The sequence below is a fragment of the Rhodoferax sp. GT1R46 genome, from assembly GCF_056521285.1.
The window spans coordinates 1-113552 of the sequence record NZ_JBWMBC010000009.1 but is presented as its reverse complement, the minus strand read 5'-3'; the positions used below and the strand labels follow the sequence as shown (position 1 = coordinate 113552).

The following is a 113552-nucleotide window of genomic DNA, read 5'->3' as shown; positions in this document are numbered from 1 at the left end:
GTGGCGCTTTTCGTCTTCTGGAACGCTATAGAAATGTTGCTCTACCGTAGAGGCCGTCGCGTTGGAACGCGCCACTTCAATGGTGACCGGATTTTGCAGATAGCTGCTCGCCAGACGCTTGATTTCAGAAGAGAAAGTAGCCGAAAACAGCAGGGTCGTGCGCTGCTTGGGCAGGTAGGAGAGGATGCGTTGCAGGTCGGGCAAGAACCCGATGTCCAGCATGCGGTCGGCCTCGTCCAGCACCACGTACTCGACCTGGTTGAGCACGGCGTTCTTGGCTTCAATGTGGTCCAGCAGGCGCCCTGGTGTAGCCACCAGCACTTCAACGCCTTTTTTCAGCTCGATCGTCTGGGGCTTCATGTCCATGCCGCCAAACACCACGGCGCTGCGCAGGTTGGTGTACTTGGCATAGAGCTTGATCTGCTGGGCCACCTGATCGGCCAGTTCACGCGTAGGCAACAACACCAGCGCACGCACCGGGTGGCGGGCTGGCGAGGTGGACGCGTTTTCGTGTTGCATCATGCGCTGCAAGAGGGGCAGTGCAAAAGCAGCAGTCTTGCCGGTACCGGTCTGGGCGGCACCCATCACGTCCTTGCCCTGCAAAACGACTGGAATCGCCTGGGCCTGGATAGGGGTCATGGTCTCGTAGCCCATCTCCGCAACGGCGCGGGCCAGAGGGTCTGCAAGCTGCAACTGGGCAAAGGCCATAGGAGGCGTTTGCGCGTTCAACTCATTGGAGTCTTGCGGAGAAACAGAGGGAGTAAGTTCAGTATTCAAGTCGGTCATGCATAGCGAAAAATGGTGCTATCCATCCGATAGCTGATTGCCGCCCAACGCTGGGGGGCAGCCCCGTATTATCCCCTAGTCTCACAATTGACGGGCAGAGAACGTGTCGCAGGCCTTTACGCTGCCATTTTTGATGCCATTGGCGAACCAGCGCTGGCGTTGCGCACTGGTGCCGTGGGTGAAGCTCTCAGGTACCACGGCGCGGCCACTTCCGCGCTGTAAAGCATCATCCCCAATCCTGGCAGCCGCGTTGATGGCTTCCTCCAGATCGCCCTGCTCCAGCAACTGCCGGGCACTTTGGGCGTGATTCGCCCACACCCCGGCAAAACAGTCCGCCTGCAGCTCCAGGCGCACGCTCAGGGCGTTGTATTCAGTGTCGCTCACTCGGCTGCGCATCTGGTCCATCTTGGCGCTGATACCCAGCAGGTTTTGCACGTGGTGCCCCACTTCATGGGCAATCACATACGCCTGGGCAAAATCACCCGGCGCACCGAGTTGGGTCTTGAGGGTTTCGTAAAAGCCCAGGTCGATGTAAACCTTCTGGTCACCCGGGCAATAAAACGGGCCCATGGCCGCCTGGCCTTGGCCGCATGCGGTCGGCGTGGTGCCACGAAACAGCACCAGCTTGGGTTCCTGGTAAGTGGCTCCGCCTTTGGCAAATACGTCTTTCCAGACGTCTTCGGTGTCTGCCAGCACGGTGGAAACAAATTTGGCCATGTGGTCGTCGGCAGGAGGCCGATGCGCGGGCGCTTGCTGCACCTGTGCGGTGGGTGCACCATTTCCGCTGAGCAAACCCAGAATTGTCAAAGGATTTACGCCCAGTACCCATCCACCCAGCAGGGCAATCACGATGGTGCCAATACCAATGCCTCGGCCACCCAGCAAGCCGCCAAGGAGCCCGCCGCCACTGCCACCGCCATCGCGGCGGTCTTCGACGTTGTCAGATTCCCGGTTGCCTTCCCATTTCATGCGATCTCTCCTGGTTTAGCGTTCAGCAGGCGTTACGCCCTGGGCAGCGTGACGCCGACTTGGCCCTGGTACTTGCCGCCACGGTCCTTGTAGCTGACTTCGCAGACGTCGTCCTTGTCGCTTTCAAAGAACAGCACCTGGGCGCAGCCCTCCCCCGCGTAAATCTTGGCGGGTAGCGGCGTGGTGTTGCTGAACTCGAGGGTCACATAGCCCTCCCACTCGGGCTCAAACGGTGTCACATTGACGATGATGCCGCAGCGCGCATAGGTACTCTTACCCAGGCAGATGGTCAGCACATTGCGTGGAATGCGGAAGTATTCCAGTGTGCGCGCCAGAGCAAAGCTGTTGGGCGGGATGATGCAGACGTCGTCATGGAAATCGACAAAGCTTTTTTCGTCGAAGTTCTTGGGGTCCACCACCGTGCTGTGGATGTTGGTGAACACCTTGAACTCGGGGGCGCAGCGGATGTCGTAGCCGTAGCTGCTGGTGCCGTAGCTGATGATTTTTTTGCCTTCGCTCTGGCGAATCTGGCCCGGCTCAAAGGGTTCGATCATGCCGGTCGTTTCGGCCATGTGGCGAATCCACTTGTCGCTTTTGATGCTCATGGGGATACAACTCCTAATTTGGGGGTGATTGTAAGCAGGCGTCATAAGAGAGCCATTTCACATTTGACATCGTTGGTGGGCAGCGGGGCGGGTATGGGGTCCGGCCTCATACTGTCAAAGGCCCAGAAATCGGCCGAACCCCACACCCACTTCGCTGCCGAAAAGAGTGTTGATTCGCCAGGAATTTTGCTACAAAATTAGTAGCTTCCTGCGCAATGAATACGGGGGCTAAGGCCCTAAATGGCTTGGGAAATAACGGTTCGCTCAATCAAGCGGTCATCGCCAATAACAATCAGGGCAAACAGGAGCTCATCGAGACTATTCGCCAATGTGGTCTTGCGTGCCAGCAATGGCGTTGCGTTCGGGTTGAGCACCACAAAGTCGGCCTCGCAGCCCGGCAGCAGGTTGCCCACCACGCCCTCCAGCCCCAAGGCGCGGGCCGCTCCGGCGGTGTGTTGCCACCACAGTTGCTGCGGATTCAAGGACAAACCCTGCTTGGTTTGCCCCTCCCGGCCCACGTAGTAAGCCGCCAGCATGGTCTGAAACGGGCTGAACGAGGTGCCTCCGCCTACGTCGCTGGCCAGACCGTACTGAAAACCCACCCGGTCGGCGCCCGCGTAGTCAAAAAACCCGCTGCCCAGAAACAGGTTGCTGGTCGGGCTGATGGCCGCCGCTGCGCCTGTGTCGCGCATCAGGGCGCGGTCATCGTCGTCAAAGTGGATGCAGTGGGCGTAAATGGCGCGCTCGCGCATCAGCCCAAAGTCATCATAGGTGGCGAGGTAGCTGCGCGACTGGGGAAACAACGCGCGCGCCCAGGCAATTTCGTCCTTGTTCTCGGCCACATGCGATTGAATCCACACCTCCGGATAGCGGGCTGCCAGAAGGCCCGCGCCGCGCAACTGGGCGTCGGTGCTAGTGGGCGCAAAACGCGGGGTGATGGCATAGCCCAGCCGGTCTTTGCCATGCCAGCGCTGGATAAGCGCCTCCGATTCCACCAGGCTGTGTTCGGTCGCATCGGCCCCGCCACCGGGTGCAGCACGGTTCAGCAGGTCCGGTGGCGCGTGGCGGTCCATCAGGACCAGGCCCGTGATCAGCCGCATGTGCTGAGCCTGTGCCTCGGTGAAAAGGGCGTTGACGGATTCGGGATGCGAGGTCGCAAAAGTCAACGCCGTGGTGACGCCATTGCGCAGCAACTCCGCTACAAAAAACGTAGCTGCCTGCGCACTGTATTCGGGGGCTTCAAAGCGTTTTTCCTCTGGAAAGGTGTAATTCTCCAGCCATGGCAGCAGCCCGTCGGCAGGCGACCCGATCACATTGGTTTGGGGGTAGTGAATATGCATATCCACAAAACCGGGCGCGATGATGCGCCCTGGAAAATGCTCCACGGGCACATAGGGGTAGTCAACAATGACCTGGCGATAGGGACCCACGGCTTGCACCACCTGAGTGCCACACTCATCGGCGCCGACCACCAGCAGGCCATCCTCTTCAAACATGGCACGGGCAGGCCCTTCGCTGTGCGGGGCAAACCAGAGAACGGACGCGCGGTAGGCTTTCATCGGCTTATTTTGCCCTGCACGCCTTCTACCAGCCAGTTCATCTCCAGAATCTGCGTATCGCTGAGCGTCTGGCCCTTCTCTATGACCCGATGGCCTTCGTTGTCCCGAATCGGCTGCGATGCGTGAAAGGGATGCAACTTGCCACTGGCAATGTCTTTTTGACGCGCCAGCACTTCGGCTTGCACCACCGTGGGTACCTTGCTGCCAAAGTCACCGACGCGGATCATTCCCTCCTTGACTCCGCCCCAGACCGAACCGCTTTTCCAGGTACCGTTCAGCACGGCTTTCGCACGGCCCGTGTAGTACGCACCCCACTGGTGGGTGACCGCCACGATTTGCGCGTCTGGCGCAATTCTGCGCATGTCGGAGTGGTACGCCACGGCCATCTTGCCGCGCTCTTGGGCAGCCGCCATCACCGCAGTGGAACCGGTGTGAAATGCGATGACGTCCACATCCTGGTTGAACAGGGTCATGGCGGCATCCCGCTCGCGGGCGGGGTCGAACCAGGCGTTGAGCCAGACGACTTTGACTTCGGCTTTCGGGTTAACCGAGCGCATGCCCAGCATGAAGGCGTTGATGCCTTGCAGTACTTCCGGTATTGGGAAACCCGCGACGTATCCCGCCACATTGGTTTGTGTCATGCGCCCCGCAGCAATCCCGGCCAGATAGCGGCCCTCGTAATAGCGCGCATTGGCGACCGCGACGTTGGGAGCCGTCTTGTAACCGGTGATGGACTCGAACTTGACGTCCGGAAACTCCCGCGCCACCTTGAGCGTGGGTTCCATGTAGCCAAAGCTGGGCGTGAAGATGAGCTTGTTGCCCTGGCGAACCAGATCGCGAATCACACGCTCGGCATCCGGCCCCTCCGCCACGTTTTCCACATAGGTGGTCTGCACGGCCTTGCCTAAGGCAGCTTCTACGGCCAGGCGACCCTGCTCATGCTGGCGCACCCAGCCGGCGTCCGTCAGGGGCGCAACATACAGAAACCCCACCTTGAGGGGTTCTGTTCTGGAAGCGTCTATGGATTGGGAAAACGCCGCTGTGGGCGCAAGCGAGAAAGCACAAGCCGCCACTAACGTGGCTGCGAGGTTTTTGTACATGGTAGTCCTCTACATGGCTCCGAAACACAAAAGGCAAGGCCCGCCGGAGCAGCGGGCCTTGGTCCAATTTTAGCGGATATGCCTGGGACGCTTCAGCGCGGTGACTTCGGCATCATCCTGGCTGGGGGCTGCACTTACCCCAAGAGCAGCAGTGGCTCAAGCAAAGGTTTCAAACACCTCATCCAGCCGCTGCAGGTATCGGCTGCGCAAAGTCGCCTCAATAAAGCTGGCATCAAAGCTGTTGCGGGCCAGCTGGTAGGCATGCTGCGACGTCATGCCCAAAGCTGCAAAGGTCTGGGTGAAGTTCTCGTTGATGTAGCCACCGAAGTAGGCGGGGTCATCGGAATTGACCGTAGCCACAATGCCCGCCTCCAGCATGCGCTTGAGGGTGTGCTGGGCCAGCGAAGGAAACACGCGCAGCTTGAGATTGGACAGCGGACACACGGTGAGGGGTATGCGGTCATGGGCCAGGCGCTGCATCAGCGCAGCGTCATGGATGGCCTGCACGCCGTGGTCAATGCGCTCTACTTTCAGCTCGTCCAGTGCACTCCAGATGTAGGCAGGAGGAGCTTCTTCACCGGCATGCGCCACCAATCGGAAGCCCAACTCGCGTGCACGCGAAAATACGCGCGCAAACTTCTCCGGCGGGTGCCCGACTTCGCTGGATGCCAGACCAATCCCCAGAATTTTGTCTCGCAATGGCATGACCTGTTCCAGGCATTCAAACGCCTGTGCTTCACTCAAATGCCGCAGAAAGCACAAGATGAGCGAGGCCGTCATGCCATAGCGCACGGGCGCCTCTTCGCAGGCACGGTACAGACCATTGACCACAGCCTCGGCACTCAACCCATGGCCGGTGTGGGTCTGGGTGTCGAAGAAGATTTCAGTGTGCAGCACGTTGTCCGCCTGCGCACGCCCCATATAGGCGCAGGCCATATCGAAAAAATCCTGCTCGCTCTTGAGCACGGTGGTGCCCGCGTGATAAATATCCAGGAAGCCCTGCAGGTTGTCAAAAACATAGGCCTCGCGCAGGGCATCCACGCTGGGGTAGGCCAGCGGCACCCTGTTGCGCTGGCCCATCGCAAAAATGAGTTCAGGCTCCAGCGAGCCTTCTATGTGCATGTGCAGCTCGGCCTTGGGCATGCGGCGCAATAGCTGGGGCAGACGGTCCGGGGATACAGTCCTTTGGAGTTTTTGCGTTGTTTGGGGGGGGTGATTCACAGGTAGCTCCAGCTAGAAGGTTTTGGCGCCAACCTTACCAGACCCCAACTGCACGCGAGGTCAGTCTTTTTGACGCCGTTGTTGCCAAGCCAGCAGTTCGCCCACAAAGCCCCGTCGAAACGCCACGACGCAGACTACAAAAATCACGCCAATGATCACAGTTACCCAGGAGCCAACCCGGTCGGCCAGATAGTCCTGTAAACCAATGATGGTGAAGGCCCCCAGCACCGGACCGGCAAATGTACCCATGCCGCCCAATAGGGTCATCAACACCACTTCACCCGACAGAGACCAGTGCGCATCGGACAGCGTCGCGAAGCCCAACACCAGCGTTTTGAGCGATCCGGCTAAACCGGCAAGCGCGGTGGACAAAACAAACGCGAGCAACTTGTAACGATCCACGTCGTAACCCAATGAAACCGCGCGGGGCTCGTTTTCACGAATGGCTTTGAGAACTTGCCCGTATGGCGAGTGCACGACCCGGATCACGAAGAGGAATACGGCTACGAACACGGCCAGGACCACAAAGTACATAGCGAGATCGTCGGCCAGGTTGATAACGCCAAACAGCTTGCCGCGCGGGACCCCCTGCAAGCCATCTTCGCCACCAGTAAACGGCACCTGCAGACAAACGAAATAGATCATTTGGGCCATTGCCAGCGTGATCATCGCAAAGTAGATGCCCTGTCGGCGAATGGCGATGAGACCTACTATGAGCCCAAGAAGCCCGGCCACCACCATGCCCGCCAGCACACCCAGCTCGGGTGACAGGCCTGCCGAGCGCACCAGCCAGCCGGTGACATACGCCGCACTGCCAAGGTAGGCTGCATGACCGAACGACAGGAGCCCGGTATACCCCAACAACAAATTGAAGGCACAGGCAAAGATTGCGTAGCACAGCGCCTTCATTAAAAAGACGGGGTAGAGCCCGATAAAAGGCGCAGCCACAAGTACTGCCAGCATCACGCCCCACGTGATCCGTGCCAGCCGCGCTGTTTGGTCGGCTTTGAGCGTCGTACTCATGGAATCATTTCTCCTTGCCGAAAAGTCCGGCGGGCCGAATCATGAGCACGATGGCCATGATCACGAACACAACGATGCTCGACGCCTCCGGGTAGAACACCTTGGTCAGACCTTCAATCACGCCCAAAGACAAGCCGGTGATGATGGAGCCCAGAATGGAACCCATGCCCCCAATCACCACCACCGCAAACACCACAATGATCAGGTTGCTGCCCATCAACGGAGTGATCTGGATAATAGGCGCCGCCAGCACACCCGCCAAAGCTGCAAGTCCTGCCCCCGCCGCGTAAGTCAGCATGACCATCAGCGGAACGTTGATGCCGAAGGCTTGCACCAACGCCGGATTTTCCGTACCCGCCCGCAAGTAAGAACCCAGCCGTGTGCGTTCAATCAGGAACCAGGTCGACAGGCAAATCGCCAGCGACGCCACAACAACCCATGCCCGGTAATTGGGCAACACCATGAAGCCGAGATCCGTCGCACCCTGCAGCAACTCAGGCACCGGATATTGCTGACCAGACACACCGAACTGGTCCCGAAAAATACCCTCTGCAATGAGCGCAAGCCCGAAAGTCAATAGCAGGCCATACAGGGGGTCGAGCGCATACAGCCGTTTGAGCAGCAAGCGCTCCACCACAACACCCAGAGCACCCACCGTCACAGGCGCAATCACCAGCGCAAACCAGTAATTGAGCCCAAACTTCTCCAACAACAACCACGCGACATAGGAGCCCATCATGTAGAGCGCCCCGTGTGCAAAGTTGACGATTCCCAGCAGACCAAAAATGACAGCCAGCCCCAGGCTCAGCATGGCATAGAAGGAACCGTTAACCAGCCCTAACAACAGTTGCCCCAGAAAGGCCTGAATGGGTATGCCGAAAATTTCCATGGAAAGCGGTCAGAGCGAGTGAAGGTGGGTCAGTGGCGCAGCGGATTAGGTTGGCGCTTTATTTCCAAAGCGCGCACTTGGACTCGGCCTTGGTGGTCCAGGCTGCTTCACCTTTAAAGGTTTCAACCACGTTGTAGTAGTCCCATGGCTCGGTCGATTTGTCTGGAGATTTCACCTGCATCAGATACATGTCATGAACCATGCGGCCGTCACCACGAATAAATCCATCTTTGGCAAAGACGTCATTGATTTTGGTTTTCTTCATTTGCACCAAAATCTTGTCTGCATCATCCGAACCCGTTGCCTTCACAGCGTTCAGGTATTGCAGTGTGGCGGAGTAATCACCCGCCTGAATACTCGAAGGCATGCGCTTCATCTTGTCAAAAAACTTGCGGCTCCAGGCGCGCGTCTCGGCATCACGGTTCCAGTACCAGCTATCGGTCAGATACATGCCCTGTGTCGCCTTGAGACCCAGTGAGTGCACATCGTTGATGAACATCAGCAAACCGGCGAGCTTCATGGTCTTGGTGATGCCAAATTCATTGGCCGCCTTGATCGCATTGATGGTATCCCCCCCTGCGTTGGCCAGGCCCAGAATTTGTGCCTTGCTGCTTTGTGCCTGCAGCATGAAGGAAGAGAAATCACTGGCTGACAAGGGGTGCTTCACAGAGCCCACCACGGTTCCGCCGGCCGCCTTGACGACCGTCGAGGCGTCATTCTGGAGCTGCGCTCCAAAGGCGTAATCAGCAGTCAGGAAATACCAGCTCTTGCCACCCGCTTTCACCACGGCATTGCCGGTTCCCTTGGCCAGCGCAACCGTGTCATAGGCCCAGTGCACCGTGTAGGGATTGCACTGCTCGTTGGTCAAGGCAGACGACGCCGCACCGACCGCAATAAACAGCTTCTTCTTTTCAGCTGCAACCTTGGCCATAGCCAGGTTGGTGCCCGAATTGGTACCCCCGATCAGCATGTCTACACCCTGGGTATCGAACCACTCGCGGGCCTTGCCAGCAGCCACATCCGCCTTGTTTTGGTGGTCGGCAAACACCACTTCAATTTTTTTGCCATTGATGGCGCCGCCCATGTCCGCAACGGCCATCTTGATCGCTTCTACGCCGGCCTGTCCATCGATATCGGAATACAGACCGGACATGTCGGTAATGATGCCGATGCGAATCACGTCACCGGAAATTTGGGCGTGGGCGCTTGTGCCCAAAGCCATTGCGCAAGTAAGGCCGCAGGCGGCGGCAATGTTCTTCAATTTCATGCTTTGTCCTTTGAGGTTATAGCTGACGGAAAAAAAGTAAATAAATTCAAACGCCCAGATATTCGCGTAGTCTGTCGAGCTGCCCAGGAAGCTGCGCCTGCGTAAATTCCTGCAGGATCTGGCCATGCTCCATGACGAGAAAGCGATCGGCCAAGGGCGCTGCAAAGCGAAAGTTTTGCTCCACCATCACAATGGTGTAGCCCTGTTTTCGCAGCTGCAAAACCGTTTCGGCCAGCTTTTGCACGATGACCGGTGCCAGCCCTTCCGATATTTCGTCCAGTAGCAGCAACTTGGCGCCGGTGCGAAGAATACGTGCCACCGCGAGCATCTGTTGCTCGCCGCCCGACAAGCGGGTGCCTTGGCTATTGGCTCGCTCCCGCAGGTTCGGAAACATGCCATAAATCTGTTCCACACTCATGCCGCCGGGCGCCAATGTGGGCGGCAACAACAAGTTTTCTTCTGTCGACAGACTGGAGAAAATTCCGCGCTCCTCCGGACAATAGCCAATACCCAGACGCGCTATGCGGTGTTGCGCCATGGTGATGGTCTCGATGCCATGCACCTTGATGGAGCCCTTGCGGCTACCCGTCATACCCATCACTGCGCGCATCGTACTGGTGCGGCCAGCGCCATTGCGCCCCAGCAAGGTCACCACTTCGCCTTCGTTTACATGGAAATTGACACCATGCAGAACATGCGATTCGCCATACCAGGCGTGCAAATCCCGCACTTCCAGAAAAGGAGTAGCCATAGTCAGTGCGCGCCCTTCAATTCGTTCGTCGCGCTGCCCATGTACGCCTCCACTACAGCTGGGTTTTTCGATACCTCGGCATACGTGCCTTCAGCCAAAGTGGCTCCGCGCTGAAGAACCGTGATGGTGTCGGCAATGCTCGACACCACACTCATGTTGTGTTCGACCATCAGCACGGTGCGGTTGGCTGCAACGCGCTTGATCAACTGGCGAATCCGGTCCACATCTTCCAGACCCATCCCTTGCGTGGGCTCGTCGAGCAGCATCAGCTTGGGATCCATCGCCAAGGTGGTGGCAATCTCCAGTGCGCGCTTGCGGCCGTAGCTCAGCTCGACCGCGGTCAGCGCAGCGAACTGTTCCAAATCAACAGCCCGCAATAACTCGCGGGCCTGGTCGTCCAGATGGTGCAATGAACGCTCCGTTTTCCAGAAATGAAACGAAGTACCCAGATTCCGTTGTAAAGCCACCCGAACGTTTTCAAGCACGCTCAAATGGGGGAAAACCGCAGAAATCTGGAATGATCGCACTACGCCGCGTCGCGCGATGTGCGCGGAGGAGTCACCAGTGATATCCGCACCATCGAACAGAATTTGTCCGGACGTTGGCTTCAGGAATTTGGTAAGCAGATTGAAGCAGGTTGTTTTGCCAGCGCCGTTGGGGCCGATCAATGCATGAATGCTTCCACGCTCAACCCGTAAATCGACTTTGTCGACGGCCACGAAGCCCTTGAATTCTTTGGTCAGCTGTCTGGTTTCCAGAATGCAATCCACTGCGTTGTAACTCCTGAATGTGTTAACTGATTAGACAACGGAACTGCCGCTGCATCTGAATTACTACGTTGGGGTTTACCCCAAATCACCGATTTGGCATCAGGGACCACGACGCTATGTACCTCAGCGCACAGACATCCATCAACCGCTCAGCCACATTCACCTGCAAGGCACGTAAAGCATCGTGCTGCTGTTTAAAAACCAAGGAGATACGAATGAAGATAAAAACCGCGATATCCATCGTCGCTGCCATGTGCCTGTTGGCAGGCGCCTCCGCGTTTGCGAAGGACAATGGGAATGAAAAGCATTGGAAGGAAGACAAACACAACCAGCATGACCGGGGACATGGACGAGACAAACACCAGGATCGCGCGGATGACCGCCGGGGATATGAAGCGCGTGGCGCGGGACCGGAGCACGATCTGCGCCGGGGCAATCGACTGCCCTACGCTTACCGCAGCTACCAATATGTAGTGGAAGACTGGCGTGGCCACCGACTGAGCGCACCTCCGCGTGGCTATCACTGGGTTCAAACCGGTGGCGACTATGTCCTGGTCGCCATTGGTACCGGCATCATCTTTCAGATTTTTCTGAACTAGGCGCCTGCCCGCACCTGCAAAAAAGATCGGGCAAACTAGTGGCACCATGAACCCACTGGAACCCAGCCTGCAGCGTTTCACCAATCCATTGGCGACCTACTTCGCCGCGACACGGCCGGCCTTTCTCAGCGTCACGTTTGCTGGCGCCGTGATTGGCTTGGGCACTGCGCGCGCTGACGGACTGACGATCGACGTGGCAAAGGCGGTCTTGACGGTCTTTTTTGCATTGATAGCCCATGCCGGCGCCAACGTGGTCAACGACTACTACGATGCACTGAGCGGTACCGATGCCAACAATCAAACTCGGCTATTTCCCTTCACTGGCGGCAGCCGATTCATCCAGAATGGGGTTCTAAGCCTGCGCGAAACACGGCGTTTCGGCTACGCCCTGCTGGCAGCGGTCATTCCAGCCGGACTGTGGTTGACGGCACAGTCCGCCCCTGGACTGATCCTGATAGGACTGGCAGGGTTACTGGTTGCATGGGCGTATTCCGCGCCGCCACTGCAACTGATGGCGCGCGGCGTGGGTGAACTGGCTATTGTGTGCGGCTGGATGCTGGTGGTGCTGGGCACTGATTTCGTCCAGCGTGGAGCGTTTGCTGCACTTCCACTGGTAGCAAGCCTACCCTTTGCGCTTCTCGTGGCCGCCATTCTTTTCCTCAACCAGTTTCCCGACATCCAGGCTGATGCAGCGGCTGGAAAACGCACCCTGGTCGTTCGCCTGGGTGCGCAGAAGGCTCGCTGGGGCTATTTGGGGATGACCGCTACCGCCTATCTCTGGCTGGCATTGGCCGTTACAACGGGCGCACTGCCGTCGCTGTGCGCCTTGGGCTTGCTACCTGCTGCTCTGTCATTCATGGCGAGCCGAACTTTGCTGCAACAGGCTGCCTCGCCGGCGCAACTGGCTCCCGCCATCAAAGCCACCATAGCGGCGGCCAATATCAATGGTCTGTTGATTGCCATCGCACTGGCACTGAGCCGGCATTGAGTCATTGAAATCACCTTGAAGAATTGATCCTGATTGATTGCAAGATTGGATAACGAGTGTTATCCTATTGACGAGCCCTCTTGCCATCAAGTCAATTTTTCGAGTTCAGTGATGCGTTACTCCCAGGAATACAAAGATTCAGCCAGACTACGCCTCGTTGCCGCAGGCGGTAGCCATGCCAAGCAATATGGTTTTGGTGATAGTGGAATGTCGGAGTTGGCTGCTGCAGCCGGCGTCACGACCGGCTCGCTTTACAAGCACTTCGGCGGCAAGGCTGATCTGTTTGCTTCGCTGATTTCAGCCGAGCTCAAACGCACAGCGCAGATGTACGACGCTATCGAGCCCACGGACCGCGCCGGTGCCGTCAAGTCGATGAACGCTTACCTGAGTCTCCGGCACGTCAAACATCCAGAACAGGGTTGCCTGCTGCCGTCTTTGACGCCGGAGGTTGCTAGGGCCGACCCGTCCGTGCGCGACGTGTTTCAACAAGGCATGCAGGAAGTTCACGCGAGCCTCGAAAGACTGACAGGATCGTCAGATGGTGCCTGGACCCTGATCGCCCAAAACGTAGGCGCGGTCATGATCGCGCGTGCGCTGTCCGATGAAAAGTTGCAGCGCGAACTGCTGACTGCACTGCGCCGTTCCGCGGAGCGGCTGCTGAACGATCCATCGGGTGTCCACCCTGGACACCACGCTTAGAAAACCCACTTCAATCAAGGAGTCAATTTCATGGAACCCAAAAAGGCCATCCTGGTCATCGGTGCCGGGGACGCTACCGGCGGTGCCATTGCCCGACGCTTTGCCCGCGAGGGCTACATCGCCTGCGTGACGCGGCGCAACGCCGACAAGCTGGAGCCCCTGGTGGCGCAAATCCGCGGCGAGGGCGGCGTGGCGGTTGCCTTTGGGAGTGATGCCCGCAAGGAAGACGACATGGTGTCGCTGATCGAACAAATTGAACGCGACATCGCTCCCATCGAAGTGGCCGTCTTCAACATCGGCGCCAACGTCCGCTTTGGCATTACGGAGACCACCGCGCGCGTGTACCAAAAAGTGTGGGAGATGGCGTGCTTCGGGGGATTCCTCATGGGGCGTGAAGCCACCAAGGTGATGTTGCCCCGTGGTCGGGGCACCATCATCTTTACCGGCGCAACCGCGAGCTTGCGCGGCCGCGAGGGCTTTGCGGCCTTTGCCGGAGCCAAGCACGCTTTGCGCGCATTGGCACAGAGCATGGCGCGGGAGTTGTGGCCCAAGGGTATTCATGTGGCGCACCCAGTCATAGACGGCTCCATTGACACGGAGTTCATCCGCAGCAATTTCCCGGAGAAATACGCGCAAAAAGAAAATGAAGGCATCCTGAATCCAGACCACATTGCCGAGGCCTATTGGCAGATTCACCAGCAACCGCGTGACGCCTGGACGCATGAAACGGAATTGCGCCCCTGGAATGAGCCTTGGTAAGCAACTCAAGCGCCCAACGACCTTGTTTCAACCACTCCCATGGAGACACCCATGAATGCATCGGTTCAATTTCTATTCGACTTCGGCAGTCCCAATGCCTACCTGTGCCACAAAGTGCTGCCCGCCTTGGAGCAGCGCACGGGCGTGGCGGTTCAATACGTTCCGGTCCTCCTGGGTGGTTTGTTCAAGCTAAGCAACAACCGGTCTCCTGCGGAGACGACCGCGGACATTCCCAACAAGCGCGCCTACGACATGCTGGAGATGAAGCGATTCATGAACAAACATGGAATCACCGCATTCAAGTTCAACCCCTTCTTTCCCGTCAACACACTGTCCATCATGCGTGGCGCGGTAGCAGCGGAATCGCTGGGTTGCTTCGCACCCTATGTGAATGCCATGTATGCGGCGATGTGGGAGCAGGGGCGCAACCTCAATGAAGCAGGCGAGATACAGGCCGTTCTACAGAACGCGGGACTGGACGCAAAGACGCTGCTGGAACGGTCCCAAGACCCTGGAATCAAGGCGAAACTGATGGCCAACACGCAGAATGCTTTCGAGCGCGGTGCATTTGGATCGCCGACGTTCTTTGTGGGTGACGAGATGTACTTCGGCAAGGATCGCCTTCTGGACCTTGAATTGCAAATCGCCGAACAACGGGCTCAAAAATAAATAAAAAAAGGCCGCTCAAGAGCGGCCTTTTTTTATTAAGGAAAAAATTCCCTGCGAATTACTTGCCGCCAGGAATCTTGCCTTCCACGCCTTTGACGTAGAAATTCAGACCACCCAGAAACTTGTCGTCAGCCACGGCATCCTTGGCAATTTGCACCTTGCCGGTGTTGTCCACGATCGGGCCTTTCCAGATGACGAAGCTGCCATCTTTCAGACCAGCCTTGACCTCGTCCACTTTAGCCTTGGTCTCCGCGGGCACGTCTTCGGCGATGGACACGATGTCAATCGCGCCCTCCTTCACACCCCACCAGCTTTGACCAGCCGTCCACTTGCCATCCAGTGCATCTTTGGTGGCCTTGATGTAGTACGGACCCCAGTTAATAACCGCCGATGCCAGGTGGGCTTTGGGGCCATAGGCAGTCATGTCAGAGTCCCAGCCGAAGGCACGCTTGCCTTTATCCTGTGCGGTCTTGAGTACGGCAGGCGAGTCGGTGTTCTGGAACAGCACGTCGGCACCGCCGTTGATCAGGCTGGTAGCCGCTTCGGTTTCTTTCGGTGGGTTGAACCACTCATTCACCCACACCACTTTGGTCTTGACCTTGGGGTTGCTGCTTTGGGCGCCCAGGGTAAAGCTGTTGATGTTGCGAATCACTTCAGGAATTGGCACCGAAGCCACCACACCCAGCGTGCCGGTCTTGGTCATCTTGCCGGCAATTACGCCCGCCATGTAGGCGCCTTCGTAGGTGCGGCTGTCGTACGTCGCCATGTTTTCCGCCGTTTTGTAGCCGGTAGCGTGTTCGAACTTCACGTCTTTCACATCGGCGGCAACTTTGAGCATGGGCTCCATGTAGCCAAAGGTGGTGCCGAAAATCAGCTTGTTGCCCTGACTAGCCATGTCGCGGAGCACGCGCTCGGCATCCGCCGACTCGGGCACGTTTTCCACGAACGAGGTGACAATCTTGTCGCCGAATTCTTTTTCCAGCGCTTTGCGACCGTTGTCGTGTGCAAAGGTCCAGCCGCCATCGCCCACAGGGCCGATGTAGGCAAATGCCACTTTCAGAGGTTCGGGCTTGGGTGCCGGCGCAGGCGCGGAGGCGACTGGGGCGGGAGCCGGCGCAGGTGCCGGCTCTTCCTTCTTGCCGCAGCCCACCAGCGCGGCGCTTGCCACCGCTGTGAGTGCTGCCATTTTCAGCAATGAGCGCTTTTGCAAATCTGTCATTTCATTTCCTTCTTGTTAAGTTTGGGTTGCAGTAAATAAAACAGGGATCAAAAATCTAGGAGCCGGGGTAGAACGGCTTGCCAATGGCAGCGGGCATATTAATACGAATCCAGCGGGGGTTGCGCGAGATCAGCGCCAGCACCACGATGGTGGCCACGTAAGGCAGCATGCTCAAAAACTGGCTGGGCACTTCAACGCCTACCCCCTGCAAATGGAACTGCAGCATGGTGACGCCGCCAAACAGATAGGCGCCCAGCAAAACACGTGCGGGCCGCCAGGTGGCGAAGGTGGTGAGTGCCAGCGCGATCCAGCCCTTGCCCGACACCATGCCTTCCACCCAAAGCGGGGTGTAAATGATGGAGATGTAGGCACCGGCCAGGCCGCACAGCGCACCACCCACCACCACAGCGCCCAGGCGAATCCAGCGCACCGGGTAACCCAGGGCGTGGGCGGACTCAGGACTCTCGCCCACGCTGCGCAAAATCAGCCCGGCACGGGTGCGGTACAAAAACCAGATCAATGCAAACACAAACGCCACGGTCAAATACACCAGTGGGTGCTGGCGAAACAGGGCCGGCCCCACCAGCGGAATATCCGACAAATAGGGCACTGCAAAACTGGGTCGCTCGGGGATTTTTTCCTGCACGTAGCCAATACCGGCAAAGGCCGAAAAGCCTGCGCCAAACAGACTGAGCGCCAAGCCTGTGGCGTACTGATTGGTGTTGAGCCAGATCACCAGACCACCAAATATGGCCGCCATCAGCGCACCTGCCGCCAAACCGGCGGCGAAACCCAGGGTGTCGCTGCCGGTATGCACCACGGTGGCAAAACCGGCAATGGCGGCGCACAGCATCATGCCCTCGGCACCGAGGTTGACGATACCGGCTTTTTCGTTGATCAGCAGCCCCAGTGAGGCGATGGCCAGCACGGTGCCCGCGTTCAGCGTGGCGGCTATCAGCAGTGCGTAGGAGTCCATTATTTAATTCCTCCTTGGGTCGCCATCCAGCGCAGCCGGTAATTCACCAGTGTGTCGCAGGCCAGCAGCGTAAACAGCAGCAAGCCCTGAAAAACCCCGGTCAGCGATTTCGGCAGGCCCATGCGCGACTGCGCCAGTTCCCCACCAATGTAAAACATGCTCATCAGAATGGCAGAAAACACCATGCCCACCGGGTGCAGCCGCCCGACATAGGCCACGATGATGGCCGCAAAGCCATAACCTGCTGGCACATAGGGTGTGAGCTGGCCGATAGGCCCAGCTACTTCCAGTGCGCCCGCCAGGCCCGCCATGCCACCCGATATCAACAAGGCCGTCCACAACGCACGACGGGATGAAAACCCGGCGTAGCGGGCTGCTGCGGGTGCCAGGCCGCCCACCTGCTGGGCAAAGCCTGCGCGGGTGCGAAACAAGAATATCCAGGTTCCGGCTACTCCCACCAGCGCAAAGATCAGCCCGATGCTCACGCGTGAGCCGGTGAACAGGCGGGGGATGCGGGTCGCCGCTTCAAAACTCTGGGTTTGCGGGAAGTTGTAGCCATGGGGGTCTTTCCACGGACCAAACACCAGATAACCCAGCACCTGCACAGCCACGTACACCAGCATCAGGCTCACCAGAATTTCGTTGGCATTGAAGCGGTCACGCAAGAGCGCCGTGATACCGGCCCAGGCCACGCCGCCCAGCACCCCGGCCAGCAGCACGGGCACCACAATCCAGCCGCCGGTAGTTTTGTCGGCCAATAGCGCAATGCCGCTGGCGGCAATGGCCCCCAGAATGTATTGCCCCTCAGCACCAATGTTCCAGACGTTGGAGCGAAAGCACACAGCCAGCCCCAGCGCAATCAGCAGCAGCGGCGTGGCTTTGACCACCAGTTCGCCCAGCGCATAGCCGCTCTTGATAGGCTCCCAAAAGAAGACCTGCAAGCCGCGCAACGGGTCTTTGCCCAGCAGCGCAAACAAAATCACACCAATGATGACGGTGCACACCAGCGCCAGCAGGGGCGAGGCATAGCTCCAGAGCTGCGAGGGCTGGGGGCGGGCTTCGAGCTTGAGTCTAGACATGCTGCACCTCGCCCTTCTGCTCCCACAAGCCACTCATCCATTCACCAATCTTTTCCACCGTGGCCTCCGCTATGGGTACCGAAGGCGACAGCTTGCCACGCGCAATCACATGCAGACGGTCGCACACTTCAAACAGTTCATCGAGCTCTTCACTCACCACCAGCACAGCACAACCCGCGTCGCGCAGCGCCAGAAGTTCACCCCGAATTTGCGCCGCTGCACCGACATCCACGCCCCAGGTGGGCTGCGACACGATCAGCAGTTTGGGCTTGGCATCAATCTCGCGGCCCACGATGAACTTTTGCAGATTGCCACCCGACAACGAGCGCGCCACCGCCTGCGGCCCACCGGCCTTGACCTTGAACTGCTTGATCAGCCGCGCGGCATGCGCCTCCAGCTGGCGCACCCGAATCCAGCCGCCCGCAAAGCGCGGCATGGAAATGGATTCGGTGCGCGTGAGCAGCAGGTTGTGCGCCAGACTCAGCGTGGGTACGGCACCCCGGCCCAGGCGCTCTTCGGGCACAAAATGCAGGCCGAGCTTGCGGCGCGCACCGGGGTGCAAGCCGCCTACATCGCGTTCACCCATGTGAACGCTGCCTTGGGGCGAACGCGTGTCCTCCCCCGACAGCGCATACAACAGCTCTTTCTGGCCATTGCCAGAAACTCCGGCAATTCCCACCACCTCACCTGCGCGCACATGCAGGTGAATACCATCGAGATCCACACCAAACTGGTCTTCGCGCGGCAGGCTTAAGCCCTTGACGGTCATCAGCGCAGCCCCCGCATGCTTGGGGCGCCGCTCCAGCAGGGGCGGCTCGGCACCAATCATCATGCGCGACAGCGAAGCATTGGATTCTTCTTTGGGATTGCACACCCCAGTCACCTTGCCACCGCGCAGCACGGTGCAGGCGTTGCACAGCTCACGAATCTCGTGGAGCTTGTGCGAGATATACAAAATGCTGCAGCCCTCAGAGGCCAGCTTCTTGAGCACCACAAACAGTTTTTCGACCGCCTGCGGGGTCAATACCGAAGTCGGCTCGTCAAGAATCAGCAACTCCGGGCGGGTGAGCAAAGCGCGAATAATTTCCACACGCTGCATCTCACCCACACTCAAGGTGTGCACCGGGCGCGCCGGGTCAATGTCCAACCCATATTCGGTGGCCTTGGCCACAATGCTGGCCGTTACCTGCTCCAGCGACTCGCGCGCCAGGCCCAGCCATACGTTTTCAGCCACCGTCATGGTGTCGAACAGGTTGAAGTGCTGAAACACCATGCTGATGCCGTTGGCCCGCGCCTCTTTGGGATTGCGGATGTGCATGACCTGCCCGTTGAGCATCATCTGCCCCGCATCGGGCTTGATGGAGCCGTAGATGATTTTCATCAGGGTGGACTTGCCGGCACCGTTTTCACCCAGAACCGCATGGGTTTCGCCGGGCATGACGGTGAGCGACACATCGCTATTGGCCACCACGCCGGGGTAGGCCTTGGTGATACCGGTCAATTGGAGTCTGGGGGTTGCCATTCGCTTGTGTGCCTCGGTCTTTTCAATCTCTTTTTAACGCTGCTGCGACTGACTTTACACGCTCACGCAACCAGCGACCGTGCGCCGACGTGTGGGTGCGTTCATGCCAAAGCTGGTAGTACATCATTCTGGGAAACACAACGGGACAGGGAAGAATCACCACCGGCAGTGCGTCCACAAACCGCGCGCAATACTGCCGTCCGGTGGTCAATACGAGCAAGGTTGATGCCACCATGGCGGGTATCTGCCCAAAATAGGGGCAGCGTGCGGCAATGTGCCGTTGCAGGCCCAATGCGGCCAGATAGCCATCAATCACACCTTTGGCCCCGGGGTGGGTGGCGCCGGGTGCAATGTGTTCGGCCTCCAGCCACGACGACTGGTCCCAGCCGCGCCGCACCGCCGGATGTTTTTTGGACACCAGGCACACCACTTCGTCGCCAAACAAGCGGCCCAGGTGCAGCTCTTGCGGCGGCTCAGGCCAGTTGCCGATGACCACATCCACATCACCCTGCGCCAGCTGCGTGCGGTAGTCCGAGGCACTGGACAGTGAATGGATTTCAATCTGGCTCAAGGGTGCCTGCGACTTGATCTGCGCCACCAGCTGCGGCAAAAACAGGGGGTCCAGGTAATCGCTGGCGGCAATGCGAAAGGTGTTGCGTGCCGTAGCCGGCTCAAACCCCCGGGCATCGGAGAACAGCATCTCGGCGGCACGCAAAATACTGGCACTGGGCTCCAGCATGCGCAGGGCTGCGTCGGTAGGCACCATGCCGGAGCCTGAGCGCACCAAAAGCGGGTCTCCCGCAAACTCGCGCAGGCGTTTGAGCGAAGCACTCACCGCCGGTTGGTGCATGCCCAGGCGGATGGCGGCTTTGGAGACGCTGCGTTCGGTTAGCACGGTATGAAGGACCCTGATCAAGTGAAGGTCTATCTTGTCGAAAAGGGCGTGGTCTCTCATACGGGTGCGTTGATTTGTGTCATATCCTAATGCGTATGCACACGGGGGGCCTCCCGATTTACCCTCCCGCACAAGGAACTGCCCATGAACACCCAACCCCTGCGATTTTTCCGGCGCGGCGAAGTCGTCACCCTGCCCGCCATTGCCACCAACCGCACGCTGCTCGAAGTGCTGCGCGAAGACCTGCACTGCACGGGCACCAAAGAAGGCTGTGGCGAGGGCGACTGCGGGGCCTGCACTGTGGTCATTGGTGAGGCTGACGGCGATAGCGTGAAATACAGCGCCGTCAACAGCTGCATCCGCATGGCGCACTCCATCGACGGCATGGCGCTATGGACCGTAGAAGACCTGAGCACCGCCAACGGCGACCTGCATCCGGCCCAGCAAGCCATGGTGGACTGCCACGGCTCGCAATGCGGTTTTTGCACCCCCGGCTTTGTGATGAGCCTGTTTGGCCTGTACCAGAAGCACCAAAACCAGATCACCAAGGGCGAAGCCATTTCCCGCGCGCAGGCGCAAACCGCGCTCTCGGGCAACCTGTGCCGCTGCACCGGCTACCGCCCCATTCTGGACGCTGCGCAAGCCATGCAAACGCTGCCCGCGGTGCGCGTGAACGAGGCCGAAGTGCTATCAAATTTGCAGCTACTTGCGCATATTCCACGGGGGCTAGAAGCCGATTTTGCATATATTTCTCCGCGGTCACTGCCCGATCTGCTGAAGGCGCGCGCGCGCCACCCCGACGCCCAACTGGTGGCCGGTTGCACCGATGTCGGCCTGTGGGTCACCAAGCAGCACCAGCAGTTTGACCGCGTGATCGACCTCACGCAGGTGGCCGAGTTGCGCCGCATCGAGCAGTACCCGCAGCACCTCGCCATTGGCGCGGCTGTCACGCTGACCGACGCGTTTGCCGCACTGGTGGCCGACCGCCCCCAGCTCGCCGAATTTGCCCACCGCTTTGCCGGCCTGCCCGTGCGCAACAGCGGCACACTGGGCGGCAACGTGGCCAACGGCTCGCCGATTGGCGACTCCATGCCCTTGCTGATTGCGCTGGGGGCCAGCGTGGTGCTGATGCGCCACAGCGGCAAGAAGATGGCGCACCGCGAGTTGCCGCTCGAAGACATCTACACCGGCTACCGCAAGAATGTGCTCAAGCCCGACGAAGTGCTGGCCTGGATCAAGGTGCCCAAGGCCACCGCATCCGAGCGATCACGGGTCTACAAAGTCTCCAAGCGCTTTGAGGACGATATTTCTGCCGTGTGCCTGGGCCTGAATTTGCATGTCGAACAGGGGGTGGTGATGCGCGCATCCATAGGCGCCGGGGGTGTCGCCGCCACGCCAATGCGCGCGCGCCAAACCGAAGCCGCCCTCATAGGGCAGCCCTGGACCCAGGCCACCGTGCACCACGCCACACAGGTGCTGCGCGGCGAGTTCACGCCGCTGTCCGACATGCGCGCCACCGCCGCCTACCGCAGCACCGTGCTGGGCAACCTGCTGCAACGCTTCTGGCTGGAGAGCCAGGGCACGGTGCAGACGGACCTGCACACTCTGGACCTGGACACCACGGCGCAAGAGGTAGCAGCATGAGCAAGCATCCAGCCGCCGCGGGCGTCTCGCGCCCCCACGAGAGCGCGCGTGCGCAGGTCGCTGGCGCCGCCACCTATGTCGACGACATGCCCGAAGTGCGGGGCACGCTGCACGCAGCGCCCATCCTCTCCACCGTGGCGCATGGGCGCCTGTTGGGGGTGGACTGCACTGCCGCGCTGGCCATGCCCGGCGTGGTGGACGTGGTGCTGTCCCAGGATATTCCCGGCGACCCGATGCTGGCCGCCTTTGCGGGCGACGAGCCGGTGTTTGCCACGGACACGGTGCAGCACATCGGTCAGGTCATCGGGCTGGTTCTCGCCACCTCGGTGATGCAGGCACGCCGCGCCGCCCGCAAAGTGCAACTCACCATCGAAGCCCTGCCCGCCATCCTGAACGTGCAAAAAGCGCTGGAAGAAAAGAGCTACGTGCTGCCCCCCGTGTTTGTGCGTCGGGGCGATGCCGACGCAGCACTGGCTACCTCCACCCACACCCTGAGCGGCACGCTGGAAGTGGGCGGGCAAGAGCATTTCTATCTTGAAGGCCAGGTGGCCTATGTGCTGCAGCAGGAACAAAACCAGTGGGTGGTCCACAGCAGCACCCAGCACCCCGGCGAGGTGCAGCACTGGGTCGCCCACGCGCTGGGGTTGGACAACCATGCCGTGCGCGTGGAGTGCCGACGCATGGGCGGTGGTTTTGGCGGTAAAGAAACGCAGGCCGGGCACCTGGCCGTGTGGGCCGCCGTGGCCGCCCTCAAGCTGAAATGCCCCATCAAGCTGCGCCTGGACCGCGACGACGATTTTCTGATCACCGGCAAGCGCCACCCTTTTGCCTACACCTACACCGCTGGCTTTGACGCCACCGGCCGCCTTACCGCCTTGAAGCTGATGATGGCCGCCAACTGCGGCTTCAGCGCCGACCTGTCGGGCCCGGTTGCCGACCGCGCCATCTTCCACAGCGACAACGCCTATTACCTGCAGGATGTAGAGATTGCCTCCTACCGCTGCAAACTGAACACCCAAAGCCACACTGCCTTTCGCGGCTTTGGCGGGCCGCAGGGCGTGATCCTGATCGAAACCATCATGGGCGACATCGCCCGCCGTTTGAAGATGGACCCGCTGGACGTGCGCGTGCGCAATCTGTACAGCGACGAAGCCATTCCCGGCAGCCAAAACAAGCGCGACACCACCCACTACCAGATGAAGGTGGAGGACAACATTCTCCTGCCACTGCTATCAAAACTAGAGCTATCTGCGCAATATCGACGACGGGTACAGGCCATTTCGACCTGGAACGCCAGCAGTCCGGTGCTTAAGCGCGGCATGGCCATCACCCCGGTGAAATTTGGCATTTCGTTTACCGCCACCCTGTTCAACCAGGCCGGTGCGCTGGTGCATGTGTACACCGACGGCAGCGTGCAGGTGAACCACGGCGGCACCGAGATGGGCCAGGGTTTGAACACCAAGGTCGCGCAAATCGTGGCCGACGAATTGGGCATTGCGTATGACCGCGTGCTCTGCACCGCCAGCGACACCAGCAAGATCCCCAACGCCTCTGCCACGGCCGCTTCAGCTGGCACCGATCTGAATGGCCGCGCCGCCCAGTTTGCCGCCCGCCATGTGCGCGACAACCTGGCGGCTTTTGTGTGCGGGCTGGACGGTGTGGGCGCGGGGGCCATCCGCTTTGAAGGCGGGCAGGTGCTCTCACCCAAAAACACGCGCAGCTTTGACGAGGTGGTGAAACTGGCCTACGCCAACCGCATCCAGCTGTGGAGCGACGGCTTTTACCGCACCCCCAAAATCCACTACGACAAAGCCACGTTGAGCGGGCGCCCGTTCTACTACTTTGCCTACGGCGCTGCGTGCACCGAAGTAGCCATTGACACCCTGACCGGCGAGAGTCGGGTGCTCAAAGTGGACATCCTGCACGACGTGGGCCGATCCATCAACCCGGCCATCGACATCGGGCAGATCGAAGGCGGCTTTGTGCAGGGCATGGGCTGGCTCACCACCGAGCAGCTGGTGTGGAACGACACGGGCGCGCTCACCACCCACGCCCCCAGCACCTACAAAATTCCCACGGCGGGTGATGTGCCCGAACACTTCAAGGTTGATTTGTGGCACGAGCCCAACCCCGAGGACAACGTGTTTGGCAGCAAAGCCGTGGGTGAGCCGCCCTTCATGCTGGCCATCAGCGTCTATGAGGCGCTGCGCGACGCCATTGCGCAGGCCCGGGATGATGGGGAAATAGTCCAGTTAACTGCACCCGCAACCGCTGAAAACGTGTTGCGCAGCCTGGGGTTCCATCAAACCCCATCCGTTTAGTAAACGGTGATTGCTTGACGGGCGAATTTGAGAAACAAACGACCGGTGGTTGAACGGCTTGGCGGTCAACTCCTGGCCTGATGCAGGTGCCCAGTAAAAAAGACCCCTTACTCAAGTCCTCCGGCTCCAGCAGGCCAAGAAGCGACATTCAATTCACTGATCTGCCTTCCAGAAAGCCGACATTAGAAGGCATGAATCGGGCTGGTATCTGTCGAGTGGCAACGCAGGCAGTTGTTGGTTCCTCAAATAAGGAAGATAGGCGCCCACCGATAAGAGCCGTGCGTGCTTTGATGAAGTCAAGAAAGCATCGTTCATGGTAGAGCGCAAAATTGCTTGGAAGCAAGTGCTCTTTGAGCCATGCATCAGTTCGACTGGTGACCCAATCTTCAAAGTCAAGTTGGTGATACTCGCGCAATTCGGCTTGCGTCAATAAAACACAATTCGCCAACAAGCCACCCCAACTTTTGAACTGTGACACCTCACCTATGGGCACACCCACCGACAGAAGCCGATCGTCGTCCAAACGGTGTGACGGAATGACCTGAACCACCATCCATTGCTCGGTTGACCAATCGGTTCGGTTGTACAACAGGCTGAGTGCCGGTTGGCCGAGGCGCCCCTTGGATTGGGTAGCTGCGAATCGTTCGACCGCATTTGCATCGAAATCCATCACCCGCCCTCTGCGCGTCAGATTGGTGACAAGCGATTGCGCTGGGAACTCTGTTTTTGACAAAAAACTCTCATTGAGAACCCGACGGTACAACTCCATTGTGATGTTGGCGGCCCCGCCCAACACACCATGGAAAAGCACACCGACGATCCATTTGCGAATGCGCTCCTCATCTTCCGGTGGGCATGCCCATTGTTCCAGCGGAACACCTTTGTTGAGCTTGTACAGGTAACAAGCCGCCAGCATGACGGCATTGCTTGCAGTCAGATGGCCGCCAGTGATCAGCGCCTTTCTGAAGATGTCAGCACTCATTCGCAAGGCTTTTTCTACTGCCAGCCAGGTGCTTTCAATAATGGCAATGTTGCGCGGTGTGAAATTGCTGATCTTGAACGCAAAATCAAGATCATTAAAAAACAAACCCGAACGCAGCAGGTAATCTCGGTCAAAACTTTTCTCCTGATCCAGGACATCGCGAAGGTGGTAGACAAGCTCTTCCGTCACGTTGCGAGCATGCAGGCTCTCCCAACGCAAGGTGATCATGGACATCAGCAGATCGCTTTTGCTGAGTTTGGTACCGCCGTCATTGGCACGAATGAAGATGTCGAGAACTTTTTCATATTGCTGGTCGCGCTCCATGTAGTAACAAATGCTGTCTTCTTTCCATATCACGTCGAACAGGCGCATGAGGTTGGTGCGAACAACCTCTTGCACATCGCTCTCAAGGTGGGGGTGCATCATCAATAGTTGTTCGGTGGCGGCGGCCAGTTGACCACTGCTGGTTATTCCCATGATGTCCGCAACACGAAACCACAAGTGTTTCTTGCTGTTGCCTGGTGGCTTTTCGTTAGCCAAGAATTTGAACCCGTAGTAGTTCTCACGAACGGCCGCTTCATCAGGATCCGCATCTTCACCCAGATCCGCTTGTTGCAGCAGGTCAAGGTAAAGTGCATCCTCAAACCAAGATGATTCCGTCGCCTTACGGGCTTTTTTAAGGCGCATGGTGTAGCTGCCCATAAGGCCGATTAAAAGGGAAGTCAGACGTTGCTGACCGTCGAGTACCAGCACGACCGGTTGGTTGATATCGGGAGTCGCAGTTTCATTGTGGATATTGCCTTGCCGAAAGCGGCGCACAAATTGGTAAATATCCCAATCGCCGAAATTACCTGGTTGCAATTCCCAAAAGAGGAACGAGTTGATGGGATACCCTCGCATTAATGAGTCAAACAGCTTGACGATTTGTTCTGGTTCCCATACGTAGGGACGTTGAATTCCGGGAATATAAATGTCCCGATTCATGCGGGAAAGAATCGTACCGATAGTGTTTGACTGATATTTCATAAATTTGAACCAAGTAATTTTTGACAGCGGTTCTGTATTTCCGTCATGATTGAGCGGAATACGGAATACGGAATTTGTTTTCTCGAAAAATCGTTCACATACTGTCGTACCAATGAGCAAAACGCTCCAAGGCACCCAACGTGTCGCACTTCAGGTAATAAGCTTGATTACCAATGCCAAGCTGACTCGATGCTGTGCTTAGATTTGAGCTTCGTGGTTGATTTTCTGAATAGGGGAGTCCAGGAAACCTGGTGTTTTTTACTGTGATGCCATCCATCGTTTTTGGCCAACATGATGCCCAGATGTAAATGTCATTTTTGGTCTGTCGCGTCAGTGCGATATGTTTGCCTGTTTTGGTTCTAAAACTGGCGATGTATTTTGTCGGTTCACGCAACTGGGCAAACTGTTGACACAGAATGGCTTCGGCTTGTGCGGCGAGAATTGAGGCAGTGGCAGTCATATTTTCTTTCTTTAAGCGAGTTCAGCCACTCGGGCCATCAGCCCAGCACGCGCTTGATCAAGCTTGTCTGGAGACGTCTTACGAGAGAGCGCGGTGCGCTCCTTATTACCCAGAAAATAGGCTATTCGCTCGGCATTAGCTCCAGAGGGATGCGGCAGCCCATCCAGGATTCTTTTCTGGGCAATCAAACCACGATCCGCCAAAAAATGGAGTGCCAGTGCCACTTTGTCACCCAAGGGGATAAACACCGCGTCGGGCAGCGCTTTGGCGTCCTGCCCGAGGCCATCAATCAGTTGCTTTTGCAACAAAGGATGTGTGATCATGTTGGGCGTGCCGTTGTAGTTGTCGCCATTGACAAAAACCGGGTTGCGCAGCACCGATGCCGTTTGAACCATCGAAGACGCTTCACCGAAGAGTGCATCGCAACTGGAAATTCCAAGCCAATTTTGCAAGCCGACATGATTCAACAAGGCCACCAAATTGGGCCGCATGGCCCCACTGAATGCGCCGATTTGTTTCGCGGCCTTTAAAGCTTGCTGATCGTCAGCACCTGCATCCAACTGGCGGCGGCACTCACGCAATGCGTTGAGCATCTGCGTACGCCCTGGGGTAATACCAACAATTACGATGCGCGCCTTCGGGTTGATGTATTCGAATGGCGCGTAGCAAACCTCCACAAGACCATCTTGGGCGATGCGAAGCTTTTTATTCAGTGATGGATCGCCAGCAAGATCGTCGGGAGAGAGGGAGCGAATAACGATGGAAAATTGTTTGAATTGAGTGGTGTCCATAGGGTTCTTTAATATTTCGTTGCAGTGATATTCAGTTTGATTCTTGGGGATGAAAGGAAAATTCAATGGCGGCGGATTCGTTCAAGCTGATGCCCTACGGTGATGACCTGATCATCCGCACCCACGATTGCGTATAAATCGAGATGTTGGTTTATGAGGGAGGCGAGTTGTCCAAAATAGCATTCGACTTTGCGACGTGCCGATTTGTCAAAAAACATCTTGTTGGCACCATCGCCAGCAGATTCGGTGGCACCGAACTGAAGCAACAAATCAACCATCACGGGTGGAATGCCACGTTGCTGACTGCAAATTTGGGCATGTTTTGTCATCATGTTGTTTGCCTCCTGGTGTTATTTGGGCTGTTGGACTTGTTTGAGCTGTTTTTCGATTTCACGAAGCTTGTCTTGCATGACGGCCTCTGCCACCCGTAGAACAAACAGATTGGCAGGCATTTCCAATGCCTCGGCCAAACGATGCATTAGATCGGTGTTCAGCAATTGATCTTCACCAAGAGAGAACCGTACGATGCCAGTACCTGGCAACACTTCTTGAAGAACGCGCACGATACCGGCGCTCTCAATTAGCGCATTTACCGATTCCTCACCGCGCAGTTTCGTTAGATATTCAATGCGATCAAAAATAGCGTCTTCAATATCTCGCGTTGATGCATGTCTATGGGTCGTGAAGTCAACCACTCCCCGATTTCGCTTGTTTACGATGGGAACGTAGCGACCCTTTGCCTTCAGCCACTCCTTGGCGTCATTGATATCAATGGATGTGTTTTTTCCATCGTTCGTCGTTATCAATTGACTATTGCCTCCGCCAGTTGTTGACACTTGCCCTTTTTTTCTGCGAGATGCCATGGTACGAATGCTCGCCTCCGTCATGCCGGAAAGTAGAGCAAGTTGACGGACTGAGAGAAAGCCGGCTTCACGGTCATCCAGGAAAAATCCCTCTGTTGACCCCTCTAGCATTAGCCTAGCGTTTGCCAATTCGTAAACATAAGCGCACTTTTTGACTGAAATTGCATTGCTAGAAACGCCGTAATTTCCCCATTCATCAAGAAATGTCGAGTGGTCCAGGTCGTAAAGAATGCGTGCTACCTGGTTCTCGTATCCGTCGAACCTGTCGAAATCACCTCTAATGGACGTATCAAGGATTCCATGAACACCGTAGTCATAAAGTTGCATCAACGATGCAACCATGGCCAAATGCTCAACATCTGCAAACTCAAGGGCGATGTCGTCTGGAACTACGTCTGGGTCGTACAAAATCCGAGAATGACAAGGCTTTGAAGTCAGCAGCGACCACACACGCCCTTCGCTGATCAGACATTCATCTGCAGAAGATCCTGCAAATGCGAGATTTGTTTTCTGGATCAGCACCAACATGGTTTCTAGAATGGCCTTTTTGAATTCCTCTTTGCCAAACAGCACTGGAAAATCAGAAAAGGATTCATTGGACACAGTCACTTTTTGCATGTCACTCCTTAGTTGAAATGTCGTCAATATCAACGATTTAACGTATCATAAGTCGAAATATTGTTGATATCAACAAATTTCTAAAATTTATTTTTGGATACGGATTTTGCCTAAGGACGTGAAAAGCCTTTGACCCTGGCATTGAGTGCCATCAGTGACCGATCGAGGACAAATTTCACTGTGAAATATCCGTCAATCAATCGGTCGTTTTATTGACACGCCCAGAACCGTGCTCAGACCCCACTCTTTCGGTGTGATCCCTATTCATCAACTCATTCGCAAATCAAAGTGAAGTGAGCGTATAAGTTTGCGGCATCTTGCTGAACTGGACTTCCCGTAATCTGCCTGTCGTGGTGGTCGGTTTACGCTGCAAAACAGACAGCAACATGACAGCAAATTGCTCGCCTTCAAAGTGCAGCGATTGATCGATACGACAGCGCCTCATGTAAAAACCAGCCACACGCATGAAGGCGTCTGAAATTCCTGCCGGAGCGCGAACAGCGCCGGGGTTCACCAGATTCACCATCCAGCCAGCGACAGCCGAGCATCTGCTCGATGCCTGAGACTTGCCCGCGCGAGCTAGCCCCTGTTGTGCTATTGATTTTATAGCTTTATACGCATACTACACGAGGGGTAGAGACCGATTTACCTTAAAACAACCTACACCCACCTCCTGGAACGATATCAAGTCTCGCGCCAGTATCACGTACCCACGGATGTGGTGCGCCGGCGCTTCTCACGCAGCATGATCAACTTTTTCACGCTCTATGCGCCATTGGCCGATGAATGGACAATGTTTGATAATTCGGCACCGCCGCAAGCGCAAATAATGGCAGCCGCATTTGGTGTAACTGCTCCCCTTATCAAGCCCGAGACAAAACCATGATTTCATCTTCATCCCTGAGCCGCCGTACCCTGCTGGGCGCTGCTGCCGCGCTGGGCGCCATCGCCCTGCCCGGCCTGGCCCAGACCAAAACCGTGCTGCGCATCTCCACCCCCGCGGTGCCGGATGCCTGGCACGCCAAGATGTGGACCGTGTTCAAAGACACGCTGGAGAAAAGCGCCCCCGGCGAGTTTGATGTGCAGATCAACCTCAACGCGTCGCTCTTCAAGCAGGGCGCAGAACCCGCCGCCATGGCGCGGGGCAACTTGGAGCTGACGTCGATCTCGCCTGCCGACATTGCCAAGATCGTGCCCGCGTTCTCGGTGTTCACGGCGGGCTACATGCTGCGCGACCCGGCGCACCAGCAAAAGGTGTTCAACGGCCCGATTGGTGCCGAGATGTTCAAAACCGTGGCCGAAAAAATGGACATCACCGTGCTGTCCACTTGCTATCTGGGCACGCGCCAGGTCAATCTGCGCGAAGTCCGCAACGTCAAAACCCCGGCCGACCTCAAAGGCATCAAGCTGCGCATGCCAGGCTCCAAAGACTGGCTTTTTTTGGGCAACGCGCTGGGCGCTACCGCCACGCCGCTGGCGTTTGGCGAGGTGTACCTGGGCCTCAAGACCGGCACCATCGATGGCCAGGACAACCCGCTGCCCAGCGTGCGCGCCGCCAAGTTTTATGAAGTAACCAAGCAGATCGTGATGACCAGCCACTTGGTGGACAGCCTGTTTATTGCCATCGCCAGCAAGGCCTTCAATGCTCTGACGCCCGCGCAAAAGCAAAAGGTCAGCGCGGCCGCACAAGCCGCTGCGCTCTACAACAACGACAACAACATCAAGGAAGAATCGCAGCTGGTGGAGTTCTTCAAGAAGGAAGGGCTGCAAGTCACCGTGCCCGATGTGGATGCATTCCATAAATCAGTACAAGCCACGTACCAGGCCTCGGACTACGCCCAGGTCTGGCCTAAGGGCCTGGTTGAACGCATCAACGCGACCAAATAGACATGCTCCGCTGGCTTAGAGGCGGCGCCAATGCCATTGGCGGCAGCCTGTTCCTGACGTTGTTCGTGGTTTTCATCATTCAGATCGCAGCGCGTTTTGGCTTCAACAAGCCCCTACCCTGGACCGATGAGGCCGCGGTGATTCTGTACGTCTGGGTCATCCTGTGGGCTGCAGCCGTGGTCGTGCCCGAGCGTGAACATGTCGTCTTCGATCTGGTGTGGAACAGCGTAGGCCGACGCGGCCGCCAGATCATGCAGATTGTGGGCAACCTGCTGATCGGCGGGCTCGCGTTGGCAGGCCTGCCCGCCAGTTGGGATTACGTGCATTTCATGCAACGCGAAGGCACGCCCGTGCTGGGTATTCCCTTTATGTGGGTGTACCTGCCGTTTGTGCTGCTGATGGTGGCCCTGGTCGTGCGTAGCGCCTGGGCCATCTGGCAGGCGGCCCGGGGAGTCGGGCTGGACGCAGAGCTGCGTCTTTGAGGCTATTGCGAGACTATTGATTTCTCTTGGCGATTTCGTTACCCACATATCCGCCACCCACAGCACCTGCGATGGTTGCCAGGGTCTTGCCTTCTCCGCCACCGATCTGGTTGCCCAGCAATCCGCCGACGACCGCACCGATTCCGATGCCAATGGGGCTGTTGTGCGCAACCGGTGCCGGTTGCTGGTACACGGGTGCCGGTGCAGGCTGCTGGCGGGTCTGCGCTTGATTCTGATCCTGCACCTGCACGGCGGCGTGTTGATGCGCGGCAGTTCTGCGGACGGCTACCTGTTGCACAGATGTGGATTGAGGTGCGGACAGCGGCTTGGGTAGAGCTTCTACGGGGGCAGCCTGGGCTGCAATACGAGGTGTTTCATTCGCTGTGGCATGGGAATTAGGTAGAACCCCGGTCAGCGCCGCGACGCCCAAGAGACTGACCAGCATGACCGATACAGCGGCACCTGCCATCAGGGGGTGGATGCGGTTCGACGTTTGATTCATTTCCATTTGGTTCTCCGTTAAAAGCCGTGGTGACGGCCGATAGATCTACAACGCGCGGCACGGCCGGGAAAGTGACGAAGAAAGTGTTTCGGATGTAACGGCACGTAACCAGGAACAGGCAAAAAGAACCGGCAAAAGATGTTGCGTATGTCTGCACAAAGCGCAAGAATGCCAACACCGCTCCCGATAGGCGGTTGATGTCGGCGGCTTTGTTGCCGACCCGCCAGAAAAATGGATAGGGGAGAAGTTATGAACAAGCCTTGGCTGGACCAATACCCGCCCGGCGTACCGGCAGAGATCGATATCAATCGATTCGCCTCGCTCAAGGACGTCCTGGTTGCCACCTGTGAGCGCTTTGGCGACTTGCCGGCCTATCGTTCCATGGGCACGACGATGTCTTTTCGTCAGCTCGACGAAGCAAGCCGGGCTTTTGCAGTCTGGCTCCAGACGGTGGCGAAAATGCAGCGTGGTGAACGTGTCGCCCTGATGATGCCGAACCTGCTGCAATACCCGGTTGCGTTGTTTGGGGCTTTGCGCGCCGGCATGGTGGTCGTCAATGTCAACCCGCTTTACACCCCGCGCGAGCTTGCGCACCAACTTAAAGACTCGGGCGCAACCGCCATCGTGGTGCTGGAGAACTTCGCGCACACGCTGTCACAGGTCATTGAGTCCACACCGATTCGCACCATCATCACGACGCAGGTGGGTGATCTTCTGTCGCCGCTCAAGCGGCTGCTGACCAACGCCGTCGTCAAGCACGTAAAGAAGCTGGTGCCGCCATGGCGGCTGGCCGGTGCCGTGTCGTTCAACCAGGTGCTTGCTGCTGGCCGCACCCGCTCGCTCGACGAGGTAGCGCTCACCCATGACGACCTGGCTTTCCTGCAGTACACCGGCGGCACCACCGGGGTGGCCAAGGGCGCGATGCTCAGCCACGGCAACATGGTGGCCAATGTGCTCCAGGTCGCGGCCTGGATGTCCCCCAAGCTCAATGATGGCGAAGAGACGCTGGTCATTCCGCTGCCGCTGTACCACGTGTTCGCACTCACGGGCGCCCTGTCCTTCTTCAGCAAAGGTGCGCTGGCGGTATTGATTGCCAACCCACGGGATATGCCAGCCTTCCTGAAGGTTCTCAGGCAAACCCCCTTCACAGCGATCATTGGCGTGAATACGCTGTTCCGCGCGCTGCTTGACGCACCGGGCTTCACGGATGTCGAACTGCGTCAACTGAAGCTGACGGTGGCCGGTGGCATGGCAGTGCAGAACGTGGTGGCCCATCGCTGGAGGCAAAGAGCCGGCACTGCGCTGGTGGAGGGCTATGGCCTCACCGAGACCGCTCCAGTGGCCATCGCCAACCCGGTCACCATTCAGGAGTGGAGTGGCCAGATCGGCGTGCCGCTCCCGAGTACCGAGGCGGCCATCCTCGACGACGACGGCGGACTGGTCACGCTGGGCCAAGTGGGCGAAATCTGCCTGCGTGGCCCGCAGGTCATGCAGGGCTACTGGGACCGCCCTGAAGAGACGGCAAAGATGTTCACCGCTGACGGCTGGATGCGCACGGGCGACATGGGGGTGATGGACGAGAGTGGAAGCGTTCGTATCACCGACCGCAAGAAAGACATGATCGTGGTCTCCGGCTTCAAGGTGTTTCCCAACGAGATTGAGGATGTGCTGACGATGCACCCCGGCGTGCTGGAGGCCGGCGCAATCGGCGTGCCCGACGAGCGCTCCGGCGAGGCGGTCAAAGTGGTGGTGGTACGCAAGGATCCGACGTTGACGGAAGCCGCTCTGCTCGCACACTGCAAGGCACATCTCACAGGCTACAAGATGCCGCGCATTGTCGAGTTCCGCGTTGAGCCCTTACCGAAGACCAACATCGGCAAGATTCTGCGTCGAGAGCTGCGCGCGCCCTCAGGTCCCAGTCGCTGATATCAATACCGTTGCGCGACACCGTTATCAATCCTGACACGGTCGCCGACCCGAATATCAGGGTTCGTGGATTGGGTCACCGTTTGGGTGCTGCCATCGCCCATTCGCACCGTGATTCGGTACGCTGGCGATTGTTGCTGGCTCCTTTTTTCCAGCTCGTGGCCAGCGTAGGCGCCAGCTGCAGCACCCAACACGGTTGCCGCGGTCTTGCCTGAACCCTGGCCCACCTGGCTGCCGACAACGCCACCGACCACTCCACCCACAACGGTGCCAGCCCCCACGCCGGTACCGCCGATGCCCGCGACCTCCTGCTGTACCGCTTCAATAGACCGCACCACGCCTACCCCCGGGCGAGCGCTTATGGCGCCAACTGCCTGCGGGGCTGCAGCTGCGGAGCCCGATGTGGTGGTTGGTGTTGTCAACTCGGCGCAGCCGGCCAGTGCCAGCGCAGCGACCAATCCCGAAATAGATCCAAAGTGGTTCACGATTTTCATGAAATTTCTCCTCACGGCTGGGTTGAGATTTGCTTTGGCTGGTAACGGAGCACCCACCGCCATCGCACCACTATGAAAATGCCATAAAACGCCCAGCAGACTCTTGCGATTCATCAAGCGAAAGAGACTCGCTCCATCGGCTCAGTGCAAAATCGGCGTCACTTTGTTCCGCGTGGCTGCGGAACTCCTGTTGACGAATTGAATGGCACTACTCCCCTGATATGACCTCTGGAATCACCGTTCTCGTATGCGTGCTGGTAGCGGGTATGCTGCTGCGCATGCCCATTGGCTTTTCGATGCTGGCGTCGGGCTTTGCCTATTTGCTGGTCAAGCACCAGGACCTGGGCCTGGTGGCCGAGCAGGTCGGCAACGGCCTGTACAACAGCTATGTACTGCTGGCGGTGCCGCTGTTTGTGTTCGCCGCCAACATCATGAACGCCGGTACGGTGAGCGAGCGCATTTTTGACTTTTGCCGCATTCTGGTGGGGCGCATGCGCGGTGGCCTGGCGCAGGTGGACATTCTGGTCAGCGTGATCTTCTCGGGCATGAGCGGCAGCGCCATTGCCGATGCAGCGGGCCCGGGTTTGGTCACCATCCGCCAGATGCTCAAGAAGCCCGAATACTCCCGCGGCTTTGCCGGGGCTGTAGTGGTAGCCAGTGCCACGCTGGGGCCCATCATTCCCCCCTCCATTCCCATGGTGATTTACGCGCTGGTGTCGGGCGCATCGGTGGGCGCGCTGTTTCTAGGGGGCGTGGTGCCCGGCTTTTTGATGGCTATTTTGATGATGGTGGTGGTGCATTTCATTGCGGTCAAGCGCAACATGCCGCGTGAAGCGCCGGTGCCCCTGCGCGAATGGCCCTCCATTCTGTTCCGTGGCGCCCTGCCCCTGTCCATGCCCATCGTGCTGCTGGGGGGCATCTATTCGGGTGCATTTACCCCCACCGAGGCCGCAGCGGTCGCGGCCCTGCATGCATTGATTCTGGCAGGCGTGGTGTACCGGGCGCTGACCTGGCGCGCTTTCTGGGGCGTGGTCATGGAGTCCACTCGCGGCAGCGCGGTAATCACGCTGATTCTGGCGGGCTCCTTCATGCTGAATTACGCGTTTACCGCCGAAGGGGTGCCGCAGGCCATGGCGCAGTGGGTGGACAGCATGCACCTGTCGCAACTCAAGTTTCTGTTGCTGGTCAACGTGATGTTTCTGGTGCTGGGCTGCTTTCTGGATGTGTCCGTGCTGCTGCTGGTCTTTGTGCCCATGCTGCTACCAGCCGCCAAGCTGCTGGGTGTGGACCTGGTGCACTTTGGCGTGCTGGTCGTGCTCAACATGATGATCGGGCTGATTCACCCGCCGTTTGGCATGCTGCTGTTTGTGACCAAGGCGCTCACCGGCATCCCGATTGGCGAGATGATGAAGGAGGGCTGGCCTTTTCTGGTGATGCTGCTGCTGCTGCTGATCGCCATGACGGTGTTCCCACAAATCGTGTTGTGGTTGCCGCAGACGATGGGTTACAAAACCCTCTAAATTCCTGCCAGTGTGCGCAGACCGCTGGGATCCACCAGATTCACCACACGTCCCGAACCGCTGATGAGGCTGCGTTCCCGTAGATGGCGAAGCACACGGGAGAGTGTTTCAGGCGCAATGCCCAGTTGGGCGGCAATCAAGCGCTTGCGCTGCTGCAAACGCACGGAGCAGACGCCCTTGTCTGTGGATTCAGCGTGGCGCAACAGCCATTCAGCGCAACGTGCCTCTGCGTCTTTGGCCAGCCGGCTGACAGCCAATTCGGTTTGCTGGCGATGCCCTCGCGCCACGTCCACCAGCACAGAGTGCTCGGACGCAGAGCATGTTCCCAAAGCAGTGCGAAATTCAGACAATGGCAAACGCCGCACAATGACATCCGTCTCGGCCACTGCGTCCACAGCGCTGGGCAGATCCAGCACCGCAGCCGTTGCCTCCAGCCATCCGGGCCCTTCGACCACACCCAACTGGTGCTCCAGCGTGCCGTCGGCACCTGCTATGCCCAGCGCGACGCGGCCCGACTCAACAAATATGACCGTCCCGAGCGCAGCCGCACGATGCAGCAGCGCCGTACCGGCCACGACCGTGTGGATGGGGCAGTCTAAAAGCATGGATTCGTTGGCTAGCATGGGGGCCACTGTGCCCCGCCTGAGCCGAATGCACATTGAGCAAGATCAAACTTCGATGCTGCGAAACGACAAGTTTAGCCAATTAAGGGCTTCGCTGAAGAAGTGCCCTAAGCCGTAGCCGGATGTTTCGTTGTTGACCACAAGAGTCTTTGATTCGATGAGTTTTACAAGATCGGCATTCGGTTCCGACCTTTCCTCTGATGCGGACGAGATACATCGCAGGCATACCGGAAAAAACGAATGGCACCGACGTGGTGCCATTGATTCGAGTGAGCGGGCCAGAGACTTCACTCAACCCAGAGAACTTACTTTGCTGATGCGACTGGCGTTACTTCGCTGGTCATGCCTGGGACTTGGCACTTTTTCTGATTCATGATGTTTGCAAGGTTGACCTTGCGCGAGTCAGCAGCTGCAATAGCTTCATTGGCGTTTGAATATGAGCCAAGGATCGCCGGCCAGAAGAACAACGCCCGGACGACGTTGCCGCCTGTGAATCCCTTTGCTTTTCCCGCTTCAACCTTGAGCGCTTCGGCATCCTGGTAGTCGTTTTGAAGTTGAGCGCAGCTCAGGCCTGTATCTCCAGCTTTCACGGACTGGGTAACAGTAGGTGATGCGCAGCCAACCAGCGATGCAACAGCGATAGCAGAAAACAGAAATTTAAAATTCATAAAGCTCCAAGTTAAGTGGACTTCAAATGTAGTTTGACTCACGCTTGCGGCACATCCCCCATTCGGGTGAATCCCTGGCTTTGTTGGCATTTACACAACGTTTCATTCAAAAAAGAAAGCTGCCAACCCATTGCGTTGGTAACCCCTGCGTGATCACTTTCTACAGCCCATGCTACACACAGCGTCGGCTTGTTCTGGGTAAGGCGATCGCCAGTCGAAAGTCATGAAGCTACTGACCAGCTCAGGGTCTGTTGGTGGTTTGTGTGCCACCCTGATGACATCTTCCTGTAGGTCAGAATGCCCCTGTGACAACAGGCTCACTTTGTTTCTAAATCACCAGAATCGCCCGAAAATCATTGACATTGGTATAGGTGGGCCCAGTTGTGAACAGATCGCCCAAGGCGTGGAAATAGCCATAGGCGTCGTTGCAATCCAGAAAAGTGTCCACTTTCAGGCCCAGTGCCTGGGCCCGTGGCAGCGTATCGGGCGCCACGCGTGCGCCGGCATTGTCTTCGACCCCGTCGATGCCGTCGGTATCGGCGGCCAGGGCGTAGACCCCGGACTGACCCTGCAAAGCCTGGGCCAGACCCATGCAGAACTCACCCGCCCGGCCACCGCGTCCCCGCGCCACGCCTGCCGCTTGCGGGCGAATCGTGACCGTGGTTTCACCTCCGCTCAGAATCACGCAGGGTTTGGTAAAAGGCTGCCCTCGCTGCACCACGGCACGGGCCATTGCCGCATGCACCCGGCCCACTTCACGCGACTCGCCTTCTATTTCGTCGCTCAGAATGTATGCCGCCAACCCGGCAGCCCGCGCGGCATCCGCAGCGGCTTCCAGCGACTGCTGCGGGGCGGCAATCATGTGCACCGTGTTGCCGGCAAACAGGGGGTCACCCGGTTTGGGGGTTTCCAGCGCACCGCTCTGCAGCCTTTGCCTGATGTCAGCCGAGACATCGATGCCGTAGCGCTGCAATATCTGAAACGCCTGCGCGCACGTCGTGGGGTCGGGCACAGTGGGGCCACTGGCTATGACCGATGGGTCGTCACCCGGTACATCGCTGATCAGCAGGGTTACCACCCGCGCAGGCGCACAGGCCTGGGCCAGGCGCCCCCCCTTGATGGCAGACAGGTGTTTGCGAACGCAATTCATTTCTGCAATGTTGGCGCCACTGTTGAGCAAGGCCTTGTTGATACGCTGTTTTTCTTCCAATGACACCCCACCACCATCCCACAGCGCTGGCAAAGTCAACAGGGAGGAACCGCCACCCGAAATCAGGCAAATGACCAGATCCTTAGAGGTCAGCCCCTGCGCAAGGGCGGCAATGCGCTGGGCAGCAGCCAGCCCCGCGGCGTCAGGTACCGGGTGGGCAGCCTCCACGACCTCAATGCGCGATGCGGGTGCACCTGCGGCGCGCGGTGGCGTGTGGCCATAGCGCGTCACCACCAGCCCCTGCAACGGCGCATCCGTTGGCCACGCAGCCTCCAGCGCCTGCGCCATGGCGCCGCCTGCCTTGCCCGCGCCCAGCACCACGGTGCGCGCGCCCGGCTCAGCAGGCGGCTGCGGAAGATAGCCCGCCAGCGTGTGCGCGGGCAACGCCCGCTGCACGGCCGTCCAGTAGAGATGTTCCAGAAACTGGTGGGGGTTGGTATGGGGGTTGGGTGCAGTCATGGTGAAATGGCGTTTCTGTGTGCAGCCCCCTATTCTGACGAAACCTGCGATGCCCAACCTGCTGATAAAAAATGCCCGCTGTGTCGCCACGTTTGACCACGCCGACCCGGCCCTTGGGCGCGAGTTGCGGGACGCGTCCCTCTTCATCGTCGACGGGCGCATCGCATTCGTGGGACCCACTGCCGACTTACCCCCAGAGGCACACATGGCCAATGAGGTCATTGACGCGCGCCGCCACTTGGTGACGCCAGGCCTGATCAACACCCACCACCACATGTTCCAGGCGCTCACCCGGGCGATTCCTGCCGTGCAAAACGCCGAATTGTTTGGCTGGCTGGGCGGCCTGTACCCCCTGTGGGCCGGGCTGACACCGGAAATGGTGCGGGTGAGCACCCAGGTGGCCATGGCCGAACTGCTGATGAGCGGCTGTACCACCAGCAGCGACCACCTCTACATTTACCCCAACGGTGTGCGACTGGACGACAGCATTGAGGCGGCACAAGCCATTGGCATGCGCTTCACCGCCAGTCGGGGCAGCATGAGCGTGGGCCAGAGCCAAGGGGGCCTGCCGCCCGACCGCGTGGTGGAGCGTGAAGACTTCATCCTCAAGGACACGCAACGCCTGATCGAGCAGCACCACGACGCATCACATGGCTCCATGGTGAACGTGGCCGTAGCGCCCTGCTCGCCGTTCAGCGTGAGCCGGGATCTGATGCGCGAATCTGCACTGCTGGCGCGTGCCCATGGCGTGCGCCTGCACACCCACCTGGCCGAAAATGACCACGATCTGGCTTACACCCAAGAAAAGTTCAACTGCACTCCCACGCAATACGCGCAGGACCTGGGCTGGCTGGGCGCCGATGTGTGGCACGCCCACTGCGTGAAGCTGGACGACGCGGGCATCAGCCTGTTTGCCGCCACGCGCACCGGTGTGGCCCATTGCCCCTGCAGCAACATGCGCCTGGCCAGCGGGATTGCCCCCATTCGCCGCATGCTCGATGCCGGTGTGCCCGTGGGCTTGGGCGTAGACGGCAGCGCCAGCAACGACGCCGCCCACATGGTGAACGAGGCGCGCCAGGCACTGCTACTGGCGCGCGTGGGCCGTGCCATGCAGCCGCCCGAACAACGCGATGAAAGAACTTTTTTTGGCTGCGACCTGGGACCCGCCGAGATGACAGCGCGCGACGCCCTGGGCATCGCCACCCGCGGCGGGGCCCAAGTGCTGGGACGCAGCGACATTGGTCACCTGGCCGTGGGCATGTGCGCCGACCTGGCCTTGTTTGATCTGGACACGCTGGGCTTTGCTGGCGGCGCGGTACACGACCCCGTGGGCAGCCTGTTGCTGTGCGCCAGCCCCCAGGCCGACTACACCGTCGTCAACGGCCGTGTCGTCGTGCACAACGGACAACTTGCCACGCTGGAGCTGGGCCCCCTGGTGGAACGGCACAATGCACTGGCAATGCAGCTCACCAACCAGACGCTCTAATAGGGCACGCAACGATGGCCCATTCCGATCCTGCATCAGCGCCATTGGAGCAGGGGCGCATTGCACACCCGAGAGGCATGGCACAACAAACGGGGCTGAGGCGCTGGCTGCCCGGACTGGACACCCTGCGCAACTATGAACCCGCCTGGCTGGGCCACGATGTGGTGGCCGGTCTGGCGCTGACTGCCGTGCTCATCCCGGTGGGTATCGCATACGCGGTCGCGTCCGGCGTGCCGGCCATTTGCGGTCTCTACGCCACCATATTCGGCTTGCTGACCTATGCGCTGTTGGGTCCGAGCCGGGTACTCGTGCTGGGGCCAGATTCTTCGCTGGTCGCGCTGATACTCGCAGTCGTGCTGCCTTTGTCCGCGGGGGATCCCCAGCGTGCCATGGCCCTTGCGGGAATGATGGCAGTGGTCTCGGGACTCTTGTGTATCGTGGCAGGAGTCGCCCGGCTGGGTTTTGTCACCGAGTTGCTCTCCAAGCCCATACGCTACGGATACATGAACGGCATCGCGCTGACGGTGCTGTTCAGTCAATTGCCCGCCCTTTTTGGCTTTGCCGTGGAAAAGGACGGCTACTTTGGCGGATTGCGCGGCTTTGGCGAAGCCATCCTGAGCGGCAAGACCCATTTGCCCACGCTCGCACTCGGTGCAGGGACACTGGCGGTCATCTGGATGCTCAGGCGCAGCCGGCGCCTGCCCGGCGTGCTGATTGCCGTGGTGGGCGCCACGGTTGCGGTCTCCGTTCTGGATCTGTCAGCGCGCACCGGTGTGGCGGTGCTGGGCACTCTTCCGCAGGGCTTGCCGGGCTTTGCATTGCCCTTGATCACGTCGGGTGACATGGTCCCTGTACTACTGGGTGGCCTCGCGGTTGCGCTGGTCTCGTTTGCCGACACCAGCGTTCTGTCGCGCACCTACGCCGCGCGCTCCGGTAGCTACGTCAACGCTAACCAGGAGATGGTGGGGCTTGGCGCTGCCAATCTGGTGGCCGGCCTGTTTCAGGGCTTTCCGATCAGCGCCAGCGCATCGCGCACACCCGTGGCACTGGCTGCCGGTTCCAAAACGCAGTTGACGGGCGTGGTGGGGGCCGTCGCAGTGGCCGTGCTGCTGATCGCCGCTCCGGGTTTGCTGCGGAATCTGCCGACCGCCACGCTGGCCGCCGTCGTCATCGCGTCGGCCATTGCGCTGATCGAAATCACCGACCTGCGCAGGATTTACCGGATCCAGCGCTGGGAATTCTGGTTGTCCATCGGCTGCATGCTGGGCGTCGCGCTACTCGGCGCCATTCCGGGTATCGGGCTGGCCATCGCGGCCGCTGTGATCGAGTTTTTATGGGACGGGTGGCGTCCCCACTCGGCCGTCCTGGGGCGGGTTGACGGCATCAAGGGCTACCATGACATCCGACGCTACCCGGACGCCCGCATCGTGTCAGGGCTGGTGTTGTTCCGCTGGGACGCACCGCTGTTCTTCGCCAATGCCGAACTGTTTCGGGACCGCGTGCTGGACGCGGTGGCGGAATCACCCGACCCAGTGCGCCGGCTCGTCGTCGGTGCCGAACCGATCACCAGCGTCGACATTACCGCCGCCGATATGCTCGACGAGCTGGACGCCGCCCTGCGCGCTGCGGGCATTAAATTGTGTTTTGCCGAGTTGAAGGACCCGGTGAAAGACAAGCTCAAGCGCTTCGGTCTTTTTTCCCGGCTGGGGGAGGAGCGGTTTTTCGCAACCATCGGCCAGGCCGTAAGTGCCTACCTCAAAACCCACCCCGTCGAATGGGTGGACTGGGACGACCGGCCTGAATTCAACCATCTTGGTTCTAGTTAACCCGGGCGCCGCCCTCAAACCAATGCTTGATCAAACCCCGCTCGGCGTCCGTGATGCCGGTGGCGTTGTTCATGGGCATGATTTTGGTCACCACCACCTGCTGGTACATCGCCTGCGCATGCAGCTTTACGCCCTCGGGCGAATCCAGCCGCACGTTTTTCATCTGTACCTCGGCGCCGTGACACAGGTAACAGCGCTGCGCCAGCACTGGCTGCAGCGATTGATAGCCAATTGGGTCGCTAGCCCCCGCAGAACCTGCGCCCGTAGCTCCTGAATTCATAGCAGTTTGCCCTGCGACGGGCGCGGGCTTGAGCCAGACGATCGTGCCCAGAATGACCACCACACCGGCCAGCGCGTAAGGCCAGGGGTGCGCATTGCGCCCCAGCTTGAAGCCATGGCGCAGCACAAAGAACTGGCGAATGGCCGCACCGGCAAACATCATCAGCACCAGCACCAGCCAGTTTTGCGGGTGGGTGTAGGTAAAGCTGTAGTGCCCGCTGAGCATGGCAAACAGCACTGGCAGCGTGAAGTAGGTGTTGTGCACGCTGCGCTGCTTGCCGCGCTTCCCATAAATCGGATCCACCGGCAGACCCGCCTTGATGGCAGCCACCATCTTGCGCTGGCCGGGAATGATCCAGTGGGCCACGTTGGCGCTCATGCTGGTGGCCATCATGGCGCCGACCAGCAAGAACGCTGCCCGGCCCGCAAACCAGTGGCAGGCCAGCCAGGCTGCAATACACACCAGCACGGCCACCAGCGCACCCACGATGGCCTCACCATTTTTGCGCTGCCCAAAGATGCGGCAAATAAGGTCATAGGCCACCCAGAACACCACCAGAAACCCCAGCGCCACCGAAATGGCGGCCCAGGGCGCCCAGTCCATCACCGACTTGTCAATCAAGTAGGTGCCCGCGCTCCAGAGGTAGGACACGGTGAACAGCGAAAACCCGGTCAGCCAGGTGCTGTAGCTCTCCCAGTAGAACCAGTGCAGATGCGACGGAAGTTGCGGCGGCGCCCCGGCAAACTTCACCGGGTGGTAGAAACCGCCCCCGTGCACGGCCCACAGTTCGCCACTCACGCCCTGGCGCTTGAGGTCTTCGTCAACCGGCGGCGTAAGGCTGCTGTCCAGAAAAACAAAATAGAACGACGAGCCAATCCAGGCAATGGCGGTAATGACGTGGACCCAGCGCAACAGCAGGTTGGCCCAGTCGAGAAGGTAGCTTTCCATTTGGGGTGTTTTCCTTGGCTTGAACCCAAAGTGTATACACTTTGCTTAATCTTGGGGTACTTGCAAGAGCTGGGCCGCAACGCCCACCGCGATCACCTCGGGGCGCTTGTCCGCAATTCCGGGCACCCCAATGGGACAGGTTATGTGGGTCATCTCCGCCGCGTCAAAGCCCCGGGCCTGCAGCCGTTGGCGAAAGGACGCCCACTTGGTCTTGCTGCCAATCAGGCCCACATAAGGCAAATCACCCCGCTTGCGCTGCCGCGCCAGACAGGCAGCGACTACATCCAGGTCCTCGGCATGGCTGAAGCTCATGATGAGTACACGCGCGCCGGCTGGCAAATCGGCCACTGCGGCCTGCACCGGGTCAGAATGTTCGCAGTGCACGTTGGCAGGCAACTCCCATCCATCGAAACCAGGGCCGAACACCTCGTCCCGACTATCAATCCACACCACGTCCATGGGCAGATTACCCAGTACCTGCACCAGCGCGTGCCCCACGTGGCCGCCACCGAACAAGGCCACGGGAACATGTTGGCTGGCAAGACGAACCTGCAGGGAGGCCACGTCCCGCGCGGCAACCTGCTCGAACTGCAAAAACACTTCCCCACCGCAGCACTGCCCAAGGCTGGGACCCAGCGCATAGCGAACGACTGCATCCGCTGCGCCCTGCGTCAGGCAAAGTCGTGCGTGGGCGATGGCGTCCAGCTCCAGACGCCCGCCCCCGACGGTGCCGGCGGTGGTATTGGCGAAGACCGCCATCCAGGCACCCACCTCGCGCGGCACGGAGCCCCGGGTGGATTGCACCTTTACCAGCACCGCAGGCTCGCGTGCGAGCCGCTGCAGGAATCGCGATGTCAAAGTCACAATCAGATACCTTTAAAACGCAAAAGCACGCACAATCAGTGCCAACTTCAGGCACAGTATGCCTTCGCTCAACTGCGGGGATATCCACCATGACACTCCAAACATCACGCACAACACTGCAGCTCGCTGGCCTTTGGGCCAGTATCGCCACCATCGTTGCGGGCTGCGCCACCAAACCAGTGGATACACCGCCGCCGGTAGCAAAGGCCATGCCCGTGGTGCCCCAGCAGCCCCAAGTGGTGGTGGCACCTCCTGCGGCCTTTACCGGGAAGGTCTCTGACGCCCGCACGCCGCGCGACTACCGCCGTGATGCAGCCGCGCACTTGTATGCGCGCAATGGTTCACGCATCTACACCGGCAAAATGCCCCCGCTGCTCTACGCGGTGGGTGTACTGCAGGTGGAAATCGACGGTCGTGGCAATGTCACAGGCATCAGCTGGATGCGCGCTCCAAGCCAGGCACCCGAAGTCATGGCGGAGATTGAACGCTCGGTTCGTCTGGCGGCCCCCTACCCGGCTCCTGTTCTTCTGGGCCGTGTCACCTACACCGACACATGGCTGTGGCACAAAAGCGGCCGCTTCCAGCTCGACACGCTGACCGAAGGCCAGTTGTAGGCCTTGCGCTACAACACCCGACAATCGCTCAGGACCCCCGGTACGTGGAATAGCTCCAGGGGCTCACCAAGAGCGGCACGTGGTAGTGCTGGTCCGCATGGGCTACGCCAAAATCCAGGCTGACCCGGTTCAAAAAATTGGGTTCCGGTAACGCCACCCCGCGATCCTTGAAATACCCAGCCACATCAAACACCAGCCGGTAGGTACCCGGTTTCAGGCTGGCGTGGTCATACAGCATGCCATCCGGGTTACGGCCGTCCTGATTCAGCACAAAGCGCTTGACCAGTGCGGCCTGCTCATCCTGTGTGGTGTACAGCGCCACTTGCATTCCCGCTGCCGGAGTGCCGTGCATGGTGTCCAGTACGTGTGTGCTCAAGCCCATGGCCATTTCCTTCCGTTGATGCATTCAAAGTGTATACACTTTTTTGCTTTGCAGCTATCATGCCTGCATGGACTCCACCACCACTGGCTTCATCGTCGAAACGCTCACCCGCTCTATCGTAGAGCACCGGCTGCAGCCCGGCGCCAAGCTGGTGGAGCAGACGCTGGCCGATCAGTTCGGCGTTTCGCGCACCCTCATTCGCCAGGCCCTTTTCAAGCTGTCGCAAAACCGGCTGATCCGGATGGAACCTGCACGCGGCGCCTTTGTGGCAGCCCCTTCAGTGGTCGAGGCCCAGCAGGTATTTGCCGTGCGCCGCATGCTGGAAGCCGGCATGACACGCGAGTTCATCCAGAGCGCCACACAAGCCCACATTGATGCGCTGAAAGAGCACATTGCCCATGAGAACGCAGCCGTGGAACGCGGCGATGTGCCCGGGCGCACCTTGCTGCTGGGTGACTTTCACGTTCGCATGGCGCAGCTCATGGGTAACGACGTGCTGGCCCACTTGCTGATGGACCTGCTCTCGCGCTGCGCGCTCATCACGCTGATGTACCAATCTTCCAGTTCTGCCGAGCACTCCCATGAGGAGCATGGCGCCATCGTCAAGGCGCTGGAGGCACGTGACGAAGCGCTGGCACTGCAACTGATGGACACGCATTTGTGCAACGTCGAAGAGGCCTTGACGCTCAATCCGAACACCCACGCCACACCTTCACCATGAAGCACTACGACTCCACCCAGCCCTATCCACGCGACCTCATTGGCTACGGCAAAAACCCGCCGCATGCGCAATGGCCCAACGGCGCACGCGTGGCCGTGCAGTTTGTCTTGAACTACGAAGAAGGCGGCGAAAACAGCGTGTTGCATGGCGACGCCGGCTCGGAGCAATTTTTGTCCGAAATGGCCAACCCGGCCAGCTACCCGGACCGCCACATCAGCATGGAAGGCATTTACGAATATGGCTCGCGCGCGGGGGTGTGGCGCATCCTGCGCGAGTTCGAAAAGCGGGGACTGCCACTGACCGTATTTGGCGTGGGCATGGCGCTGGAGCGCCAACCCGAATTGACCGCCGCGTTGGTCGAGCTGGGCCACGAGATTGCCTGCCACGGCTGGCGCTGGATTCACTACCAGAACGTCGACGAAGCCACCGAGCGCGAACACATGCAGCGGGGCATGGACGCCATACAGAAGCTCACCGGCCAAAGAGCCCTGGGCTGGTACACCGGCCGCGACAGCCCGCGCACCCGCCGTCTGGTCGCCGACTACGGTGGCTTTGAATACGACAGCGACTACTACGGCGACGACCTGCCGTTCTGGATGCAGGTGCAGAAAACCGACGGCACGAAAGTGCCCCAGCTCATCGTGCCCTACACGCTGGATTGCAACGACATGCGCTTCGCCCTGCCCCAGGGTTATTCATACGCCGATCCGTTCTTCCAGTACCTCAAAGACACGTTTGATGTGCTCTACGCCGAAGGCGACCCCGACACCCGCAATGGGGGCCTCAACCAGCCTGCCATGATGAGCATCGGCATGCACTGCCGCCTGTTGGGTCGCCCAGGACGCATCACCGCACTGCAGCGTTTTCTGGATTACGTAACCAGCCATGAGCAGGTGTGGGTGTGCCGCCGTCTGGACATCGCACGGCACTGGAAAACCACACACCCTTATCAGGAGTAAGGCGCCATGCCCATCACGCTGACTCAACTCAACCAGGCGCCACTGGATGAGGCTGCCACCTTGCTGAGCGGACTGTACGAGCACTCCCCCTGGATACCGCGAACCGCGCTGGCCCAGCGACCCTTTCATTCACTGGCACAACTCAAATACGCGATGGTGCAGGCCCTCAACGCGGCTGGCATCGATGCGCAATTGGCGCTGATTCGCGCCCACCCCGAGCTGGCCGGCAAAGCCATGGTGGACAAGAGCCTCACCGCCGAATCCACCAACGAGCAAAGCAAGGCCGGCCTGACCCACTGCACGCCCCACGAGTTCGAGAAAATCCAGCAACTCAACCGTGACTACAACGCCCGCTTTGGGTTTCCGTTCATCCTGGCCGTGCGCGGCCCGCGCGGCACGGGTTTGACCAAGGCCGAGATCATTGCGGCGTTTGAGCGCCGTGTGCTCGGCCACCCGGAATTCGAGCGGCAGGAGTGCCTGCGCAACATCCACCGCATTGTGGAAATTCGCCTGAACGACCTGTTCGGCGTGACCCCCGATCGCGGCAATGACGTATGGGACTGGCATGAGGCATTGGCGCAGCACTCCGAGCCCGAATATGCCGCGCAGGGTCAGCTCACCGTCACCTATCTCACCGACGCCCACCGGGCGTGCGCCGCGCAGATTGCACAGCACATGCGCGACTGCGGCTTTGACAGCGTGGCCATCGACGCGGTTGGCAACGTGGTTGGGCGCTATGAAAATAGTAGCTACTTGCGCAGTTCTGACGGGGGCTACAGCCTTAAAACGTCCCCAACTCTTCTTACCGGGAGCCACTTTGATACTGTTCGCAACGGAGGCAAGTACGATGGCCGTCTGGGTATTTTTGTGCCCATGGCCGTGGTGCGCGAGCTGCACCACCAGCAGCGTCGCTTGCCGTTCGCGCTGGAAGTAGTGGCCTTTGCCGAGGAAGAAGGCCAGCGTTACAAGGCGACATTTTTGGGCTCCAGCGCATTGACGGGTGACTTTGATCCCGCGTGGCTGGAGCAGCTGGATGGCGACGGCATCCCCATGCACCAGGCCATGGTTCACGCGGGGCTCAACCCGGCAGATATTGCCGTGCTGAAGCGCAACCCGGCCGACTACCTGGGCTTTGTGGAAGTGCACATCGAGCAGGGCCCCGTGCTCAACGCACTGGATATACCACTGGGCATCGTCACCTCCATCAACGCCAGCGTGCGCTACCAGGGCGCGGTGATTGGCATGGCCAGCCATGCCGGCACCACACCGATGAACAGCCGCCGCGACGCCGCCGCCGCAGTGGCGGAGCTGATGCTGTTTGTCGAGCAGCGTGCTGCATCCGATGGCGACTCGGTGGGGACGGTGGGCATTCTGCAAGTACCCGGTGGGTCCATCAACGTGGTGCCAGGCCGCTGCCAGTTTTCACTGGACCTGCGTGCGCCCAACAACGCGCAGCGCGACCGCATGGCTGCGGACGTGCTGACCGAACTCGACGCTATCTGCACACGCCGTGGCGTGCACCACACCCTGACCGAGACCATGCGTGCCAGCGCCGCGCCCAGCGCGTCCGCCTGGCAAGCGCGCTGGGAACGGGCGGTAGCTGCATTGGGCGTGCCCCTGCACCGTATGCCCAGCGGCGCGGGCCATGACGCCATGAAGCTGCACGAAGTCATGCCCCAGGCCATGCTGTTTGTACGGGGACAAAACGCCGGCATCAGCCACAACCCGCTGGAGTCCACCACCAGCGATGACATGCAACTCGCGATCGAAACCTTTTCTTTGCTTTTACAAGAAATAACCCCATGAACGCCTACGAACAACTGGACACCTGGATCGACGCGCACTTTGACGAACAAGTGAAGTTTTTGCAGGAACTCATCCGTGTTCCTACCGACACGCCACCCGGCAACAACGCGCCCCACGCCGAGCGCGCGGCCGAATTGCTGCAGGGCTTTGGGTTCGAGGTAGAAAAATATGCGGTACCCGAGGCGGAAGTGCACGCCGCCGGGTTGGAGACCATCACCAATCTGGTGGTGCGTCGCAAATACGGTGCGGGCACCACCGTGCTGCTCAATGCCCATGGTGACGTGGTGCCGCCCGGCGAAGGCTGGACGCACGACCCCTATGGCGGGGAGATCGAAGACGGCAAGATCTATGGCCGCGCAGCGGCGGTCAGCAAGTGCGATTTTTCCACCTATGCCTTTGCCGTGCGTGCGCTGGAAGCTGTTTCCAAACCGGTCCACGGCAGCGTGGAATTGCTGTTCACCTACGATGAAGAATTTGGTGGCGAAGTGGGTCCGGCCTGGCTGCTGGCGCACAAGATCATTCACCCCGATCTGATGGTGGCAGCGGGCTTTAGCTACCAGGTCATCATCGCCCACAACGGGTGCCTGCAAATGGAGGTCACGGTGCACGGGAAGATGGCCCACGCCGCCATTCCGGCTTCGGGCGTCGATGCCTTGCAGGCAGCTACCACCATCCTCACGGCCCTGTACGCACAAAACACGCTGTACCAGCAAATCACGTCCCGGGTGGAGGGCATCACACACCCCTACCTGAACATCGGCACCATTGAGGGCGGCACCAACACCAACGTGGTTCCCGGACGCGTCACCTTCAAACTCGACCGCCGCATGATCCCCGAAGAAAACCCGACTGAAGTGGAAGCAGGCCTGCGCGCGCTGATTACAGAAACAGCCGCACGCACGCCCGGCGTCTCCGTTGATATCAAGCGCATTCTGCTGGCCCGTGCCCTGCAGCCACTGCCTGGCAACAAGCCGCTAGTGGATGCCATTCAAAGGCACGGTGCGCAAGTGTTTGGGGAACCGATACCGGCGCTGGGAACCCCGCTGTATACCGACGTGCGCCTGTTCTGCGAAGCCGGTATCCCGGGCGTGATTTACGGCGCGGGGCCGCGCACGGTGCTGGAGTCCAACGCCAAACGCTCCGACGAACACCTTGACCTGGAAGACCTGCGGCGTGCCACCAAGGTCATCGCCCGCACCTTGAGCGACCTGCTGACTTAGTCGTTACTGATATTTAACAGGAGACGGAAATGACAAGCCTCGTGAACCCGGTCGACGAACGACTGCCCAATGGCAAGCTGGCGGCCCTGGGTCTCCAGCATGTGCTGGTGATGTATGCCGGAGCAGTAGCCGTGCCGCTCATCGTCGGCCGTGCACTCAAACTCAGCCCCGAGCAAGTGGCGATGCTGATTTCGGCCGATCTGTTTTGCTGCGGTCTGGTCACGCTGATCCAGTCCCTGGGCGCCACCCAGTGGTTTGGCATCAGGCTGCCCGTCATGATGGGGGTAACGTTTGCCTCCGTCGCGCCCATGGTTGCCATGGCCAATGCCGCACCGGGGGTGGCCGGCGCCCAGCTTATTTTCGGATCCATTATTGGCGCCGGTGTCGTATCCATCGTGATTGCGCCGCTGGTGAGCCGCATGTTGCGTTTCTTCCCCCCCGTGGTCACTGGCACCATCATTGCGGTCATTGGCATCAGCCTGATGCGCATCGGCATCAACTGGATCTTTGGCAACCCCTTCGGCCCTACGGCCCCTAACATCGTCAACCCCGAGCACACCCAATGGCTGGCAGAGGCTGCCGCCGCCGCAGGTGCGGCAGTGCCGGGCCTGCCAACCATGCCCAAAGGGCTGGCGCTTGTGGCCACCGTTCCCAACCCCAAATATGCCGATCTGGGCGGCGTGGGCATCGCCGCATTGGTGCTGACATCAATCCTGCTCATTTCCCGGTTCGCCAAAGGATTCCTGGCCAATATCTCGGTGCTGCTGGGCATCGTCATCGGCGGTATCGCCGCGACATCCATCGGCCTCATGGGGTTCGAAAAAGTTGCCAAGGCGGCCTGGTTTGACGTCGTGCTGCCGCTGCAGTTCGGCATGCCGGTGTTTGACCCGGTGCTGATCCTGACCATGTCGCTGGTCATGGTCGTGGTGATGATTGAGTCGACGGGCATGTTTCTGGCTCTGGGTGAAATGACCGGCAAGACGATCTCGCAGCAAGACCTGGCGCGCGGGCTGCGCACCGATGGTCTGGGCACCCTGATTGGCGGTCTTTTCAACACTTTCCCCTACACCAGCTTCTCGCAAAACGTGGGCCTGGTGGCACTCACCGGCGTGCGCAGCCGCTTTGTCTGTGTGGCGGGTGGAATCATTTTGATTGTGTTGGGACTGCTGCCCAAGATGGCCGCACTCGCCGAATCACTGCCTACCGTGGTGCTGGGCGGCGCAGGCCTGGTGATGTTTGGTATGGTGGCCGCCACCGGCATTCGTATTTTGGGCACCGTGGATTTCAAAACCCAGCGGTTCAATTCGCTCATCGTCGCCATCTCCTTAGGGATCGGCATGATTCCGCTGATCGCGCCCAACTTCAAACAATGGATGCCCCATGGCATTCACCCGCTCATCGAATCCGGCATTCTTTTGTCCTCCCTCAGCGCGGTGCTGTTGAACCTGTTTTTCAATGGCGGCCAGTTGGATACCGTTGCCGCTGTCGCTGCCGCGCGGCAAGCAGATGCCCATTGAGGCCTGCCCCCCCTTTTTTGATCGCCACTGGCTGGGCCCTCAGCGGTTCGCCGGGCGAGTGAGCGAATAGCTTCCATGTCGTGGCACGCCCAACTGCAGCTGGATTACCGCGTGGAGTCCGCCCGCACTGTGGCACGCCACACGCACGGCGGGCCTCTGCGGATTCTGCAAAGCCTCTATCCTGAGGGCGACGCCATTTGCCACAACGTGCTGGTGCACCCGCCCGGCGGCTTGGTGGGTGGCGACACGCTGGACATTGCAGTGCAAGTCCAAGCCGGAGCCCATGGTCTGATCACGACCCCCGGTGCCACCCGCTTCTACCGTTCCGAGGGTCTCACGGCATTGCAAAACACCCATCTGAAACTGGAGTCCGGGGCGCGGCTGGAGTGGCTGCCGCTGGAAGCCATTTGCTACAGCGCCTGCCTGGCCGAAAACCGCCTCACCATGGACCTGGCGGCTGGCGCCGAGATGATCGGGTGGGACGTCACTGCGCTGGGCCTGCCCCTTGCCAACCAGCCCTTTGTCCAAGGGCATTTTCGGCAGCACATCGCCGTACCCGGCGTCTGGCTGGAGCGCGGCACGGTTGACGCCCGTGATGCCCGTCTGCTGGATGGCCCCACCGGCCTGGCAGGGAATCGCTGCATGGCGTCCCTGTTTTTTGTTACCGGAACTCCGCTCACCCGCGAACGACGCCAACAGGCACTGGACAGTGTGCGGGAGGTTATGGCGCAGCATCCGCTGGCGCAGTCAGCCGGTGCCACAAGCCCCAACCTGAACGTCGTAGTGGTGCGGATTGTTGCACCCGTCGTAGAACCGGCCATGGACTTGCTGCGTGCGCTGCGTGCCACCTGGCGCGAGCAGATGTGGAACACGGCCCCGTCAAATCCCCGCATCTGGTCCATGTAGTGCTATTCTCGCCACCCTGATGGCAACGTTTGAAGATGACCTTTCGGCCTGTTCCGCCCTGGTGGTAGATGGCAACCCAACCTCCCGGTCCATTCTGGTTTCGCAACTGCGTGACTTCGGCGTGGGGACGGTGGTGCAGGCTGCGCGTGCGGCGGATGCACGCAGGCAACTGGAATTCCGGTCGTTTGACTTTGTTTTGTGCGAGCGGCATTTTGCCAACGAGGCCAGCTCCGGGCAAGACCTGCTGGATGACCTGCGCCGAAGCCAGCTTATGCCGTTCTCCACCGTTTTCATCATGATCACGGGCGAGGCTACCTATGCCAAGGTGGCCGAAGCAGCGGAGTCGGCACTGGACGGCTACTTGCTCAAGCCCCACAAGGCAACCCACCTTGCCGAACGGCTGCACCAGGCACGTATCCGCAAGGTGTCATTGCAGGAAATCTTTACTGCCATTGAAGCCGAAGACTTCGAGACGGCCGCCAAACTGTGCCTGGACCGCTTCGAATCCAGAGGCATGTTCTGGCTGTATGCCGCGCGGGTGGGTGCCGAGTTGCTATTGCGCACCGGCCGCTGTGCAGAGGCCCAAACGCTCTACCAGGCGGTAGTGGCTGCCAAGACTCTGCCGTGGGCCAAACTGGGTGTCGCACGCTCCCAGATTGGTGCAGGCCAGCTCAGCCAGGCCACCAGCATGCTGGAAAACCTCATCAGCGCCGACCCCACGTATGCAGACGCTTACGACGTGATGGGCCGGGCGCAGTTTGAGTTGGGCAAGTTTGACAAGGCACTGGAAACCTACAAAATGGCCGCCACGCTCACCCCTGCGTCCATTAGCCGCCTGCAAAACCTGGCGATGATGACCTACTACGCTGGCGACCACGTGGAAGCTGAAAAGCTGCTGGACCGCACCGCCCGCATGGGGCTGGAATCCAAAATGTTTGACTGCCAAAGCCTGGTGCTACTGGCGTTTACCCGCCTTGAAACCGGTGACCGCAAGGGTTTGCAGCGCTGCCATGATGACTTCAACCGCCTGATCGAGCGCCATCCGGACAATGCCCGCCAGAGGCGTCTGGCAGACATCGTCATTGCGTTGAACCTGATCCAGCAACACCAGTTCGCCCAGTCGGTTGATGCCGTGCGCGCCCTGGCCAAAACCGTCACCCAGGCCGAATTTGACTTTGAGTCCGCCAGCAACCTGCTGGCACTCATGGCGCAACTGGCCCACAAGGCCATACGACTGGATGACGCAGAGTCTGCAGTGGAAACCATTGGCCTGCGTTTTTGCAGTAACCGGTCACTCACCGAACTGCTGGCAGCCAGCGCCCTGATCCACCCGCCGTATGCCGATCGCATCCGCGCGTGCCAGGCAAAAGTACTGGAATACGCTGAAGTCGCCATGGCCTTGAGCATGTCGGGCGACCCGACGTCTGCCGTCAAAAACCTGGTACTTCACGGCAAGAGCACGTTTAACGCCCGGCTGATTGACAACGCGTACCAGGTTCTGCAAAAACATGCTGCCAAAATCAAGGACGCCAAGGCCCTTGGCGAAGCGGTTCAGGAGTTGCGCGCGCGCTACGGCGTGAACAATGCCAAGGCTTCTCTGGGCGAGCAAAAACGCCAGGCTGGAGGCCTTGTTTTGCGAACAGGTGCTGGCCCGGGTGCGGCAAACAGCACGGCAAACCGATCGGTGGCTCCGCCAAACCAAGTGGGCTAAATCGCCACCAGACTGCGGACCTGATTGGCTTCCATGTCCTTGCCATCGCCACGGGCCACTACCGCGCCACGCTCCATCACCACATACTGGTCTGCCAGCTCCTGGGCAAAGTCGTAGTACTGCTCGACCAGCACAATCGCCATGTCACCCCGGTCCGCCAGCATGCGGATTACGCGGCCAATATCCTTGATGATGCTGGGCTGAATGCCCTCTGTAGGTTCGTCCAGAATCAGCACGCGGGGCTTGGCGGCCAGCGCGCGGGCAATGGCCAACTGCTGCTGCTGCCCGCCTGACAGATCACCCCCGCGGCGACCCAGCATCTGCTTGAGCACGGGAAACAGCTCGTACAACTCGGGCGGAATGGGTGTGCTTGCGGGCTTGTATGCCAGTCCCATGCGCAGGTTTTCTTCCACCGTCAGGCGTCCAAAAATCTCACGACCCTGGGGTACAAAACCCATGCCGGCACGGGCACGCTGGTAGGGTGTGTCCCGCTGAATGGGTTTGCCGTCCAGCTCAATGGAGCCGGTCTTGATGGGAACCAGTCCCATGAGCGATTTCAGCAACGTGGTTTTACCCACACCGTTGCGACCCAGAACGACCGTGACCTTGCCCAATTGCGCCTCAATACTCACGTCGCGCAAGATGTGCGAGCCACCGTAGTACTGGTTGATGTTTTTGACGTTCAGCATGTTCATGTGGCTTTAGCGGCCCAAATAGACTTCAATGACGCGCTCATCGTTTTGCACCTGGTCCAGCGTGCCCTGCGCCAGCACCGAGCCATCGCACAGCACGGTGACGATGTCGCTGATGGCCCGAATGAAACCCATGTCGTGCTCCACCACCATGAGCGAGTGTTTCCCCTTCAGCGTCAAAAACAGCTCGGCCGTGCGCTCGGTTTCTTCATCGGTCATACCGGCCACGGGCTCGTCGAGCAGCAGCAGCTTGGGCTCCTGCATCAAGAGCATGCCAATCTCCAGCCACTGTTTCTGTCCATGGCTCAGGTTTCCCGCCAGCCGCCCCACACTGTCCGCCAGATGAATGGTGTGCAGCACGTCTGCAAGCCGGTCCCCCTGTGCAGAGTCCAGGCGGAAGAATAGGGAGGATTTCACGCCCTTGTTGGTGTGCAAAGCCAGCTCCAGATTTTCAAACACCGTCAGTTGCTCAAAGACCGTCGGTTTCTGGAATTTGCGGCCAATGCCCAGCTGCGCAATTTCGGGCTCGGTATAGCGCAGCAGGTCCATGGTGCTGCCAAAAAATACCGTGCCGGAGTTGGGCCGTGTCTTGCCGGTGATGATGTCCATCATCGTGGTCTTGCCTGCACCATTGGGGCCAATGATGCAGCGCAGTTCACCCGGTGCAATGTCCAGCGACAAACCGTTGATGGCCTTGAAGCCATCAAAGCTGACGTGCACGTCTTCCAGGTACAGAATGCGGCCATGGGTGACATCCACCTCGCCCTGCGCCATCACCCGTGAAAAACCGGCGCTGCGTCCACCCGACTCGGTTTGTCCGTCCCGCGCAGCCAGGGCTGCCATGCGGGCCTCGACGCGTCGGGCACCTTGCTCCAACAAATCCGGTGTCATTGTTTCGCCCCCTTGAGCTTCTTGACCAGGCCCACCACCCCATCGGGCAAATACAGCGTGATGCCAATGAACAACGCCCCCAGAAAGTACAACCAGAATTCCGGGTAGGTCACGGTCAACCAGCTCTTGGCGCCGTTGACGATGAAGGCGCCCACGATAGGACCGATGAGCGTGGCGCGGCCTCCCACGGCGGCCCAGATGGCAATCTCGATGGAGTTGGCAGGGCTCATTTCACTGGGGTTGATGATGCCCACCTGCGGTACATAGAGTGCACCCGCCACTCCGCACATCATGGCCGAGATGGTCCAGATGGTGAGCTTGAAACCAATGGGGTTGTAGCCCGAGAACATGACCCGTGTTTCGGCATCCCGCACGGCCTGGAGCACACGACCAAACTTACTGTTCACCAGCCAGCGCCCCAGCAAAAAGAAGCCCAGCAATGTGACTGATGTCAGCACAAACAGCGTCATCCGCATCTCTTGCGTGGCAATCGGAATATTGAGAAGCCGCTTGAAATCGGTAAAACCGTTGTTGCCGCCAAAACCGGTTTCATTGCGGAAGAACAGTAGCATCGCCGCAAACGTCATGGCCTGGGTGATGATGGAAAAATACACGCCTTTGATGCGCGAGCGAAAGGCAAAGTAGCCAAACACAAAGGCCACCAGTCCCGGTACCGCCACCACCAGAAACAGCGTGGCGATGAAGCTGTCGCTGAAGGTCCAGTGCCAGGGCAAAGTCTTCCAGTCCAGAAACACCATGAAGTCCGGCAGGTTGCTTTTGTAATTGCCGTCGGTGCCAATCTGGCGCATCAGGTACATACCCATGGCATAGCCACCCAACGCAAAGAATAGCCCGTGGCCCAGCGACAGAATGCCGGTGTAGCCCCAGATCAAATCCATCGCCAAAGCGCAGATGGCATAGCACATGATCTTGGCGATCAGGCCCACCGCAAAATCGCTCAGATGGAAAATACTGCTGGCAGGCACCCACAGGTTGAGCATGGGCACGCAGGCACACAGCAGAACCAGCGCGACCAGCCAGGCGCTCCAGCCGGTGCGGGTGAGCAGGGGCGCGGGTTGGGGTAAGTTGAGGGTGCTCATGCTTCTGCGCTCCGGCCCTTCATGGCGAATATGCCTTGCGGACGCTTCTGAATAAAGATGATGATGAAAACCAGCACGGCAATCTTGGCCAGCACGGCACCGGTCCAGCCCTCCAGAAACTTGTTCAACACGCCCAGGCCCAGCGCCGCATACACGGTGCCCGCCAACTGGCCGACACCGCCCAGCACCACCACCATGAACGAATCCACGATGTAGCCCTGTCCCAGGTCAGGCCCTACGTTACCGACCTGGCTGAGAGCACAGCCGGCCAGTCCGGCAATGCCGGACCCCAATGCAAAGGCGTAGGTATCAATGCGGGCGGTATTCACGCCCATGCACGCCGCAATGGGGCGGTTTTGTGTGACGCCGCGCACAAACAAACCCAGCCGGGTTTTCTCAATCAAGAACCAGACACCAAACAACACTGCAAACGCAAAGCCCACAATGACCAGCCGGTTGTAGGGCAGAGACAGATTGCCCATAACCTGCACCCCGCCGCTCATCCAGCTGGGGTTTTCTACCCCCACGTTTTGCGCGCCAAACAAGGTGCGCACGAACTGCATCAACACCAGGCTGATGCCCCAGGTCGCCAATAGCGTTTCCAGCGGACGACCGTACAGAAAGCGGATCACGCTGCGCTCCAGCGCGGCACCCACCAGTGCAGACGCCGCGAAGGCTACCGGCACGGACGCCAGCAGGTACCAATCAAACGCGCCTGGAAGATATTTCTGAAACACGCCCTGCACCACATAGGTGGCGTAGGCACCAATCATCATCAGTTCGCCATGGGCCATATTGATCACGCCCATCAGCCCGTAGGTAATGGCCAGTCCCAGCGCCACTAATAGCAATATGCTTCCCAGACTGATGCCACTGAAAATGGCGCCCAGACGGTCGCCCCAGGCCAGACGTGACTCCACCTGACTCAGGCTGAGTTGCAGGGCACTCTTCACGCCTGGGTCGGCCTCGATCTTCAATCGCTCGATCAGGAGAGTTTTGGTTGCGGCCTGCGTGCTTTGGGCCAACAGGGTGGCGGCATCCAGCCGTTTGGCTTTGTCCGCACTGCTGAGCATGGCGGCAGCGCGCAACAGTCCCAGCTGGTCCTTGATATCGGGAACGCTCTCCATTGCAAAGGCTTTGTCGAGCAAGGGCAGCTTGCTCTCATCGACCTCACCCTGCAGGGTTTTGACGGCGTCGCGTCTCACCATCGCGTCAGCGGACAGCAACTTGAGTGACGCCAGCGCGGTATCAATCTCACCGCGCATGCGGTTGTTGTTCATCACGTCCTCAGCGGTTTCGGGCAAGGTGGCCTCGGTGCCGGTGACCGGATCGATGGCCTTGTCTTCTTTCACAATCACAGGCTTGCCTGCCACCACTTTCACCGCTTCATCAGACAGTGCCTGGATGAATTGGGCCGTCTTGTCGTCGGCACCGGCTATGGATGCACGCAGTGCTTCAATGCGGGCATCGCCATCGCCAATTGCAATGGCTTTTGCCTCGTCAGCCGTCAATGCGTAAGCGTGGGTAGCTATCAATAAAATAGCAAGCAACAACCGCTGGTGTATTCGTTTTGGCATGCGCCAGTTTCCTCAAGTGATTGAAACAAGCCGCCACCGCTGTTGAAGCGATGGCGGCTGTCACTCCCCGCTTTTTGCCTTATTTCGCGACCGGCTCGTCAGGCTTCTTGTCGTTGCCTTCGATGTAAGGGGACCATGGCTTGGCCTTCACAGGGCCCGGCGTCTTCCACACCACGTTGAACTGGCCATCTGCCTTGATCTCACCAATAAACACCGACTTGTGCAAGTGGTGGTTCTTGTCATCCATCTTGCTCATGATGCCGCTGGGTGCCTTGAAGGTCTGGCCGGCCATGGCAGCGATGACCTTGTCCACATCGGTGGACTTGGCTTTCTCCACGGCCTGTTTCCACATGTTGATGCCGATGTAGGTGGCTTCCATCGGGTCATTGGTCATAGGCTTGTCCTTGTGACCGGCGATGCCCTTGGCCTTGGCGTAGTCAGACCACTTCTTGATGAACTCGGTATTGGTTGGGTTCTTGATCGACATGAAGTAGTTCCATGCAGCCAGGTGACCCACCAGCGGCTTGGTGTCCACGCCGCGCAGCTCCTCTTCACCCACAGAGAACGCCACCACGGGCACATCCTTGGCCTTCAGACCGGCATTGCCCAGTTCTTTGTAGAAAGGCACGTTGGAGTCACCATTGATGGTGGACACCACGGCGGTCTTGCCACCGGCGGAAAACTTCTTCACGTCCGCCACGATGGTTTGGTAATCGCTGTGGCCAAACGGGGTGTACTTTTCGTCAATGTCGGTGTCTTTCACGCCCTTGCTCTTGAGGTAGGCGCGCAGAATCTTGTTGGTGGTACGGGGGTAGACGTAGTCGGTTCCCAGCAATACCCAACGCTTGGCGCCGCCGCCTTCTTTGCTCATCAGGTAATCCACAGCCGGAATGGCCTGCTGGTTAGGCGCGGCACCGGTGTAGAACACATTTTTGCTCAGCTCTTCACCTTCGTACTGCACGGGGTAGAACAGCAGGCCGTTCATTTCTTCAACCACTGGCAATACCGACTTGCGCGACACGCTGGTCCAGCAACCGAAGATGACGGCGACCTTGTCTTGCGTCAGCAGCTGCTTGGTTTTCTCAGCGAACAGGGGCCAGTTGCTTGCTGGGTCCACCACCACGGGTTCGAGCTTCTTGCCCAGTACGCCGCCCTTGGCGTTGATTTCGTCAATGGCCATCAGCACGGTGTCTTTCAACACGGTTTCAGAGATGGCCATGGTGCCGGACAGGCTGTGCAAAATGCCCACCTTGATGGTGTCAGCGGCATATGCCGGTATTGCCGACAAGGTGGTCAGAGCGACGGCGGCAGTAAGCGCCTTGAGTGTGAATCGACGTGAATTAACGCGTTGCATGTGTGCTTCTCCGGTTGGTGAACAGTTCGTAAGTCGTGGTGCGCTGGCTGCCAAAACAGCTTTTGCGACACGATGAATGAACTGTAGGGAAGCCATGCCGCTGGGGAAATACGCCGAGTGGCGTACAAGGTCGGCCAGAGACGGCGGCTTGTCACGAGGGCCCCGTGGAACTACCATGCCAAGATGCCAACCGCCGGTTCCCACCGCAAACAGCCCGTACTGGGCAAGCTCATGCCCCCTCGGCTGGGCCGTGTGTTTGATCGCCAGCGCCTGTTCGCGCTGCTCGACACACGCTTCGAAGCGCCTGGCGTCTGGATTGCCGGTCCGCCCGGGGTCGGCAAGACGACACTGGTCGCCACCTACCTAGAAGCACGCGGCATCCAGACGCTGTGGCTTCAGATCGACGCAGGGGATGCGGACCCGGCAGCGTTTGTGCATTTTCTGAACCTCGCTCTGGCTGACGCAGTGCCCCGCCGACGCCTGCGGCTCGCCGCACCCACTGCAGACGACCTGCGGGACGTTGCGGGGTTCATCCGTCGCTGTTTGCGCTACCTCGCTGCCACGCTTGAAGTACCCTGGGTTCTGGTGCTGGACAACATGCAGGAGATCGCAACCGCATCCCAACTGCACGCCGGTCTGGCTGCCATGCTGGCCGAACTGCCCCCTGCAGCCCACCTGGCGTTTATCAGCCGGGACCTTCCGCCAGCCGCATTCACGCGTGCCCTGGCAGCGCAACAGCTCGGCTTGATAGACGCCCAAGACTTGCGCTTCACTCTTGACGAAACCCGGACGCTGGTGGCACTTCACGGGCATCCGATCCAGCCGGATGCATTGCAGGAAAGTACCGACGGCTGGGCAGCCGCGATGATTCTGATCATGGCCGCACGTGGCACGCCAACGCCAAGCGAGGCGATCAGCAACGGGCCGGCGCGCGGCCCCTTGTTTGCATTCTTTGCAGGTGAGGTGCTGGCCAGGATGCCGCCGGGTGACGCCGCCACGCTAGCCTGCATTGCGTTCCTGCCGAGTACGACGCCAGCCATGGCCGCGTCCATCAGCGGGGATTCCCGAGCCAGTCTGTTGCTGGCTGACCTGGCCGCGCGCAGCCTGTTCACCGACCGGCGATCCGGCGCGGAACCCGTCTACACCTTTCACGCCCTGTTCGGAGAGTTCCTGCGCGCGCACGCGGCGGCCTCACTAACGCCAGATGCATTGCAGGCCTTGCACCTTCGGGCAGCGCGGCTGCTAGCGGTACACGGACAGGTCGACGTGGCGATCACCCAGCTGATGGCCGCCAGTGCATGGGACGATGCCACGCTGCTGCTGGAGGAACACGCCGGTCACTTCGTGGCGCAAGGGCGCACGGCCTCGATACGGGACTGGATTCTCGCCCTGCCAACAACCCTGCAGCAACGGCCCGCCATGCACTACTGGCATGGCGTTTGTGAGCTCGCATCCAACCCGGGACTGGCGCTGAACGAGCTGGAGCGGGCCCGGCACGGGTTCGATGCAGTGGGAGATACGGCGGGCTTGTTCCAGACGGCCGCCGCAGCGGCCGATGCCATCGTCTTTCTCGGCGACCGGCTGGATGTGCTGGAGCCCTGGATCGTCATTCTGAGCGCGCATGCGCCGGCCTATCTGGCGCAACGCCTCGTTCAGCCCGACATGGACCTCGACCTGCGGGTCTTGCCCGGACTGCTGGCCGCTTACGTCAACCGGAGAACGGCAGACCCGCTCACCGCGCGACTGGCGGATGTGGCCGAAGCCCTGCTCGACCAGCCGCACGCCGCCAGCCAGCGCATCCTGCTGGGCTCGCTGGCGACCTATCTGATGTGGACCGGCCAGCTGGCGCGGCTCGATCGCATCATGGTCAAGATTGACCGCATGTGCACAGTGCAGCACACGGCTGCGGCGACCCGGCTGCGCTGGTACGGCGTGGGCGTGTTGATCCGTTCGCTGCGCGGTCTGGTCGACGAGGCCCTGGCAGATGCCCAGGCTGCGCTGGACGTGGCCGCCGGGCAACCCGCCATGATGGCCAAAGCGCACCTGTTAATGGTGCTGGCCGCACTGGCCGCACTGGACGCGGGACGGGCACGCACCCATCTCCAGGAGGCGGCAGCACTGATGGTTCCAGGCAGCCCGATCGACGCCACCACCTATGGCTTTCAGCGCGGCGTTCTGGCCCTGCTGGACGGCGACTGGCCAACCGCCCTGCGCGTCATGGAGGATGCGCTGACCAGCGGGCGCGCATCCGGTTGGCCCTTGCGTGAGCACATCGCATTGCTGGGCGTCGCTGTGGCCGCCACGCAGAATGGCCGTTTTGACCAGGCGAAGGTCATGCTGCAGGAGGCCGTAGCCCACCCGTTCCATGCAGTGTGCACCTGGCACCACTGGATTGAGGCGCTGGTGGAGGCCCACCTTGCCGATAGCCAGGGCGACCTGCCGCGCTGTCTCAACGCCCTGCACCGGGCCTTTGCGGTGTCCCGGGCGCACGGGTTCGACTACGGCCCTCTGCTGTACTGCTGTGGCAACACCATGTCCAGGCTGTGTGGACTGGCCATGGCCCACGGTGTCGACGCACCCCTCGCTCTGGCTATCGTGCGCCGGCATGCGCTGCCCGCGCCCGCCAACGCGGGCGAACAATGGCCCTGGCCCATCCGAATCCGCTGCCTTGGGCACTTTGCTATTGCGTGCGACGGGCAATCGCTGGCGCAGTCACGTAAGGAAAGCCGCAAACCGCTGGATTTGTTGAAACTCATGATCGCGCTGGGTGGTACTGCGGTTCGGGCCGATCGGCTGGCGGCATTGCTATGGCCCGAGATGATGGGCGACGCGGCGCAGAACTCCTTCGACAACGCGGTTCACCGCCTGCGCAAACTGATCGGTGAGCGCCATATCATTTTGCAGTTGGGCGCCTTGAGCCTGAACCCGGCCACCTGCTGGACCGACGTCGCAGAACTGGAAACCTGCTTGCGGCGAGTGGACACGCTCACAACGGCAGCGGAACCGGTTGATGTGGCGGGCATCGTTGACCATGCACTGGCGCTGTACCAAGGCGACTTCCTGGCGGGTGACGACAGTCACCCCGACGTGCTGGTGGCGCGCAACCGCCTGCGGGCCCTTTTCGTGCGCCAGATGGCCACCCTGGGCGCCCTGCTGGAGGCCCAGGGTCGACCTGAGCGCGCGGCGCTGGTGTACCGACGGGTAATCGAGCGCGAGCCACTTTCCGAGGACATGGTCCGCCGTCTCATGCTCTGCCTGCAAAAGCTGGGCCTGCGGGCCGAAGCCTATGAGGCCTACCGAATCTGCCGCCAGCAGTTGTCGGTGGTGTTGGGGATTCGGCCATCCGCCGAGTCCGAGGCACTCGCGGCGACACTCCGCGAAGCTTGAATCCGGCCGGTTGCGGCGCGGGTTTGCGAATCTCTAAGTCATTTCTAGGTGAGTGGCCCTTACCGTGGCATCACCGTTCAATGACTGGAGAACCCCATGTACGACCCCACTACTTCGCGACGCGCCTTTCTTCGCCACAGCACTACCCTCACAACGCTCACCGCGCTGTTCGCTCTGGGGGGCCAACGACTGGCCACTGCGCAGCCCATTGCCGGGTCACTGCGGATCCTTTGCAGCGGGCCAGCAGGCAGTATTCCCGACATCATTGCGCGCCGCTACGCTGAACAACTCGCAGGGCGATTTGCCGGCGGCGCGGTAGTAGACAACCGCGTCGGTGCCGCTGGCCAGATTGCCGTGGGAGCCTTGAAGCAGGCCAGCCCTGACGGCACCACAATCCTCCTCGCGCAGGGTGCCATCGCCACGGTCTATCCCTATCTCTATGCCAAGCTCGCCTATGACCCGGCGGTCGATCTGAAACCCGTGTCGATGGCAGTGGAAACCACGCTGGGGCTGGCGGTGGGCCCAGGCGTACCCGACAGCGTGGTCACTCTGCGCGACTTGGTTGACTGGACGCGGCGCAATCCGGCACGTGCCAATTGCGGCTCGCCTGGCATCGGCACCTTGCCGCACTTGCTGGGCGCAGTCTTCTTTCGCGAAGCGCAAGTCGAATCGCAACATGTCGCCTACCAGGGCGGCCCTCCCGCCATCGTGGACCTGATGGGGGGCCGCCTCTCCATGCTGATCCTGCCGGAAGGCCTGCTGCGCCAGCACCACGCCACGGGCAAGCTCCGGGTGCTGGCCACTTCAGGCGCAACACGCAGCGCGTATATGCCGGAAGTGGCCACCTTCGTCGAACAAGGGTTCCCCGACGTGGTGATGCGCGAATGGTTCGCCTTTTTCCTGCCCGGAGGCACTCCGGCGAACGTGGTGGAGACCACGTCCCAGTCCATTCGGCAGTCGGCAGCGCATGGGCCCCTGATCACCACGTTAGGCGAGGCCGGCATGGTCGCAGGCGCCAGTACACCCGCAGCGCTGGCGGACCGCATCGCCGTGGAGCAGCGTTACTGGCAGAAGGTCATGCGCACCACGGGCATTCGGGCTGAATGATGGCTACCAATCCAACTTCAATGCAGCCCCATCCCTGGGACGAGGCCGCACAGGGATGGAATCGGCATACCACGGCGATCCACGCCTGGCTGCAGGACGCCACCACCGAGATGCTGGACAGCGCGGGCATCGCCAGCGGAGCCCGTGTGCTCGACGTTGCCGCAGGCGCGGGCGACCAGACACTGGATATCGCGCACCGGGTGGGCGCGACCGGCGAGGTACTGGCAACCGACATCTCCGGTGCCATCCTGGCACTCGCGCAAGACAAGCTGCGCACAGCCGGTTTTTCGCAGGTGCGCACGCAAGTGGCTGATGCGCAAGCGCTCGGGCTGGCGGGCGCCCACTTCGATGCAGCGGTCTGCCGGCTGGGGCTGATGTTCTGCACGTCTCCGCTTCTGGCGTTACAGGAAATCCGTCAGGCGCTTCGGCCGCAGGGACGTTTCAGTGCGCTGGTGTTTTCCAGCCCCCAGGCGAACCCGTGCATCGCCATCCTGGCCCGAACAGCGCAGCGCCACGCAGGAGTGGCCGCTGGCGACCCGTTTGCACCGGGCACGCTAATGAGTCTGGGAAAGCCTGGCCTGCTGGCATTGCAGCTGGAAAAAGCCGGATTCGCGGACATCGACGTGCGACCCGTATCGGCCCCGTTTCGTCTACCGACGGGCAAGGACTACCTCGAATTTGTTCGCACCTCCGCGTCGCCCATCATCGAGATTCTGAAACCCCTTTCCACGAGCGCACAGGCCGCGGCATGGGAAGACATGGCGCACCAGCTGGAATCGTTCTCCACGGCCACGGGCTGGGAAGGACCCAATGAACTGCTGCTGTGTTCTGCGGCTGTGTCGGCCTAGATGAAGCCGCACCACACTTTTTTGTCAATTCCGATCCTCAATTTTCAGGAGTAATCATGATGAATACCAAACTGCATCTCTTTGCATCTGCCCTGGCGCTGGCATTATTCGCTGGCGATTCGCAGGCAAGTCTCGTTTTCTGCAATAACTACGTTGCCAGTAGTCCACCGCCCCATTACCAGTGCGTGCAGACCAATGTCGGGCCGGGCGCGCCCTTGGTTGTATCTCCAGACCAGGCCGGTTCAGGGCTCCGCATCGGCGAGAGTTTCAGCACGGGAAGTGGCCCCTTTGCCTCGGCGTCGAGCGCCTTTGCCAGCGCAAGCCCTGGGCTGCTGCGTGGCTTTGCGTCGGCTCAGATGCTGGGTGGAAGCATCCCCACGGCCTCTGCGGTAGCCAATTCGGATGCCTGGTTCGCCGCTGGGGGCGTGGTGACGGGAGCCAGCGGCGTCGCCACGGGCACGCCCGTCCTGCTTCGCTTCCTGATCGACGTCGCTGGCAGCTTTTCCGGCGGCGGCCTATTCACCGCCTTGAGCGAAGGCACGGTCGATCTGGTGGCCAATGGGCCCGGCGGGCTCCCTTTCATCCACACCAATGGGCACATTGACAAATACAACCCTGTGGGACAAGCTTTTGTCGACACTGCCGCATCGGTCGGCGACACCTTCGAAATGATCATGAAGCTGCACGTATCCGCCAATGCCACCAATGAAGGTGGGCCAGCCAACGCGATGTCGGTGGCCGATGTCAGCAATACCAGCCATCTCTTCGTGGATGTGCTCTCGGGCGATGCCAGTTTCGTGGGCACCGACGGACATCTGTATGCAAGCCAGGCGGTAGTACCCGAACCTTCAACGGTCCCCGAACCGCCGGTCTACTCGCTGCTGCTGTTGGGCCTTGTATTGACAGCTGCATTCGGGCGCCGCCGCGCTGAAGCTCAGCCCGCGACGACTTCGCTAATCTGAATGACCGGTGAGATGTCGGTGTAGTTTGGGATGTCTCCCATGATCTCTTTCGCATGCGGTCCGAATCCGCTCTGGAAGGCCTCTACCGATTCACAAAACAGGTGGCCCGCCGCGATGTGCACCGGTGGCTGGCCTGGCGCACCGCCGGCAATGCCCTTGTCAACGGTGTACGACTTCAAGCTGCCGCCCATTTTTTCCTTGACCATGGGCATGTGCTTGTCGCGGTAGTAATCGTGGTTGAAATGCGTTCCGGGGTTGTTCGGGTACATGACGCTGACCTTGATCATTTCTGTTCTCCTGCCTGGTTGAAGGGAGACTGATACTGCGCCAAATCCCAGCTTCGAGCAAGTAAGGGAAAACCAGAAAAATGAGCCTCACAGATTCAGCATTTCCTTGAATCGTTGCAGGACATCGAGGTCAATCGTACGCACTGCACTGCTGTCCTGAAACTCGTCGTACATCCAGTCGCCCTGCACTTGCGACACACCCGCAGGGTGCGGTGCCTGGTAAGGCGGTTTGCCGTTCAGTGCCACCCGCATGAAGTCGATCCAGATGGGCAAAGCCAGGGTCGCACCAAACTCGCGTCCGCCCAAAGACTGGGGCTCGTCATAACCCATCCACGCCACGGCGGTGGTGGACCCGCTGTAGCCCGCAAACCAGCCATCGAAAGCATCACTGCTGGTTCCGGTTTTGCCCGCTAGGTCCTGGCGCACCAGCTTTTGCGTCGCCGCTGCACCGGTGCCCGACACGGTTACTTCGTGCAGCATGCTGCTGGTGACAAACGCGTTGCGCGCATCCAGCACGCGATCACTCTCTTGCCCGGTCACCACCGGCTTGGCTTCAAACAGTACGCCGTCACGCGCGTCCACGACTTTCTGAACCAGATAGGGGTTGATCCTGAATCCGCCGTTGGCAAACACCGAATACGCACCCGCCATTTGCAGCGGAGTCACCGAGCCAGTGCCCAGCGACAGGGTGTAGTTGACGGGTTGTTTGGCTGCATCAAAACCGAAGCGCGGCAAAAAGTCGTGCGCATACTGCGGCGTAATGGCGCGCAACAGCCGCACGGCCGCCACGTTCTTGGACTGGGCCAGCGCGACACGCAAGGTAATGGCGCCATCGTAGACATCATCATCGTTCTGCGGCGTCCAGGGCTGGCCCCCGGTTTCCGCACCCGTCAGAGTCAGCGGTGCATCGTTGACCAGGGTAGCCGGTGAAAAACCTTTTTCCAGCGCGGCTGAATAAATAAAGGGCTTCATGGCCGATCCGGGTTGCCGCCAGGCCTGGGTTACGTGGTTGAACTGGCTGGCGTTGAAATCAAAGCCACCCACCAGGGCGCGGTAAGCACCGGTCTGGTTATTGAGCGCAACAAAGCCCGCACCCACATTGGGCAATTGGGCAATGCTCCAACGGCCTTTGCTGTCTTGCACCACGCGAATCACCGAACCGGGCTTGAGCTTGAGCGCAGCTGGCGCTTTGGGCGCCAACGCAGCAGCAGCCCATCGCAGGCCGTCACCGGCAAGCTCAATTTCATCGCCATTGGCAAGTAGGGCCCGAAGGCTTTTGGGCGCGGCAGTGATGGCGACCGCAGACAACAGCTTGTCGCTGGCCGGGTGCTTTTGCAGGGTGGCTTCAATCAGCTTTTGCCGCTCCACCGGGTTATGGGGCAGTGCCACGAAGGCCTCTGCACCCCTGTAGCCGTGGCGCTGGTCGTAGGCCAGCACATTGCGCCGCACGGCGTCATAAGCCGCTTCCTGCTCTGCCTGGACCAGTGTCGTTGTGACGCTGATACCGCGGGTGTAGGTCTCTTCCTTGAACTGGGCGTACATGGCTTGGCGCACCATTTCGGCAACATACTGGGCATGGCTGCTGAACGTTTGCCCCTCAGGTCGTACCTTGATGTCTTCCCGCAGCGCCTGTTTGAGTTGCGCATCGTTGATGTAGCCCAGCTCACGCATGCGCTTGAGCACCAGTTGCTGGCGCGCTGCCGCGCGCTTGGGGTTGGCTACCGGGTTGACCGTGCTGGGTGCCTGCGGCAAGCCTGCCAGCATGGCAGCCTGTGCAATCGTGAGGTCCTTCAGGGATTTTCCAAAGTACACACGGGCTGCGCTGCTGAAGCCATACGCGCGCTGCCCCAGATAAACCTGGTTCATGTAGAGCTCCAGAATCTGGTCTTTGGTCAAGGTTCGCTCTATTTTGTAAGCCAGCATCACTTCCGTGAGCTTGCGTGAAAACAGTTTTTCCTTCGTCAGGTAGAAATCGCGTGCCACCTGCATGGTGATGGTGGAGGCACCTTGCTTGAGTCCGCCCGTCAGATCGGCCAGCACGGCGCGCGCCACACCTTTGTAGTCAACGCCGCCGTGCGTGTAAAAACGGGAATCTTCAATGGCCAGCAGGGCCTGCTTCTGGATCAGCGGAATGTCCTTGATGGCGACAAAGTCGCGCCGCTCCTGGCCAAACTCGCCAATCAGCACGTTGTCGCTGGTGTACACGCGCAAGGGGATCTTGGGCCGGTAGTCCACCATGGCATCGAGCTCGGGCAAATCCAGAGGCGAGGCCGCCGACGCATAGGGCGTGGCAACTGCGCACAGCATCAACAGCACCCACTGAACAAAGAGCCGGGGCGTAAAAACGGAAATTGAAAGCATCAGGATGCGAACGGCCCAAAGCAGCCCCAAAGAGGCGCGACCTTGGGACGCCCAGCGTAAAAGTAGACCCCACCATTATCGCGACGGTGGCGCCTGCCACTGTAAAGACCCTGTGAAGTGCGTCGTGAAAATTGCAAACTTCTGTTACTGCGGAGTATCAATACGGAAATTTGCTATAAAATGAATAGCTGTATGCGCTTATTCCACGGGGGCTACAGGCCTAAATCACTAAAAATTATCCCTCAAACTGCGGATGCAATTGCCTGATGCGCGTCATGGCCAGACCGGCCGCGGCCGTGCGGGTTTCTACCCCCAGCTTGACGAAAATGCGCTCCAGGTGTTTCTTCACCGTCATGGGACTGGAGCCCAAGATGTCGCCAATATCCTTGTTGGTTTTGCCCTTGACCACCCAGTACAGAACCTCCGCCTCACGCGGGGTGAGTTTGAAGCTCAGGCTCATGGCCTCGATCACAGCGGTGTCGGACACCTCGCGCATCACGATCAGCCATTCGCCGTCTTCCGCGGTGGCATCGCTGTCGCCCGTCTGCTGGTGCAGACGAAACGTCAGGCGTGTGGCACCCCGCTCAATACTCAGGTTGTCAGGGCGCGCCGGCCCGCCTTGCTGTGCCAGCCGTTGCAAGCTGGTGTGCAACCAGGCCAGCACGGGCTCAGGCGTTTGCGGGGCGGCGGTGCCACAGTAGCGCTCCAGCAGCTCCCGCGCCAGCGGGGTTTGCCACATCAGGCTGCCATCACTGGCACGCACCGTGATGGTGGCGTAGCCAAAGGCATCCAGCGCGCTGCGGGTCTGGCGCCGCTCGCGCGCGCCCTTCAGGTGCACGCCCATGCGGGCCAGCACTTCCTTGGGCTTGATGGGCTTGGTGACATAGTCGACCCCGCCCGACTCCAGCGCGGCTACCAGGTATTCGGTCTCGGTCAGGCCGGTCATGAAAACAATGGGAATGTGCGCCGTCTGTGAAGCGGCTTTGAGGCGACGGGCCACTTCAAATCCATCCATGCCGGGCATCATGGCGTCCAGCAGAATGATGTCGGGCACGGCCTGGGCGGCGCGCTGCAGCGCGGCCTCACCCGAGGTGGCGACGAGCACGGTGTAGCCCGATTCGTCCAGCGCGTCGTGCAGCACGGACAGGTTGTCGGGCACATCGTCCACGATCAGCACCACGTCGCTGTTGGCACGGTCCAGCGTGCCATCCAGTGCAGCGCGATCCGGTTGGGTGGGGTCAGTGAGTGGGGGTTGCATCGAGCATCTTTTGCAGTTGGGCCAGCATGGTTTCAAAATGGTATTGGCGGGCCAGCGCCGCCATGGTGGCAATGAAGGCGCTGACTTCCGGTTGGGCAACTGCCAGTGCGTCCAGCTTGTTGGTGATGCCCCGGTAATAGCCCAGGCGCACCAGCTCTTGCAGAGCCACCAGGTCGGCGCGGGGCGGCAGTGCCTGCGGCGCCGAAGGGGGCTCGACCGGCCGTGCGGTCACGGGTAATGCGTCCAGCCACACCAGATCGAGCTTGCGCTCCAGCCAGTCCAGCAACTCCGAGTGGCGCACGGGTTTGACGATGAAGTCTTCCGGAGCAATGCCCGAGCGGTCGTCCAGGCCGTTGTCCAGTCCCCGGTCAAACGCATTGGCAGACACGATGGCCACCTGCGGCTGGTGGGCACCCAGTGCACGCAAACGGCGCAAAGTTTCCCAGCCATCAATGCCGGGCATGGCAAGATCGAGCAACACCACGTCGGGCTGCAGGCCAGCGGACAGCAGGTCCAGACAATCGTGGCCACTGGCGGCCACGCGCATCTCAAAACCCAGGGGCTGCAGCAGGCTGACCAGCAAGTCCCGGTCGGCCTCTTCGTTGTCCACCACCAGAACTTTTCTCCGCGCACCGGCATAGGCATGGCGCAGCCGGGGCACCGGCACAGCCGATGACCCGCCCGCAGGCTGGTGCAGTTCCGGCAGAAACAGCCGCACCTGAAACACCGAGCCCTGCCCCACCGCGCTGGTGGCCGTCAACTCGCCGCCCATCAGGTCGGTGAGCATTTTGGCAATCGTCAGGCCGAGGCCGGAGCCGGTGGTGTGACTGGTACCCAAGCCCCCTGCAGGCGCACTGGAGCCCCGCGTAAAGGGCTCAAAAATGCGGTCCAGTTCCAGCTGCGCCATACCGGGCCCGGTGTCGTAAATTTCCACATGCGCCATCTCGCGGGCATAACGCAAACACAAGCGCACACCCCCGGTCTGCGTGAACTTGATAGCGTTGCCCAGCAGGTTGATGAGGATCTGGCGCACACGCCGCTCGTCCGCCCGCACCCACTGGGGAATAGCGCCCTGCACCTCAAAATCAAAGCTCAAACCCTTGTCGGCCGCCTGCAGTTCAAACAGGCCCGCAATCTCGTGCATGCCATTAGCAAACTGCATGGGCTTGACATTGAGCGTGAGCTTGCCGCTCTCAATCTGGGCCAGATCCAGCGTGCCTTCAATCAGCGACAGCAAATGCTCACCCCCGCGCTTGATAACGCTCACGGCCTGCTTGCGGTGCGGGGGAATCGAGGCATCTTCGCCCATCAATTGCGCGTAACCCAGGATGCTGTTGAGCGGGGTGCGCAACTCGTGGCTGATGGCGCTGATGTAGCGGCTTTTGGCCTGGTTGGCCTGATCGGCCTGCAGCCGGGCGCGCTCAGCCACCTGTTTGGCGGCCTGCAGCGCCTCATCGGTCTGACGGTGGGATTCAATTTCTTCCATCAGCAAGTGGGTCTGCCGGTTGGATTCTTCCTGCGCGACCTGGCGGCTCTTGTGCGCCAGCACCAGCCACCACGCCACGATGCCAGACAGCAACAGCAACGCAGCAAACGCCTTGGTGAACCCTGAGCGCAATGCCGTCTGCAGCGCGGCCTGCGTTTCCGTCAACCCGGCCAGCGCCGTCAACTCCTGCCGGTAAAACATGCCAAATACCGTGGCCAGCAGAGGCACGATGATGAGCATCAGCAAAATGAAGTGGCCCAGCCCCGTATCCAGAAACGGCCACACGCGTTGGGGCAGCACCCAGCGCAAGGTGGCCGACCACTGGCTGGACAGGCTGGCGTGGGGTTTGCACACATCGCCACAACGCGCATCCAGCGTGCAGCACAGCGAGCAAATCGGGCCCTGGTAGGCGGGACAGTGGGCCATGTCGGGGCCCTCGTATTCACGCTCGCAAATGACGCAGTGGCCTACGTGGGGCGCCACACTGCTGCGCGCGATGTAGTAGCGACCCTTGGTGGCCCAGGCAATGACCGGTGCCGACACCAAGGCCGTCACCATGGCAACCACCGCCGAGAAAGCCTGTGCCATGGGGCCAAAAAGGCCCAGATACGCCGCAATCGACAACACCGACGCCAGTGCCATGGCACCGACACCCACCGGATTGATATCGTAAAGATGCGCACGCTTGAACTCAATACCCTTGGGCGACAAACCCAGCGGCTTGTTGATGACCAGATCGGCCACCACGGCCATGATCCAGGCAATGGCAATGTTGGAATAGAGCCCCAGCACCTCGCCCAGCGCCTGAAACACATTCATCTCCATCAGCATGAACGCAATCAGGCTGTTGAACACCACCCACACCACGCGCCCGGGGTGGCTGTGGGTGAGGCGCGAAAAAAAGTTGCTCCAGGCCAGTGACCCTGCGTAGGCATTGGTGACATTGATCTTGATCTGCGACACCACCACAAACAGCGCCGTCGCCACCACCGCCCAACCCAGCGTGGGAAACACATATTCATAAGCCGCCAGGTACATCTGATTGGGGTCTACCGCACGATCCGTGGGCACACTGTGCGTAATGGCCAGGTAGGCCAGAAACGCGCCGCCCAGCATTTTCACCACCCCCAGCAGCACCCAGCCCGGGCCCCCTACGAGCACGCCCAGCCACCAGCGACGGCGGTTGTGCGCGGTCTGGACCGGCATGAAGCGCAGGTAGTCGGCCTGCTCGCCCATTTGCGTGATGAGGGCAATGCCGACGGTGAGTGCAGCACCAAACAGGTGCAGATCAAACACGCCTCCCTCACCCCATTCACCTCCATAGTGCGCAATACCGGCAAAGGCCGTCGGATCGCGCACCAACACAAAGCCAAACGGCACAACCAGCATCACCAGCCACAGCGGCTGCGTCCAGAGCTGCAGGCGGCTGATGGTGGACACGCCATGGGTCACCAGGGGAATGACCACCAGCGCACAGATCAGATAGCCCCAGGTGGGCGGAATATCCAGCGCCAGCTCCAACGCATAGGCCATGACGGCGGCCTCCAGCGCAAAGAAGATGAAGGTGAACGACGCGTAGATCAGCGAGGTGAGCGTGGAGCCGATGTAGCCAAAACCGGCACCCCGGGTGAGCAGATCCATGTCCACCCCATAGCGGGCGGCGTACACGCTGATGGGCAGCCCGGCCAGAAAGATCACCAGCCCGGTGGACAGGATGGCCCAGAAGGCGTTCACAAACCCGTATTGCACCAGCAGCGTGGCGCCCACGGCTTCCAGAATCAAGAACGAAGCTGCGCCAAACGCAGTATTGGCCACCCGCCACTCCGACCACTTGCGAAAGCGCTGCGGCGTGAAGCGCAGGGCGTAGTCTTCCATGGTCTCACTGGCCACCCAATTGTTGTAGTCGCGCCGGATCTTGACCACCCGTTGCGGGGGCGTATCAGTGGGCGGTGATGGAATGGGTTCGGGCTGCACACCGGTATGGTGCAGATTCCATGCCACAAGGCACGGTGCTTGCTTAATCAGTGCCATGGAACTCACACCCCGCGAAAAAGACAAGCTGCTGCTCTTCACCGCCGCCCTGCTGGCCGAGCGGCGCAAGGCGCGCGGCCTCAAGCTCAATTACCCCGAAGCCATGGCTCTGATCAGCGCTGCCGTGATGGAAGGCGCACGCGACGGCAAGACCGTGGCACAGCTCATGAGCGAAGGCCGTGCTGTGCTGACCCGTGCCGATGTGATGGACGGCATTGCCGAAATGATTCCCGACATTCAGGTGGAAGCCACCTTTCCTGACGGCACCAAGCTCGTCACGGTACATCAACCGATTGTTTGAACCGCCCACGTAACTGCCAGCCCCACTTCAGGAGACCACCGCCATGCAATCCCGACTGAAACTTGCTCTCATTTTCATAGCTGCCTGCGCAATATCTGCGGGGGCTAGCGCCCACATTGGTGTGAATGATCTGGCACACGTGGGTTTTATCGTCGGATTCTTGCACCCGCTAAGCGGTCTGGACCATTTGGCCGCCATGGTCTCCGTGGGCGTGTGGAGCGCCATGACCGCACGCAGGGAGAGTTATGAACTGCTTTGGGGGCCAGTCGGCTTTGCCTACATGTTGCTGGTGGGCGCTGTGCTGGGCCTGCAGGGCGTGAGCCTTGCCGCAGGGGAGCCCATGATTGCCGCATCGCTGCTGGTGACTGGCCTGCTGGTGGCGTCGCGGCTGCGGGTTCCAGGAATCGGGGCTGCTGTTTTGGTGGGTGTGTTTGCCGTCTTCCACGGCCTGGCCCACGGCTATGAACTGGCGGGCAGCCCTGACGCCACCCAAACCCTGGTCGGCATGCTGACCGCGACCGTGCTGCTGCATGTGGCCGGCCTTGGTCTGGGCTGGGTTTTACGCAGCACCAATGTGTGGGTAGGCCGCGCTGCAGGAGTGGCGGTGGCCGTGCAGGGCATGGCTTTGCTTGGTCAAACGGCCTGAATAGAGAAGCACCATGTATCCCGGAGAAATACTTACCGATGATGGCGAGCATGCGCTCAACACTGGTCGCCGCACCCTGACACTGGTGGTACAAAACACCGCAGACCGCCCCATTCAGGTGGGCTCGCACTACCACTTTGCTGAAACCAACGGCGCGCTGGGCTTTGACCGTGCGGCGGCCCAGGGCATGCGCCTGAACATTGCATCCGGTTCGGCCGTGCGCTTTGAACCCGGGCAGCAACGCACGGTGGAGCTGGTGGACTACGCAGGTGACCGGATCGTGTATGGCTTTAGAGGCCTCACGCAAGGAGCCCTTTGATGGAGCCGACTGACGGGATGCTTGGTTGCGCGATGCAGTGAGGTAAAGGGGGAGGCCGAAGGCCGGAGGACACGAACGAAATCGCGTAACCAAGCCTCCCGGCCCACCAACCATTCAACGAAAGATGAAACCATGGCAACCATAGGACGACGCGCCTACGCGGAAATTTTTGGCCCCACCGTGGGCGACCGCGTGCGCCTGGCCGACACCGAACTGCTGATCGAGGTCGAGCAGGACTACACCCTGCGCGCCGGCGGCTACGGTGAAGAAGTGAAATTTGGCGGCGGCAAGACCATTCGCGACGGCATGGCGCAATCGCAGCGCACCAACGCTCAGGGTGCCGTGGATTGCGTCATGACCAACGCTCTCATCATGGACCACTGGGGCATTGTCAAGGCCGACATCGGCTTGCAGGGCGGACGTATTGTGGCCATTGGCAAGGCAGGAAACCCCGACACCCAGCCGGGTGTGGACATCATCATTGGGCCGGGCACCGAAGTCATCAGTTGCGAGGGCAACATTGTCACGGCTGGCGGCATTGACAGCCACATACACTTCATCTGCCCGCAACAAATTGAAGAGGCCTTGGCCAGCGGCGTCACTACGATGATGGGCGGCGGCACCGGCCCGGCCACCGGCACCTTTGCCACCACCTGCACTCCAGGGCCCTGGAACATTGAGCGCATGCTGCAGGCGGCCGATGCCTTTCCCATGAACCTGGGCTTTCTGGGCAAGGGCAATGCCAGCCTGCCCGCGGCCCTGCACGAGCAGGTCAACGCCGGTGTGATCGGATTGAAGTTGCACGAGGACTGGGGCACCACGCCAGCCGCCATCAGCAACTGCCTGAACGTGGCCGAAGAACTGGACGTGCAGGTGGCGATTCACTCCGACACGCTCAACGAGAGCGGCTTTGTGGAGAACACCATCGCCGCCACCAAGGGACGCAGCCTGTGTGCGTTTCATACCGAGGGCGCGGGCGGTGGCCATGCTCCCGACATCCTGCGTGTGGTGGGCCAGGAAAACTTCTTGCCCAGCTCCACCAACCCGACCATGCCCTACACGGTGAACACGCTGGACGAGCATGTCGACATGCTGATGGTCTGCCACCACCTCGACCCGGCCATTGCTGAAGATTTGGCGTTTGCCGAGAGCCGCATCCGCAAGGAAACCATTGCCGCCGAAGACATATTGCACGACTTGGGTGCCATCAGCATGATGAGCAGCGACAGCCAGGCCATGGGCCGCGTGGGCGAGGTCATCATCCGCACCTGGCAAAACGCGCACAAGATGAAAGTGCAGCGCGGCAAGCTGCCTGGCGACACCGAGCGCAACGACAACTTTCGCGCCAAACGCTATATCGCCAAATACACCATCAACCCGGCCATTGCCCACGGCATCAGCCACGAAGTGGGCAGCATTGAGGTTGGCAAGTGGGCCGATCTGGTGGTTTGGAAGCCGGCCTTCTTTGGCATCAAGCCTGCGCTGATTTTGAAAGGTGGTTTCATCGCCATGGCCGCCATGGGCGACCCCAATGCCAGCATTCCCACGCCCCAACCCGTGCACTACCGACCCATGTTTGGCGCGTATGGCGGCGCGCTGACAAGAGGTTCGCTCACCTTTGTGTCGCAGGCCGGATTGAACGCCGGCATCAAGGACCGTTTCGGCTTGGCCAAGACACTGAGTGCGGTGAAAAATATTCGCGGCGTGCGCAAGCAGCACATGGTGCACAACAGCTACCTGCCCACCATGGAGATTGATGCGCAGACCTACTCGGTACGGGCAGACGGCCAGTTACTCACGTGTGAGCCTGCAGTAAGCTTGCCGATGGCCCAACGTTACTTTTTATTCTGACCTTACTGATGATCCAGGTTTCCAAATGCATGGCCCAGGGCGCAGGCCTGGCACCTGTGCTGCTCAAGCGCGCCTTCATCGTCGAACTCGACTGGGACGTGCGCCAAAAAAGCCGCTTTGACGCAACGGACTCCGCAGGCCGCAGCCTGGGCGTCTTCCTGCCCCGTGGAACCGCCGTACGCGGCGGCGACGTGCTGGTAGCCGAAGACGGCTCGCTGATACGGGTGATTGCAGCGCCCCAAGACGTACTGAAAATCACCCATTGCCCGACACACGGAACGCCCTACGACCTGATTCGCGCCGCCTACCACCTGGGCAACCGCCATGTGCCCATTGAGCTCAAGCCGGATCACCTGAAAATCGAGCCCGACCACGTGCTGGCCGAGATGCTGCGCGCCATGCACCTGATCGTGAACGCCGTGCTGGAGCCCTTTGAACCGGAGAACGGTGCCTACGCCACCGGTGGTCACTTTGGCGGACATCGCCATGGGCATGACGAGGGTCATGACCACGCACACGCCCATGCTTGATTCGAGCCTGATGCAGCTCATGTGGCTCGCGTCACCGGCGCTGCCCATAGGCGGATTTGCCTACTCAGAATGCCTTGAAGCCGCCGTGGATAGTGCGCGGGTAGCTACAGAATCAGGAGCCGCCCAGTGGCTGGTGGACCAGCTGCACCTGAGTCTGGCACGGTCTGACCTGAGCGTGGTGGCCCAAGCCATCACCGCGTGGCGCGATGCCGACCCTGAACGCATTGCCGCACTCAACGCCTGGGTGCTGCAAACCCGTGAGAGCAGTGAGCTGCGGGCGCAGTCAGAGCAAATGGGCCGCTCCCTGCTGGAATGGCTGCGCAACCACACCACTGCCACACCGATGCAAATTGCCCAACTGGCCGCACAGGAGCCCACCTATCCGCTCGCCTTTGCGCTGGCGGCAAGCGCCACACAGGCTCCGCTGCGCGACTGCCTGTTGGCCTATGCCTTTGGCTGGGCCGAAAACATGGTGCAAGCCGCCATCAAATCCGTTCCGCTGGGCCAAAGCGCGGGACAACGCATCCTCTCCAACCTGACTGCCGAGATACCTGCGGCTGTTGACCATGCGCTGAGCCTGACGGACGACACGCGCCAGGCTTTTTCCCCTATGCTGGCCATACTTTCGGGCCAGCATGAAGTGCAGTATTCAAGGCTTTTCAGGTCCTAGCCCTCGCAGAATATGCGCGGGAAGCTATCAATTTCATAGTAGCCATTACCATGACCCAAGCTCTTCACCACATCGCCAACCGCACCAAGAACCTGCCACCTCTGCGCGTGGGCATCGGTGGCCCGGTGGGCTCCGGCAAAACCACGCTGCTGGAAATGCTGTGCAAAGCCATGCGCGGGCAGTACGACCTGATCGCCATCACGAACGACATCTACACCAAGGAAGACCAGCGCCTGCTCACGGTGAGCGGCGCCCTGTCCGCTGACCGCATCATGGGGGTAGAAACCGGCGGGTGCCCGCATACTGCCATTCGCGAAGACTGCTCCATCAACCTGGAGGCCATCGACCGCATGCTGGTGGACCACCCCAACGCCGACATTGTGTTCGTGGAAAGCGGTGGCGACAACCTCGCCGCCACCTTCAGCCCGGAACTGAGCGACCTCACGATCTACGTGATTGATGTGGCCGCAGGTGAAAAAATTCCCCGCAAGGGTGGCCCCGGCATCACCAAGAGCGACCTGTTCGTTATCAACAAGACTGACCTCGCGCCCTACGTTGGCGCAGACCTGAGCGTGATGGAAGCCGACACCATCCGCATGCGCACCACCGCAAAAGGCCTCAAGCCGTTTGTGATGACCAATCTGAAAGCTCTCACGGGACTGCAGGAAGTCGTCTCATTCATTGAAACCAGAGGCATGCTGCAGACCGCATGATCGATCCTGGAGGCGCCTGCAGTTAGAATAAGTCCCCATGGAAGCTTGGCCGAGCGGTTTAAGGCACCGGTCTTGAAAACCGGCGAGGGTTTATCCCCTCCGTGAGTTCGAATCTCACAGCTTCCGCCAATAACCCCGTTCAAGGGGTTTTTTTACGTCTCAAAGCAGGCCGTTCCCCCATCGTTTTCACTCTTAGTTCTAATCACACTGTATCATTGCGTATCGTCCAATCTCAAAACTCAATGGGGGAATGATTGGGGGAACTGCTTCTAGTGGATGGATTTTGGGGGAACGACATGGCAAAGATTGCGAAGGCATTGGGGGCACTGGAGGTCAAGCGACTGTCAGCGCCGGGGCTGCATGCCGTGGGTACTGTGCCGGGCTTGCGGCTTTTTATCAAGCCAACCGGGGCAAAGTCCTGGGTGTTGCGCACCACCATCGGAACTAAACGCAGTGACATTGGCCTGGGCAGTTACCCCGCCGTGACGCTTGCCGAAGCCTGGGAGCGTTCACGCACTGCGCTGGGATCAATCCGCGAAGGCAACAACCCAATTGCCGAGCGCAAGAGTAAACAGGCTGCTGTTGAGTGGACGTTCAAAACCTGCGCCTTGACCTACATTGAAGCCTTCAAACCAAGCTGGAAAAATGCCAAGCATGCCCAGCAATGGGAAAACACCCTTGAAACCTACGTTTACCCCCACTTCGGTGACAAGCATGTCAAGGACGTGGACACCGCTGACGTGACCAGCGCAATCAGGCCGATGTGGTCAACCAAGAACGAGACTATGGTTAGGGTGCGCAACCGTATTGAACTGGTGTTGTCCTGGGCCGCTGCCCAAGGCTACCCAACACCCTTTAAGCGCCGCATTTCCTGGAATGACGGCTGAAGAATTCCAAGAACTTCGGGACAGCATCAACCTCTGTGGCGTGCTGAATGCCATCACCTTGCTCGATGGCATGGTCCTGGATGGATGGCACCGTTAGCTTTACAGTGCCTTTACGGTTAGCCACAACTTGCCCGGTTCAATACGCTACACACAGTTTTGCGGCGGGGCGTATTCTGCTCACCCCCGTCTTCGTGCTGAACGCGTGCTATGGGGTCAAATCATCAGTTGCATTGACTCAAGGAAGACGTCGAGGTCTGTCATACAAACGCAACCGACTTCATTTTTTCGAAATGAAACTGGCACGTTGCATGCGCAATGCCGAAAGTCGACTCATCGACCTTATTGTTGAGATTATTTTCCCGACCACGCCCTGATGACTTGGTCGGTCATGTGGGATTGACGACCGAAATACGCTATCGGTCTTTGGAGCTCTCTACCGCCGTCCAACTTGCCAGTGCACCCAGCAAGCGCCGCATACCCACCGGACCGGGCGCATTTGGCATCCGCCTTCCGGCGGTTTTAGTTTGTTGCATTTGTCGCAAATTCGATGTGGGTGCATGCTTAACCTATTACTCTCTATGTGACGCCGCAATCGTGCTCGCTGATGGTGACAACCCTATGACACCGACACGCATTGATACCAGTACAACCATTCCTCAATGGCATTCCACCGCGCCAACGCCACGAGTGCACCGACGCCGACGACAGCCGCGAACTCGGGTGGCAGTAGCAGGAATCAATTCCGATGTGAAACAAATTGCGGAATGCCAGAACCTGAAAACATTGCTTTCAGTCAAGGCCACCACCTAGAGCATATTTTGTGCCATTCAATTTCATTGCAAATGGCGATTTCTGTCCAAATACAAGCCGCTGCATTGTGGTTCACGCACAATAAATGTGCGAGCCCTCAGTCAAAATATGGCTCCCATTACCCTAACGAATAGCGGCAAAAGAAATATGAGCGCGATCGGAAACATTCTCTGGCTAATCTTCGGTGGCTTTTTCATGGGCTTGGGGTGGTGGCTTGCCGGCTGCATTTGTGCCATCACCATCATCGGACTGCCTTGGGCGAAAGCATGTTTCGTTATAGGTCAGTTCGCCTTTCTACCCTTCGGCAGGGAAGCCGTCAGCCGCGCGGAACTAGGGGGTACCAATGACATTGGCAGTGGCTCCCTGGGGGCCATCGGAAATATCATTTGGTTTGTCTTTGCGGGCGTCTGGCTCGCAATGGGCCACTTCGTCTCAGCTCTGTGCTGCTTCGCGACTGTTGTCGGCATCCCATTCGGATTTCAGCACCTCAAACTGGCGGCTATCGCGATAGCACCAATAGGGAAAACCATTGTGAGCAAGGGAAGTATTGCCTCAGGTCGGCCTTAGGCGCCCGGGTGCAATTCCCAAGGAAGACAATGGCTCTGAGACTACCGGATGGCAATGACAGTCTTGTGCCTCGCAGCCGTGTGCATCCGCGATACCTGACGGGCCGATTCAGGTTCGCCGGTTGTCCACGCCTTCACATGCGCGAGGTCCTGAGAGCGCGCGCCGGAAGACTTAGCCCCCATTAACACCACGACCACATCCCGACCAGCGGTCGTAATCCCAGCAACAAGGCAGCGGCCCGCTTCGTTGATAAAGCCGGTCTTCGATAGCCAGAACTCCCAGCCCTTCTTTCCAACCGCGGGATTTGTGTTGTGAAACGACTGCAGATGAGACCCCACAGCCACGGTCTTTCCGGCAGTGGTTGTGTAGTCGGTGATGGTTGGGTAGCCAGAGACTCGCCGTGCAAGCCGGCCCAAGTCAGCAGCGGTGGACATGTTTTCAGGTGACAGTCCGGTTGGGTCAACGTAGTGCGTCCCGGTCATTCCAAATTCCAGGGCTTTACGATTCATGGCCGCCACAAATCCGCTCATACCGCCAGGCGAAGTGCGTGCAAGCGCATGGGCTGCGCGATTCTCCGACGACATCAGTGCCACGCGCAGCATTTCGCCTCGGGTCAGCTGGGAGCCAACGCGAAGTCTTGAACTGGAGTGCTTCACGTTGTCAACATCATCGTCCGTGATGGTCAACATCTCTGAGGGATTGAGCTTTTGGTCCAGTGAAACCATTGCAGTCATCAGTTTGGTGACGGAAGCGATGGGAGCTGAAGAGGTAGACGACTTCTCATACAGAGTGGCGCCGGTTGCCCGGTCTACGACCATGGCGTATTCCGAGTGAAGCTGCAGAGTGCCCGCCATGGCAGGCAAAAATACGGTGGCTACACATAAAAAGGCGGCAAATGTTATTTTTAGTTTCATGCAATGGAGGCCGATACATCAACGAGGCCTGATTTTACGGCGACTACTGCAGTCTGAGGCAGGCTTTGAAAGTAAAGAAACACTTCGACGGAAGTTTGCTCTGCGGGCTACTTGCGGCTTCCTGCATGCCGGAGCGCGGGCACAAAAAAACCCAGCGCCAAGGCTGGGTTTTTTTGTAGGCAAGTCACTAGGGTGCACCTCGCATCGGTTGGATGGTGCAACCCCGATTGCCTTGCAGAAGCAATCGGTTCACTTACCGTACCGTACCCGCTTAAGCTGCGCGTGATTTCTTGGCAGCGGCAGGAGTGGCGGAAGCCACTGCAGCTGCACCATTCTTCATTGCGGACTCCATGGCGTTTTCCATGGTGGAGGCTGCGGCCTTCAGGTTGGCTCCAACGCTGGCAAATGCTTCTGGTGCTGGATGCGCCTTCTCAAGGCTGTCAATGCCAGATTTGAATTGCGACACGCTCAAAGCGGTGACTTCTTTGAGATTCTTGGTGGCAACCGCAATGCCGTTTTCGGCAGAGGCCTTCATGGCCTCAAAAGCCGCTTGGGGTTCTTTGATGCTCTTGAGTGCCTCAACGCTCTCAACCAGAGCAGCTTGCGCGGCTTGAACCTGCTTTTGAGCCAGATCACCCCATTGCTTCATGTTGTCTTGCATGGGCTTCATTGCGTCTTGCATGGAGGTGATATCGAACTTTGGAGCGCCTTCCGTCATGGATTTGGCGATGGCTTCGAATGGAGTATTTTTGAACATGTGGAGGTCCTTTAAAAAATGTTGCAGTGCAGCAATTATTGAGCAAAAACCAAATGACGTGTGAACTTTTTTGCCCCACAGATCCAAATTAGTGACGTCAGACTATTGATGCCCGTTGCGCGTCAGATCCACAAATCCAGCGGCGGGTCTGCCACCACGGCGCGCAAAATATCCGAGCGCGACACAAAACCAGTCACCCGTCCGTGGTCATCCACCACGGGCAAGCCGGGCAAACCGGTATCCAGCAGGACACGCGCCACGCGCCGAATGTCGGTATCTGCCGCCACACTGGGTACGGGTGTCCACATGATCTCTGCCACGCTTTGCATCAACAGGGCACGCCACACCAGTGCGTGGCTTTCGGGGCCGGGTAGCCGCTCAGGCCGCATCAGGTCCGCACGCGAGAGCAGGCCCACCAACATGCCGTCTGAATCGACAACCGGCGCTTGCCCCAGGTGTTGCTGGGCCAGCACCTGCCAGGCTTCTTCCACTGTAAAAGTGTCTGCAATAGTGATAACCGGGCTGCTCATGATGGCATCCACTCGCGTGAGCAGATGCCGTGGCTGGCCGGTGTTGCCGGTCTGCGCGTAAGCCGCCAGGGCCGTGCGGTGCGCGACGTCGGTTGGGAGCTGCGGTACCAGATCCGTGAAACGTGAAGGATTCTGGTCGTTGGGGTCAAGCCCGATGGGGGCAACCGCGCGGGAGCGGGTCACGGCGGACACCGGGCCCACGTGACGCAGCTCTTCCATGGAACCCCTGAAGATGCGCCCTACCTTGCCATATACCGAGAACACTGCGTCGTCCCCTTTCGCGCGCCAACGGCACGCCGCTTAGCCCGCATTGGACAGGAAAAGCGCCTGCAAGTCACTCAGAAAATCAAAGCCGCGCTGCGTCGGCCGCACACGGGCAAAATCGCGTTCAATCAAACCCTTGCGCTCGGCCTGCGTCAAGGCCGCTTCAATGGCAGTCATTGCCAAGCCGGTGCGCTCGGTGAAATCCCGCAAGCCAAAACCATTGCGCAAACGCAGTGCGTTGAGCATGAACTCAAAAGGCAAATCCGCACGACTAACCTCTTCAGATTGCGCAAGCGCGTTGCCTGCGAGGGCGTTGTCCATGTACAACCGTGGCTCCCGAAAGCGCACTTGGCGTACCACCCGGTGTGCGAAGCTGAGCTTGCTATGGGCTCCCGCCCCGATACCCAGGTAATCACCAAACTGCCAGTAGTTGAGGTTGTGCCGGCTGCGATGCCCCTCGCGCGCATAAGCCGACACCTCGTAGCGGTCCAGTCCGGCCACACCCGTCAACTCCGTAATGTGGTCGAGCATGGCGTAGGCCGTGTCGTCCTCCGGGATAACTGGCGGAAACTTTGCGAAGTAGGTGTTGGGCTCAATCGTGAGGTGGTAAATGGAAATGTGTGGCGGCTTAAATTGCAGCGCCGTGGCTATATCCTCGCCCACCTGCTCCATCGTTTGGCCCGGCAAGGCGTACATGATGTCCAGGTTGAAGGTGTCAAACGACTGCGCCGCCTCATTCACGGCGGCCAGAGCCTGGGCACGGTCATGCACGCGACCTAACGCAGCCAGATGCACATCATTGAAACTTTGCACGCCCACGGACAGCCGGGTGACCCCCGCCTGGCGGTAAGCACGAAAGCGGTCTTTCTCAAACGTGCCGGGGTTCGCTTCGAGCGTGATTTCGCAATCTGCCTCCAACCGCAGGCGCGCCCGGATATCGCCCAGCATGCGGTCAATGGTGGCGGGAGCGAACAGGCTGGGTGTCCCGCCGCCAATAAAAATGCTGTGGATCGTGCGGCCCCAGATGAGCGGCAATGCGGCTTCCAGGTCGGCCAGCAGTGCATCGACATAACGCTGCTCGGGCAGGTCTTGCCCCCGTATGTCGTGCGAGTTGAAGTCGCAATAGGGGCACTTCTTCAGGCACCAAGGCAGGTGCACATACAAGGACAGGGGTGGAAGCGCGGCCAGTTGCAGCGTGCCGGGGCGCATGTAGTGCGTAACGTCCTGCTGCGTGGCAGGACTACCTTCACCTACCGGAACAATGGGAATCATGGTGAAGCCAACCAGCGATCCCGGATCAACGCGGCCATGGCTTGCGCCGAGCGCCCGCGGTGGCTGTTGGCATTTTTGACCTCGGTGGATAGCTGGGCGAATGTTTGCCCAAACTCGGGGATCCACATGACTGGATCAAACCCAAAGCCGTTGGAACCTACCGGCTCCTGTGCAATCTGCCCCACGACGCGCCCCACGGCAATCAGCGGCTCCGGGTCGTCTGGCGTGCGCACAGCGACCAGCGTGCTGACCAGCGCTGCGCGCCGGTTTTCAATAGAGCGCATCTGCTCCAGCAGGGCACGTACATTGTTTGCATCACCCTTTTCATACCCAAACTGGGTTGCATAGTAGGCGGTATCGACGCCAGGCAATCCACCAAAAGCATCCACACACAAACCGGCGTCGTCGGCCAGCGCGGGCAGACCGGTGTGTTGGGCAGCATTGCGGGCTTTGGCAAGCGCGTTTTCTACAAAAGTGCGGTGGGGCTCAGGCGCTTCGGGCACGCCCAGATCGCCCTGGGGTACCAGTATGCAACCCAACGGTGCAAACATGGCCTGCAACTCGGCAAGTTTGCCCTGGTTGTTGGATGCAAGAACAATTTTCATGAAATATGCCTGTAGCCCCCGCACAATATGCGCAAGCAGCTACTATTTTGATAGCGCCTGTTGCTGTAAAACCATCAAGTCGGCGATGCCCTTTTCAGCCAGCGTGATCAGGCTGTCCATCTCCGTACGCGAGAAAGCCAGGCCCTCCGCTGTGCCCTGCACTTCCACAAAATGTCCCGCGCCCGTCATCACCACGTTCATGTCGGTGTCGCAGGCTGCGTCTTCGGTGTATTCCAGATCCAGCAGCGGCATGCCCTGCACGATGCCCACCGAGATGGCGGCCACGGAAGCGACGATGGGCGACTCGGTAATCTTGCCTGCAGCCAGCAAGCCATTGATAGCGTCTTGGGCCGCGACAAAAGCACCGGTAATGGCAGCGGTACGCGTTCCGCCATCGGCCTGCAACACATCGCAATCGAGCTGGATCGTGCGTTCACCGAGCTTCTTCAAGTCAAAAACGGCGCGCATGGAACGGCCAATCAATCGCTGTATCTCTTGTGTGCGGCCGCTCTGCTTGCCCCGTGCCGCCTCACGGTCGTTGCGGGAATGGGTCGCACGGGGCAACATGCCGTACTCGGCCGTGACCCAGCCCTCACCGCTCCCACGCTTGTGAGGTGGCACTTTTTCTTCAACGGACGCCGTGCACAGCACTTTGGTCGCACCGAATTCGATCAGCACAGAACCTTCCGCGTGCATGGTGTACCCGCGGGTGATGCGCACGGGGCGCAATTCGTTTGCAGCACGCGCACTGCTTCGGACGAACGCGGTCACGCTCTGCGGGCCGATGAGCGCCGGATGGCTTCGTTGATTTCGGCGATGGAACGCTCAATCGCCTCATCGTCCAGATCATCAATCGTGGAGTCCAGCCAGCCGGCCTGCACGGTGGACGCGAAAACGCCGTCCTCAATGTCATCGGTCGAGATGGCGCCACGGGTGGATTGAAACGTGTCGGGGGTTTCCCACTCCATGGCAATAAGCGTCACGTTGTCACTGCGCACACCGGCCTTGAGGAGCGCGCGCTCCACCAGTTCAGGCACAGCGGCGGTCACTGGCTTCTGGCCCAGCTGAAAGACGATTTCGGGGTCATCCAGACTGCCCCACAGGCCATCCGAGCACAAAAGAATCCGGTCGCCCTGCTGCAGCGGCACCGGACCTGTGATGTCAAACACCGGCTTGGCGGGAGAGCCCAGGCACGTGTACAACACGTTGCGGTTGAAGTTGGCGGGCAATTGCGCGGGCTGGCGCTCCCCCTGGTTTTGCTCCAGATAGGAATGGTCCCGGGTACGGGCCAGCAGTTCACCATTGCGCACAAAGTACAGGCGTGAATCACCACAGTGCACCCAATTAGCCACCCCGCCCTGCACGATGGCAGCCACCAAAGTGGTCCGCGGCGTATCTACCAGCCCCTTTTCTGTGGCGTAGCGCAGGATGTGGCGATGAGCGGCCAATAGAGCCATATTCAAGAAAGCGTGGACGTCTTCAATTTCCGGCGTCGCTTCTTTCTGGTACAGCGCAGAAATGACCTGCAGAGCCAACTGGGCAGCTACTTCGCCTTCAGGATGCCCGCCCATGCCGTCGGCCAGAAGAAAAATACCAGACGCCTTGGTGTAGCAGTACCCCATGCGGTCTTCATTCTTTTCACGACCGCCTTTGCGGCTCATCTGAAAGACAGAAAATTTCATTTGAGTTTAGCACCCACATTGGTCGCGGCCTGCACCGATTTTTTCGTGTCCGCGACCATGGTGTCAAATTGCATGCGCACCTTCTCAGTGACACTGAGCTTGGTGTAGCGGCGCTCGCCTTCGCGACTGAGTTCTTTTTGCAGTGCAAAGACCGACTGCGGCCGCGAAAGCGGGTCCAGCGACATGCACCACTCCACCACTTCAATCAGGTTGTCGGAGTAAACACCGCGCAAACGGGCCAGGGCAACCGCTATGCGGTCTTTTTCAAGACGCTGCGGTGCCTCGTTGGGCGGAAAACCCTGCATACACGCGTAGATACAGGCACCAATCGCGTAGATGTCTGTCCACGGCCCCATGGAGGCATCACGCCGATACATCTCGGGCGCGGCAAAGCCGGGGGTGTACATGGGGCGGATGAAATTACCCTCTTTGCTCAGCACTTCACGCGCAGCACCAAAGTCGATCAACACGGACTTGTTGTCGTCGGTAATGAAGATGTTGGCGGGCTTGATGTCCAGATGCAGCATTTTGTGCTGGTGCACGATGCGCAAGCCGCGCAGTATTTCATCAAAAAGGGAGCGAATGGTGGACTCACGGAACACTTTGCTCTGCTTGAGGTCCCGGGCGGTCACGATGAAATCCTGCAGGGCTGCGCCCTCCAGGTAATTCATCACCATGTAGACGGTTTCGTTTTCACGAAAAAAATTCAGCACGCTCACCACCGACGGGTGCGAGATTTGCGCCAGCGAGCGTCCCTCTTCAAAAAAACTCTTCAGACCCAACCGGTAAAGCGATAGCTTTTCGGGTTGTACCTGTGGCAGCAAAGCGCCTGGAGCACGCGTGGCCAATGACGAGGGAAGGTACTCTTTAACCGCGACCTGCTGGCCCTCGGCGTCCAGTGCGAGATATACCAACCCAAACCCGCCCGCCGCCACTTTGCGAATGACGCGGTAACCACCAATCATGGTGTCAGGTGGCAATGGTGCGGGTTTGACTTTCGACATAAATTAAGAATTGAAAGCGCGTCTGATCCGTCTGAACCGGGTTATTCTTGCGGTCGTTCCCATATCTTGAGAAATCGCAATGCCAGTTTACAGCATGACTGGCTATGCCAGTGCACAGCACAGCACAGCCTCAAACACTCCAGAAATCGAAGCCAAAAGCCCTGCGGGCCAGCTTGGCCTGGAGATCCGCTCCGTCAACAGCCGCTTTCTGGATCTGTCCTTCAAGCTTCCGGAGGATTTGCGCCAGTTCGAGCCGGTGCTGCGTGATCTGATCGTTGGCCGACTCAAGCGCGGCAAAGTTGAAGTGCGGGCCTCTATTGAAATCGCAGCCGCAACAGGCGTTCCCGACCCCACGCCCCGAATGCTGCAACGCCTCAATGCGGTGCAAGACAACGTCAAGGCCTGGCTCCCCACCGCTGCGGCGCTGAGCGTGGCGGATGTGATCCGCCTGTCCGCGGCCGAGCAAACCGGTTCGCGCGACTGGAGTGCTGATGTGCTGCCTCTGGCCGAAAAAGCACTCAAGGCGCTCCTTAGCGCCCGCCAACGCGAAGGCAGCCGCCTGTCTACCATGCTGCTGGACCACATTGCCCAGTTGCGAACGCTGGCACAACAAGCGGTACCGCTGATTCCTCAACTGGTGGAGCAACAGCGCCTTCGCTTTATGGCCCGCTGGAAGGATGCCATGGCCCTGACCGATGGAGCCACGTTGCCTGAGGCAGCGCAAGACCGTGCGCTGACCGAAGCCACCGCCTTTGCGATCCGTATTGACGTGGCCGAAGAAATCACGCGTCTGAGTTCCCATCTGGAAGAAATCGAACGCCTCATCAACAAAGGCGGAGAGATCGGCAAGCGGCTGGACTTCCTGATTCAGGAGTTGCACCGGGAGGCCAACACGCTCGGTTCGAAATCTGCCGCGCTGGAGCTCACCCACATATCGGTCGACATGAAGGTCTTGATCGAGCAAATGCGCGAGCAGGTTCAGAACATAGAATAGGGCGACCTCAGCACTCGCCTCCAAGAGCGCATTTTGGAGCCAACTTCTATGGATTACCCCGGGAACCTCTTTGTCGTAGCCGCCCCCAGCGGGGCCGGAAAATCCAGCCTGGTCAAAGCCCTGCTGGAGCTCGACTCCCACGTGCAGCCCTCCGTCTCGCACACCACGCGCCCGCCCCGCGGCCAGGAAAAGCATGGTCGCGAGTATTTTTTCGTCTCCGAGCAGGAGTTTGACGCCATGGTGGCCGCAGACGGGTTTGTTGAATGGGCCTTTGTGCACAACCACCGTTATGGAACATCCAAAAAAGCCATTGAAGAGCGCATGTCCCAGGGTGCAGACGTGATTCTGGAAATTGACTTCCAGGGCGCCATCCAGATCAAGCACATTTTCTCCAATGCAATTTCGATTTTCATCCTTCCTCCCAGCTGGGAAGAACTGCGCTCGCGGCTTGAGCGCCGTGGCGAAGATGCGCCCGAGGTCATTGATGTGCGCATGAAAAACGCCGCGATTGAAGTCGCACAGGTCGACAAATTCGATTTCGTTATAATCAACGAGCTGTTTGACCGTGCGCTCTTCGATCTGAAAGCCATTGTTCACTCCCAGCGGCTCAAATTTGCAGCGCAGCGCCGCGCCCGAGCCGAAACATTCCAAGCGTTGCATATCCCTTAGTCCTCTGGAGAATTTCATGGCCCGTATTACTGTCGAAGACTGCCTGGTGCAGATCCCCAACCGCTTCCAATTGGTATTGGCCGCAACCTATCGTGCCCGCATGATCAATCAGGGGCACACACCAAAAATCGAAAGCAAAAACAAGGCGTGCGTCACCGCCTTGCGTGAAATTGCAGCAGGTAAGGTCGGTATTGAAATGCTGAAAAAAGTCCCCCTCTAAGAACCGACGTTCCAGACAGGCACCGTTCGCGGTGCTTTTTTTTGCCCTTTTTGGGCCTTTTCCTGCGCAGTGCCGCCAATTTTTCGCTAGCGCGCTACATTTAAGACATGGGCACCCCACTCAAACTCACACCAAACCGAGATAGCCCCCTAACGGGTGGCGTCCGGATTGATGCGCCCCATCCTGCAGCCGTCAACGCAGCCGCCGCCAGCTTTGCCGGTCTAACGGCCAAGCTAGATTACCTTTCCCCCACAGACCTCGAGCAGGTTCGCCTTGCCTATCGTTTCGCGGATGGCGCCCACTTGGGGCAGCTGCGCAACAACGGTGAGCCCTATATCACCCATCCCATCGCGGTGGCGGCCCAGTGCGCCGACTGGAAGCTCGATGCGCAAGCCCTGATGGCGGCCCTGCTGCACGATGCACTGGAAGACTGCGGCGTTACCAAAGCTGAGCTCATTGAGAAGTTTGGATCCCCGGTGGCCGAGCTGGTGGACGGACTCACCAAACTCGACAAACTGCAATTCAACACGCGAGAGGAAAACCAGGCGGAGTCGTTCCGAAAAATGCTGCTGGCGATGGCACGCGATGTCAGGGTCATCCTCATCAAGCTGGCCGATCGCACCCACAATATGCGCACCCTCTCCGATGTGCCCAAGAGCAAATGGGGCCGCATTGCAACAGAGACGCAGGATATTTACGCTCCCATTGCCCACAGGCTGGGGCTGAATCAGACTTACCGGGAACTTCAGGACCTGTCCTTTCGCCATCTGCGCCCCTGGCGCTATGCGGTTCTCACGAAGGCGGTTGCCAAGGCGCGCAGCCGCCGTCGCGATCTGATCCAGAAAGTTCAAAAAGAAGTCGAAGCGACATTTGCCGCAGCCGGCATGGTGGTGCGCATTGCCGGACGAGAGAAATCGCTGTATTCCATTTACAAAAAAATGGACACAAAGAACCTCAGCTTCGCCCAGGTGACCGATATTTACGGATTTCGGGTGTTGGTGCCTCAGGTGATCGACTGCTATACCGCGCTTGGGATGCTGCATCAGCTCTACAAACCCTTGCCGGGCAAGTTCAAAGACCACATTGCCATACCCAAACTGAACGGCTATCAATCCCTGCACACGACCTTGGTGGGGCCCTCAGGCGTGAATGTGGAATTCCAGATGCGCACCGAAGCCATGCACATTGTGGCCGAGTCGGGTGTGGCTGCGCATTGGCTGTACAAGGTCAAGAACCCGGATGAGGCGTCGTCCGACCGACTGGGCAGCCAATGGCTGCAGTCACTGCTGGATATTCAGGATGAAACCCGTGATGCCGCGGAGTTTTGGGACCACGTCAAGGTCGATCTTTTTCCCGATGCGGTCTACGTGTTCACCCCCAAGAGCCAGATCATGGCGTTGCCCCGGGGTGCCACGGTGGTCGATTTTGCATACGCGATCCACAGCAACATTGGGGACCGGACCATGGGGGCCCGCATCAATGGGGAGCAGGTCCCCCTTAGGACAGAGCTTAAAAACGGGGATGTCGTTGAAGTGGTAACGGCACCTGTTTCCACACCTAACCCCGCTTGGCTGGGGTTTGTGCGGACCGGGCGCGCGCGGTCAAAAATTCGCCAGCACCTGAAAACTTTGGCGCACACCGAGTCGCAGGAACTGGGCGAAAAGCTGTTGTCCCAGGCCTTGCGTGGCGAGGGCATTGAGCGCTTCCCTGACGATGATCCGGCCTACGAGCCCATTTGGGAAAAACTGCTGCGCTTTACCGGCAATAAAAGCCGACAGGAACTGCTGACGGACATCGGCCTGGGCAAACGCATTGCCAACATCGTCGCCAAACGTCTGGTGCTTCTGCTGGCTGAAAAAGGTCAGCACCCCGATGCCCTGTTGTTGACGCGGGAGCGGTTCACGGCGCATGAAACGGCTGCCCAAGGCTCCATCACGCTGGATGGCAGTGAAAATGCCTCGGTGCAATTTGCGCATTGCTGCCGCCCCATACCGGGGGACGCCATTGTGGGTTATCTCGGGCGCGGCGAAGGTCTTGTGGTGCACATTGCAGATTGCCCGGTTGCGAAAAAACTGCAGCACAAAGACAGTGAGCGTTTCATTGGTGTGGACTGGGCGGATGAACCCATCCGGGCGTTTGAGACCGGCGTTGTGGTCACGGTTAACAATGGCAAGGGCGTGCTTGCCAAAGTGGCGGCTGCACTGGCCGCGGCAGAGGCAGACATCATTCACATCGACATGGGCCAGGAGGCCGCGCAAGACACAACCGATTTGCGGTTTGTGGTGGCCGTGCGCGACACCAGTCACCTGGAGGTGGCACTGCGCAACCTCAACCGAACCGCATCAGTGCTGCGTGCGGCGCGCAGCAAAGTGCCATCGCCAGGTTAAGCGACGTGGGGAGCGGGGTAACTTACCTTGAGTACTTCGATCTCTTCCACCCGTTCCGGCATCACCAGTTTGAGCATGTCGCCCACACGGGATTTAAGCAGGGTACGCGCAATGGGCGATATCCAGCTGACGTCGCCCTGTCCGCTGTTGGCTTCATCAATGCCGGTAATGGTGACCGTGCGCTCCAGCCCGGCTTCATCTGCATAGGTCACCGTCGCGCCAAAGAAAATCTGGTCATTGCCAAAATGAACCGATGGGTTAACGATCTCGGCAATCTCCATGCGCTTGGTCAAAAAGCGGATTCGGCGGTCAATTTCACGCAGGCGCTTTTTCCCATACAGGTAGTCGCCATTTTCTGACCGGTCGCCATTGCTGGCCGCCCAGAACACTGCCTCCACCACCTTAGGACGCTCGTTGTCCATCAGGTCCAGCAGTTCGCTGCGCAGGGTGGCGTAGCCTTGGGGGGTGATGTAGTTTTTGCCGCCAGAAGGAATGGGAGGCAACTGCAGGTCGTCGTCTGAGTCATCTGCGTCAGACGACTCTTTGGTGAAAGCCTTGCTCATGGAATAAAGTGCATGAAACTGCTTGCTGGGAACACCCTAAGAAACCTGGACAAGAAAAAGGCCTGTAACTTTACAGTCACAGGCCTTTACTTTTTGGTGCGGCTGGCAGGAATTGAACCCACGACCCCTTGGTTCGTAGCCAAGTACTCTATCCAACTGAGCTACAGCCGCTAAGCCTCGAAGTATAGCAGAACATTTTCCGGATCTCGGAATTTGTAGTGCACGGTCAAACAAACTGCTGATCGTCCCGACGGGGCATGCATGCCATGGCGCGCTCGGCCATGGCGGTAATGGTCAGGCTGGGATTCACCCCCACATTGGCCGGAATGGCCGATGCGTCGACCACAAACAAGCCCGGGTAACCAAACACCTCGTGGCGTTCGTCAATCACGCCATCGGCTACCGCCCCACCCATGACGCAGCCACCCAGCACATGGGCTGTCATGGACGCGTTGCCAAGCGACTCCAGCAGCGCATTGCCGGGCACCCCTCCACTCACTTGGGCAAATACCTGCGCAACGTGATTGGCCTGCGGCAGATACGCGGGAGCCCGCACTTCATTCAGTGGCAGTTTCGAACGCAAGCTCCAACGAAAGCCACGCAGCGCACTGCGCCCATAGTCAAAGCTCAGCTGGTTGTCGGCCGTCTGCATCACGGTGAGCAGAGACGTGCGAGCCGACCACTGGCGTCCGGCCCGCATGCACAGGGTGGAATCCAGTGGATGGGACACAAACTGCCACAGGGTTTTGAGCGCACGTCGCCAGGGCACCGGGTCACTGACGAGCGGCCCGGTCTGCCAACGGAGAACCCGATGCGAGGGCGAAAACCGGTTTTGTGTGATGTGGGACTCACCCACAAAAAAATGCGAAGAAATGGTCGCCCCATCACTCACATCGGCCTTGGGATCACGCGAAGTGATGGGCAGGATGCTCTCGCTGTTGGTGCGCACATGCAGCCCTAAAACTGGCGACAGCGCGGGCAGGCAGGCATAGCGGTCCCGGCAAGCCAGCAACAGTTCCAGCGTACCGACCACACCTGCGGCCACAATCACCTTGCGGGCCGTTAGCGTCTCTGTGGGCTGACTGACATCCCACGGGTGCTCCAGAATCACCTGGTAGCCCCCTTGTCCACCGTCGAGTGGAACGATGCGCTGCACTTTGCGCTCGGCCAGAATCTGCACCCCGAGGTTTTGTGCCAAATGCAGATAATTCTTGTCGAGTGAGTTTTTTGCGCCCTGCGCGCAGCCGGTGGCACAGCGGGCGCAAAACACGCAACCGCGCCGACTCGGGCCTTTGCCGTCAAAAAACGGATCGGGATTGTCGGTCTGGTGAGGGCCGAAATAGATAGCCTGCGTTACCGCACCGAAACTGTCCTGTGCACCGCACTGGCGCGCCGTTTCCTGCAGCCAATCATCCTGCAGCGTATGGCGTGGATTGAGCGCCAAGCCCAGCATGCGACTGGCGGTCTGGTAATGCGGCTTCAACTCTTCGCGCCAGTCACGCGCGGGTAAGCGCTTCCAGGCTACATCGTCATAAAACGCCTGTTTGGGCTCCAGCATCACCGCCGCCCACACCACACTGCCACCACCCACGGCGATTCCACGCACCAAGCTCACATGGCGGTAGACCTCCTGGGCAAAGAAGCCCTGGCGCAAGCCCAGGGCGGGCATGCGCAGCAGGTGCTTGGCGTCCTGTGCTGCCGCATCTATGTCTTGCGGGCTGATGTGGCGCCCCTGCTCCACCACCAGAACGCGGTAGCCCTTCTCGGACATGCGCAGTGCGCTGACCGCGCCGCCAAAACCGCTGCCAACGATGATGACGTCCCAATCAAACGCGCCGGTTGGCGACTGCGCGTGCATGCGCGTTAGTGCCGCAGGCCTAGCAGGGCACGGGCCTCTTGCGGGCTGGCAATGGCGCGCCCGGCGTTGCGCGCGCACTGGGCCAACTGGGTGATCAGGGCGCCGTTACCGCCGGCCCGGTCACCATTGGGCAAATAGAAGGTGTCTTCCAGACCTGTGCGCAACATGCCACCCAGGTCGGCCGTCTTCTGGTGCACGGGCCAGATTTCGGCGCGGCCGATCAGCGTGGCTTGCCAGACGCTGTTGGGCGCCATCCACTGCGGCAAAAGCGCCAGCAGATCGGCGTCACACGGCATGCCGGACGCCACACCCATCACCAGGTTGTACTCGGCGCGGCCCATCTCGGGTTTGAGCAAACCAGCCTTGATGTACATGCCCACCGAGCGCACAATCCCCACATCAAAGCACTCGAACTCGGGGTGTGTTCCGCACTCCTGCATCACATCCAGAAACTGTTGAATCTTGGCCACGGGGTTGTCAAACACCATGGGTGGCCAGGCCCACTGGCCATCTTCCTTGATCTTCAAATAGTTCAGACTGCCTGCATTGCAAGCGGCGATTTCGGGCTTGACCCGGCGGATGCAGTTGAGCGGACCGGAGATGTCTTTACCCACCACACCGGTCGTCAGATTGATGATGACGCCCGGACAGGCTTCGCGAATGGCGTTGACTACGCTCTCGGCCACATCCGGGTCCCACGAAGGCATTTGCCCCATGCCCTCGTCCTGGTTGCGGATGTGCACGTGCATGATGCTTGCTCCCGCATTGAATGCGTCTCGCGCCTCGGCCGCCATTTGTGCCGGGGTGACCGGAACCGGGTGCTGCTTGGGGTTGGTGAGCACGCCTGTCAGCGCGCAGGTGAGTATTGCTTTTTCCATCATGCTTCCTTTGTTGGGGACAATCCAATTTCAACCAGCAGGGCTCCGGCTTCCACCTGGTCGCCTACCTTGGCATGCACCGCCTGCACCACTCCCGCGGCTTCGGCGCAGAGCCACATTTCCATCTTCATGGCTTCCACACACACCATCTGCTGACCGTTTTGAACGCAGGTGCCCGCAGTCGCCAATACCTGTGTAACCTTGCCGGCCACCGGAGAGCGGGCACGGCTGGCGTCTTTCAAGGCGTCGGTATCCGGGAAGGGCGACACTTCCGAGAACACGTACGATCGCCCGTCCAGTGCCAAATGCAAATGGGCTCCGTTGAGAACTGCCACCGCAGAACGGACCACGTTTTCAATTTCGTAGCGCAATTCACCGTCCGCCAATGCCAATACCCGGGCGTGGGCTGCCGTGCCGTCCAGAGCCAAAGTCACACCGCCGTGGCGATCCGGGCGTACCCGAATGCTGCGCACCATGTCCCCGCACTGCAAAAGCAAATCGAATGAAGCGACGCTGTCTGCCCGCCAGCTATTGCCGTGGCGCATGGCCAGGGCCATAGCGGCCACGCGCCACACGTCGTCATCGGCTGCGGGTTCCTGCAGCAAGGCTTCGCCCTGCTCCATCCACTGGTCAATCAGGGTGGTGGTCATCTCGGCTTTTCGAAACGCCGGGTGATCCACCAGATCGCTCAAAAATCGACCGTTATTGCGCAAGCCCAGCAAGGGCGCGTTGGCCAGCGCAGCGCGCAGCCGGCGGATGGCGTCATCGCGGTCACGACCGTGCACAATAATTTTGGCAACCATGGGGTCGTAATACGGAGAAATAACGCTGCCCTGGCGGATACCGTCATCAATGCGTACACCGGCGTGCAAGGCTTTGGCGGGCTGCCACCACAGCACGGTGCCAGTTTGCGGTGTGAAGCCCGCATACGGATCTTCCACATACAGGCGGGCCTCGATGGCGTGGCCGGTGAGCGTGATGTCAGCCTGTCTGGCAGGCAAGGGCTCGCCGGACGCCACGCGCAACTGCCATTCCACCAGGTCGAAACCGGTGATCATCTCCGTCACCGGGTGCTCCACCTGCAGGCGGGTGTTCATCTCCAGGAAGTAGTGGTTGAGCTTGTCGTCCACAATGAATTCCACCGTGCCCGCACCGCGGTAACCCACCGCCAGCGCGGCCGCTACGGCGTCTTTGCCCATGGCCTCGCGCATGCGCGGTGTCACCACGGGTGATGGCGCCTCTTCAATCACTTTCTGGCGGCGGCGCTGGGCGGTGCAATCGCGCTCGCCCAGATACACCGCGTTGCCGTGGGCATCGGCAAACACCTGAATCTCGATATGGCGGCCGTTGTCAATCAGGCGCTCCAGCATCAGCGTGCCATCACCAAACGCACTGGTCGCTTCGCGGCGTGCGCCTTCAATACCTTGTTGCAATTCGGCGGTGGAACGCACCAGGCGCATGCCGCGTCCTCCGCCACCCGCTACCGCTTTTACGAGCAGTGGGTAGCCCAACTTCTCGGCCTCGGCCATCAGGACCGAATCACCCTGCTCTGCACCCAAATAGCCCGGTGCACACGGCACCCCGGCGTCCAGCATGCGGCGCTTGGCCAGGGCCTTGTCGCCCATCGCTTCAATGGCACTTGCGGGCGGGCCAATGAACACCAGTCCAGCGTCCACACACGCCTGCGCAAACGCGGCGTTTTCGCTCAAAAAGCCATAACCCGGGTGCAGTGCATCAGCACCGGTTTTGCGCGCGGCCTCCAGCAAAGCGTCCACACGCAAGTACGACTCGGCTGCGGGCGAGGCGCCAATGTGCACCGCTTCATCGGCCAGCGCCACATGCGGTGCGTCGCGATCCGCATCACTGAACACAGCCACCGTGCGGTAGCCCAAGTCACGGGCAGTGCGGATGACCCGGCAGGCGATTTCACCCCGGTTGGCGATCAGAATTTTGGAGAATGTCATTGCGGTGCCCACTGTGGTTTGCGCTTTTGAATGAATGCACTCATGCCTTCCAGCCCCTCGGGGCTCTGGGCAGCGCGGGAAAATATCGCAGCGGCTTGCTGCACCAACGCTTGTGCTTCACTCAGGCGGGCCTGGGCCATCAACGCCTTGGTAGCGGCCAGTGCGCCGGGGGCGCAGGCAAGAATGTCAGCCAAGGTCCGGTCCAGCACGGTTTGCAGCGTAGCCGTGCCGGCGACCGCATGCACCAGGCCCATATGCAACGCGGCAGCTGCATCCAGACGGCCACCAGTGACCGCCAGCCGCTTGGCCTGTGAATAGCCCAGGCGTTCCACCAAAAACGGTGCAATCTGCGCAGGCACCACGCCCAGGGAGGTTTCCGGCAGCCGGAAGTTCGCCGTTTCGCTGGCAATGGCTACATCGGCCACACAGGCCAGGCCAAAGCCGCCGCCCATCACCGTGCCTTCCAGCACGGCCACCACGGCAAGTGGCGTGCGGGCATAGGCCACGCACAATTCGCCAAACTCCGCATTGACCTGCGCAATCGGGTCAGGCTCACCCTCGGCGCGCTGCATGGCACGCATGCGTGCCCCGGCCATGTCTTTCAAGTCGGCACCCGCACAGAAGTGGCCACCGGCGCCACGCAACACCACCACACGCACCGCGCCCGCCTGCCCGGCCGTGGCCTCTGCGTCCTTCAACACCTGGCGCAGCTCGGCCACCATTTGTAGCGACATGGCATTACGCGACTCGGGCCGATTCAAGGTTATTTGCAGTGTAGCCCCCGTCTGCTCTGCGTGAACAGCTACTAAATTCATAGCAGTACTGATCATGTCTGCCATCACGCCTTGCCCGGCAAAGTGCCTTCGTACTTGCAGATGATGCCCAGCATGATCTCGTCGGCGCCACCGCCGATGGAAATCAAACGGCCATCGCGGTATGACTGCGAGATCGGGTTGTCCGCCGTGAAGCCCATGCCGCCCCAGTACTGAAGGCAGCTGTCAGCCACCTCGCGGCTCAGGCGACCCGACTTGAGTTTGGCCATGGAAGCCAGCCGGGTGACGTCTTTGCCCGATACATACGACTCCACTGCACGGTAAGTCAATGCACGCAGGGCCTCCACCTCGGTGCGCAACTCGGCCAGCCGGAAATGCACCACCTGGTTGTGCAGAATCGGCTTGCCAAAAGTCTGTCGCTGGCGGGTGTAGTCGATGGTCTGGTCGATCAGGCGGTCCAGCGAACGCAGACATCCCGCAGCACCATACAAGCGTTCTTCCTGAAACTGCAGCATCTGCAGCATGAAGCCCATGCCCTCCTGCCCAATCAGGTTCTTCTGGGGCACCCGCACATTGTCAAAAAACAGCTGGGCGGTGTCACTGGAGTGCATGCCGATTTTCTCGATCTTCTGGCGGGTAATGCCGGGGCTGTCCATGCGCACCATGATCAATGACTTGTTCTTGTGGGGCGCGGCATCCGAGGTGTTGACCAGCAGGCAGCACCAGTCAGCCTGCATGCCGTTGGTGATCCACATCTTGGAGCCAGTGATGAGGTAGTCGCTGCCGTCTTTGCGCGCCGTCGTCTTGAGCGCTGCCACGTCGGAGCCGCCACCGGCCTCGCTCACGCCAAGGCAACCCACCATGTCGCCCGCAATGGCCGGTGCCAGAAACTCGTGGCGCAGTGTATCAGAGCCGAAGCGCGCCAGTGCGGGGGTGCACATATCGGTCTGCACGCCAATGGCCATGGGCACGCCGCCGGCGTTGCATTCACCCAGCGCCTCGGCCATCACCATGGAGTAGCTGAAGTCCAGGCCCATGCCACCAAACTCGGTGGGGTACTTGATGCCCAGCAAACCCAGGTCGCCCATCTTCTTGAACAACTGGTGGGCAGGGAACTGCCCCGCGGCCTCCCACGCGGGCAGATGGGGGTTGATTTCGTTGATGACAAACTTGCGCACCGTGTCAGAAATTTGTTCGTGTTCAGGGGTGAATTTCATGAGAGTCTTTCGTGCAAATGAGGGGTTTGAATGAAGTGAGCAGCGCGTCTACATACGGGCTACACCAAAGGTATTGGGGCGCAGCGTGCGTTTGTCTGCCTCGTCGGCCAGAGCCAGACACAAGCCCAGAATGCGGCGGGTGTCGCGCGGATCAATGATGCCGTCGTCCCACAGGCGGGCGGTGCCAAACAGGGCGGCAGACTCCTTGTCCAGCCGTTGGCGCAGACCATCAGACATGGCGGCCAGCGCTTCTTCATTGGCCTCCATACCCATGCGCTCAATCTTGGCGCGATTGACAATATCCATCACCTTGGCCGCCTGCGCGCCGCCCATCACCGCGGTGCGCGCGGTGGGCCACGCAAAGATGAAGCGTGGGTCAAACCCGCGACCACACATGCCGTAGTTGCCCGCACCATACGAGCCGCCCAGCACAAAGGTGAACTTGGGCACACGGGCGTTGGCCACCGCCTGAATCATCTTGGAGCCGTGCTTGATGGCGCCGCTGCGCTCAGCCACCGAACCCACCATGTAGCCAGTGGTGTTCTGCAAAAAGATCAGCGACGTGCCGCTCTGGTCACACAACTGGATGAACTGCGCCGCCTTGGTGGAGCCCGCCGGCTGAATCGGGCCGTTGTTGCCCAGAATGCCCACCAGGTGCCCCTGCACCCGGGCGTGACCGCACATCATCTCGGGTGCATAGCTGGCTTTGAACTCCAGAAAATCCGAGCCATCCACCAGCCGGGCAATGACCTCGCGCACGTCGTAGGGCTCGCGCTCGTCTGCGGGCACGATGCCCATCAACTCCTGCTCGTCATACAGAGGCGCGACATAAGCCGGGTCCGCAGGCGCGACATCCCATTTCAGCTTGTCCATCACTTCGCGCGCCATGCCGATGGCGTGGGCGTCGTCTTCGGTCAGGTATTCACCCAGGCCCGTAACCTGCGCGTGGGTTTCTGCACCACCCAGCTCATCCTCCGTGCAATCCTCGCCAATAGCGGCCTTGACCAGGGGCGGGCCCGCGAGAAAAATATTGGACCGCCCGCGCACCAAAATCACATAGTCGGACAAGCCCGGCAAATACGCGCCACCGGCTGTACTGGAGCCATGCACCACCGCGATTTGCGGCAGCCCCATGGCCGACATGCGTGCCTGATTGGCAAAACTGCGACCCCCTTCAATAAATATCTCGCTTTGGTACATGAGGTTGGCGCCACCGCTCTCCACCAGGGAGATCAGAGGCAGCTTGTTCTCCTGGGCAATTTGCTGGCCACGCAGGCCTTTTTTCAGGCCCATGGGAGCGACCGTGCCGCCTTTGACCGCACTGTCGTTGACGGAAATCACACAGCGCTTGCCCGCCACCACCCCGATGCCAATGATGGAGCCTCCGCCCAGCACCGACTTCTTGCCGTCGTCGTCGTGCATGTTGAGGCCCGCCAGACGGCTCAGCTCCAGGAATGGCGTGCCACGGTCCAACAGGCGCGCCACGCGTTCACGTGGCAGCAGCTGGTTGCGTTTCTCGAACTTGCTGCGTTTGGATTCGGATTCAGCGATAACAAGGCCTTCAAGCCGTTGCACCTCGGTGAGCAGGCCCTGCATACGCAGGACATTGGCGGCAAATGTGTCCGCCTTGGCGTTGATCTTGGAGCGAATAGCAGGCATCAGAACGGGTCCTCGCATTGAAGTTGCCGTATTAGAAGCGAGGGTTACGTTAACGTCAATCAAATGTCGCATAGGTGTTTATACTGAGAGTTACGTTACTGAAGGCTGATAGCATTCAGCCCCGTTGACGTGGCGAGTCCACCAGCATTGCGTTTAACCCCTAACTCAGAGGAATCTCACATGAACATCGAAGAATGCACCCAGACCATCCGTACCAAAGTGGGCGCTGACAGCGGCTTGGCAGCCACTCTGAAATTCGATTGCGGAACCGACGGCGTGATTCGCATCGACGGCGTATCCACCCCCAACACCGTGAGCAATGACAACATCGACTCCGACTGCACCGTGGGCATCACACTGGAAAACCTCAACGCTCTGTTGAGCGGCGACCTGGAGCCCACCACCGGCTTCATGGCGGGCAAGCTCAAGGTCTCTGGCGATATGGGTGTTGCCATGCGTCTACAGCGCGTGATCTGATGTCTGCAGCCGACGCGCAGGCCTTCGTCGACTCCCATCGCGACGAAGCGGCATCCGAACTCTTCGGCATCACCGAGCTATGTCGAGAGTTCGGGATCACCCTGCGCGCTTTGCGCTTCTATGAAGACAAAGGGCTGCTCGCACCCCGGCGCATCAATGGTGCGCGCGTGTACACACGGCGCGACCGTGCGCGGCTAGCGCTCATCCTGCGGGCCAAGGATATTGGTTCGTCTTTGGCCGAGATCAAACGTTACCTGGATTTGTATGGTGACCACGGCGAAGGCCGCGCGCAGCAGCTGACCTACGTGATTGACCGCACCGACACGGCCATTGCCGAACTGGAACAAAAACGCGCGCAGATTGATGAAACGCTGGCCGAATTGCGGGTCATCAACGCCAGCTGCCGCAAGCATCTGGAGACCAAGCAGCTATCGGAGAATGTCTAAAACAAAGACTACTTCAGCAGGGTAACGTCCGCGCGAATTGTCGAATACCTGGCCGACAATTCATTACTACCACTATCGGTTGTCCGAACGCAACCGAGATACCTTTGATACCTTCAACGCCGGATTCAAGGCGCTTCAACCGTGATCTTGACGGCACTGTACCAGGCAGCAAGATGGGTAATTTCCGAATCGGTGAGTTGTTTCGCAATCATGTTCATCACTTCGTTTTGCCGCTTGCCACTGCGGTAATTTCTCAATTGCTCGCTCAGATAAATTGACTGTTGCCCGGCCAGGTTCGGTGCATTCGGAAGCATGGCCAAACCGGTGGGGCCATGGCACAGGGCACACGCCACATCTGCCTTTGCCCGACCCTCAGCCACATCATCTGCAAAGGCGTTGAAAGCGGCGCAGACCAGGAAAATAGAAAATAGATTCTTCATAGTGGAACTGTAAAAATAAATGGGGCCCCTGAAAAAGGGGCCCCTGTATGGTTCAGCAACGGACTTCAGGCCCGTACTTCACCCCCGGATCAGTTGCCGCTATAGCTGATGCGATAGAGCGCGCCTGCATAGTCGTCCGAAACCAGAATCGAACCATCAGGCAGGTTGGCAACGTCTACCGGCCGTCCCAAAGCACGTTTCGTCGTCTTGTCCAGAAAGCCGTCGGCAAACACTTCTGCCGAGCCGGCATTTCCATCGGCCTTGATTGGCACGAAGTTGATCAGGTAGCCCGTTGGTACGGTGCTGTTCCAGGAGCCATGGGATGCCACAAACAGGCCACCCTGGTACTTCTTGGGAAACGCGGTTCCTGTGTAGTGGGTCAAACCGAGCTGGGCTTGGTGTGCAGGGAATTCCACTTGCGGGTAGATGGCACCTGCGGGTTCTTTCATGTCCTTCAGGTCAGGCGCGGCAGCTGAGCCTGCAACTTTGAAATGCCCGTTGTAATAGGGGAAGCCGAAGTGCTCTCCAGGCTTGGAGATTTTGTTCAGCTCGCCCGGAGGAATGCCATCGCCCAATCCGTCCACTTGATTGTCAGTGGCCCAAATATCGCCCTTTGGCCCGATAGAGAGGCCGGCGGGGTTGCGCATGCCCTTGGAGTAGACCATGCGACCGGTTCCGTCCAGACCGTTGTAACGCACGATGCCACCCATACCCAGTTCTTCGTACAGCGCCACTTTTTCTGCGGGTTGCACGTTATACGGTTGGCCCAGGTTCACAAAGATCTTGCCGTCTTTGTCCACCTTGCAGACACGACCGGTGTGGTTGAACGACTGCTCTTCAACAGGGATCAACTTGCCTTCAGGAACGATGACGCCGACAGCAACGTCCGGGCCTTCGTAGAAAAACTCAGCTGCGGGGAAGTGCAAGATGCGATTGGATTCTGCAACGATCAGGAAACCGTCGTTGGTGAAGCAAACGCCATTGGGGTTACTGAATTTGACGGATGGCGCAAAGGCCTTGACTTCGGTCGCTGCATCACCGTTGTTGCGGTTAGTTACAGCCCAGACATTCGTCTTGCGCGTGCCGACAAACAGCATATTGGTGGAGGGAGCAACCGCCATGTAGCGTGCATCAGGCACCACTGCGTACAGTTCAATCTTGAATCCATCTGGCAGTTTGATCTTTTTCAGATTGGCACGGATGGCATCGGCATTCTTACCCTCTTGCGGAATGGTAGGAATGACCATGTTCGTAGCCGTGTTTCCCATGCGCTGGAGAGTTGACAGGTTGGCGTCTTGGGCATAAGCCGACATGGCGCCCAAAGTTGCAACAGCTAAAGCGAGGGATGTGAGTTTGACCTGTTTCACGATATTTTCCTTGGTTGGATTGACAGCAGTTTTTTATGTCTCAAACAAACGCTGATGATTTGCCATAGACCTATGTCAATGTAGGGGCAAGGGTGCGTGAAGCGGCTAGGGGAAACCCTCGACGCGTCACGACAGGGACAGTAATACGCCATATATTTTTTCAATCTAATTTGAAAAAAAATTCAGTCCAGGCGAACCCGCTGTGGCGGCTGTCAATCAAGGCTTCAACGCTTTCCAGGCAGCTTCCATGAGCGTTAACGTAGCCTGTTCGACAGTACATGCGCGAGCACAGGCGTCCTCGATAAGTGCCCTGTTTCCATTGTCGAGTCCAAGTAGTTTCCCAACATCCTCGCCCCACTCTCCCAGCAGCAGGAACAGGCTATCCATTTTGGTGTCGCTCACAATCGGCCACTGTGCGCGGCCACTGCGCCTGTGGCATCGGTTTGACATCGGCAAGTGCTGCAGCACTGTGGAGCAAGAAGACAACGGCGAGGCAATGTAGTTTCATAACGGAATTTACTTGCTAAGGAATTGAAGGATGGTGGCGCTGAGGGTCCAATAAGATGCGCAGCAACGCTGTGCCCCGAAATTCCACCCGGAGTAGCCCGTAGAACTCAAGATGCAAACAGGGTAAACCCGAAGTACCACCTGCTTGGAGGCGCTCTGTTTGCGTCTATTTTCGCAAGCCAATATTGAATTAAATTCAATATCTTCAGCATTTGGTGAAAACCCTAAGCGCCGCTTGCGGTTGCGTAAGTTACTGCCCAGAATCAATGTCATTTCGGCGACATGAACATCACCAGTCGTGCACCATTCTCTCAAGCAATTATTCAAATCTTTAGGGAACATCATGCGCAAATCTTCTCAGTTTTCAAGTCTCAGGCCCTATCTGATAGTGGTGAGTTCCGTGGGGATTCCTGTCTTCGGACAGACACTCGATGAAGTGGTGATCTCTGCATCCCGCAACGCGCAACGCAGTTTTGATGCCCCTGCCGCCATCCGGTCAATTGACCGGGAAACCATTCAAGGCGCCGGACCGCAAGTGAGCCTGTCGGAATCACTGAACCGCGTACCGGGCCTGACTATTCTCGACAGGCAAAACTACGCGCAGGACCTGCAGGTCTCCATACGGGGGTTTGGCGCCCGTTCCGCCTTTGGTATCCGGGGTATCCGCTTGCTGGTTGACGGCATACCGGCAACCACACCCGATGGCCAGGGGCAAGGGTCGTCCATCAGTTTGACGTCGACTGATCACATCGAGGTGCTGCGCGGCCCGCTGGCGCAAATGTACGGAAACTCTTCGGGAGGCGTGATTCAAGCCTTCACCAAGGAAGCACCCGCAGAGCCGGAAATTGGATACCAGTATTACGTGGGGTCCTACGGAATGCACCGCGCGGACTACCAAGTTTCCGGACGGGCGGGAATATATGGATTGGTAGCGGACTACAGCACGCTCTCCATTGACGGCTACCGTGACAACAGCAAGACGGAACGCAAGCAGTTCAACGGAAAAATGAGTTTTGATGCCACCGAGCAATTGCACGTCAACGTCGCGGTCAACCAGTTCGACATGCCTCTGGCCGAAGACCCTTTGGGCCTGACCCGAGCACAACTGCAGGCCGATCCGTCGATGGCGGGCACCAATGCAGCAAAGTATTTTGTCCGCAAGATCGTTTTGCAAAATCAGATCGGAAGCTCAGCCACTTACAAAATTGACCAGGACCGGTCGGTAACCAGCCGCCTCTATTACGGCACACGCGACAACCTTCAGTACCAGGCGCCAACGGGAACTCCGGTCAATGGACTCTGGACAGGCCTCAACCGCAATTACTACGGAGCCGGGCTTCAGTACAACGAAAAAACAGTCTGGGGTGGTACTCCGATCGAATGGGCCGGCGGTTATGAGTTTGATCGCTCACGCGAGTTGCGCCAAGCAGGTGCCTCTCTGCTCGGCCAAAAAGCAACCACCACCCGAAGAGAAGACAACCAGTCCGAGAACAGCGACTTTTTCCTGCAGGGCACCGCTTTCGCTACAGACGTGGTGTCTATCGTGGCGGGCCTGCGTTACAGCACGGTCCGCTTTGCCAGTGAAGACTACTATCTGGCGGATGGCAGTGACGGGTCAGGAAATGCCACCTATACCTCCACCAACCCGGTTCTGGGGTTCACTTACCACGCCACAGATGACTTGAATCTGTATGCCAACTATGGCCAGGGCTTTGAAACCCCCACCCTCTCAGAGGTTGCCTATCGTGGAACCACCGTGCCCATTGCACAATTCAATCCCGGCCTGAATGCGTCTAAAAGCCAGCACTACGAGTTGGGTGTGAAATGGGTACCCAATCGGGAGTCGCGTGTGGATCTGGCACTCTTTCAAATCAACTCAACCGATGAAATCGTCGTTGCCGTAAATAATTTGGGTCAAACCGCCTACAAAAATGCACCCGGCACATCGCGCACCGGTTGGGAACTCTCCGGCAGCACACTTTTGTCACCGCGTCTAACGGCTAACCTGTCCGCCTCGATGATTGACGCCCAATATTCCCAATCATTCAACAACGTCACGTCAGGCAACAAGATTCCGGGCATCCCACAGTCATCCGTATTTTCGGAATTGGCCTGGACCAGTGAGCCCGCCAGCACGGGCAAAGGTGCACTCACCAACGGAACCCGCCTTGGCATTGAATTGGTTCAAGCGGGTCGCATTTATGCCAATGATACGAATACAGCCTCAGCAGACGGCCACACCGTCCTGAACCTTTCCGCCAGGCACCGTTGGGGCATTGGCAAGGGCGGCTTGACGCTTTACGGTCGAATCAACAACGTGTCCGACGAACGCTACATCGGCTCCGTCATCGTCAACCAAGCCAGCTCCCAGTTCTATGAATCGGGCTTGCCGAACAACTGGTCAGTGGGGCTCAGCCTGTCAGCGCCTATTTGAACCGGTGGCGACGCGACCACGCGTCAGCCAGTGAAAATTTGAATAAAAACCGGGGTTAGCCCCCATGCACACTGCGCGAGTAGCTATGTTTTGTATAGCAGAACAGAACAAAAAAAGTACGGTGGTAGCGCCGCTGGGGCATTGACCAGTGCGAATCACTAAGGGGATGCGGGATTGAATGGTGGGCCGTCACAGACTTGAACTGTGGACCAAAGGATTATGAGTCGCAGCTTTAAGGCATTTTCCAGTGTTGATTTGAGTAGTAAAATCTATATAAATCAACGAGTTACTAGATAAGAACTGGATAAGTGAACAGCCTAGGTGTTGATTGAAATTCGCCTAAATTAGGTAAAAGTGGCTACGCAGTGGCTACGCAGACTGGAATCAACATGGCACGACCCCGCAAAGATGCAGCGATTGACCTGAGCGAAGCGCACGAATTGACCGCCGGGTTAATTGACAGACTGACCTGCCGCACCGATATAAAGGCTCAAGCGTTCTTGCGTGACAGCAAAGCACCTGGCCTGCGTGTGCGTGTGTCCAATACTGGTGCGAAGTCGTTCGTGTTTGAGGCCAAACTAAACCGCCAGACCATCCGGCGCACTATTGGCGATGTGAAGGCGTGGACGATTGAGGCCGCCCGGACTGAGGCAAACCGACTGCGCGTTACTCTGGACGCTGGCACCGACCCTCGCGAAGTAGAGCGCCAGAAGGAGGCCGACAAGGCCGCAGCAAGTGCCGCCGCAGCCCGGCAGATTGCCGCCAACAGTGTTGCAGCCCTGACCGTGGGCGAAGTGTGGGCCGTTTACGTTGAAGAACGCCGACCACACTGGGGCGACTTGCACTATCGCGACCACATCCGCAAAGCCGCGCCCGGTGGTGAGTCATTCAAGCGTGGCACAGGCACCACCGTGGAGGGGCCGCTATATGCATTGATGGCGATCCCCCTGCGCGACCTTACAGCGCCAGTTATAGAGGCATGGGCCGCAAAGGAAGCCAAGACCCGCCCAACGTCAGCCCGCCTTGCGTGGCGCATGTTGAAGGTGTTTCTAGGCTGGTGCGAAGAACAACCCGCCTATGCCCACCTGATGCCAGCAAAGAACCCAGCCAAGACCAAAAAGAGCCGCGAATCATTAGGCAAAGCCGGGACCAAATCGGACTCACTGCAACGCGAACAGTTGACAGTTTGGTTTGACGCTGTGCAACAGATACAAAACCCAGTGATTGCCGCTTACCTGCAAACCCTGCTGCTCACTGGCGCAAGGCCGGGCGAAGTTATTACTCTGCGCTGGGAGGATATGAACACCCAATGGAAAGGTTTAACCATCCGCGACAAGGTAGAGGGTACTCGCGTTGTTCCACTCACGCCCTATGTCGCGCACCTGATAGCCGCCCTGCCCCGCCGCAATGAATGGGTGTTCGCTAGTGTTCGAAATCTGAAAATGGATGAACACAACATTGGACGCAGGGGAGCCAACGCATCGAAGAGTGGCAATGCACCAGTTATCCAAACTAGCTATACCGGCCATATCACAGAGCCAAACCATGCCCACACCGCCGCGTGTACCGTGTCTGGAATTGAAGGCCTGACCCTGCATGGCCTGCGCCGTTCGTTCAAGAGCCTGACCGAGTGGCTTGAGATACCCGCTGGCGTGGTGGCGCAACTGATGGGGCACAAACCCAGTGCGACCGCTGAAAAGCATTACACCGTTCGACCGCTGGACTTGCTGCGCGTGCACCATGAAAAGATTGAGGCGTGGATTTTGGAGCAGGCAGGGATTTCGTTTGACGCAAAGGCAGCGCCGGTTGCTTTGCGAGTAGTTCAAAGAGCGTAATATATTAGCCCCAGCTAGACCCGCTTCGAAAACGGGTTAAAAAGCCAGTCCTCCCCTGGCCTGCTGGGGCTTCTCGATTGGGAGTTGCACGGGAGGTGCCGACATGGGGACGTATGGCAAGGAAGTAGCCGAGGCAATCATCAATGGGCGCAATGATGATTTTAAAAGTGACGATGATGGCCTCTGGCCGAAAGAGGTTCCGATAGAGAACGCAGAGTTCGACAAGCTCTTAAACTGGACACCAACATGCGACCTGGACGGTGATGACGCAGCTGACCCATTGACTACGCCAGCCCTGCCGTACCCTTTCAATGACAGCCTGCTAGCAGCGTTCCTACTTGACGGACGTGGCTTTTTCGTTCGGGAGAAATATGGTGATTGGACTGATGGCCCAGACCAACAAGTGCTTGGCGAACTAGGGACCAAAGCCACGAAAGCGAGGCAAGCACTGAGAGGCGCGTTCGACGCTTACCGTGCTGCCGAATGCGCTGTTGGCTCCTATGACAGGACTTACTCCCAAAAGGCCAACGAACTTGAACAACAGTGTGGACCATGGCTTGATGCCCATGAAGCTCGACAACGGATTAGGAACGCGCATCGCGAGGCTGACGATTACGAAGCAGCATGGCGAAAGAAGATGGTGAATCAGCTTTTGACAGTGGAACAAGTGCCAGACGCACCAGCCGTGGTGATGGACCCAAACCAGACTGAGTCCGTGGGGGTTGGTGGCGATGCGAAGCCATTGCAACGAGGTGCCGCCCAAGACAACGCCATTCTGAGCGAAATTAGAAAGCAGGGATTTGACCCGCTGGAGCTGCCGGCAAATGTACCCGGTAAGCCGGGCGTAAAGTCCGCCACTCAAAAAGCACTCAAAGGCAACAAGCTATTCACTGGTTCAACTGTTTTTAATAAGGCATGGGAGCGCCTGACTAGGCAAAGCGACATTGTGATTAAAGCCTGAGGGGTATCCCCTAAATTGGGGGATACGGGGATACTTGCGGGGGAGGATGCATACCCGAAAACGATAGCGCCATGTTCAATAAACGCGAAAGCGACAACATGGAAGCTACTCAAAATCAAGCGCATTCAATCCCGAATGCATTAACCCTTGCGCACCTTGAAAAGAAGCCTTCGCAGTTTCAAGCACTGACCGAAGTCACCCGGCCAAACCTCACAACAGCCGAAGCTGCTTTTCACCTGAATCGCAAGCCACAAACTTTGCGGATTTGGGCGATGAACGATGGCATTCCCGGACTTCGCCCGAAGCGCATCCGAGGCCTGCTGGCCTGGTCAACGGCTGAAGTCAAGGCATTGGCCGGGGTGGCAGCATGAGCGCCGCACTTGCAACTCAAGCGACACAAATCGCCACGATGACCAGCATCGAAATTGCAGAGTTGACAGGCAAAGAACTCTCAAACGTCCATCGCGACATCCGGGTCATGCTCGATGACCTGGAAAAAGATGATTCAAATTTGAATCATCCCACTGAAGCCAAAGATGCACGTGGTTACACGGTTTGCTTCTACCTCGACCGAGAGTTGACCGAAACCCTTTTGACCGGATACAGCGCTTCAGCACGTCTGAAGGTCATCCGTCGCTGGCACGAGCTGGAAGCAAAAGATTTCAGCTTCAACCCGGCGACACTGACTCGCAGTGACATCCTGCGTTTGGCGCTGGAATCCGAAGAGAGCCGTATCAAGGCAGAAGCCGAACGCGACCAAGCCATTGCTACAAAGCATCTAATTGGCAGCAAGCGCGAGGCCACGGCAATGGCGACAGCAAGTGCCGCCAGCCGTGAGACTGCCAAACTCAAGATTCAGCTTGGCAAGACATCAAGTCACGCAACAGTGCGAGCGATTGAAAAAGCCCTTGGCCGTAAGTTTGGGTGGATGCTGCTCAAGAACTGGTGCGCTGCCAATGGTGTAGCACCTGAGACGGTACCCGACGAGCTATACGGTAGCGTCAAATCATGGCCTGCTGCCGCCTGGCTGGCCGCTTATGGCATCAACACCACCGCAGTGATGGGGCTGGCGTAATGGATGCCACAAAAGGCAACGGGCTGGACGCTGCAAACGACCAACCCGCCAAGATACTGACCAAACACGCTGCCGATTTTATCGCTGCTGCCGCCCGTTACGCAACCGTCAACGCCGGATTCAACATTCTGTTTTTGGTGCTTGTGCTGCAATTCGTGGCGATGGTCTGGGAGGTGCTGTGATGACAACACCCGAACAAATTCCGATGTTTGAAGGGCTACCATTCTGCCCACAGATGCCGCCGTCTGGCAGTGCCGCAAAGACCGCCCTTTATGACCTGCAGGCGCGTGACCTGACACAAATCGACTGGTTGCGTGAGCGCAAGGGCTGGAGGCTATCCGCCGCAGTGAAACTGCTTGGATACCTGGGCTGGGAGCCGCAGTCATTCATGATTCAGCACGCCGAATGGCCGAACGCTATTGCCAAATACAGTCTGCCGCTCAAAGCAAAGCAGGCCGCATATGCCATGCGAGGGGGTTCGCCATGCTGAATGGACACAACCCCGACCGCGCCCGTGATGCGCTTTACACGATACCGCCCGACCTGCCCCGTGATACCTGGGTGAAAACAGGCATGGCAGCCCATGCTGCCGGGTTGTCATTTGACGACTTCGACCAGTGGAGCGCACCCGCTGGCAACTACAACGCCCAATCCGCCCGTGCTACATGGCGAAGTTTCAAGACCGCGCCCGGTGGTGTTGGTGCTGGTGCATTGTTCGGCATGGCCCGCGACCACGGCTGGCAGGATGGAGCCGCCAGAATGGCGCCAGTGAAGCCAATGAGCCAGACTGAACCGCAACGTAAGCCCGCGCCCGGAATGAGCGCCCGCGAGGTTTTCGACCGCTGTCAGCCTGCAACGAATCTGCATGGCTACATTCTCAAAAAGCAAGGCACGCCAGACGGTTTGCGCGTGGTGTCTGATGGTGACCGCCTGACCATTGCCGGGCAGAACATGGCCGGATATCTGGCCGTGCCAGCCTATGCGCCAGATGGTGAAATTCAGAGCATTCAGTTCATACCGCCGAACAGTGGCAAAAAGCTGAACTTAACCGGCGCGAGCATGGCTGGGGCATCGTTCACGATGGGCACCGATGGCCCGCTGTACCTGTGCGAAGGTGTTGGGGCTGCGTGGAGCGCATGGCAGTCAACCGGACACCGCGCCGTGTGCTGCTTCGGCTGGGGCAACGTGGCGAAAATTGCCGCTGCACTTCGCCAGCGTGAGCCTGATGCAAAGATGGTTATTGCGCCGGACGTGGGCAAGGAAGCCGCCGCCGCTGAAATTGCCGCCCTGCATCATTGCGCCGTGGCAGAGATGCCCGAGGGCTGGCCGGACAACAGCGATTTGAACGACTTGTTCTGTTCGCCTGATGGTGGCTTTGATGTGGTGCAAGCCATGTTAGAGGTCGCGACTGAGCCGCCCAAGCCTGAACCCAAGGTTCACCCGCTGGCGTTATACGTTGACATCGATGGCACCGCAAAGCCGCCGCGCTGGGTGATACCTGGCTTTATCGGGCATGGTGTGACTGTTATCGCTGGGGCGCATGGCGTGGGCAAAACGACCGTGCTGCTACCGCTGGCGATGACCGCCGCCGGATTGCATGGCGATGACCTGCTGCCGCGCCAGTGGAGGCATGTTGTCTACGTGACCGAGGACGTGGAACAGGCCCGCCGCATCATGGCCGGGATAGTCGGTCATTCGAGGCTGGGCATTCACTTGGAAAAGGTACGGGAGCGCCTGCACATTGTGGAGGCCGTGCGACTTGACCCGGCATTTGTGGCGAGCGTGGGCAAGACCTACCGCGAACAGTTCACCCGTACCGTGGATGGCGTGGAGGTGCTGCCGCTGGTGGTGCTGGACACAAAGAGCGCCGTGCTGGCAATTGAAAACGAGAACGACAACAGCGAGGCCAGCGCAATGATGGCCGCATTGAAGCAAGGGTTTGACCGCCTGCCCGTTTGGCTTATCGGCCATGTTGCAAAAGCCAACCTGACCCGCAATGACGCACTGACCAGCCGAGGGGCAAGTGCCATTGAAGGTGATGCGAACCAGACCATGTTTCTGATTCGGGAGGGTGAGAGCCGCTATCTGGTGCAAGGTAAGACCCGGTTTGAGGCAAAGTGGCCAGAGCTTGAAATTACCAGCTTCACCGCGCAAACCGCTGAGCCGGATGAATTCGGCAACGTGGAAACCGTGCTGCTGCGCTGGGGCATTGCCGCACCTGCCCAACAAAGCCGCAAGGAAGCTGCAGAACAGGCCGCAGGGCAACAGCGCAAAGAGGACCAGGCAAGCCTGCGCCAAGACATACGAGACGCCGTGGAGGTGGCGTGGCTGGCAGGTTTTCCGTTGAACCGGGCGGGGGTGAAAGCCAAGGTTCACCGCAAGGCTTCGGACGTGGTGGCGATGCTGGAAAACCTGCTGTCTGAACAATGGCTGTCCGAGGTGATGGTGCCGACAAAAGAGCGCACCAACAACAAACGCTCTGCTTTTCTTGTGAGCCTGACAACAGAGGAGCATGAAGCCATTTTGTCTGGTGCTGGCCTGCCCGCTGACAAGTTGGCAATACCTGTAAGCTGGTGCAAGCAGGCGATTCCGTCCGTTCCCGCGCCAGAAGGTGACACCCTGGGAGTGATGGCATGAGTGCTATCAATTTCCGTCCGTTCCCATTCCGTTCGTTCCTTAAGGAAAATAGGTTGGGAACGGACGGAATCAATGAAATATTGATATCCGTCCTACCTGTTTCCGTTCATTCCCGGAATGCTGGGAACGGACGGGAACGGACGGGAACGGACGAAAGTTCAGGGAGCCATTGCAATGACTGAGCAATTCACCCCTGGCGCTGCTAACTGTCCCGGCGCTTGCGGGCAGTATGGCGGGCAGAGCTACCAGCTACAGGGTGGCGGTGTAACAGGTGCGTAACAGACCATGTAACAGCATGGGCTGAATTCCTGGGCTTGATGCGGATTGAGCAAGCTGCTGACAGTAATTCTGTAAGCGCGCGGCAAACCCATCTTGTTGGAGGCGGCAATAGTTGGGAGCATGGTGTCCACTTCAATAAGGTGGACACGTGCACACTTCAGTCATTCAATTACCCGGTGCTGGCCGGC

The 113552-nt window shown here is 59.3% G+C and carries 106 protein-coding genes, 2 tRNA genes and 1 pseudogene (1 of these 109 running past the window's edge); 51 read left to right on the top strand and 58 right to left on the bottom strand.

Translation table 11 applies throughout. From position 1 onward, the window contains the following. The 11 genes from AC097W_RS17825 to AC097W_RS17775 all read right to left on the bottom strand — a co-directional run. On the bottom strand, window positions 1–708 hold the beginning of the coding sequence (locus tag AC097W_RS17825) for a DEAD/DEAH box helicase (RefSeq protein WP_479604045.1). It extends 804 nt beyond the left edge of the window; the window shows 708 of its 1512 coding nt (coding positions 1–708); its start codon is at window positions 706–708; the stop codon falls past the left edge of the window. A 159-nt stretch (window positions 709–867) separates the two neighbouring features. Beyond that, the gene (gene ypfJ / locus AC097W_RS17820; protein ID WP_479603977.1) at window positions 868–1755 is read right to left on the bottom strand and encodes a KPN_02809 family neutral zinc metallopeptidase; all 888 of its coding nucleotides are present in this window, start codon (window positions 1753–1755) and stop codon (window positions 868–870) included. A gap of 32 nt (window positions 1756–1787) precedes the next feature. After that, on the bottom strand, window positions 1788–2360 hold the full coding sequence (dcd, locus tag AC097W_RS17815; RefSeq protein WP_479603976.1) for a dCTP deaminase: 573 nt from the start codon (window positions 2358–2360) through the stop codon (window positions 1788–1790). Window positions 2361–2596: 236 nt separating this feature from the next. Beyond that, window positions 2597–3919, bottom strand: a complete 1323-nt coding sequence (guaD, locus tag AC097W_RS17810) for a guanine deaminase (protein ID WP_479603975.1) — start codon at window positions 3917–3919, stop codon at window positions 2597–2599. After that, a complete protein-coding gene (locus tag AC097W_RS17805) occupies window positions 3916–5019 on the bottom strand; it encodes a BMP family ABC transporter substrate-binding protein (RefSeq protein ID WP_479603974.1) in 1104 nt (367 codons plus the stop codon). The genes guaD and AC097W_RS17805 overlap by 4 nt, the downstream gene beginning before the upstream one ends. Window positions 5020–5175: 156 nt before the next feature. Next, window positions 5176–6240 (bottom strand): adenosine deaminase, encoded by a 1065-nt coding sequence (locus AC097W_RS17800; protein WP_479603973.1) that lies wholly within the window; start codon window positions 6238–6240, stop codon window positions 5176–5178. A 60-nt stretch (window positions 6241–6300) separates the two neighbouring features. Next, complete coding sequence (locus AC097W_RS17795; RefSeq protein ID WP_479603972.1) at window positions 6301–7263, bottom strand: branched-chain amino acid ABC transporter permease; 963 nt, start codon at window positions 7261–7263, stop codon at window positions 6301–6303. 4 nt (window positions 7264–7267) lie between these two features. Then, entirely contained in the window at window positions 7268–8152 is an 885-nt protein-coding gene (locus AC097W_RS17790; RefSeq protein ID WP_479603971.1) for a branched-chain amino acid ABC transporter permease, read from the bottom strand. A gap of 58 nt (window positions 8153–8210) precedes the next feature. Then, window positions 8211–9419 (bottom strand): ABC transporter substrate-binding protein, encoded by a 1209-nt coding sequence (locus AC097W_RS17785; protein WP_479603970.1) that lies wholly within the window; start codon window positions 9417–9419, stop codon window positions 8211–8213. 46 nt (window positions 9420–9465) lie between these two features. After that, a complete protein-coding gene (locus AC097W_RS17780; RefSeq protein ID WP_479603969.1) occupies window positions 9466–10170 on the bottom strand; it encodes an ABC transporter ATP-binding protein in 705 nt (234 codons plus the stop codon). Between the two features lie 2 nt (window positions 10171–10172). Further along, window positions 10173–10940, bottom strand: a complete 768-nt coding sequence (locus AC097W_RS17775) for an ABC transporter ATP-binding protein (RefSeq protein WP_479603968.1) — start codon at window positions 10938–10940, stop codon at window positions 10173–10175. Between the two features lie 215 nt (window positions 10941–11155). On the opposite strand from AC097W_RS17775, the gene AC097W_RS17770 reads away from it, so the two are divergent. The 5 genes from AC097W_RS17770 to AC097W_RS17750 all read left to right on the top strand — a co-directional run bounded on the left by AC097W_RS17770 (window position 11156) and on the right by AC097W_RS17750 (window position 14654). Further along, on the top strand, window positions 11156–11539 hold the full coding sequence (locus AC097W_RS17770; protein ID WP_479603967.1) for an RcnB family protein: 384 nt from the start codon (window positions 11156–11158) through the stop codon (window positions 11537–11539). Window positions 11540–11585: 46 nt separating this feature from the next. Continuing rightward, complete coding sequence (locus AC097W_RS17765; protein ID WP_479603966.1) at window positions 11586–12527, top strand: UbiA family prenyltransferase; 942 nt, start codon at window positions 11586–11588, stop codon at window positions 12525–12527. 111 nt (window positions 12528–12638) lie between these two features. Continuing rightward, window positions 12639–13226, top strand: a complete 588-nt coding sequence (locus AC097W_RS17760) for a TetR/AcrR family transcriptional regulator (RefSeq protein ID WP_479603965.1) — start codon at window positions 12639–12641, stop codon at window positions 13224–13226. A gap of 30 nt (window positions 13227–13256) precedes the next feature. Beyond that, window positions 13257–13985: an SDR family oxidoreductase gene (locus tag AC097W_RS17755; protein WP_479603964.1), complete on the top strand. Its 729-nt coding sequence runs from the start codon at window positions 13257–13259 to the stop codon at window positions 13983–13985. Window positions 13986–14036: 51 nt separating this feature from the next. Next, the gene (locus AC097W_RS17750; protein WP_479603963.1) at window positions 14037–14654 is read left to right on the top strand and encodes a DsbA family protein; all 618 of its coding nucleotides are present in this window, start codon (window positions 14037–14039) and stop codon (window positions 14652–14654) included. 58 nt (window positions 14655–14712) lie between these two features. On the opposite strand, the gene AC097W_RS17745 is transcribed toward AC097W_RS17750, so the two are convergent. The 5 genes from AC097W_RS17745 to AC097W_RS17725 are packed head-to-tail and all read right to left on the bottom strand — an operon-like array spanning window position 14713 to window position 20405. Beyond that, window positions 14713–15873: a BMP family ABC transporter substrate-binding protein gene (locus tag AC097W_RS17745; RefSeq protein WP_479603962.1), complete on the bottom strand. Its 1161-nt coding sequence runs from the start codon at window positions 15871–15873 to the stop codon at window positions 14713–14715. Window positions 15874–15928: 55 nt separating this feature from the next. Continuing rightward, a complete protein-coding gene (locus AC097W_RS17740) occupies window positions 15929–16849 on the bottom strand; it encodes an ABC transporter permease (protein WP_479603961.1) in 921 nt (306 codons plus the stop codon). Further along, window positions 16849–17928, bottom strand: a complete 1080-nt coding sequence (locus AC097W_RS17735) for an ABC transporter permease (protein WP_479603960.1) — start codon at window positions 17926–17928, stop codon at window positions 16849–16851. Before AC097W_RS17735 ends, AC097W_RS17740 begins: the two co-directional genes overlap by 1 nt. Continuing rightward, complete coding sequence (locus AC097W_RS17730) at window positions 17921–19450, bottom strand: ABC transporter ATP-binding protein (protein ID WP_479603959.1); 1530 nt, start codon at window positions 19448–19450, stop codon at window positions 17921–17923. The genes AC097W_RS17735 and AC097W_RS17730 overlap by 8 nt, the downstream gene beginning before the upstream one ends. Before the next feature lie 22 nt (window positions 19451–19472). Further along, window positions 19473–20405 (bottom strand): LysR family transcriptional regulator, encoded by a 933-nt coding sequence (locus AC097W_RS17725; RefSeq protein WP_479603958.1) that lies wholly within the window; start codon window positions 20403–20405, stop codon window positions 19473–19475. An 84-nt stretch (window positions 20406–20489) separates the two neighbouring features. Between AC097W_RS17725 and xdhA the strand changes: the two genes are divergently transcribed. Both xdhA and xdhB read left to right on the top strand, forming a co-directional pair. Further along, complete coding sequence (xdhA, locus tag AC097W_RS17720) at window positions 20490–21989, top strand: xanthine dehydrogenase small subunit (protein ID WP_479603957.1); 1500 nt, start codon at window positions 20490–20492, stop codon at window positions 21987–21989. Beyond that, window positions 21986–24310, top strand: coding sequence for a xanthine dehydrogenase molybdopterin binding subunit (gene xdhB / locus AC097W_RS17715; RefSeq protein WP_479603956.1), 2325 nt, complete (start codon window positions 21986–21988; stop codon window positions 24308–24310). The genes xdhA and xdhB overlap by 4 nt, the downstream gene beginning before the upstream one ends. Window positions 24311–24458: 148 nt before the next feature. Here the strand turns inward: xdhB and AC097W_RS17710 are convergent, their stop codons facing one another. From AC097W_RS17710 to AC097W_RS17685, 6 genes are all read right to left on the bottom strand, one after another. Next, window positions 24459–26438 (bottom strand): DUF262 domain-containing protein, encoded by a 1980-nt coding sequence (locus AC097W_RS17710; RefSeq protein ID WP_479603955.1) that lies wholly within the window; start codon window positions 26436–26438, stop codon window positions 24459–24461. Next, a complete protein-coding gene (locus tag AC097W_RS17705; protein WP_479603954.1) occupies window positions 26413–26778 on the bottom strand; it encodes a hypothetical protein in 366 nt (121 codons plus the stop codon). Before AC097W_RS17705 ends, AC097W_RS17710 begins: the two co-directional genes overlap by 26 nt. A gap of 11 nt (window positions 26779–26789) precedes the next feature. After that, window positions 26790–27569 carry a hypothetical protein gene (locus AC097W_RS17700; protein WP_479603953.1) on the bottom strand — a complete coding sequence of 260 codons (780 nt, stop codon included), beginning with the start codon at window positions 27567–27569 and terminating at the stop codon, window positions 26790–26792. A gap of 62 nt (window positions 27570–27631) precedes the next feature. Further along, window positions 27632–27901, bottom strand: coding sequence for a hypothetical protein (locus AC097W_RS17695; protein ID WP_479603952.1), 270 nt, complete (start codon window positions 27899–27901; stop codon window positions 27632–27634). A gap of 18 nt (window positions 27902–27919) precedes the next feature. Further along, window positions 27920–29050: a hypothetical protein gene (locus AC097W_RS17690; protein WP_479603951.1), complete on the bottom strand. Its 1131-nt coding sequence runs from the start codon at window positions 29048–29050 to the stop codon at window positions 27920–27922. Window positions 29051–29333: 283 nt separating this feature from the next. Beyond that, the gene (locus tag AC097W_RS17685; RefSeq protein WP_479603950.1) at window positions 29334–29564 is read right to left on the bottom strand and encodes a hypothetical protein; all 231 of its coding nucleotides are present in this window, start codon (window positions 29562–29564) and stop codon (window positions 29334–29336) included. A 231-nt stretch (window positions 29565–29795) separates the two neighbouring features. Between AC097W_RS17685 and AC097W_RS17680 the strand changes: the two genes are divergently transcribed. From AC097W_RS17680 to AC097W_RS17670, 3 genes are read left to right on the top strand one after another with little or no spacing between them, the layout of a single operon-like run. Beyond that, complete coding sequence (locus tag AC097W_RS17680; protein WP_479603949.1) at window positions 29796–29936, top strand: hypothetical protein; 141 nt, start codon at window positions 29796–29798, stop codon at window positions 29934–29936. Next, window positions 29933–30937 carry a sialic acid TRAP transporter substrate-binding protein SiaP gene (locus AC097W_RS17675; RefSeq protein WP_479603948.1) on the top strand — a complete coding sequence of 335 codons (1005 nt, stop codon included), beginning with the start codon at window positions 29933–29935 and terminating at the stop codon, window positions 30935–30937. The genes AC097W_RS17680 and AC097W_RS17675 overlap by 4 nt, the downstream gene beginning before the upstream one ends. Window positions 30938–30939: 2 nt before the next feature. Beyond that, window positions 30940–31419, top strand: coding sequence for a TRAP transporter small permease (locus AC097W_RS17670; protein ID WP_479603947.1), 480 nt, complete (start codon window positions 30940–30942; stop codon window positions 31417–31419). A gap of 13 nt (window positions 31420–31432) precedes the next feature. Here AC097W_RS17670 and AC097W_RS17665 read toward each other — a convergent pair whose 3' ends face one another. Continuing rightward, window positions 31433–31927 carry a glycine zipper 2TM domain-containing protein gene (locus AC097W_RS17665; protein WP_479603946.1) on the bottom strand — a complete coding sequence of 165 codons (495 nt, stop codon included), beginning with the start codon at window positions 31925–31927 and terminating at the stop codon, window positions 31433–31435. Between the two features lie 243 nt (window positions 31928–32170). Between AC097W_RS17665 and AC097W_RS17660 the strand changes: the two genes are divergently transcribed. Further along, window positions 32171–33847 carry an AMP-binding protein gene (locus AC097W_RS17660; RefSeq protein WP_479603945.1) on the top strand — a complete coding sequence of 559 codons (1677 nt, stop codon included), beginning with the start codon at window positions 32171–32173 and terminating at the stop codon, window positions 33845–33847. Between the two features lie 2 nt (window positions 33848–33849). Here the strand turns inward: AC097W_RS17660 and AC097W_RS17655 are convergent, their stop codons facing one another. Next, entirely contained in the window at window positions 33850–34341 is a 492-nt protein-coding gene (locus AC097W_RS17655) for a glycine zipper 2TM domain-containing protein (RefSeq protein ID WP_479603944.1), read from the bottom strand. Window positions 34342–34562: 221 nt separating this feature from the next. On the opposite strand from AC097W_RS17655, the gene AC097W_RS17650 reads away from it, so the two are divergent. Continuing rightward, a complete protein-coding gene (locus tag AC097W_RS17650; protein ID WP_479603943.1) occupies window positions 34563–35861 on the top strand; it encodes a TRAP transporter large permease in 1299 nt (432 codons plus the stop codon). On the opposite strand, the gene AC097W_RS17645 is transcribed toward AC097W_RS17650, so the two are convergent. From AC097W_RS17645 to AC097W_RS17635, 3 genes are all read right to left on the bottom strand, one after another. After that, window positions 35858–36484, bottom strand: coding sequence for a Crp/Fnr family transcriptional regulator (locus AC097W_RS17645; RefSeq protein WP_479603942.1), 627 nt, complete (start codon window positions 36482–36484; stop codon window positions 35858–35860). The two genes, AC097W_RS17650 and AC097W_RS17645, sit on opposite strands and share 4 nt — an antisense overlap. Window positions 36485–36789: 305 nt before the next feature. Beyond that, a complete protein-coding gene (locus tag AC097W_RS17640) occupies window positions 36790–37152 on the bottom strand; it encodes a hypothetical protein (protein WP_479603941.1) in 363 nt (120 codons plus the stop codon). 328 nt (window positions 37153–37480) lie between these two features. Beyond that, complete coding sequence (locus tag AC097W_RS17635) at window positions 37481–38821, bottom strand: glycerate kinase type-2 family protein (RefSeq protein WP_479603940.1); 1341 nt, start codon at window positions 38819–38821, stop codon at window positions 37481–37483. A gap of 49 nt (window positions 38822–38870) precedes the next feature. Between AC097W_RS17635 and AC097W_RS17630 the strand changes: the two genes are divergently transcribed. Next, entirely contained in the window at window positions 38871–40307 is a 1437-nt protein-coding gene (locus AC097W_RS17630) for an 8-oxoguanine deaminase (RefSeq protein WP_479603939.1), read from the top strand. 14 nt (window positions 40308–40321) lie between these two features. Then, entirely contained in the window at window positions 40322–42133 is a 1812-nt protein-coding gene (locus AC097W_RS17625) for a SulP family inorganic anion transporter (protein WP_479603938.1), read from the top strand. On the opposite strand, the gene AC097W_RS17620 is transcribed toward AC097W_RS17625, so the two are convergent. Together AC097W_RS17620 and xdhC are read right to left on the bottom strand one after the other, a co-directional pair. Then, window positions 42126–43361, bottom strand: coding sequence for a urate hydroxylase PuuD (locus AC097W_RS17620; protein WP_479603937.1), 1236 nt, complete (start codon window positions 43359–43361; stop codon window positions 42126–42128). The genes AC097W_RS17625 and AC097W_RS17620 overlap by 8 nt on opposite strands. A gap of 45 nt (window positions 43362–43406) precedes the next feature. Next, window positions 43407–44225 carry a xanthine dehydrogenase accessory protein XdhC gene (gene xdhC, locus AC097W_RS17615; protein WP_479603936.1) on the bottom strand — a complete coding sequence of 273 codons (819 nt, stop codon included), beginning with the start codon at window positions 44223–44225 and terminating at the stop codon, window positions 43407–43409. Between the two features lie 89 nt (window positions 44226–44314). Here xdhC and AC097W_RS17610 point away from each other — a divergent pair, with 89 nt between their 5' ends. Continuing rightward, window positions 44315–44839 carry a hypothetical protein gene (locus AC097W_RS17610; protein ID WP_479603935.1) on the top strand — a complete coding sequence of 175 codons (525 nt, stop codon included), beginning with the start codon at window positions 44315–44317 and terminating at the stop codon, window positions 44837–44839. Between the two features lie 28 nt (window positions 44840–44867). On the opposite strand, the gene uraH is transcribed toward AC097W_RS17610, so the two are convergent. Further along, complete coding sequence (uraH, locus tag AC097W_RS17605; RefSeq protein WP_479603934.1) at window positions 44868–45221, bottom strand: hydroxyisourate hydrolase; 354 nt, start codon at window positions 45219–45221, stop codon at window positions 44868–44870. Between the two features lie 67 nt (window positions 45222–45288). Here uraH and AC097W_RS17600 point away from each other — a divergent pair, with 67 nt between their 5' ends. From AC097W_RS17600 to AC097W_RS17570, 7 genes are all read left to right on the top strand, one after another. Next, window positions 45289–45942, top strand: coding sequence for a GntR family transcriptional regulator (locus AC097W_RS17600; RefSeq protein WP_479603933.1), 654 nt, complete (start codon window positions 45289–45291; stop codon window positions 45940–45942). Further along, window positions 45939–46901: an allantoinase PuuE gene (puuE, locus tag AC097W_RS17595; protein ID WP_479603932.1), complete on the top strand. Its 963-nt coding sequence runs from the start codon at window positions 45939–45941 to the stop codon at window positions 46899–46901. Before AC097W_RS17600 ends, puuE begins: the two co-directional genes overlap by 4 nt. A 6-nt stretch (window positions 46902–46907) precedes the next feature. Further along, entirely contained in the window at window positions 46908–48707 is a 1800-nt protein-coding gene (gene uraD / locus AC097W_RS17590; RefSeq protein ID WP_479603931.1) for a 2-oxo-4-hydroxy-4-carboxy-5-ureidoimidazoline decarboxylase, read from the top strand. After that, window positions 48704–49927: a M20 family metallopeptidase gene (locus AC097W_RS17585; RefSeq protein WP_479603930.1), complete on the top strand. Its 1224-nt coding sequence runs from the start codon at window positions 48704–48706 to the stop codon at window positions 49925–49927. Before uraD ends, AC097W_RS17585 begins: the two co-directional genes overlap by 4 nt. 29 nt (window positions 49928–49956) lie before the next feature. Beyond that, window positions 49957–51444: a nucleobase:cation symporter-2 family protein gene (locus AC097W_RS17580; protein ID WP_479603929.1), complete on the top strand. Its 1488-nt coding sequence runs from the start codon at window positions 49957–49959 to the stop codon at window positions 51442–51444. A 75-nt stretch (window positions 51445–51519) separates the two neighbouring features. Then, on the top strand, window positions 51520–52350 hold the full coding sequence (locus AC097W_RS17575; protein ID WP_479603928.1) for an urease accessory protein UreD: 831 nt from the start codon (window positions 51520–51522) through the stop codon (window positions 52348–52350). A gap of 19 nt (window positions 52351–52369) precedes the next feature. After that, window positions 52370–54061: a response regulator gene (locus AC097W_RS17570; RefSeq protein ID WP_479603927.1), complete on the top strand. Its 1692-nt coding sequence runs from the start codon at window positions 52370–52372 to the stop codon at window positions 54059–54061. On the opposite strand, the gene urtE is transcribed toward AC097W_RS17570, so the two are convergent. The 5 genes from urtE to urtA form a co-directional block, all read right to left on the bottom strand. Beyond that, the gene (gene urtE, locus AC097W_RS17565) at window positions 54058–54750 is read right to left on the bottom strand and encodes an urea ABC transporter ATP-binding subunit UrtE (protein ID WP_479603926.1); all 693 of its coding nucleotides are present in this window, start codon (window positions 54748–54750) and stop codon (window positions 54058–54060) included. The two genes, AC097W_RS17570 and urtE, sit on opposite strands and share 4 nt — an antisense overlap. 12 nt (window positions 54751–54762) lie before the next feature. Beyond that, complete coding sequence (gene urtD, locus AC097W_RS17560) at window positions 54763–55644, bottom strand: urea ABC transporter ATP-binding protein UrtD (RefSeq protein WP_479603925.1); 882 nt, start codon at window positions 55642–55644, stop codon at window positions 54763–54765. Next, the gene (urtC, locus tag AC097W_RS17555; RefSeq protein ID WP_479603924.1) at window positions 55641–56744 is read right to left on the bottom strand and encodes an urea ABC transporter permease subunit UrtC; all 1104 of its coding nucleotides are present in this window, start codon (window positions 56742–56744) and stop codon (window positions 55641–55643) included. The genes urtD and urtC overlap by 4 nt, the downstream gene beginning before the upstream one ends. Next, a complete protein-coding gene (urtB, locus tag AC097W_RS17550; protein ID WP_479603923.1) occupies window positions 56741–58321 on the bottom strand; it encodes an urea ABC transporter permease subunit UrtB in 1581 nt (526 codons plus the stop codon). Before urtB ends, urtC begins: the two co-directional genes overlap by 4 nt. Window positions 58322–58400: 79 nt before the next feature. Next, entirely contained in the window at window positions 58401–59675 is a 1275-nt protein-coding gene (urtA, locus tag AC097W_RS17545; RefSeq protein WP_479603922.1) for an urea ABC transporter substrate-binding protein, read from the bottom strand. A gap of 183 nt (window positions 59676–59858) precedes the next feature. Here urtA and AC097W_RS17540 point away from each other — a divergent pair, with 183 nt between their 5' ends. From AC097W_RS17540 to AC097W_RS17525, 4 genes are all read left to right on the top strand, one after another. Continuing rightward, window positions 59859–63062 (top strand): BTAD domain-containing putative transcriptional regulator, encoded by a 3204-nt coding sequence (locus AC097W_RS17540; protein WP_479603921.1) that lies wholly within the window; start codon window positions 59859–59861, stop codon window positions 63060–63062. 96 nt (window positions 63063–63158) lie between these two features. Further along, window positions 63159–64169 (top strand): tripartite tricarboxylate transporter substrate-binding protein, encoded by a 1011-nt coding sequence (locus AC097W_RS17535; RefSeq protein ID WP_479603920.1) that lies wholly within the window; start codon window positions 63159–63161, stop codon window positions 64167–64169. A 20-nt stretch (window positions 64170–64189) separates the two neighbouring features. Continuing rightward, a complete protein-coding gene (locus tag AC097W_RS17530; protein WP_479603919.1) occupies window positions 64190–65017 on the top strand; it encodes a class I SAM-dependent methyltransferase in 828 nt (275 codons plus the stop codon). A 56-nt stretch (window positions 65018–65073) separates the two neighbouring features. After that, complete coding sequence (locus AC097W_RS17525; RefSeq protein WP_479603918.1) at window positions 65074–65979, top strand: hypothetical protein; 906 nt, start codon at window positions 65074–65076, stop codon at window positions 65977–65979. Here the strand turns inward: AC097W_RS17525 and AC097W_RS17520 are convergent. The 4 genes from AC097W_RS17520 to AC097W_RS17505 all read right to left on the bottom strand — a co-directional run bounded on the left by AC097W_RS17520 (window position 65952) and on the right by AC097W_RS17505 (window position 73402). Continuing rightward, the gene (locus tag AC097W_RS17520) at window positions 65952–66266 is read right to left on the bottom strand and encodes an EthD family reductase (RefSeq protein ID WP_479603917.1); all 315 of its coding nucleotides are present in this window, start codon (window positions 66264–66266) and stop codon (window positions 65952–65954) included. The two genes, AC097W_RS17525 and AC097W_RS17520, sit on opposite strands and share 28 nt — an antisense overlap. Before the next feature lie 87 nt (window positions 66267–66353). Beyond that, entirely contained in the window at window positions 66354–68627 is a 2274-nt protein-coding gene (locus AC097W_RS17515) for a penicillin-binding protein 1A (RefSeq protein WP_479603916.1), read from the bottom strand. Between the two features lie 235 nt (window positions 68628–68862). Next, window positions 68863–69885 (bottom strand): response regulator, encoded by a 1023-nt coding sequence (locus AC097W_RS17510; RefSeq protein ID WP_479603915.1) that lies wholly within the window; start codon window positions 69883–69885, stop codon window positions 68863–68865. After that, window positions 69866–73402 carry a hybrid sensor histidine kinase/response regulator gene (locus AC097W_RS17505; protein ID WP_479603914.1) on the bottom strand — a complete coding sequence of 1179 codons (3537 nt, stop codon included), beginning with the start codon at window positions 73400–73402 and terminating at the stop codon, window positions 69866–69868. Before AC097W_RS17505 ends, AC097W_RS17510 begins: the two co-directional genes overlap by 20 nt. On the opposite strand from AC097W_RS17505, the gene AC097W_RS17500 reads away from it, so the two are divergent. From AC097W_RS17500 to AC097W_RS17450, 11 genes and pseudogenes are all read left to right on the top strand, one after another. Further along, complete coding sequence (locus AC097W_RS17500) at window positions 73401–73703, top strand: urease subunit gamma (protein ID WP_479603913.1); 303 nt, start codon at window positions 73401–73403, stop codon at window positions 73701–73703. The genes AC097W_RS17505 and AC097W_RS17500 overlap by 2 nt on opposite strands. A 43-nt stretch (window positions 73704–73746) precedes the next feature. After that, window positions 73747–74349, top strand: a complete 603-nt coding sequence (locus AC097W_RS17495) for a HupE/UreJ family protein (RefSeq protein ID WP_479603912.1) — start codon at window positions 73747–73749, stop codon at window positions 74347–74349. A gap of 13 nt (window positions 74350–74362) precedes the next feature. Continuing rightward, window positions 74363–74668, top strand: coding sequence for an urease subunit beta (locus AC097W_RS17490; RefSeq protein WP_479603911.1), 306 nt, complete (start codon window positions 74363–74365; stop codon window positions 74666–74668). 132 nt (window positions 74669–74800) lie between these two features. After that, the gene (gene ureC / locus AC097W_RS17485) at window positions 74801–76519 is read left to right on the top strand and encodes an urease subunit alpha (protein ID WP_479603910.1); all 1719 of its coding nucleotides are present in this window, start codon (window positions 74801–74803) and stop codon (window positions 76517–76519) included. A gap of 8 nt (window positions 76520–76527) precedes the next feature. Continuing rightward, a pseudogene (gene ureE / locus AC097W_RS17480) lies at window positions 76528–77046 on the top strand (urease accessory protein UreE); the annotation flags it as partial. Further along, window positions 77024–77719 carry an urease accessory protein UreF gene (locus AC097W_RS17475; protein WP_479603909.1) on the top strand — a complete coding sequence of 232 codons (696 nt, stop codon included), beginning with the start codon at window positions 77024–77026 and terminating at the stop codon, window positions 77717–77719. The pseudogene ureE and the gene AC097W_RS17475, both read left to right, overlap by 23 nt. Window positions 77720–77769: 50 nt before the next feature. Beyond that, window positions 77770–78432 carry an urease accessory protein UreG gene (ureG, locus tag AC097W_RS17470; RefSeq protein ID WP_479603908.1) on the top strand — a complete coding sequence of 221 codons (663 nt, stop codon included), beginning with the start codon at window positions 77770–77772 and terminating at the stop codon, window positions 78430–78432. 39 nt (window positions 78433–78471) lie between these two features. After that, window positions 78472–78561, top strand: a tRNA-Ser gene (locus tag AC097W_RS17465). A gap of 167 nt (window positions 78562–78728) precedes the next feature. Continuing rightward, window positions 78729–79319: a tyrosine-type recombinase/integrase gene (locus AC097W_RS17460; RefSeq protein WP_479603907.1), complete on the top strand. Its 591-nt coding sequence runs from the start codon at window positions 78729–78731 to the stop codon at window positions 79317–79319. Beyond that, a complete protein-coding gene (locus tag AC097W_RS17455) occupies window positions 79309–79416 on the top strand; it encodes a ParB N-terminal domain-containing protein (RefSeq protein WP_479603906.1) in 108 nt (35 codons plus the stop codon). The genes AC097W_RS17460 and AC097W_RS17455 overlap by 11 nt, the downstream gene beginning before the upstream one ends. An 860-nt stretch (window positions 79417–80276) precedes the next feature. Beyond that, window positions 80277–80696, top strand: coding sequence for a YccF domain-containing protein (locus tag AC097W_RS17450; RefSeq protein ID WP_479603905.1), 420 nt, complete (start codon window positions 80277–80279; stop codon window positions 80694–80696). A gap of 41 nt (window positions 80697–80737) precedes the next feature. Here AC097W_RS17450 and AC097W_RS17445 read toward each other — a convergent pair whose 3' ends face one another. The 8 genes from AC097W_RS17445 to AC097W_RS17410 form a co-directional block, all read right to left on the bottom strand. Next, window positions 80738–81610: a D-alanyl-D-alanine carboxypeptidase family protein gene (locus tag AC097W_RS17445; protein WP_479603904.1), complete on the bottom strand. Its 873-nt coding sequence runs from the start codon at window positions 81608–81610 to the stop codon at window positions 80738–80740. 271 nt (window positions 81611–81881) lie between these two features. After that, window positions 81882–82367 (bottom strand): hypothetical protein, encoded by a 486-nt coding sequence (locus AC097W_RS17440; RefSeq protein ID WP_479603903.1) that lies wholly within the window; start codon window positions 82365–82367, stop codon window positions 81882–81884. Window positions 82368–82489: 122 nt separating this feature from the next. Next, a complete protein-coding gene (locus AC097W_RS17435) occupies window positions 82490–83161 on the bottom strand; it encodes a CBS domain-containing protein (RefSeq protein WP_479603902.1) in 672 nt (223 codons plus the stop codon). A 36-nt stretch (window positions 83162–83197) separates the two neighbouring features. Continuing rightward, entirely contained in the window at window positions 83198–84433 is a 1236-nt protein-coding gene (hemW, locus tag AC097W_RS17430; RefSeq protein ID WP_479603901.1) for a radical SAM family heme chaperone HemW, read from the bottom strand. After that, window positions 84430–85038 (bottom strand): RdgB/HAM1 family non-canonical purine NTP pyrophosphatase, encoded by a 609-nt coding sequence (gene rdgB / locus AC097W_RS17425; protein WP_479603900.1) that lies wholly within the window; start codon window positions 85036–85038, stop codon window positions 84430–84432. Before rdgB ends, hemW begins: the two co-directional genes overlap by 4 nt. A gap of 42 nt (window positions 85039–85080) precedes the next feature. Beyond that, the gene (gene rph, locus AC097W_RS17420; RefSeq protein ID WP_479603899.1) at window positions 85081–85809 is read right to left on the bottom strand and encodes a ribonuclease PH; all 729 of its coding nucleotides are present in this window, start codon (window positions 85807–85809) and stop codon (window positions 85081–85083) included. Continuing rightward, window positions 85806–86720: a PP2C family protein-serine/threonine phosphatase gene (locus AC097W_RS17415; protein ID WP_479603898.1), complete on the bottom strand. Its 915-nt coding sequence runs from the start codon at window positions 86718–86720 to the stop codon at window positions 85806–85808. Before AC097W_RS17415 ends, rph begins: the two co-directional genes overlap by 4 nt. Beyond that, a complete protein-coding gene (locus AC097W_RS17410) occupies window positions 86717–87724 on the bottom strand; it encodes a serine/threonine protein kinase (protein ID WP_479603897.1) in 1008 nt (335 codons plus the stop codon). The genes AC097W_RS17415 and AC097W_RS17410 overlap by 4 nt, the downstream gene beginning before the upstream one ends. A gap of 79 nt (window positions 87725–87803) precedes the next feature. On the opposite strand from AC097W_RS17410, the gene AC097W_RS17405 reads away from it, so the two are divergent. The 4 genes from AC097W_RS17405 to AC097W_RS17390 all read left to right on the top strand — a co-directional run bounded on the left by AC097W_RS17405 (window position 87804) and on the right by AC097W_RS17390 (window position 91994). After that, window positions 87804–88718, top strand: coding sequence for a YicC/YloC family endoribonuclease (locus AC097W_RS17405; protein ID WP_479603896.1), 915 nt, complete (start codon window positions 87804–87806; stop codon window positions 88716–88718). 48 nt (window positions 88719–88766) lie between these two features. Next, complete coding sequence (gmk, locus tag AC097W_RS17400) at window positions 88767–89387, top strand: guanylate kinase (protein WP_479603895.1); 621 nt, start codon at window positions 88767–88769, stop codon at window positions 89385–89387. A gap of 16 nt (window positions 89388–89403) precedes the next feature. After that, window positions 89404–89607 (top strand): DNA-directed RNA polymerase subunit omega, encoded by a 204-nt coding sequence (gene rpoZ / locus AC097W_RS17395; protein ID WP_479603894.1) that lies wholly within the window; start codon window positions 89404–89406, stop codon window positions 89605–89607. A gap of 107 nt (window positions 89608–89714) precedes the next feature. Next, a complete protein-coding gene (locus tag AC097W_RS17390) occupies window positions 89715–91994 on the top strand; it encodes a RelA/SpoT family protein (protein ID WP_479603893.1) in 2280 nt (759 codons plus the stop codon). Here the strand turns inward: AC097W_RS17390 and greB are convergent. The 8 genes from greB to AC097W_RS17350 form a co-directional block, all read right to left on the bottom strand. Then, window positions 91991–92557: a transcription elongation factor GreB gene (gene greB / locus AC097W_RS17385; RefSeq protein ID WP_479603892.1), complete on the bottom strand. Its 567-nt coding sequence runs from the start codon at window positions 92555–92557 to the stop codon at window positions 91991–91993. The genes AC097W_RS17390 and greB overlap by 4 nt on opposite strands. Before the next feature lie 94 nt (window positions 92558–92651). Continuing rightward, window positions 92652–92728 (bottom strand) — tRNA-Arg (locus AC097W_RS17380). A 55-nt stretch (window positions 92729–92783) separates the two neighbouring features. Next, window positions 92784–94415, bottom strand: coding sequence for an FAD-dependent oxidoreductase (locus AC097W_RS17375; protein WP_479603891.1), 1632 nt, complete (start codon window positions 94413–94415; stop codon window positions 92784–92786). 5 nt (window positions 94416–94420) lie between these two features. Then, window positions 94421–95296: a beta-keto acid cleavage family enzyme gene (locus tag AC097W_RS17370; RefSeq protein WP_479603890.1), complete on the bottom strand. Its 876-nt coding sequence runs from the start codon at window positions 95294–95296 to the stop codon at window positions 94421–94423. Next, window positions 95293–97257, bottom strand: a complete 1965-nt coding sequence (locus tag AC097W_RS17365) for an acetyl/propionyl/methylcrotonyl-CoA carboxylase subunit alpha (RefSeq protein ID WP_479603889.1) — start codon at window positions 97255–97257, stop codon at window positions 95293–95295. Before AC097W_RS17365 ends, AC097W_RS17370 begins: the two co-directional genes overlap by 4 nt. After that, window positions 97254–98072, bottom strand: coding sequence for an enoyl-CoA hydratase/isomerase family protein (locus AC097W_RS17360; protein ID WP_479603888.1), 819 nt, complete (start codon window positions 98070–98072; stop codon window positions 97254–97256). Before AC097W_RS17360 ends, AC097W_RS17365 begins: the two co-directional genes overlap by 4 nt. 23 nt (window positions 98073–98095) lie before the next feature. Further along, on the bottom strand, window positions 98096–99247 hold the full coding sequence (locus AC097W_RS17355) for an acyl-CoA dehydrogenase family protein (RefSeq protein WP_479603887.1): 1152 nt from the start codon (window positions 99245–99247) through the stop codon (window positions 98096–98098). Window positions 99248–99295: 48 nt separating this feature from the next. Next, a complete protein-coding gene (locus AC097W_RS17350) occupies window positions 99296–100906 on the bottom strand; it encodes an acyl-CoA carboxylase subunit beta (protein WP_479603886.1) in 1611 nt (536 codons plus the stop codon). Between the two features lie 180 nt (window positions 100907–101086). Here AC097W_RS17350 and AC097W_RS17345 point away from each other — a divergent pair, with 180 nt between their 5' ends. Both AC097W_RS17345 and AC097W_RS17340 read left to right on the top strand, forming a co-directional pair. Beyond that, window positions 101087–101383, top strand: coding sequence for an SCP2 sterol-binding domain-containing protein (locus AC097W_RS17345; RefSeq protein ID WP_479603885.1), 297 nt, complete (start codon window positions 101087–101089; stop codon window positions 101381–101383). After that, window positions 101383–101829 (top strand): MerR family transcriptional regulator, encoded by a 447-nt coding sequence (locus tag AC097W_RS17340; RefSeq protein WP_479603884.1) that lies wholly within the window; start codon window positions 101383–101385, stop codon window positions 101827–101829. Before AC097W_RS17345 ends, AC097W_RS17340 begins: the two co-directional genes overlap by 1 nt. 125 nt (window positions 101830–101954) lie before the next feature. Here the strand turns inward: AC097W_RS17340 and AC097W_RS17335 are convergent, their stop codons facing one another. From AC097W_RS17335 to AC097W_RS17325, 3 genes are all read right to left on the bottom strand, one after another. Further along, window positions 101955–102269 carry a c-type cytochrome gene (locus AC097W_RS17335; RefSeq protein WP_479603883.1) on the bottom strand — a complete coding sequence of 105 codons (315 nt, stop codon included), beginning with the start codon at window positions 102267–102269 and terminating at the stop codon, window positions 101955–101957. A gap of 89 nt (window positions 102270–102358) precedes the next feature. After that, complete coding sequence (locus AC097W_RS17330) at window positions 102359–103636, bottom strand: PQQ-dependent sugar dehydrogenase (protein WP_479603882.1); 1278 nt, start codon at window positions 103634–103636, stop codon at window positions 102359–102361. A 216-nt stretch (window positions 103637–103852) separates the two neighbouring features. Next, complete coding sequence (locus AC097W_RS17325; protein WP_479603881.1) at window positions 103853–104038, bottom strand: hypothetical protein; 186 nt, start codon at window positions 104036–104038, stop codon at window positions 103853–103855. A 448-nt stretch (window positions 104039–104486) separates the two neighbouring features. Here AC097W_RS17325 and AC097W_RS17320 point away from each other — a divergent pair, with 448 nt between their 5' ends. From AC097W_RS17320 to AC097W_RS17285, 8 genes are all read left to right on the top strand, one after another. Continuing rightward, window positions 104487–106577 carry a TonB-dependent receptor family protein gene (locus AC097W_RS17320; RefSeq protein ID WP_479603880.1) on the top strand — a complete coding sequence of 697 codons (2091 nt, stop codon included), beginning with the start codon at window positions 104487–104489 and terminating at the stop codon, window positions 106575–106577. A gap of 389 nt (window positions 106578–106966) precedes the next feature. Next, window positions 106967–108412: a tyrosine-type recombinase/integrase gene (locus tag AC097W_RS17315; protein ID WP_479603879.1), complete on the top strand. Its 1446-nt coding sequence runs from the start codon at window positions 106967–106969 to the stop codon at window positions 108410–108412. A 103-nt stretch (window positions 108413–108515) separates the two neighbouring features. Then, complete coding sequence (locus AC097W_RS17310; protein WP_479603878.1) at window positions 108516–109373, top strand: hypothetical protein; 858 nt, start codon at window positions 108516–108518, stop codon at window positions 109371–109373. Between the two features lie 71 nt (window positions 109374–109444). After that, entirely contained in the window at window positions 109445–109744 is a 300-nt protein-coding gene (locus tag AC097W_RS17305; protein WP_479603877.1) for a hypothetical protein, read from the top strand. Beyond that, window positions 109741–110448 carry a Rha family transcriptional regulator gene (locus AC097W_RS17300; protein WP_479603876.1) on the top strand — a complete coding sequence of 236 codons (708 nt, stop codon included), beginning with the start codon at window positions 109741–109743 and terminating at the stop codon, window positions 110446–110448. The genes AC097W_RS17305 and AC097W_RS17300 overlap by 4 nt, the downstream gene beginning before the upstream one ends. Then, window positions 110448–110630 carry a hypothetical protein gene (locus tag AC097W_RS17295; protein WP_479603875.1) on the top strand — a complete coding sequence of 61 codons (183 nt, stop codon included), beginning with the start codon at window positions 110448–110450 and terminating at the stop codon, window positions 110628–110630. Before AC097W_RS17300 ends, AC097W_RS17295 begins: the two co-directional genes overlap by 1 nt. Beyond that, window positions 110630–110938, top strand: coding sequence for a hypothetical protein (locus AC097W_RS17290; protein WP_479603874.1), 309 nt, complete (start codon window positions 110630–110632; stop codon window positions 110936–110938). The genes AC097W_RS17295 and AC097W_RS17290 overlap by 1 nt, the downstream gene beginning before the upstream one ends. After that, window positions 110932–113085: an AAA family ATPase gene (locus AC097W_RS17285; RefSeq protein ID WP_479603873.1), complete on the top strand. Its 2154-nt coding sequence runs from the start codon at window positions 110932–110934 to the stop codon at window positions 113083–113085. The genes AC097W_RS17290 and AC097W_RS17285 overlap by 7 nt, the downstream gene beginning before the upstream one ends. The last annotated feature ends 467 nt before the right edge of the window (window positions 113086–113552 follow it).

What these genes read in the sequence shown, in the direction of transcription:
- AC097W_RS17515 (WP_479603916.1), bottom strand. Translation starts at nt 68,627, where the DNA reads ATGCTTTCAATTTCCGTTTTTACGCCCCGGCTCTTTGTTCAGTGGGTG.
- AC097W_RS17290 (WP_479603874.1), top strand. Translation starts at nt 110,630, where the DNA reads ATGACAACACCCGAACAAATTCCGATGTTTGAAGGGCTACCATTCTGC.
- AC097W_RS17570 (WP_479603927.1), top strand. Translation starts at nt 52,370, where the DNA reads ATGGCAACGTTTGAAGATGACCTTTCGGCCTGTTCCGCCCTGGTGGTA.
- AC097W_RS17675 (WP_479603948.1), top strand. Translation starts at nt 29,933, where the DNA reads ATGATTTCATCTTCATCCCTGAGCCGCCGTACCCTGCTGGGCGCTGCT.
- AC097W_RS17740 (WP_479603961.1), bottom strand. Translation starts at nt 16,849, where the DNA reads ATGGACTCCTACGCACTGCTGATAGCCGCCACGCTGAACGCGGGCACC.
- urtE (WP_479603926.1), bottom strand. Translation starts at nt 54,750, where the DNA reads ATGCTGAACGTCAAAAACATCAACCAGTACTACGGTGGCTCGCACATC.
- urtB (WP_479603923.1), bottom strand. Translation starts at nt 58,321, where the DNA reads ATGCCAAAACGAATACACCAGCGGTTGTTGCTTGCTATTTTATTGATA.
- urtC (WP_479603924.1), bottom strand. Translation starts at nt 56,744, where the DNA reads ATGAGCACCCTCAACTTACCCCAACCCGCGCCCCTGCTCACCCGCACC.
- AC097W_RS17650 (WP_479603943.1), top strand. Translation starts at nt 34,563, where the DNA reads ATGACCTCTGGAATCACCGTTCTCGTATGCGTGCTGGTAGCGGGTATG.
- AC097W_RS17635 (WP_479603940.1), bottom strand. Translation starts at nt 38,821, where the DNA reads ATGACTGCACCCAACCCCCATACCAACCCCCACCAGTTTCTGGAACAT.
- rpoZ (WP_479603894.1), top strand. Translation starts at nt 89,404, where the DNA reads ATGGCCCGTATTACTGTCGAAGACTGCCTGGTGCAGATCCCCAACCGC.
- AC097W_RS17770 (WP_479603967.1), top strand. Translation starts at nt 11,156, where the DNA reads ATGAAGATAAAAACCGCGATATCCATCGTCGCTGCCATGTGCCTGTTG.
- AC097W_RS17365 (WP_479603889.1), bottom strand. Translation starts at nt 97,257, where the DNA reads ATGACATTCTCCAAAATTCTGATCGCCAACCGGGGTGAAATCGCCTGC.
- AC097W_RS17335 (WP_479603883.1), bottom strand. Translation starts at nt 102,269, where the DNA reads ATGAAGAATCTATTTTCTATTTTCCTGGTCTGCGCCGCTTTCAACGCC.
- AC097W_RS17680 (WP_479603949.1), top strand. Translation starts at nt 29,796, where the DNA reads ATGATCAACTTTTTCACGCTCTATGCGCCATTGGCCGATGAATGGACA.
- AC097W_RS17520 (WP_479603917.1), bottom strand. Translation starts at nt 66,266, where the DNA reads ATGATCAAGGTCAGCGTCATGTACCCGAACAACCCCGGAACGCATTTC.
- AC097W_RS17445 (WP_479603904.1), bottom strand. Translation starts at nt 81,610, where the DNA reads ATGAAACTAAAAATAACATTTGCCGCCTTTTTATGTGTAGCCACCGTA.
- AC097W_RS17670 (WP_479603947.1), top strand. Translation starts at nt 30,940, where the DNA reads ATGCTCCGCTGGCTTAGAGGCGGCGCCAATGCCATTGGCGGCAGCCTG.
- AC097W_RS17580 (WP_479603929.1), top strand. Translation starts at nt 49,957, where the DNA reads ATGACAAGCCTCGTGAACCCGGTCGACGAACGACTGCCCAATGGCAAG.
- AC097W_RS17510 (WP_479603915.1), bottom strand. Translation starts at nt 69,885, where the DNA reads ATGCAACCCCCACTCACTGACCCCACCCAACCGGATCGCGCTGCACTG.
- AC097W_RS17705 (WP_479603954.1), bottom strand. Translation starts at nt 26,778, where the DNA reads ATGACTGCCACTGCCTCAATTCTCGCCGCACAAGCCGAAGCCATTCTG.
- rdgB (WP_479603900.1), bottom strand. Translation starts at nt 85,038, where the DNA reads ATGAAAATTGTTCTTGCATCCAACAACCAGGGCAAACTTGCCGAGTTG.
- AC097W_RS17305 (WP_479603877.1), top strand. Translation starts at nt 109,445, where the DNA reads ATGTTCAATAAACGCGAAAGCGACAACATGGAAGCTACTCAAAATCAA.
- AC097W_RS17690 (WP_479603951.1), bottom strand. Translation starts at nt 29,050, where the DNA reads ATGCAAAAAGTGACTGTGTCCAATGAATCCTTTTCTGATTTTCCAGTG.
- AC097W_RS17405 (WP_479603896.1), top strand. Translation starts at nt 87,804, where the DNA reads ATGCCAGTTTACAGCATGACTGGCTATGCCAGTGCACAGCACAGCACA.
- AC097W_RS17755 (WP_479603964.1), top strand. Translation starts at nt 13,257, where the DNA reads ATGGAACCCAAAAAGGCCATCCTGGTCATCGGTGCCGGGGACGCTACC.
- AC097W_RS17805 (WP_479603974.1), bottom strand. Translation starts at nt 5,019, where the DNA reads ATGTACAAAAACCTCGCAGCCACGTTAGTGGCGGCTTGTGCTTTCTCG.
- AC097W_RS17285 (WP_479603873.1), top strand. Translation starts at nt 110,932, where the DNA reads ATGCTGAATGGACACAACCCCGACCGCGCCCGTGATGCGCTTTACACG.
- AC097W_RS17750 (WP_479603963.1), top strand. Translation starts at nt 14,037, where the DNA reads ATGAATGCATCGGTTCAATTTCTATTCGACTTCGGCAGTCCCAATGCC.
- AC097W_RS17410 (WP_479603897.1), bottom strand. Translation starts at nt 87,724, where the DNA reads ATGTCGAAAGTCAAACCCGCACCATTGCCACCTGACACCATGATTGGT.
- AC097W_RS17360 (WP_479603888.1), bottom strand. Translation starts at nt 98,072, where the DNA reads ATGAATTTAGTAGCTGTTCACGCAGAGCAGACGGGGGCTACACTGCAA.
- AC097W_RS17295 (WP_479603875.1), top strand. Translation starts at nt 110,448, where the DNA reads ATGGATGCCACAAAAGGCAACGGGCTGGACGCTGCAAACGACCAACCC.
- AC097W_RS17530 (WP_479603919.1), top strand. Translation starts at nt 64,190, where the DNA reads ATGCAGCCCCATCCCTGGGACGAGGCCGCACAGGGATGGAATCGGCAT.
- AC097W_RS17620 (WP_479603937.1), bottom strand. Translation starts at nt 43,361, where the DNA reads ATGGAAAGCTACCTTCTCGACTGGGCCAACCTGCTGTTGCGCTGGGTC.
- urtD (WP_479603925.1), bottom strand. Translation starts at nt 55,644, where the DNA reads ATGACACCGGATTTGTTGGAGCAAGGTGCCCGACGCGTCGAGGCCCGC.
- AC097W_RS17315 (WP_479603879.1), top strand. Translation starts at nt 106,967, where the DNA reads ATGGCACGACCCCGCAAAGATGCAGCGATTGACCTGAGCGAAGCGCAC.
- AC097W_RS17505 (WP_479603914.1), bottom strand. Translation starts at nt 73,402, where the DNA reads ATGGCACTGATTAAGCAAGCACCGTGCCTTGTGGCATGGAATCTGCAC.
- AC097W_RS17645 (WP_479603942.1), bottom strand. Translation starts at nt 36,484, where the DNA reads ATGCTAGCCAACGAATCCATGCTTTTAGACTGCCCCATCCACACGGTC.
- AC097W_RS17700 (WP_479603953.1), bottom strand. Translation starts at nt 27,569, where the DNA reads ATGGACACCACTCAATTCAAACAATTTTCCATCGTTATTCGCTCCCTC.
- AC097W_RS17695 (WP_479603952.1), bottom strand. Translation starts at nt 27,901, where the DNA reads ATGATGACAAAACATGCCCAAATTTGCAGTCAGCAACGTGGCATTCCA.
- ureC (WP_479603910.1), top strand. Translation starts at nt 74,801, where the DNA reads ATGGCAACCATAGGACGACGCGCCTACGCGGAAATTTTTGGCCCCACC.
- AC097W_RS17725 (WP_479603958.1), bottom strand. Translation starts at nt 20,405, where the DNA reads ATGAGAGACCACGCCCTTTTCGACAAGATAGACCTTCACTTGATCAGG.
- AC097W_RS17760 (WP_479603965.1), top strand. Translation starts at nt 12,639, where the DNA reads ATGCGTTACTCCCAGGAATACAAAGATTCAGCCAGACTACGCCTCGTT.
- AC097W_RS17320 (WP_479603880.1), top strand. Translation starts at nt 104,487, where the DNA reads ATGCGCAAATCTTCTCAGTTTTCAAGTCTCAGGCCCTATCTGATAGTG.
- AC097W_RS17350 (WP_479603886.1), bottom strand. Translation starts at nt 100,906, where the DNA reads ATGCCTGCTATTCGCTCCAAGATCAACGCCAAGGCGGACACATTTGCC.
- ypfJ (WP_479603977.1), bottom strand. Translation starts at nt 1,755, where the DNA reads ATGAAATGGGAAGGCAACCGGGAATCTGACAACGTCGAAGACCGCCGC.
- AC097W_RS17735 (WP_479603960.1), bottom strand. Translation starts at nt 17,928, where the DNA reads ATGTCTAGACTCAAGCTCGAAGCCCGCCCCCAGCCCTCGCAGCTCTGG.
- AC097W_RS17375 (WP_479603891.1), bottom strand. Translation starts at nt 94,415, where the DNA reads ATGCACGCGCAGTCGCCAACCGGCGCGTTTGATTGGGACGTCATCATC.
- AC097W_RS17500 (WP_479603913.1), top strand. Translation starts at nt 73,401, where the DNA reads ATGGAACTCACACCCCGCGAAAAAGACAAGCTGCTGCTCTTCACCGCC.
- AC097W_RS17625 (WP_479603938.1), top strand. Translation starts at nt 40,322, where the DNA reads ATGGCCCATTCCGATCCTGCATCAGCGCCATTGGAGCAGGGGCGCATT.
- xdhA (WP_479603957.1), top strand. Translation starts at nt 20,490, where the DNA reads ATGAACACCCAACCCCTGCGATTTTTCCGGCGCGGCGAAGTCGTCACC.
- AC097W_RS17790 (WP_479603971.1), bottom strand. Translation starts at nt 8,152, where the DNA reads ATGGAAATTTTCGGCATACCCATTCAGGCCTTTCTGGGGCAACTGTTG.
- AC097W_RS17340 (WP_479603884.1), top strand. Translation starts at nt 101,383, where the DNA reads ATGTCTGCAGCCGACGCGCAGGCCTTCGTCGACTCCCATCGCGACGAA.
- AC097W_RS17345 (WP_479603885.1), top strand. Translation starts at nt 101,087, where the DNA reads ATGAACATCGAAGAATGCACCCAGACCATCCGTACCAAAGTGGGCGCT.
- AC097W_RS17310 (WP_479603878.1), top strand. Translation starts at nt 108,516, where the DNA reads ATGGGGACGTATGGCAAGGAAGTAGCCGAGGCAATCATCAATGGGCGC.
- uraD (WP_479603931.1), top strand. Translation starts at nt 46,908, where the DNA reads ATGCCCATCACGCTGACTCAACTCAACCAGGCGCCACTGGATGAGGCT.
- AC097W_RS17390 (WP_479603893.1), top strand. Translation starts at nt 89,715, where the DNA reads ATGGGCACCCCACTCAAACTCACACCAAACCGAGATAGCCCCCTAACG.
- AC097W_RS17575 (WP_479603928.1), top strand. Translation starts at nt 51,520, where the DNA reads ATGTCGTGGCACGCCCAACTGCAGCTGGATTACCGCGTGGAGTCCGCC.
- AC097W_RS17490 (WP_479603911.1), top strand. Translation starts at nt 74,363, where the DNA reads ATGTATCCCGGAGAAATACTTACCGATGATGGCGAGCATGCGCTCAAC.
- AC097W_RS17585 (WP_479603930.1), top strand. Translation starts at nt 48,704, where the DNA reads ATGAACGCCTACGAACAACTGGACACCTGGATCGACGCGCACTTTGAC.
- AC097W_RS17745 (WP_479603962.1), bottom strand. Translation starts at nt 15,873, where the DNA reads ATGACAGATTTGCAAAAGCGCTCATTGCTGAAAATGGCAGCACTCACA.
- AC097W_RS17660 (WP_479603945.1), top strand. Translation starts at nt 32,171, where the DNA reads ATGAACAAGCCTTGGCTGGACCAATACCCGCCCGGCGTACCGGCAGAG.
- AC097W_RS17795 (WP_479603972.1), bottom strand. Translation starts at nt 7,263, where the DNA reads ATGAGTACGACGCTCAAAGCCGACCAAACAGCGCGGCTGGCACGGATC.
- AC097W_RS17665 (WP_479603946.1), bottom strand. Translation starts at nt 31,927, where the DNA reads ATGGAAATGAATCAAACGTCGAACCGCATCCACCCCCTGATGGCAGGT.
- AC097W_RS17535 (WP_479603920.1), top strand. Translation starts at nt 63,159, where the DNA reads ATGTACGACCCCACTACTTCGCGACGCGCCTTTCTTCGCCACAGCACT.
- AC097W_RS17455 (WP_479603906.1), top strand. Translation starts at nt 79,309, where the DNA reads ATGACGGCTGAAGAATTCCAAGAACTTCGGGACAGCATCAACCTCTGT.
- xdhB (WP_479603956.1), top strand. Translation starts at nt 21,986, where the DNA reads ATGAGCAAGCATCCAGCCGCCGCGGGCGTCTCGCGCCCCCACGAGAGC.
- AC097W_RS17540 (WP_479603921.1), top strand. Translation starts at nt 59,859, where the DNA reads ATGCCAACCGCCGGTTCCCACCGCAAACAGCCCGTACTGGGCAAGCTC.
- hemW (WP_479603901.1), bottom strand. Translation starts at nt 84,433, where the DNA reads ATGATTCCCATTGTTCCGGTAGGTGAAGGTAGTCCTGCCACGCAGCAG.
- AC097W_RS17450 (WP_479603905.1), top strand. Translation starts at nt 80,277, where the DNA reads ATGAGCGCGATCGGAAACATTCTCTGGCTAATCTTCGGTGGCTTTTTC.
- AC097W_RS17600 (WP_479603933.1), top strand. Translation starts at nt 45,289, where the DNA reads ATGGACTCCACCACCACTGGCTTCATCGTCGAAACGCTCACCCGCTCT.
- ureG (WP_479603908.1), top strand. Translation starts at nt 77,770, where the DNA reads ATGACCCAAGCTCTTCACCACATCGCCAACCGCACCAAGAACCTGCCA.
- AC097W_RS17765 (WP_479603966.1), top strand. Translation starts at nt 11,586, where the DNA reads ATGAACCCACTGGAACCCAGCCTGCAGCGTTTCACCAATCCATTGGCG.
- guaD (WP_479603975.1), bottom strand. Translation starts at nt 3,919, where the DNA reads ATGAAAGCCTACCGCGCGTCCGTTCTCTGGTTTGCCCCGCACAGCGAA.
- AC097W_RS17785 (WP_479603970.1), bottom strand. Translation starts at nt 9,419, where the DNA reads ATGAAATTGAAGAACATTGCCGCCGCCTGCGGCCTTACTTGCGCAATG.
- puuE (WP_479603932.1), top strand. Translation starts at nt 45,939, where the DNA reads ATGAAGCACTACGACTCCACCCAGCCCTATCCACGCGACCTCATTGGC.
- AC097W_RS17300 (WP_479603876.1), top strand. Translation starts at nt 109,741, where the DNA reads ATGAGCGCCGCACTTGCAACTCAAGCGACACAAATCGCCACGATGACC.
- AC097W_RS17780 (WP_479603969.1), bottom strand. Translation starts at nt 10,170, where the DNA reads ATGGCTACTCCTTTTCTGGAAGTGCGGGATTTGCACGCCTGGTATGGC.
- AC097W_RS17640 (WP_479603941.1), bottom strand. Translation starts at nt 37,152, where the DNA reads ATGAATTTTAAATTTCTGTTTTCTGCTATCGCTGTTGCATCGCTGGTT.
- AC097W_RS17440 (WP_479603903.1), bottom strand. Translation starts at nt 82,367, where the DNA reads ATGTTCAAAAATACTCCATTCGAAGCCATCGCCAAATCCATGACGGAA.
- AC097W_RS17525 (WP_479603918.1), top strand. Translation starts at nt 65,074, where the DNA reads ATGATGAATACCAAACTGCATCTCTTTGCATCTGCCCTGGCGCTGGCA.
- AC097W_RS17655 (WP_479603944.1), bottom strand. Translation starts at nt 34,341, where the DNA reads ATGAAAATCGTGAACCACTTTGGATCTATTTCGGGATTGGTCGCTGCG.
- greB (WP_479603892.1), bottom strand. Translation starts at nt 92,557, where the DNA reads ATGAGCAAGGCTTTCACCAAAGAGTCGTCTGACGCAGATGACTCAGAC.
- AC097W_RS17370 (WP_479603890.1), bottom strand. Translation starts at nt 95,296, where the DNA reads ATGATGGAAAAAGCAATACTCACCTGCGCGCTGACAGGCGTGCTCACC.
- AC097W_RS17630 (WP_479603939.1), top strand. Translation starts at nt 38,871, where the DNA reads ATGCCCAACCTGCTGATAAAAAATGCCCGCTGTGTCGCCACGTTTGAC.
- AC097W_RS17495 (WP_479603912.1), top strand. Translation starts at nt 73,747, where the DNA reads ATGCAATCCCGACTGAAACTTGCTCTCATTTTCATAGCTGCCTGCGCA.
- AC097W_RS17730 (WP_479603959.1), bottom strand. Translation starts at nt 19,450, where the DNA reads ATGGCAACCCCCAGACTCCAATTGACCGGTATCACCAAGGCCTACCCC.
- AC097W_RS17415 (WP_479603898.1), bottom strand. Translation starts at nt 86,720, where the DNA reads ATGAAATTTTCTGTCTTTCAGATGAGCCGCAAAGGCGGTCGTGAAAAG.
- gmk (WP_479603895.1), top strand. Translation starts at nt 88,767, where the DNA reads ATGGATTACCCCGGGAACCTCTTTGTCGTAGCCGCCCCCAGCGGGGCC.
- AC097W_RS17610 (WP_479603935.1), top strand. Translation starts at nt 44,315, where the DNA reads ATGACACTCCAAACATCACGCACAACACTGCAGCTCGCTGGCCTTTGG.
- dcd (WP_479603976.1), bottom strand. Translation starts at nt 2,360, where the DNA reads ATGAGCATCAAAAGCGACAAGTGGATTCGCCACATGGCCGAAACGACC.
- uraH (WP_479603934.1), bottom strand. Translation starts at nt 45,221, where the DNA reads ATGGGCTTGAGCACACACGTACTGGACACCATGCACGGCACTCCGGCA.
- AC097W_RS17460 (WP_479603907.1), top strand. Translation starts at nt 78,729, where the DNA reads ATGGCAAAGATTGCGAAGGCATTGGGGGCACTGGAGGTCAAGCGACTG.
- urtA (WP_479603922.1), bottom strand. Translation starts at nt 59,675, where the DNA reads ATGCAACGCGTTAATTCACGTCGATTCACACTCAAGGCGCTTACTGCC.
- AC097W_RS17475 (WP_479603909.1), top strand. Translation starts at nt 77,024, where the DNA reads ATGACCACGCACACGCCCATGCTTGATTCGAGCCTGATGCAGCTCATG.
- AC097W_RS17355 (WP_479603887.1), bottom strand. Translation starts at nt 99,247, where the DNA reads ATGAAATTCACCCCTGAACACGAACAAATTTCTGACACGGTGCGCAAG.